The sequence below is a fragment of the Azospirillum sp. UENF 111221 genome, from assembly GCF_058780625.1.
In genome coordinates this window covers 280,672-389,175 of the sequence record NZ_JBSNCH010000002.1, presented here as the reverse complement: position 1 = coordinate 389,175, position 108,504 = coordinate 280,672, and the positions used below count along the sequence as shown (strand labels likewise).

At 68.6% G+C, this 108,504-nt stretch carries 112 protein-coding genes, 2 tRNA genes and 2 pseudogenes (2 of these 116 cut by a window edge); 56 read left to right on the top strand and 60 right to left on the bottom strand.

What is annotated here, in order from left to right; translation table 11 throughout:
* The 3 genes in view from ACWPN3_RS06385 to ACWPN3_RS06375 are tightly spaced (at most 2 nt apart) and all read left to right on the top strand, a layout consistent with a single transcriptional unit that may run on beyond the window.
* Positions 1-331: the 3' portion of a glycosyltransferase family 4 protein gene (locus ACWPN3_RS06385; RefSeq protein WP_109447292.1), read on the top strand. Its footprint begins 965 nt before the window's first position; only the last 331 of its 1,296 coding nucleotides appear in the window; the start codon falls outside the window, past its left edge; it ends in the stop codon at positions 329-331.
* On the top strand, positions 328-1,569 hold the full coding sequence (locus ACWPN3_RS06380) for a glycosyltransferase family 4 protein (RefSeq protein WP_109447290.1): 1,242 nt from the start codon (positions 328-330) through the stop codon (positions 1,567-1,569). The genes ACWPN3_RS06385 and ACWPN3_RS06380 overlap by 4 nt, the downstream gene beginning before the upstream one ends.
* 2 nt (positions 1,570-1,571) lie before the next feature.
* On the top strand, positions 1,572-2,720 hold the full coding sequence (locus tag ACWPN3_RS06375; RefSeq protein WP_109447288.1) for a glycosyltransferase family 4 protein: 1,149 nt from the start codon (positions 1,572-1,574) through the stop codon (positions 2,718-2,720).
* A gap of 20 nt (positions 2,721-2,740) precedes the next feature.
* Here the strand turns inward: ACWPN3_RS06375 and ACWPN3_RS06370 are convergent, their stop codons facing one another.
* Positions 2,741-3,217, bottom strand: a complete 477-nt coding sequence (locus tag ACWPN3_RS06370; protein ID WP_109447286.1) for an Lrp/AsnC family transcriptional regulator — start codon at positions 3,215-3,217, stop codon at positions 2,741-2,743.
* Positions 3,218-3,353: 136 nt separating this feature from the next.
* Here ACWPN3_RS06370 and hppD point away from each other — a divergent pair, with 136 nt between their 5' ends.
* Entirely contained in the window at positions 3,354-4,427 is a 1,074-nt protein-coding gene (gene hppD, locus ACWPN3_RS06365; protein ID WP_492243924.1) for a 4-hydroxyphenylpyruvate dioxygenase, read from the top strand.
* A gap of 149 nt (positions 4,428-4,576) precedes the next feature.
* On the opposite strand, the gene ACWPN3_RS06360 is transcribed toward hppD, so the two are convergent.
* Positions 4,577-5,722 carry an AI-2E family transporter gene (locus ACWPN3_RS06360; protein ID WP_492243925.1) on the bottom strand — a complete coding sequence of 382 codons (1,146 nt, stop codon included), beginning with the start codon at positions 5,720-5,722 and terminating at the stop codon, positions 4,577-4,579.
* A gap of 414 nt (positions 5,723-6,136) precedes the next feature.
* Here ACWPN3_RS06360 and ACWPN3_RS06355 point away from each other — a divergent pair, with 414 nt between their 5' ends.
* Positions 6,137-9,286 (top strand): carbohydrate-binding domain-containing protein, encoded by a 3,150-nt coding sequence (locus ACWPN3_RS06355; protein WP_492261181.1) that lies wholly within the window; start codon positions 6,137-6,139, stop codon positions 9,284-9,286.
* 314 nt (positions 9,287-9,600) lie between these two features.
* Positions 9,601-10,392 (top strand): phytochelatin synthase family protein, encoded by a 792-nt coding sequence (locus ACWPN3_RS06350; protein ID WP_492243927.1) that lies wholly within the window; start codon positions 9,601-9,603, stop codon positions 10,390-10,392.
* A gap of 7 nt (positions 10,393-10,399) precedes the next feature.
* On the opposite strand, the gene ACWPN3_RS06345 is transcribed toward ACWPN3_RS06350, so the two are convergent.
* Entirely contained in the window at positions 10,400-10,813 is a 414-nt protein-coding gene (locus ACWPN3_RS06345; protein WP_492243928.1) for a hypothetical protein, read from the bottom strand.
* Positions 10,814-10,969: 156 nt separating this feature from the next.
* Between ACWPN3_RS06345 and ACWPN3_RS06340 the strand changes: the two genes are divergently transcribed.
* Together ACWPN3_RS06340 and ACWPN3_RS06335 are read left to right on the top strand one after the other, a co-directional pair.
* Complete coding sequence (locus tag ACWPN3_RS06340) at positions 10,970-11,560, top strand: DUF3305 domain-containing protein (RefSeq protein ID WP_492243929.1); 591 nt, start codon at positions 10,970-10,972, stop codon at positions 11,558-11,560.
* Positions 11,553-12,122: a DUF3306 domain-containing protein gene (locus ACWPN3_RS06335; RefSeq protein WP_492243930.1), complete on the top strand. Its 570-nt coding sequence runs from the start codon at positions 11,553-11,555 to the stop codon at positions 12,120-12,122. Before ACWPN3_RS06340 ends, ACWPN3_RS06335 begins: the two co-directional genes overlap by 8 nt.
* Positions 12,123-12,127: 5 nt before the next feature.
* On the opposite strand, the gene ACWPN3_RS06330 is transcribed toward ACWPN3_RS06335, so the two are convergent.
* The 3 genes from ACWPN3_RS06330 to ACWPN3_RS06320 form a co-directional block, all read right to left on the bottom strand.
* Positions 12,128-12,874 carry a glucose 1-dehydrogenase gene (locus tag ACWPN3_RS06330; protein WP_109447270.1) on the bottom strand — a complete coding sequence of 249 codons (747 nt, stop codon included), beginning with the start codon at positions 12,872-12,874 and terminating at the stop codon, positions 12,128-12,130.
* 209 nt (positions 12,875-13,083) lie between these two features.
* A tRNA-Asp gene (locus ACWPN3_RS06325) sits at positions 13,084-13,160 on the bottom strand.
* Between the two features lie 4 nt (positions 13,161-13,164).
* Positions 13,165-13,240, bottom strand: a tRNA-Asn gene (locus ACWPN3_RS06320).
* A 217-nt stretch (positions 13,241-13,457) separates the two neighbouring features.
* Here ACWPN3_RS06320 and ACWPN3_RS06315 point away from each other — a divergent pair.
* A complete protein-coding gene (locus ACWPN3_RS06315; protein WP_098736158.1) occupies positions 13,458-14,036 on the top strand; it encodes a hypothetical protein in 579 nt (192 codons plus the stop codon).
* A gap of 61 nt (positions 14,037-14,097) precedes the next feature.
* Here ACWPN3_RS06315 and ACWPN3_RS06310 read toward each other — a convergent pair whose 3' ends face one another.
* The 3 genes from ACWPN3_RS06310 to rnhB form a co-directional block, all read right to left on the bottom strand.
* On the bottom strand, positions 14,098-14,481 hold the full coding sequence (locus ACWPN3_RS06310) for a dihydroneopterin aldolase (protein ID WP_109048991.1): 384 nt from the start codon (positions 14,479-14,481) through the stop codon (positions 14,098-14,100).
* Between the two features lie 88 nt (positions 14,482-14,569).
* Positions 14,570-15,652: a site-specific DNA-methyltransferase gene (locus ACWPN3_RS06305; protein ID WP_098736160.1), complete on the bottom strand. Its 1,083-nt coding sequence runs from the start codon at positions 15,650-15,652 to the stop codon at positions 14,570-14,572.
* A 90-nt stretch (positions 15,653-15,742) separates the two neighbouring features.
* The gene (gene rnhB / locus ACWPN3_RS06300) at positions 15,743-16,408 is read right to left on the bottom strand and encodes a ribonuclease HII (protein WP_492243931.1); all 666 of its coding nucleotides are present in this window, start codon (positions 16,406-16,408) and stop codon (positions 15,743-15,745) included.
* Between the two features lie 223 nt (positions 16,409-16,631).
* Between rnhB and ACWPN3_RS06295 the strand changes: the two genes are divergently transcribed.
* Positions 16,632-17,129 (top strand): YchJ family protein, encoded by a 498-nt coding sequence (locus tag ACWPN3_RS06295; RefSeq protein ID WP_109096491.1) that lies wholly within the window; start codon positions 16,632-16,634, stop codon positions 17,127-17,129.
* A 245-nt stretch (positions 17,130-17,374) separates the two neighbouring features.
* Entirely contained in the window at positions 17,375-17,983 is a 609-nt protein-coding gene (locus ACWPN3_RS06290) for a cold-shock protein (protein ID WP_109096490.1), read from the top strand.
* 88 nt (positions 17,984-18,071) lie between these two features.
* On the opposite strand, the gene ACWPN3_RS06285 is transcribed toward ACWPN3_RS06290, so the two are convergent.
* Positions 18,072-18,551: an Lrp/AsnC family transcriptional regulator gene (locus ACWPN3_RS06285; RefSeq protein ID WP_109048989.1), complete on the bottom strand. Its 480-nt coding sequence runs from the start codon at positions 18,549-18,551 to the stop codon at positions 18,072-18,074.
* 146 nt (positions 18,552-18,697) lie between these two features.
* On the opposite strand from ACWPN3_RS06285, the gene ACWPN3_RS06280 reads away from it, so the two are divergent.
* Positions 18,698-19,315: a DedA family protein gene (locus tag ACWPN3_RS06280; protein ID WP_492243932.1), complete on the top strand. Its 618-nt coding sequence runs from the start codon at positions 18,698-18,700 to the stop codon at positions 19,313-19,315.
* 107 nt (positions 19,316-19,422) lie between these two features.
* Positions 19,423-20,109: an alpha/beta fold hydrolase gene (locus tag ACWPN3_RS06275; RefSeq protein ID WP_492243933.1), complete on the top strand. Its 687-nt coding sequence runs from the start codon at positions 19,423-19,425 to the stop codon at positions 20,107-20,109.
* Here ACWPN3_RS06275 and ACWPN3_RS06270 read toward each other — a convergent pair.
* Positions 20,106-20,849 (bottom strand): helix-turn-helix domain-containing protein, encoded by a 744-nt coding sequence (locus tag ACWPN3_RS06270; protein WP_492243934.1) that lies wholly within the window; start codon positions 20,847-20,849, stop codon positions 20,106-20,108. The genes ACWPN3_RS06275 and ACWPN3_RS06270 overlap by 4 nt on opposite strands.
* A gap of 336 nt (positions 20,850-21,185) precedes the next feature.
* On the opposite strand from ACWPN3_RS06270, the gene scpC reads away from it, so the two are divergent.
* Positions 21,186-22,694 (top strand): succinyl-CoA:acetate CoA-transferase ScpC, encoded by a 1,509-nt coding sequence (gene scpC / locus ACWPN3_RS06265; RefSeq protein WP_492243935.1) that lies wholly within the window; start codon positions 21,186-21,188, stop codon positions 22,692-22,694.
* A gap of 61 nt (positions 22,695-22,755) precedes the next feature.
* Here scpC and ACWPN3_RS06260 read toward each other — a convergent pair whose 3' ends face one another.
* The 12 genes from ACWPN3_RS06260 to ACWPN3_RS06205 all read right to left on the bottom strand — a co-directional run bounded on the left by ACWPN3_RS06260 (position 22,756) and on the right by ACWPN3_RS06205 (position 35,024).
* A complete protein-coding gene (locus ACWPN3_RS06260) occupies positions 22,756-22,941 on the bottom strand; it encodes a hypothetical protein (protein ID WP_109152762.1) in 186 nt (61 codons plus the stop codon).
* Positions 22,942-23,072: 131 nt separating this feature from the next.
* A complete protein-coding gene (locus ACWPN3_RS06255; protein WP_492243936.1) occupies positions 23,073-23,792 on the bottom strand; it encodes an endonuclease III domain-containing protein in 720 nt (239 codons plus the stop codon).
* A 31-nt stretch (positions 23,793-23,823) separates the two neighbouring features.
* Positions 23,824-25,695: a hybrid sensor histidine kinase/response regulator gene (locus tag ACWPN3_RS06250; protein ID WP_492261180.1), complete on the bottom strand. Its 1,872-nt coding sequence runs from the start codon at positions 25,693-25,695 to the stop codon at positions 23,824-23,826.
* Between the two features lie 3 nt (positions 25,696-25,698).
* Positions 25,699-26,871, bottom strand: coding sequence for a nitric oxide-sensing protein NosP (gene nosP / locus ACWPN3_RS06245; RefSeq protein ID WP_247872827.1), 1,173 nt, complete (start codon positions 26,869-26,871; stop codon positions 25,699-25,701).
* 141 nt (positions 26,872-27,012) lie between these two features.
* Positions 27,013-27,405 (bottom strand): DUF779 domain-containing protein, encoded by a 393-nt coding sequence (locus ACWPN3_RS06240; RefSeq protein WP_492243938.1) that lies wholly within the window; start codon positions 27,403-27,405, stop codon positions 27,013-27,015.
* Between the two features lie 92 nt (positions 27,406-27,497).
* Positions 27,498-29,018 (bottom strand): aldehyde dehydrogenase, encoded by a 1,521-nt coding sequence (adh, locus tag ACWPN3_RS06235; protein WP_109096481.1) that lies wholly within the window; start codon positions 29,016-29,018, stop codon positions 27,498-27,500.
* Positions 29,019-29,187: 169 nt separating this feature from the next.
* Positions 29,188-30,201, bottom strand: a complete 1,014-nt coding sequence (locus tag ACWPN3_RS06230; protein ID WP_492243939.1) for a formate dehydrogenase subunit gamma — start codon at positions 30,199-30,201, stop codon at positions 29,188-29,190.
* A gap of 37 nt (positions 30,202-30,238) precedes the next feature.
* Positions 30,239-30,874, bottom strand: a complete 636-nt coding sequence (fdh3B, locus tag ACWPN3_RS06225; protein WP_098736175.1) for a formate dehydrogenase FDH3 subunit beta — start codon at positions 30,872-30,874, stop codon at positions 30,239-30,241.
* 22 nt (positions 30,875-30,896) lie between these two features.
* Entirely contained in the window at positions 30,897-33,827 is a 2,931-nt protein-coding gene (locus ACWPN3_RS06220; RefSeq protein WP_492243940.1) for a formate dehydrogenase subunit alpha, read from the bottom strand.
* 20 nt (positions 33,828-33,847) lie between these two features.
* Positions 33,848-34,072 carry a twin-arginine translocation signal domain-containing protein gene (locus ACWPN3_RS06215; protein ID WP_492243941.1) on the bottom strand — a complete coding sequence of 75 codons (225 nt, stop codon included), beginning with the start codon at positions 34,070-34,072 and terminating at the stop codon, positions 33,848-33,850.
* Positions 34,069-34,677 (bottom strand): TorD/DmsD family molecular chaperone, encoded by a 609-nt coding sequence (locus tag ACWPN3_RS06210; protein ID WP_492243942.1) that lies wholly within the window; start codon positions 34,675-34,677, stop codon positions 34,069-34,071. The genes ACWPN3_RS06215 and ACWPN3_RS06210 overlap by 4 nt, the downstream gene beginning before the upstream one ends.
* Positions 34,678-34,817: 140 nt before the next feature.
* Entirely contained in the window at positions 34,818-35,024 is a 207-nt protein-coding gene (locus ACWPN3_RS06205) for a hypothetical protein (RefSeq protein WP_492243943.1), read from the bottom strand.
* Positions 35,025-35,196: 172 nt separating this feature from the next.
* Between ACWPN3_RS06205 and nadA the strand changes: the two genes are divergently transcribed.
* From nadA to nadC, 3 genes are all read left to right on the top strand, one after another.
* Positions 35,197-36,207, top strand: a complete 1,011-nt coding sequence (gene nadA / locus ACWPN3_RS06200) for a quinolinate synthase NadA (RefSeq protein WP_492261179.1) — start codon at positions 35,197-35,199, stop codon at positions 36,205-36,207.
* Between the two features lie 196 nt (positions 36,208-36,403).
* Positions 36,404-38,053, top strand: a complete 1,650-nt coding sequence (locus ACWPN3_RS06195; RefSeq protein WP_492243945.1) for an L-aspartate oxidase — start codon at positions 36,404-36,406, stop codon at positions 38,051-38,053.
* Complete coding sequence (gene nadC, locus ACWPN3_RS06190; protein WP_492243946.1) at positions 38,038-38,871, top strand: carboxylating nicotinate-nucleotide diphosphorylase; 834 nt, start codon at positions 38,038-38,040, stop codon at positions 38,869-38,871. The genes ACWPN3_RS06195 and nadC overlap by 16 nt, the downstream gene beginning before the upstream one ends.
* Before the next feature lie 59 nt (positions 38,872-38,930).
* Here nadC and ACWPN3_RS06185 read toward each other — a convergent pair whose 3' ends face one another.
* The gene (locus ACWPN3_RS06185; protein WP_109452444.1) at positions 38,931-39,485 is read right to left on the bottom strand and encodes a carbonic anhydrase; all 555 of its coding nucleotides are present in this window, start codon (positions 39,483-39,485) and stop codon (positions 38,931-38,933) included.
* Between ACWPN3_RS06185 and ACWPN3_RS06180 the strand changes: the two genes are divergently transcribed.
* Positions 39,477-39,905, top strand: coding sequence for a hypothetical protein (locus ACWPN3_RS06180; protein WP_492261178.1), 429 nt, complete (start codon positions 39,477-39,479; stop codon positions 39,903-39,905). The two genes, ACWPN3_RS06185 and ACWPN3_RS06180, sit on opposite strands and share 9 nt — an antisense overlap.
* A gap of 138 nt (positions 39,906-40,043) precedes the next feature.
* Here ACWPN3_RS06180 and ACWPN3_RS06175 read toward each other — a convergent pair whose 3' ends face one another.
* Positions 40,044-41,216, bottom strand: coding sequence for a mandelate racemase/muconate lactonizing enzyme family protein (locus ACWPN3_RS06175; protein ID WP_109096472.1), 1,173 nt, complete (start codon positions 41,214-41,216; stop codon positions 40,044-40,046).
* 150 nt (positions 41,217-41,366) lie between these two features.
* Here ACWPN3_RS06175 and ACWPN3_RS06170 point away from each other — a divergent pair, with 150 nt between their 5' ends.
* The 3 genes from ACWPN3_RS06170 to ACWPN3_RS06160 all read left to right on the top strand — a co-directional run bounded on the left by ACWPN3_RS06170 (position 41,367) and on the right by ACWPN3_RS06160 (position 43,457).
* Positions 41,367-42,359 carry a LysR substrate-binding domain-containing protein gene (locus ACWPN3_RS06170; RefSeq protein ID WP_492261177.1) on the top strand — a complete coding sequence of 331 codons (993 nt, stop codon included), beginning with the start codon at positions 41,367-41,369 and terminating at the stop codon, positions 42,357-42,359.
* A 146-nt stretch (positions 42,360-42,505) separates the two neighbouring features.
* Positions 42,506-42,736 (top strand): hypothetical protein, encoded by a 231-nt coding sequence (locus ACWPN3_RS06165; protein WP_109096470.1) that lies wholly within the window; start codon positions 42,506-42,508, stop codon positions 42,734-42,736.
* A 130-nt stretch (positions 42,737-42,866) separates the two neighbouring features.
* Positions 42,867-43,457 carry a hypothetical protein gene (locus ACWPN3_RS06160; RefSeq protein WP_492243949.1) on the top strand — a complete coding sequence of 197 codons (591 nt, stop codon included), beginning with the start codon at positions 42,867-42,869 and terminating at the stop codon, positions 43,455-43,457.
* Positions 43,458-43,516: 59 nt separating this feature from the next.
* On the opposite strand, the gene ACWPN3_RS06155 is transcribed toward ACWPN3_RS06160, so the two are convergent.
* Both ACWPN3_RS06155 and fliI read right to left on the bottom strand, forming a co-directional pair.
* Positions 43,517-43,954 (bottom strand): flagellar export protein FliJ, encoded by a 438-nt coding sequence (locus tag ACWPN3_RS06155; protein WP_492243950.1) that lies wholly within the window; start codon positions 43,952-43,954, stop codon positions 43,517-43,519.
* Positions 43,951-45,288, bottom strand: a complete 1,338-nt coding sequence (fliI, locus tag ACWPN3_RS06150; RefSeq protein ID WP_109096468.1) for a flagellar protein export ATPase FliI — start codon at positions 45,286-45,288, stop codon at positions 43,951-43,953. The genes ACWPN3_RS06155 and fliI overlap by 4 nt, the downstream gene beginning before the upstream one ends.
* Before the next feature lie 269 nt (positions 45,289-45,557).
* On the opposite strand from fliI, the gene ctrA reads away from it, so the two are divergent.
* The 4 genes from ctrA to ACWPN3_RS06130 all read left to right on the top strand — a co-directional run bounded on the left by ctrA (position 45,558) and on the right by ACWPN3_RS06130 (position 47,360).
* A complete protein-coding gene (gene ctrA / locus ACWPN3_RS06145; protein WP_098736190.1) occupies positions 45,558-46,298 on the top strand; it encodes a response regulator transcription factor CtrA in 741 nt (246 codons plus the stop codon).
* Between the two features lie 259 nt (positions 46,299-46,557).
* The gene (locus ACWPN3_RS06140; RefSeq protein ID WP_012977930.1) at positions 46,558-46,767 is read left to right on the top strand and encodes a cold-shock protein; all 210 of its coding nucleotides are present in this window, start codon (positions 46,558-46,560) and stop codon (positions 46,765-46,767) included.
* A 113-nt stretch (positions 46,768-46,880) separates the two neighbouring features.
* A complete protein-coding gene (locus tag ACWPN3_RS06135; RefSeq protein WP_492243951.1) occupies positions 46,881-47,087 on the top strand; it encodes a hypothetical protein in 207 nt (68 codons plus the stop codon).
* A 48-nt stretch (positions 47,088-47,135) separates the two neighbouring features.
* A complete protein-coding gene (locus ACWPN3_RS06130; RefSeq protein ID WP_109096467.1) occupies positions 47,136-47,360 on the top strand; it encodes a hypothetical protein in 225 nt (74 codons plus the stop codon).
* A 126-nt stretch (positions 47,361-47,486) separates the two neighbouring features.
* On the opposite strand, the pseudogene ACWPN3_RS06125 reads toward ACWPN3_RS06130, so the two are convergent.
* From ACWPN3_RS06125 to ACWPN3_RS06105, 5 genes and pseudogenes are all read right to left on the bottom strand, one after another.
* Positions 47,487-48,327, bottom strand: a pseudogene (locus tag ACWPN3_RS06125) (CheR family methyltransferase).
* On the bottom strand, positions 48,324-49,490 hold the full coding sequence (locus ACWPN3_RS06120) for a protein-glutamate methylesterase/protein-glutamine glutaminase (RefSeq protein WP_492243952.1): 1,167 nt from the start codon (positions 49,488-49,490) through the stop codon (positions 48,324-48,326). The pseudogene ACWPN3_RS06125 and the gene ACWPN3_RS06120 overlap by 4 nt, the downstream one beginning before the upstream one ends.
* A 63-nt stretch (positions 49,491-49,553) precedes the next feature.
* The gene (locus ACWPN3_RS06115; RefSeq protein WP_045583532.1) at positions 49,554-49,919 is read right to left on the bottom strand and encodes a response regulator; all 366 of its coding nucleotides are present in this window, start codon (positions 49,917-49,919) and stop codon (positions 49,554-49,556) included.
* An 89-nt stretch (positions 49,920-50,008) separates the two neighbouring features.
* A complete protein-coding gene (locus ACWPN3_RS06110) occupies positions 50,009-50,509 on the bottom strand; it encodes a chemotaxis protein CheW (protein WP_109047908.1) in 501 nt (166 codons plus the stop codon).
* Positions 50,506-53,289: a hybrid sensor histidine kinase/response regulator gene (locus ACWPN3_RS06105; RefSeq protein ID WP_109096463.1), complete on the bottom strand. Its 2,784-nt coding sequence runs from the start codon at positions 53,287-53,289 to the stop codon at positions 50,506-50,508. Before ACWPN3_RS06105 ends, ACWPN3_RS06110 begins: the two co-directional genes overlap by 4 nt.
* A gap of 220 nt (positions 53,290-53,509) precedes the next feature.
* Here ACWPN3_RS06105 and ACWPN3_RS06100 point away from each other — a divergent pair, with 220 nt between their 5' ends.
* On the top strand, positions 53,510-53,683 hold the full coding sequence (locus ACWPN3_RS06100; protein ID WP_174474538.1) for a hypothetical protein: 174 nt from the start codon (positions 53,510-53,512) through the stop codon (positions 53,681-53,683).
* A gap of 27 nt (positions 53,684-53,710) precedes the next feature.
* On the opposite strand, the gene ACWPN3_RS06095 is transcribed toward ACWPN3_RS06100, so the two are convergent.
* Positions 53,711-54,406, bottom strand: coding sequence for a histidine phosphotransferase family protein (locus tag ACWPN3_RS06095; protein WP_492243953.1), 696 nt, complete (start codon positions 54,404-54,406; stop codon positions 53,711-53,713).
* Between the two features lie 122 nt (positions 54,407-54,528).
* On the opposite strand from ACWPN3_RS06095, the gene ACWPN3_RS06090 reads away from it, so the two are divergent.
* The 3 genes from ACWPN3_RS06090 (at position 54,529) to ACWPN3_RS06080 (ending at position 56,867) form a co-directional block, all read left to right on the top strand.
* On the top strand, positions 54,529-54,708 hold the full coding sequence (locus ACWPN3_RS06090; RefSeq protein WP_109096461.1) for a DUF3553 domain-containing protein: 180 nt from the start codon (positions 54,529-54,531) through the stop codon (positions 54,706-54,708).
* 105 nt (positions 54,709-54,813) lie between these two features.
* Positions 54,814-54,936, top strand: a complete 123-nt coding sequence (locus tag ACWPN3_RS06085) for a hypothetical protein (protein WP_282188101.1) — start codon at positions 54,814-54,816, stop codon at positions 54,934-54,936.
* Between the two features lie 125 nt (positions 54,937-55,061).
* Positions 55,062-56,867, top strand: coding sequence for a sensor histidine kinase (locus ACWPN3_RS06080; protein WP_492243954.1), 1,806 nt, complete (start codon positions 55,062-55,064; stop codon positions 56,865-56,867).
* Between the two features lie 12 nt (positions 56,868-56,879).
* Here the strand turns inward: ACWPN3_RS06080 and ACWPN3_RS06075 are convergent, their stop codons facing one another.
* On the bottom strand, positions 56,880-57,791 hold the full coding sequence (locus tag ACWPN3_RS06075) for an EamA family transporter (RefSeq protein ID WP_492243955.1): 912 nt from the start codon (positions 57,789-57,791) through the stop codon (positions 56,880-56,882).
* 107 nt (positions 57,792-57,898) lie between these two features.
* On the bottom strand, positions 57,899-58,954 hold the full coding sequence (locus ACWPN3_RS06070; protein WP_492243956.1) for an esterase-like activity of phytase family protein: 1,056 nt from the start codon (positions 58,952-58,954) through the stop codon (positions 57,899-57,901).
* A 246-nt stretch (positions 58,955-59,200) separates the two neighbouring features.
* Between ACWPN3_RS06070 and ACWPN3_RS06065 the strand changes: the two genes are divergently transcribed.
* Positions 59,201-59,914, top strand: a complete 714-nt coding sequence (locus ACWPN3_RS06065) for a sensor histidine kinase (RefSeq protein WP_098736200.1) — start codon at positions 59,201-59,203, stop codon at positions 59,912-59,914.
* Here ACWPN3_RS06065 and ACWPN3_RS06060 read toward each other — a convergent pair.
* A complete protein-coding gene (locus tag ACWPN3_RS06060; RefSeq protein WP_492261176.1) occupies positions 59,898-60,317 on the bottom strand; it encodes a NifB/NifX family molybdenum-iron cluster-binding protein in 420 nt (139 codons plus the stop codon). The two genes, ACWPN3_RS06065 and ACWPN3_RS06060, sit on opposite strands and share 17 nt — an antisense overlap.
* 251 nt (positions 60,318-60,568) lie before the next feature.
* Between ACWPN3_RS06060 and ACWPN3_RS06055 the strand changes: the two genes are divergently transcribed.
* Genes ACWPN3_RS06055 through ACWPN3_RS06040 form a run of 4 tightly spaced genes read left to right on the top strand, consistent with a single transcriptional unit; the run spans position 60,569 to position 65,138 of the window.
* Positions 60,569-62,851: a VTT domain-containing protein gene (locus tag ACWPN3_RS06055; protein ID WP_492243957.1), complete on the top strand. Its 2,283-nt coding sequence runs from the start codon at positions 60,569-60,571 to the stop codon at positions 62,849-62,851.
* Positions 62,848-63,657: an endonuclease/exonuclease/phosphatase family protein gene (locus tag ACWPN3_RS06050; protein WP_492243958.1), complete on the top strand. Its 810-nt coding sequence runs from the start codon at positions 62,848-62,850 to the stop codon at positions 63,655-63,657. Before ACWPN3_RS06055 ends, ACWPN3_RS06050 begins: the two co-directional genes overlap by 4 nt.
* 28 nt (positions 63,658-63,685) lie before the next feature.
* Positions 63,686-63,901: a hypothetical protein gene (locus ACWPN3_RS06045; RefSeq protein ID WP_492243959.1), complete on the top strand. Its 216-nt coding sequence runs from the start codon at positions 63,686-63,688 to the stop codon at positions 63,899-63,901.
* A gap of 10 nt (positions 63,902-63,911) precedes the next feature.
* Positions 63,912-65,138, top strand: a complete 1,227-nt coding sequence (locus ACWPN3_RS06040; protein WP_492243960.1) for a polyhydroxyalkanoate depolymerase — start codon at positions 63,912-63,914, stop codon at positions 65,136-65,138.
* A 61-nt stretch (positions 65,139-65,199) separates the two neighbouring features.
* On the opposite strand, the gene eat is transcribed toward ACWPN3_RS06040, so the two are convergent.
* The 3 genes from eat to ACWPN3_RS06025 all read right to left on the bottom strand — a co-directional run bounded on the left by eat (position 65,200) and on the right by ACWPN3_RS06025 (position 68,844).
* Complete coding sequence (eat, locus tag ACWPN3_RS06035; protein ID WP_492243961.1) at positions 65,200-66,588, bottom strand: ethanolamine permease; 1,389 nt, start codon at positions 66,586-66,588, stop codon at positions 65,200-65,202.
* A gap of 88 nt (positions 66,589-66,676) precedes the next feature.
* Entirely contained in the window at positions 66,677-67,453 is a 777-nt protein-coding gene (eutC, locus tag ACWPN3_RS06030; RefSeq protein ID WP_492243962.1) for an ethanolamine ammonia-lyase subunit EutC, read from the bottom strand.
* A complete protein-coding gene (locus ACWPN3_RS06025; protein ID WP_492243963.1) occupies positions 67,450-68,844 on the bottom strand; it encodes an ethanolamine ammonia-lyase subunit EutB in 1,395 nt (464 codons plus the stop codon). The genes eutC and ACWPN3_RS06025 overlap by 4 nt, the downstream gene beginning before the upstream one ends.
* Before the next feature lie 267 nt (positions 68,845-69,111).
* Here ACWPN3_RS06025 and ACWPN3_RS06020 point away from each other — a divergent pair, with 267 nt between their 5' ends.
* Positions 69,112-69,300 carry a hypothetical protein gene (locus tag ACWPN3_RS06020; protein ID WP_244592380.1) on the top strand — a complete coding sequence of 63 codons (189 nt, stop codon included), beginning with the start codon at positions 69,112-69,114 and terminating at the stop codon, positions 69,298-69,300.
* 34 nt (positions 69,301-69,334) lie between these two features.
* On the opposite strand, the gene ACWPN3_RS06015 is transcribed toward ACWPN3_RS06020, so the two are convergent.
* A complete protein-coding gene (locus ACWPN3_RS06015) occupies positions 69,335-70,129 on the bottom strand; it encodes a DUF1194 domain-containing protein (RefSeq protein ID WP_492243964.1) in 795 nt (264 codons plus the stop codon).
* Between the two features lie 226 nt (positions 70,130-70,355).
* Positions 70,356-70,787 (bottom strand): hypothetical protein, encoded by a 432-nt coding sequence (locus tag ACWPN3_RS06010; protein WP_247872826.1) that lies wholly within the window; start codon positions 70,785-70,787, stop codon positions 70,356-70,358.
* On the opposite strand from ACWPN3_RS06010, the gene ACWPN3_RS06005 reads away from it, so the two are divergent.
* The 4 genes from ACWPN3_RS06005 (at position 70,753) to yddG (ending at position 76,795) form a co-directional block, all read left to right on the top strand.
* On the top strand, positions 70,753-72,531 hold the full coding sequence (locus ACWPN3_RS06005) for a hypothetical protein (protein ID WP_492243965.1): 1,779 nt from the start codon (positions 70,753-70,755) through the stop codon (positions 72,529-72,531). The two genes, ACWPN3_RS06010 and ACWPN3_RS06005, sit on opposite strands and share 35 nt — an antisense overlap.
* Positions 72,532-72,677: 146 nt before the next feature.
* Positions 72,678-73,313 carry a LysE family translocator gene (locus ACWPN3_RS06000; RefSeq protein WP_492243966.1) on the top strand — a complete coding sequence of 212 codons (636 nt, stop codon included), beginning with the start codon at positions 72,678-72,680 and terminating at the stop codon, positions 73,311-73,313.
* 349 nt (positions 73,314-73,662) lie between these two features.
* Positions 73,663-75,741: a putative bifunctional diguanylate cyclase/phosphodiesterase gene (locus ACWPN3_RS05995; RefSeq protein ID WP_492243967.1), complete on the top strand. Its 2,079-nt coding sequence runs from the start codon at positions 73,663-73,665 to the stop codon at positions 75,739-75,741.
* A 115-nt stretch (positions 75,742-75,856) separates the two neighbouring features.
* Positions 75,857-76,795, top strand: a complete 939-nt coding sequence (gene yddG, locus ACWPN3_RS05990; protein WP_492243968.1) for an aromatic amino acid exporter YddG — start codon at positions 75,857-75,859, stop codon at positions 76,793-76,795.
* Here yddG and ACWPN3_RS05985 read toward each other — a convergent pair.
* A complete protein-coding gene (locus tag ACWPN3_RS05985) occupies positions 76,792-78,198 on the bottom strand; it encodes a nucleobase:cation symporter-2 family protein (protein WP_109096443.1) in 1,407 nt (468 codons plus the stop codon). The genes yddG and ACWPN3_RS05985 overlap by 4 nt on opposite strands.
* A gap of 227 nt (positions 78,199-78,425) precedes the next feature.
* On the opposite strand from ACWPN3_RS05985, the gene ACWPN3_RS05980 reads away from it, so the two are divergent.
* Both ACWPN3_RS05980 and ACWPN3_RS05975 read left to right on the top strand, forming a co-directional pair.
* Positions 78,426-78,764, top strand: coding sequence for an acyl carrier protein (locus ACWPN3_RS05980; RefSeq protein WP_098736002.1), 339 nt, complete (start codon positions 78,426-78,428; stop codon positions 78,762-78,764).
* Positions 78,765-78,766: 2 nt separating this feature from the next.
* Positions 78,767-80,113, top strand: a complete 1,347-nt coding sequence (locus ACWPN3_RS05975) for a GH1 family beta-glucosidase (protein ID WP_492243969.1) — start codon at positions 78,767-78,769, stop codon at positions 80,111-80,113.
* Here ACWPN3_RS05975 and ACWPN3_RS05970 read toward each other — a convergent pair.
* The 7 genes from ACWPN3_RS05970 to ACWPN3_RS05940 form a co-directional block, all read right to left on the bottom strand.
* Positions 80,110-80,709, bottom strand: a complete 600-nt coding sequence (locus ACWPN3_RS05970) for a HutD/Ves family protein (protein WP_492243970.1) — start codon at positions 80,707-80,709, stop codon at positions 80,110-80,112. The genes ACWPN3_RS05975 and ACWPN3_RS05970 overlap by 4 nt on opposite strands.
* A 77-nt stretch (positions 80,710-80,786) precedes the next feature.
* Positions 80,787-81,485, bottom strand: a complete 699-nt coding sequence (locus tag ACWPN3_RS05965; protein ID WP_199237515.1) for a hypothetical protein — start codon at positions 81,483-81,485, stop codon at positions 80,787-80,789.
* 221 nt (positions 81,486-81,706) lie between these two features.
* Positions 81,707-81,883, bottom strand: coding sequence for a hypothetical protein (locus ACWPN3_RS05960; protein WP_158285362.1), 177 nt, complete (start codon positions 81,881-81,883; stop codon positions 81,707-81,709).
* A 295-nt stretch (positions 81,884-82,178) separates the two neighbouring features.
* Entirely contained in the window at positions 82,179-83,249 is a 1,071-nt protein-coding gene (locus ACWPN3_RS05955; RefSeq protein WP_109096440.1) for a YihY/virulence factor BrkB family protein, read from the bottom strand.
* A 12-nt stretch (positions 83,250-83,261) separates the two neighbouring features.
* Entirely contained in the window at positions 83,262-84,089 is an 828-nt protein-coding gene (locus tag ACWPN3_RS05950) for a DUF3618 domain-containing protein (RefSeq protein ID WP_492243971.1), read from the bottom strand.
* A gap of 98 nt (positions 84,090-84,187) precedes the next feature.
* A complete protein-coding gene (locus ACWPN3_RS05945) occupies positions 84,188-84,841 on the bottom strand; it encodes a YjbE family putative metal transport protein (RefSeq protein WP_109096438.1) in 654 nt (217 codons plus the stop codon).
* A 199-nt stretch (positions 84,842-85,040) separates the two neighbouring features.
* Positions 85,041-85,640 carry a HupE/UreJ family protein gene (locus ACWPN3_RS05940; protein ID WP_492243972.1) on the bottom strand — a complete coding sequence of 200 codons (600 nt, stop codon included), beginning with the start codon at positions 85,638-85,640 and terminating at the stop codon, positions 85,041-85,043.
* 256 nt (positions 85,641-85,896) lie between these two features.
* On the opposite strand from ACWPN3_RS05940, the gene ACWPN3_RS05935 reads away from it, so the two are divergent.
* The 6 genes from ACWPN3_RS05935 to ACWPN3_RS05910 all read left to right on the top strand — a co-directional run bounded on the left by ACWPN3_RS05935 (position 85,897) and on the right by ACWPN3_RS05910 (position 92,141).
* A complete protein-coding gene (locus tag ACWPN3_RS05935) occupies positions 85,897-87,078 on the top strand; it encodes a nickel-dependent hydrogenase large subunit (protein WP_492243973.1) in 1,182 nt (393 codons plus the stop codon).
* 76 nt (positions 87,079-87,154) lie between these two features.
* Positions 87,155-88,210 carry a hydrogenase nickel incorporation protein HypB gene (hypB, locus tag ACWPN3_RS05930; protein WP_492243974.1) on the top strand — a complete coding sequence of 352 codons (1,056 nt, stop codon included), beginning with the start codon at positions 87,155-87,157 and terminating at the stop codon, positions 88,208-88,210.
* 17 nt (positions 88,211-88,227) lie between these two features.
* Entirely contained in the window at positions 88,228-88,473 is a 246-nt protein-coding gene (locus ACWPN3_RS05925; RefSeq protein ID WP_492243975.1) for a HypC/HybG/HupF family hydrogenase formation chaperone, read from the top strand.
* 43 nt (positions 88,474-88,516) lie between these two features.
* On the top strand, positions 88,517-89,563 hold the full coding sequence (gene hypE, locus ACWPN3_RS05920) for a hydrogenase expression/formation protein HypE (protein ID WP_492243976.1): 1,047 nt from the start codon (positions 88,517-88,519) through the stop codon (positions 89,561-89,563).
* 133 nt (positions 89,564-89,696) lie between these two features.
* Positions 89,697-90,419 carry a sugar transferase gene (locus tag ACWPN3_RS05915; protein WP_247872823.1) on the top strand — a complete coding sequence of 241 codons (723 nt, stop codon included), beginning with the start codon at positions 89,697-89,699 and terminating at the stop codon, positions 90,417-90,419.
* A gap of 294 nt (positions 90,420-90,713) precedes the next feature.
* Positions 90,714-92,141: a S41 family peptidase gene (locus ACWPN3_RS05910; protein ID WP_109096432.1), complete on the top strand. Its 1,428-nt coding sequence runs from the start codon at positions 90,714-90,716 to the stop codon at positions 92,139-92,141.
* Between the two features lie 12 nt (positions 92,142-92,153).
* On the opposite strand, the gene ACWPN3_RS05905 is transcribed toward ACWPN3_RS05910, so the two are convergent.
* On the bottom strand, positions 92,154-92,918 hold the full coding sequence (locus tag ACWPN3_RS05905; protein ID WP_492243977.1) for a 4'-phosphopantetheinyl transferase family protein: 765 nt from the start codon (positions 92,916-92,918) through the stop codon (positions 92,154-92,156).
* Between the two features lie 103 nt (positions 92,919-93,021).
* Here ACWPN3_RS05905 and ACWPN3_RS05900 point away from each other — a divergent pair, with 103 nt between their 5' ends.
* The 4 genes from ACWPN3_RS05900 to ACWPN3_RS05885 all read left to right on the top strand — a co-directional run bounded on the left by ACWPN3_RS05900 (position 93,022) and on the right by ACWPN3_RS05885 (position 96,355).
* A complete protein-coding gene (locus ACWPN3_RS05900; protein ID WP_492243978.1) occupies positions 93,022-94,002 on the top strand; it encodes a phosphoribosylaminoimidazolesuccinocarboxamide synthase in 981 nt (326 codons plus the stop codon).
* A 15-nt stretch (positions 94,003-94,017) separates the two neighbouring features.
* Positions 94,018-94,971 (top strand): D-2-hydroxyacid dehydrogenase family protein, encoded by a 954-nt coding sequence (locus ACWPN3_RS05895; RefSeq protein WP_492243979.1) that lies wholly within the window; start codon positions 94,018-94,020, stop codon positions 94,969-94,971.
* A 115-nt stretch (positions 94,972-95,086) separates the two neighbouring features.
* Positions 95,087-95,764, top strand: coding sequence for a phosphatase PAP2 family protein (locus ACWPN3_RS05890; protein WP_109452438.1), 678 nt, complete (start codon positions 95,087-95,089; stop codon positions 95,762-95,764).
* Between the two features lie 96 nt (positions 95,765-95,860).
* On the top strand, positions 95,861-96,355 hold the full coding sequence (locus tag ACWPN3_RS05885) for a hypothetical protein (RefSeq protein ID WP_492243980.1): 495 nt from the start codon (positions 95,861-95,863) through the stop codon (positions 96,353-96,355).
* A gap of 49 nt (positions 96,356-96,404) precedes the next feature.
* Here ACWPN3_RS05885 and ACWPN3_RS05880 read toward each other — a convergent pair whose 3' ends face one another.
* Genes ACWPN3_RS05880 through exbB form a run of 4 tightly spaced genes read right to left on the bottom strand, consistent with a single transcriptional unit; the run spans position 96,405 to position 100,000 of the window.
* The gene (locus tag ACWPN3_RS05880) at positions 96,405-97,676 is read right to left on the bottom strand and encodes a PepSY-associated TM helix domain-containing protein (RefSeq protein WP_492243981.1); all 1,272 of its coding nucleotides are present in this window, start codon (positions 97,674-97,676) and stop codon (positions 96,405-96,407) included.
* Positions 97,677-97,719: 43 nt separating this feature from the next.
* Positions 97,720-98,589: an energy transducer TonB gene (locus ACWPN3_RS05875; RefSeq protein WP_492243982.1), complete on the bottom strand. Its 870-nt coding sequence runs from the start codon at positions 98,587-98,589 to the stop codon at positions 97,720-97,722.
* The gene (exbD, locus tag ACWPN3_RS05870; RefSeq protein WP_109096425.1) at positions 98,586-99,014 is read right to left on the bottom strand and encodes a TonB system transport protein ExbD; all 429 of its coding nucleotides are present in this window, start codon (positions 99,012-99,014) and stop codon (positions 98,586-98,588) included. Before exbD ends, ACWPN3_RS05875 begins: the two co-directional genes overlap by 4 nt.
* 5 nt (positions 99,015-99,019) lie before the next feature.
* A complete protein-coding gene (exbB, locus tag ACWPN3_RS05865) occupies positions 99,020-100,000 on the bottom strand; it encodes a tonB-system energizer ExbB (RefSeq protein ID WP_492243983.1) in 981 nt (326 codons plus the stop codon).
* A 371-nt stretch (positions 100,001-100,371) separates the two neighbouring features.
* On the opposite strand from exbB, the gene ACWPN3_RS05860 reads away from it, so the two are divergent.
* The 3 genes from ACWPN3_RS05860 to ACWPN3_RS05850 all read left to right on the top strand — a co-directional run bounded on the left by ACWPN3_RS05860 (position 100,372) and on the right by ACWPN3_RS05850 (position 101,932).
* Positions 100,372-100,626 (top strand): hypothetical protein, encoded by a 255-nt coding sequence (locus ACWPN3_RS05860; protein WP_109096424.1) that lies wholly within the window; start codon positions 100,372-100,374, stop codon positions 100,624-100,626.
* Positions 100,627-100,859: 233 nt separating this feature from the next.
* Positions 100,860-101,474: an SDR family NAD(P)-dependent oxidoreductase gene (locus ACWPN3_RS05855; RefSeq protein WP_492243984.1), complete on the top strand. Its 615-nt coding sequence runs from the start codon at positions 100,860-100,862 to the stop codon at positions 101,472-101,474.
* A complete protein-coding gene (locus ACWPN3_RS05850) occupies positions 101,471-101,932 on the top strand; it encodes a nuclear transport factor 2 family protein (protein ID WP_492243985.1) in 462 nt (153 codons plus the stop codon). Before ACWPN3_RS05855 ends, ACWPN3_RS05850 begins: the two co-directional genes overlap by 4 nt.
* On the opposite strand, the gene ACWPN3_RS05845 is transcribed toward ACWPN3_RS05850, so the two are convergent.
* From ACWPN3_RS05845 to ACWPN3_RS05825, 5 genes and pseudogenes are all read right to left on the bottom strand, one after another.
* A complete protein-coding gene (locus tag ACWPN3_RS05845; RefSeq protein ID WP_492243986.1) occupies positions 101,880-102,422 on the bottom strand; it encodes a DUF3833 domain-containing protein in 543 nt (180 codons plus the stop codon). The genes ACWPN3_RS05850 and ACWPN3_RS05845 overlap by 53 nt on opposite strands.
* A 16-nt stretch (positions 102,423-102,438) precedes the next feature.
* The gene (locus tag ACWPN3_RS05840) at positions 102,439-103,596 is read right to left on the bottom strand and encodes a class I SAM-dependent methyltransferase (RefSeq protein WP_492261175.1); all 1,158 of its coding nucleotides are present in this window, start codon (positions 103,594-103,596) and stop codon (positions 102,439-102,441) included.
* 113 nt (positions 103,597-103,709) lie between these two features.
* Entirely contained in the window at positions 103,710-104,279 is a 570-nt protein-coding gene (locus ACWPN3_RS05835; RefSeq protein WP_492261246.1) for a DUF1365 domain-containing protein, read from the bottom strand.
* Positions 104,280-104,425: 146 nt separating this feature from the next.
* Positions 104,426-104,524: pseudogene (locus tag ACWPN3_RS05830) on the bottom strand (DUF1365 family protein); the annotation flags it as partial.
* A gap of 44 nt (positions 104,525-104,568) precedes the next feature.
* Positions 104,569-105,975: an NAD(P)/FAD-dependent oxidoreductase gene (locus tag ACWPN3_RS05825; protein WP_492243988.1), complete on the bottom strand. Its 1,407-nt coding sequence runs from the start codon at positions 105,973-105,975 to the stop codon at positions 104,569-104,571.
* A gap of 222 nt (positions 105,976-106,197) precedes the next feature.
* Between ACWPN3_RS05825 and ACWPN3_RS05820 the strand changes: the two genes are divergently transcribed.
* Positions 106,198-106,848, top strand: a complete 651-nt coding sequence (locus tag ACWPN3_RS05820) for a sigma-70 family RNA polymerase sigma factor (protein ID WP_492243989.1) — start codon at positions 106,198-106,200, stop codon at positions 106,846-106,848.
* Positions 106,845-107,588, top strand: coding sequence for a ChrR family anti-sigma-E factor (locus ACWPN3_RS05815; protein ID WP_109096417.1), 744 nt, complete (start codon positions 106,845-106,847; stop codon positions 107,586-107,588). Before ACWPN3_RS05820 ends, ACWPN3_RS05815 begins: the two co-directional genes overlap by 4 nt.
* Positions 107,589-107,662: 74 nt before the next feature.
* On the opposite strand, the gene ACWPN3_RS05810 is transcribed toward ACWPN3_RS05815, so the two are convergent.
* Positions 107,663-108,504: the 3' portion of a methyl-accepting chemotaxis protein gene (locus tag ACWPN3_RS05810; protein ID WP_247872821.1), read on the bottom strand. It continues 1,228 nt past the right edge of the window; 842 of the gene's 2,070 nt are visible here — the last part of the coding sequence; its start codon lies beyond the right edge, outside the window; the stop codon is at positions 107,663-107,665.

Sequence of the window (108,504 nt, the reverse complement as noted above, 5' to 3'; positions counted from 1 at the left end):
GGGCGATGTCCATCTCGTGCCGCAGCGGCCCGAGGGTGCGGCCTTCGCCATGCCCGGCAAGGCGGTGACCATCCTCGCCGCCGGGCGGCCCTTCGTCAGCACCTGCCTGCCGGGGTCGGCGCTCGCCACGCTGGAGGCCCAGGTCGGCGCCTTCCTGTGCACCCCGCCGGAGGAGCCGCGCGCGATGGCCGAGGCGGTGGCCGCCCTGTTGTCGGACCCCGCCCGCGCCACCGCCATGGGCCGCCGCGGCCGCGCCTGGGTGGAGGCGAACGCCACGCGCGCCGTGGCGCTCGACCGCTACGCCCGCCTTCTGTTGGGAGAGGCAGCATGAAGAAGCCCGCGCTGGTCTTCAGTTGGGAGATGTTCGGCCCCTACCACATGGACCGGCTGGAAGCGGTCGGCCGCCGGCTGGGTCACGTCTATGACGTGATCGGGCTGGAGGTCGGGTCGAAGTCGCACACCTATGCCTGGGATTCGACCGGGACCGGGCAGAATTTCCGCAAGATCACCCTGTTCCCCGGACAGTCGAAGGCCGATCTGTCGAAGGCGGCAGTCTACCGCGCCCTGCTGCGCGAATGCCGCAACGCCGACGCGCGCTATGTCTTCCTCTGCCATTACGAGGATCCGGACGTCTTCGCGCTCGCCCTGACCATGCGGCTGATGGGCCGCAAGGTCATCAACATGAACGCGTCCAAATACGACGACAAGCCGCGCATCCTGTGGCGCGAAATGGTCAAGAGCGTCTTCTACTCCCCCTATCAGGCGGGGATCGGCGGCAGTCACCGCACGGTGGATTACTTCCGTCTGCTGGGACTCCCGAAGGACCGGCTCTACATCGGGTACGACACGCTGTCGCTGGACCGCATCCGCCGCCTGTCCGGGATGGAACCGGCCCCTGGGGGAGTACCCTTCGCCGACCGCCACTTCACCATCATCGCGCGCTTCGTCCCGAAGAAGAACTTGTTCCGGGCGGTCGAAGCCTATGACATTTACCGGCGGCTCGCCGGTCCCGCCGCCCGGCCGCTCCACCTTTGCGGCTCCGGTCCGCTGGAGGCGGAGCTGCGGGCAGAGGTCACGCGGCGCGGGCTGGACGGGTCGATCGTCTTCCGCGGCTTCCTCCAGGAGAAGGGGATCGCCGAGACGCTGGGGTCCACGCTCTGCCTGCTTCTGCCGTCGCTGGAGGAGCAGTTCGGTCTGGTGGTGAACGAGGCCCTCGCCATGGGCGTTCCGACCATCCTGTCCGACCAGTGCGGGGCGCGCGACGTGCTGATCCGCAGCGGGTTGAACGGCCACATCGTGGAGCCGGACAACCCGGAGGGGCTGGCGCGCTACATGCTGTCGGTCGCGGCCGACGAGGACGAGTGGCGCCGCCTGAGCCTGAACGGGCGGCCCTTCCAGGCGTTGGCCGACGCCAGCTTCTTCGCCCTGTCGGTGGAGAAGGCCGTGGTGGCGCTGGGCGGCCCGAAGGCGGAGCGCAGCGCGGACACGGACTATGTGTCCGACTATTCCGCCGACCCGGAGGGTGGCCAGCATGGCCGGTCGACCGGAGCGGCACTGACCGGGAGTTGACGATGGAACGGAACGCGCGCACCCATGTGGTCGTCTCCGGGCGCCTGCCGCCGCCGGTGGATGGGATGAGCCGGGTGACGGCCCTGGTGCTGGAGCGTCTGCAGGACCGCATGCGGGGGCGCGGCCGCGTGGAGGTCGCCGACCTGTCGCCCGGCTGGAACGGCGGCGGCGCCGTCTACCATCTGCGCAAGATGACGCGGGTGTTCGGCACCATGGGCCGGCTCGCCGCCGGGCTGCGGAAGCCCGACCGCCGTTTCTACATGCCGGTGGATTCCGGCTGGGGCGCGCTCTACACCGCGGCGCTCGCCGGGACCGCCCGGCTGTTCGGTTACGAGCGGGTGCTGCATCATCACTCCTTCGCCACCATCTCCAAGCCGACCTGGCGGATGCGGCTGCTGACCCGCGTCGCCGGCACCGATTGCACCCATGTGCTGCTGTGCCCGGCGATGCAGATGCGCTTCCAGTCGATCTATCCGGCGGCGCGCACCTGCATGACCATGTCGAACGCCATCTTCTCGGTTCCCGGCGCCATTCCGCGTCCGCGGCGCGACGGTCCCCTGCGCATCGGCCATCTGTCGAACCTGTGCAGCGAGAAGGGGCTGGACACGCTGTTCGCCCTGCTGCGCGCCCTCCAGCTCGAGGGGGTGGACGCCAGGCTTGTGCTGGCCGGTCCGGGACTGAAGCCGAAGGACAATGCGATGATCGCCGCCGGGGTGATGGCCTTCGACGGGTCGGTGGAGTATCACGGCCCGGTCCATGGCGAGGCCAAGGAGGCCTTCTACCGCGACATCGACGTCTTCGTCTTCCCGACCCGCTACCGCAACGAGGCGCAGCCGCTGGTGCTGTTCGAGGCGATGGCCGCCGGCGTGCCGGTGCTGGCCTATGAGCGCGGTTGCATCGGCTCCGACATTCCGGCCGATGGGCTGGTGCCGCAGAACGCCGACTTCGTGAAGGCGGCCGTCCCGATCCTGTCGGCCTGGGCCGACGACCGCGAGGCGCTCGCCTCCGCCTCGGCACAGACGCTGACCCGTGCGCGCGTCGCCTTCGAGACCAGCCGCAGCGGCCTGGACCTGCTGCTCGACCGCATCGCCGGCCCGCACCCGGCCGCCGCAGCCGCAGCCGTGCCGGCCAAGCGCCGCGTGGCGGGGTAGGGGAGAAGCCAGGGGCGGCTTTACGCCCCGCCTCCCAGCGGCAGCGCCGTCTCGAACTTGATTTCCTTCAGAGCGAAGTTGGAGCGGATGCGGACCTGGAAGGGCAACTGGAAGACGAACTCCTCCAGAAAGCGGTTGTAGTCGGCGATGGCCCGCACCGCGACCCGCAGCAGATAGTCGGCGTCGCCCGACACCGCATAGCATTCCAGAACCTCCGGCCGCTTGCGCACCGCGTCGATGAAGATGGCGGCGGTCTCGGCGGAATGGCGGTCCAACGTCACATGGGCGAAGACGCATTCGCCGACCGACGCCGCCTTCGGATCGACCAGCGCCGTGTAGCGGCGGATCACCCCGGTTTCCTCCAGCGACTTCAGGCGGCGCCAGCAGGACGAGGGCGAGGTGCCGACCCGGTCGGCAAGCTCCTGCACGGTCAGGCGCGAATCCTCCTGCAAGGCGATCAGGATTTTGATGTCGATTTCCGATAGCGCAGCGGGCAACGGCAAGAATCTCCGATGTCGGGCAGTATGCCGGAAAGTCCTGCCAAAATCATAGGTATGCCCGCCTCACTTTGAAAGCTCTTTCCACGGATGGTCCGGCATACTGATCGCAGGACAATCCAAGGGAGGGGCGATCATGGCCGACATGTGGGAAAACCCGATGAAGACCGACGGATTCGAGTTCATCGAATTCACGGCGCCGGACACCGTGGCGCTGGGCCGCCTGTTCGAGCAGCTGGGCTTCACGGCAATCGCCCGCCACCGGTCGAAGGACGTCACGCTCTACCGCCAGGGCGACGTGAACTTCATCGTCAATGCCGAGCCGTCGGGCTTCCCGCGCAACTTCGCCGCCCAGCACGGCCCGTCGATCTGCGCCATCGCCTTCCGCGTCGGCGACGCTGCCTTCGCCTACCGCCGCGCGCTGGAGCTTGGCGCCTGGGGTGTCGAGACCCGCGTCGGTGCGATGGAACTGAACATTCCCGCCATCAAGGGCATCGGCGATTCGCTGATCTATCTCGTCGACCGCTATGCCGACCGCGGCAGCATCTATGAGGTCGATTTCGTGCCGCTGCCGGGGGTGGACCAGCATCCCCAGGGCGCCGGCCTGACCTACATCGACCATCTGACCCACAACGTCCACACCGGGCGGATGGAGGAATGGGCCGAGTTCTACACCCGCCTGTTCGGCTTCCGCGAGGTCCGCTACTTCGACATCGAGGGCAAGCTGACCGGACTGCGGTCGAAGGCGATGACCAGCCCCTGCGGCAAGATCCGCATCCCGATCAACGAGTCCGCCGACACCAAGTCGCAGATCGTCGAGTATCTGCGCGACTACAAGGGTGAAGGCATCCAGCATGTGGCGCTCGGCACCAACGACATCGTCCGCACCGTGGAGACGATGCGCGGCATGGGCACCCCGTTCCAGGACACGCCCGACACCTATTACGAGTGCGTCGATACCCGTGTGCCGGGCCACAACCAGGATCTGAAGCGCCTCCAGGCCAACCGCATCCTGGTCGACGGTGCGCCGACCGAGGGCCAGGGCCTGCTGTTGCAGATCTTCACCAAGACCGTCATCGGCCCGATCTTCTTCGAGATCATCCAGCGCATCGGCAACGAGGGCTTCGGCGAGGGCAACTTCAAGGCGCTGTTCGAATCCATCGAACTCGACCAGATCCGCCGCGGCGTGCTGAGCGAGAACGCGGCCTGATCCTCAGCCAATTACACAGGCAGGGTTCCGAACGCTGCCCGGTCGCAAGGCCGGGCAGCTTTCATGCGTCTGGAACAGCGGGTTCGAGACAAATATTTCCATAATTCCGCTTATGTGTTTTTCTGTCCTCACGAAAGGTTGCCCCTCCCTCACTCTGGATGGGTATGGGCGTCGAAGCGCTCGCGGTCGCTCTTGTCGCTCATGAAGATGGCGAAGGGACGCAGGGCGTCGGCGTGGTTCAGGGTGATGGCGATCAGCACCGCCATCGGAGCGGCCAGCAGCGCGCCGGCCGCTCCCCACAGCCAGCTCCACAGCAGAAGCGCGATCATCACCACCAGGGGCGAGATGGCCAGCTGCTTGCCCTGCATATGGGGAGCCACGAAGTTGCCCATCACCTGTTCAATCACCAGCAGACCGCCGGCGACCGCCATCGCCGTGCCGGCATCTTGTGTCGCCAATACCAGAAGCACGGGCAAGGCGCCGGCCACCACCGATCCCACCACCGGCACATAGTTCAGCAGAAAGGCGAGAAAGCCCCAAAGCAGAACCAGATCCACCCCGAACAGCGACAGCCAGCCGATATAGAGCGCGCCGGTGATCAGCCCCAGCACGCTGCTGACCACCAGATAGCGGCGGAACTGCTGGGCGATGGCGGTTACAGCCTCCACCGCCATGCGGCAGCGCTCACGGCCGAGCGTCATGACGATCTTCTCGCGCCAGACCGGTGCCTCCAACTGCATCAGCAGAGACAGGAAGACGGTCATCACCAGGATCGACACCGTCTGTCCGGCAGAGGACAGGGCGGCCTTGGCGAAGCCGGTGATCGGATCGACCGGCACCTCACCGCCCTGCCCGGTCCCTTGCGCCGCCCCTTGTCCTGCCTGGGCCGTCAGGTCGGCCTTGGCGCCCTGGAGCCAGCCGTTCACCTTGGCCCACAGCTTTCCCAGCGCGTCGGCATAGTGCGGGAAATCCTCGGCCACCCGCTGCGCCACCAGGGCCATCGAACCGAAGAAAGCGGCGAGGATGGCCAGGATCAGCAGCATCGATGCGGCCAGCCCCAGCCAGGACAGTCGGCGCGGCACGCGGTCGCACACCCAGCGGGCGACCGGGGCCACCGCAACGGCGACGAAAAAGGCCGACACCAGCGGGATCAGGATGGAGGATGCTGCCTGCAACACCCACAGCGACGCTGCCCCGGCAATGATGCCCAGCAGCCAGAGCGCCAGCTTGACGCGGTCGATGCGTCCACCATCGGCGGCCCTGCCCTCCCCATTGCCGCCCAGTCCACCGTCCATGCCGTCCGCCCCCCTGCCGATGCGCCACATGGTGGCTCAAGCTAGACGCGGAAACAGGGTGTCCGGTTCCATTCTTTCAGCGCGATATCCTGACAACGCATGCAACCGGGGTTCGCAAGTCGGAACGCTCAAAAACGATAAACCGCATTCATTGATAAGGCTTCCATCAAATAGAGGCGGTCGAGTCCCAGGTAACCGGGCAAAAATTGCCGATCAATTTCTGCCAGACAGCCAAGGTGGCCTGAGTTTCATTTTTCTCTGATTCTCATAAAAAACAATCGTCCGCTTTTTGTCTCATTCATGCCACGGGAAACGCCCTCATTCATAATTTCCTAACCATAAGTGTTAGTACCCGATTAAGGCTAACAGACGAGCCTTTGGAACGAAGCGATACCCATAAAGCGGAGTTCCAAAATGGCTACCACCAACACCGACGGCACGATCCAGGTCACCTTTGCGGTCAATGCCTGGGGCGCGGCAGCCGGCGGAAAATGGCCGCATTTTCAACTGCTTCTGGATGGCAAGAGCATCGGTGAGGCCACCGTTTCCTCCGCCACCCAATCCCGCTACGTCTTCACCGCGACCGTGCCGGCCGACAAGGCGCATGCGCTGCAGCTGATCTACGACAACGACGATACGGTTAACGGCGAGGACCGCAACCTGTTCGTCAAGTCGTTCGAGGTGAACGGCAAGACCATCCTGTCGATCGATCCCTCGGTCAAGTACGACACCGGCAAGATCGACGGGCTGAACGTCATCGCCGGCCAGACCGAGATGTATTGGCCGGGCGCGCTGAACGTGCCGCTGCCCGCCACCCTGTTCCCGTCCGCCGCTGTGCCGGACGCCGAAACGGCCGCCACCATGACCACGACGATCAAGGTCAGCGCCTATGGCGCCAGCGCCGCCGGTCAGGCCCCGCATTTCAAGCTGCTGGTCGACGATCAGGTGGTCGGCGATGCCTGGGTCAGCGCCACCTCGCCCACCGACTACACCTTCACCGCCAAGGTGGACCCGAACGAAGCCCACAAGATCCAGATCTGGTACGACAACGACGCCACGGTGAACGGCGTCGACCGCAACCTGTTCGTCAAGTCGATCAACATCGACGGCAAGACCATCGCCTCGACCTCCGACATGGCCTCCTACGACAAGGGGGCGGTCGACGGCAAGTTCGTCGTCGCCGGCCAGGAAGGCCTCTATTGGGGCGGCGCCCTCACCTTCGGCGTGCCGGAGGAGTATTTCGGCGGCGCCTATGTCCCGCCGCCCCCGCCGCCGCCGAGCAAGGCGGTGGACATCGTCGTCAACGCCTACGGCACCTCGGCCGGCGGGCAGGCCGCGCATTTCAAGCTGCTGGTCGACGGGCAGGTGATCGGCGACGCCAAGGCCGCGGCGACCACCACCGGCTACAAGTTCACCGCCAACGTCGACCCGACCAAGGCCCACACGGTCCAGGTCTGGTACGACAACGATGCGACCGTGAACGGCGTCGACCGCAACCTGTTCGTCAAGTCGGTCGTCATCAACGGCAACACCGTCGCCGCCACCGACAGCATCGTCACCTATGACAAGGGTGTCGTCGACGGCAAGGACGTGGTCAAGGGCCAGGAAGGCCTCTACTGGGGCGGCGCCCTGAACGTCAAGGCCGGGGCCGACCTGTTCAGCAACACCCCCGCCACCCAGACGCCGGTGCCGACCGCCCCGACCAAGCCCGCCTTCTACGTCGCCGCCAACGGCAAGGACACCTGGTCCGGCAAGCTGTCCGCCCCCAACGCCGACGGCACCGACGGTCCCTTCGCCAGCCTGGAGAAGGCGCAGGCCGCCATGCGGGCCAACCCGGCCATCGACACCACCTATGTCCGCGAGGGCACCTATCACCTGACCAAGACGCTGGAGCTGACCTCGCTCGACAACGGCCACAGCTTCCAGAACTATCCCGGCGAAAAGCCGGTGCTGAGCGGCGGCGAGGTGGTGAAAAGCTTCACCAGCGAGGGCAACGGCCTCTATTCGGCCAAGCTCGGCACCGCCAGCAACCTCGACCTGATCGTCGGCGACGTCCGCCAGCATCTGGCCGAGAAGTTCGCCTACGACGCCGCCGACGTCACCAGCGGCTGGCACTTCGCCGACGCCGCCTCGGGCGGGCCCAGCGGCTGGTCGATCCGCTCGCACGGCACCGACGTGACCGCCGCCGACATCCAGCCGGGCACGCTCATCCAGATCATGGATGCCGAGCGGCTGGGCGACACGCTGGGCACCATCGCCAGCTTCAACGCCTCCACCCGCACCATCACGCTGAAGAACGGCGCCTCCCTGCCCTTCGCGGAAGGCACCACCTACAAGCTGCTGAACAATGCCGCCTATGTCGATCAGGCCGGCGAGTTCGCCTGGCGGACGTCGGACGGCAAGCTGCTCTACAAGGCCGCCAGCTCCGGCTTCGTCTCCAGCGGCGTCGAGGTGCCGCGGCTGGACACGCTGATCAAGCTGAACGGCGCCAGCAACGTCACCATCGACGGGCTGACCTTCAAGAACACCACCACCGGCGGCGACGCCCTGCTGCTGACGAAGTCGAGCGGCAACCACATCAGCGACAACAGCTTCCTGAACGTCGGCACCGCGATCAAGCTGACCGCCGCCTCGTCCAACAACGACATCGCCCACAACACGCTGAACCATCTGGCCGAAAACGGCATCGAGATGGACGGCCGCAGCAACGGCAACAGCATCTACGGCAACAGCATCAGCAACATCGGCGAAGTGCGCAAGGCGGTGTCCGGCATCATCGGCACCGGCGTGGACAACAACCTGATCTCCAACAACGACATCGACCACAGCGCCCGCTACGGCATCTCGTTCAAGGATTACGGCGGCACCACCAACACGGTGAACCACAACAACATCATCCAGTACAACAACATCTCCTACACCGGGCTGGAGACCGCCGACGGGGGCGCCATCGAGATCCTTGGCCGGTCCAGCGCCGACACCGGCATGATCATCCAGGGCAACCGGATCGAGCATGCCAATGGCCTCGCCACCAGCAACCAGGACACTTGGATGTTCGGCCAGAAGGGCTTCGGCATCTATCTGGACGACATGGCCGGCGGCATCACCGTCAAGGACAACTTCATCAAGGACGCCGACTGGGCTTCGGTGCAGATCCATGGCGGCGACAACAACGTGGTGACCAACAACTTCTCGGTCATCGCCAGCAACAAGGAAGACTTCATCCGCATCGAATGGCAGCCGGTGCACGGCACGGCCGGCGACCCGCACAACAACACGATCACCAAGAACGTGGTGATGGGGACCCTGCCGCTGGACGACTACATCGAGCTGCTGAGCGCCAACGACTTCGTCATCGACAACAACCTTGTCTTCAACGTGCCGAAGTACGGCGATCACGACGTGATCGGCAAGCCGATGTTCGCCAACGCCTATTGGGGCGACTATTCGCTGCTGCCGACCTCGCCCGCCTTCGCGATGGGTATCCACGACCTCGCCTGGGCCAAGATGGGCGTCGACGGCGTCGCCGCGGTGGGCCTGGAGCATTTCTGGGACGGCGTCTGATCGCCCGATCCTGAAGCCGGTCATAGGGGGCCGGCGCATCGGGGGTACGCCCTCGACGTGCCGGCCCCGGCGGTGGGCGGAGCCTGTTTTGCTCGAGGTCGAGCGACGGAGGCTTCGCCCACATGCGTTTCGGAAATCCCTTCAGAAAAGACCACAGGCGCCCGGCACAAGCGCAATCGGCGCAGCCTTGCCCCCGGCTTGGCGTTCGCGCCGCAGCGCACCATATCCAGACCGCGCTCCGCTGCGGACAGGCCCAAGCTGTACCGATCGGGGTGCATTCCCATTCCAGACCGGACGGACCGAGACAGTTTCCGATGACGCAAGCGACGTGGACGGCAGGACGGACCGCAGGAGCCGTGGCGATGACCCTGGGGGCCTGCCTGCTGCTGTGGGCTGCCTGTGCGGCAGGGCCGGCCTCGGCCCAACAGGACGACAAGAAGCCCAAATTCGGCCCGGACGCCGTGCCGATCACCCGCTCGGTCGATTTCGTCCGCACCACGCCCGCACCGGATTACTGGGCGCTCAGCCCCTATTACGTGCCGCAGACGACCGGCGCCTCCTGCTCGGTGGCGAGCGTGACCATGATGCTGAACGCGCTGCGCGGGTTGCCCGGGCTGGCGTCGGAACGGCTGGTCACCGCCAAGCAGCTGCTCGACCGGCTGGACGACGATCATTGGCGCGACGCCACCGCCGACGATGGCGAGGGCATCTCCTTCGGCGAGCTGATCACCTATGTCCGCCGCAGCCTGAGCGCCTACGGCATCGACGCCGAGGTGGAGGTCTGGCGCCCGCGCGACACCTCGCCCGCCACGCTGGCGGAGCTGCGCCGCATCCTGTCGGACAATGAGCGCAGCGCCGACGACATCATCCTGCTGGCCTTCGACCAGGGCACCCTGACCGGCGACATCGGCCTTGGCCACATCGCACCGCTCGGCGCCTATGACGCGGCGAACAAGCGCGCGCTGGTAATGGACCCCGACCGCGCCTGGTACGTCCCCTACTGGACCAGCGACGCCCGGCTGCTGGAGGCGATGCTGAAGCCCGACCGCGCCGACCCCGAGGGCAGCGGACTGATCCGCGTCCGCAGCCGCCGGGTCTCCGGCTGAGCGTCCTTTACTTCACTTCCTGACTGGTCAGGTCGGAGGGGTTCTGCGACCGGGTCGGCTCGTTCGGCTGGTCCGGTTCGCTCGCCCATTGGTTCGGGCGCGGCACCGGGTTGCCGTTGAGGTCAGGCGGCGCCCGGCGCACGTCGGCGAGCGCCTGCTGCAACTCCTGGCTGCCCGTGGCGGCGGAGCTGGACGGGTTCGGCGGCTTGGTGCCCTGAGCGGTCGGGTGCGGATCCTGGCTCTGCTGAACCTTGCCGTCGCGGGCGAGCGCGTCGCCGGCAGACTCCTTCGATCCGGACTCGACCGGAGCGGCGGCCGGCTGCTGGCTCTGCGGCTGATCCGCCTGCTGTGCGGCGGCACCGACCAGCGGCAGGCCGGACAGGAGCCCCGACAGCAGCAGGGCGGCGGCGAATTTGCGCATGGCGCATCCTTCCATTGGAGAATCGGCCGGCGGGCCTTTCGGGGAAAGCCGTTGGAGTCCAATGCGCAACGGCACCAAATGGCCGGCCGCGCGTTGTACCGGGGACAGAGTCCGGCTTTCAGGCCGTCCGGTCCCAGCCCATCAGGAACACCGACAATGCCCAGCGAGTTCCCGTCCTCCGCCGCCCCCTCCTCCACTGCCGCCGCTTCCGCCAACGTCACCGCTCCCGCCTCGCTCCAGGACCGCGCCGAACGGCGCAGCGTCGGCGTGGTGGTGGAGCGACGGCGCGTCGACAATCCGTGGATCGAGGCGCGCTGGCAGCCGGTGATGCTGGTCCCGGCCGACCCCACCCTGCCCGACTGGAGCGTGCTGGCCGAAGGACCCGACTGGACACGCCATTACGCCGGCACCGCCGAGATCGCCCTGTTCCCGACCGAGGCGGAGAACTACAAGCACAACCTCGACGGCGGCACCCCCAGTGCCTACGTCATCCTGCGGCCGGGCGGTCCGGCACCGGGGATGCAGTTGCTGGCGGTCACCGCCGACCCCGGCGAGATCGATGCCCACGCCGAAGCCGGCGACGACGTGATCGAGGCGCTGCCGCTGCCGATCCCGCTGGTGCTGTGGATGGACGGCTTCGTCGCCCGCCACTTCGTCGAGCGCCCTTTCCACAAGCGCAAGCGCGACCGTGCCGACCCGGAAGCCCTGGCGCGGCACCGCAAGCCCGGATTGCCGCCGCATGGCTGAGCACGGGGAGGAAGGTTTCCTCGGCCGCTGGTCGCGGCTGAAGCGCGAGGTTCAGGTCGAGGAGCCGGCGGCACCGCCGCAGGAAGCCCTGCTGCCCGAGGCCGTGCCGCCTGAACCGTCGCCTGGAGAGACCGGCGAGGAGGTGGCGGACCTGCCTGCGCTGGACAGCCTTGACGCAGGCAGCGACTACACCGGCTTTCTTCGCCGCGAGGTGCCGGCGGATTTGCGGCGTGAAGCCCTACGACGGGCCTGGACGAGCGACCCGGTCATCGCCGGCTTCCGCGGCTTCGCCGAATATGACTGGGACTACAACGCGCCGGGCTATGGCGCCCTGCGCCCCACCGACGACATCGCCCGCCTGCTGAACGCGGTGCTGCCCGACGAGAAACGGGAGGAGGACGAGGCGGTTGTTAAGGACGAGGCGGAAGTGGCCGGGCTGTCGCCGGAGACTGCGGAGCCAGCCACCGCGCTCCCTCCCCAACCCTCCCCCGCGATGCGGGAGAGGGGGGTGAGTGCGGAACCAGAGGAGGCCCCTCTCCCGCCGAAGGCGGCAGAGGGTTAGGAGCCTCAGATACACCGCCCGCCATCGACCTCCAGGCACACACCGGTCAGGAAGTTCCCCTCGTCGGAGCAGAGATACAGCGCCGCGTTGGCGATGTCGGCCGGGGTGGACAGACGTCCCAGCGGGATGCTGCTGCGGAACTGCTCGCGGCGTTCGGGCGTGTCCTGGCCCATGAAGCGGTGGAGCATGCCGGTCTCGCCCGCCACCGGTGCGATGGCGCAGACGCGCACATTGTCGGCCGCCAGTTCCGCCGCCATCGATTTGGTGAGCGTGATGACCGCCCCCTTGGAGCCGTTGTACCAGGTCAGGTTCGGCCGTGGCCGCAGCCCGGCGGTCGAGGCGATGTTCAGGATCACGCCGCCGCCATGGGCGCGGAACACCGGCACGGCGTGGATGGCGCTGTGGTAGATCGACTTCACGTTGACGGCATAGATGCGGTCGAAGGTGGCCTCGTCCACGTCCAGCATCGAGCCGTAGCGGTGGGTGTAGCCGGCATTGTTGACCAGGATGTCGAGCCGCCCGAACTCGCCCAGCGCCGCCGAGACGATGGCCTCGTAATCCTCCCCGACCGCGACGTCGGCGCGGACGGCGAGTGCGGTCTCTCCCAGGCTGTCGGCGACGCGGCCGGCGGCGGCCTCGTCCAGGTCGGCGACGATGACGCGGGCCCCTTCGGCGGCGAAGCGTCGGGCGATGCCCTCGCCGAAGCCCGATCCCCCGCCGGTGACGACGGCGACCTTGTCAGACAAACGCATGAGCGGTTCCTCCCCGGCAATTCTCGATCCGAGATGCGCACGGCCGTTGCGGCGCGCGGACTCCGTTCAACAGGGAACCGGCGCCATCGGCCGCATCGTGAACACGGCGAAGATCGTGAACACGGCGAAGAATGCATGATAGCGCGAAGCTGCCCTGTGGGGCAGTCGCCATCATCCGCTACATCGTTTTGGAGAGATGGAGGAGAGAATGGCGCGAGTGACGGGACTTGAACCCGCGGCCTCCGGCGTGACAGGCCGGCGCTCTAACCAACTGAGCTACACCCGCGCTATGGCTCCCGGTGCTGGACTCGAACCAGCGACAAGCGGATTAACAGTCCGCTGCTCTACCAACTGAGCTAACCGGGAACGGAGGCCCGCCTTATATGGCCGCTGGCGAAAGCTGGCAAGCGGAAAAATGCAAAGCTCTTCATTTTTCCGGAAAAAGGCGGTTTCCGCGCCCTCCGCCTGTGACATTCCAGCCGCGCCGCAGCCATGGGTTGCCGGCGCACAGGCTCGCCCTTGACAGTCCGGAGCATCTCAGGCTTTTTCTCGCCTCCTCTCCCCACCATTGCCGCAGGCCCCGATGTCCGAGGTCGTCCCCTTCGCCGCCGCCCGCGAGGCGCTGCTCGCGCGCCTGACCGAACAGCTGCCGCCCTCGTCGGAATGGGCGGGCCGGCTGATGCTGATGCCGGAGGGGCGCCGGGTGGAGCCGATGCCGGCGGCCGACGCGGTGGAGTCGCTGCGCGCCTTCCGCGCCGGGCTGGGCGAGGCGGTCGGCGCCGCCGCCTGCTCGGTCGGCGGGGTGTGGGTCGGGCGGGAGGATTGCCTGGACTGGGACGGGCTGCTGGCGCCGCTGGCGGTCGCCGCCGCCTATGTGGTCGGCCGCACCCAGTCCGCCGGCGGTTTCGCCGCGGAACTGTTCCGCTGCAAGGACGCGCTGGCCGGTTGGGGGGTGCGCGGCCTGCGCGGCGAACCGGCGGTGGCGCGTGCCGCCGGCTATGCCGTGGTGTCGGTCAGCCGCCGCCCGGACGACAACGAGATCGTGCTGGACCGGGTGATGGACACCTTCGCCTTCGTCATGCGCAGCCTTGGCGAGCCGACGGTAGCCGCAGCCGACATGGACCGCCGGCTGGTCAAGCGGGCGGTGCCGTTGCGGCGATAAGAAATTTTGCGTTAAGACAGAGTTCGGTGAGTGCTGAATCCGCCCTCACGCTTGCGCGCCCTTATCCGCGGGCGCGCTCGATCTCGACGCCGACGCTGGCGGCGTCGGGGAACACGTCCAGCTTTTCCACCCGGACCTTGGCCACCGTCACCCGCGCGTCGGCGAGGCAGCGCTCGGCGATGCGTTCGGCCAGCGTTTCCACCAGCGTGACGTGGCCCTGGGTGACCACGCCCTTGACGATGGTCGCCATGTCCTCGCCGGTAACGCCGGGGGCGATCACGTCGAGGTCAAGGTTCAGGCGGATGCGCTGGGGCTTCAGCCGCTCGTGGGCATAGACGCCGATCAGCGCATCCATCACCAGATCGCGCACGAAACAACGGGTGGACAGCGTCGCCGGGGCCGAACGCGGCACCGGGGCGGTGACGGTGGCGAAGAGCTTGTTCATGGCCGACAGCCCTAACACGGCAACGCCACCGCTGCCAAGCAACCGTCCCCGCTAGCGCCTATGCCGGACGGACAGGTCTGGGATGGACTCAGTGCATTTCCGAGCGGATGCGCTCGCGCAGCACGTCGATCGGGCGCAGATCCTCGCCCTCTTCGTAATGCCAGAAGGTCCAGCCGTTGCAGGCCGGCAGGCCGGCCATCGCCGCCCCCACCTGATGGATCGAGCCGCGATGGTCGCCGCGCGGGCCGGAGCCGATCAGTGTGCCGTCGGCGCGCACGCGGGCGGCGACGCGGCGGCGGTGGTCGAACAGGGTCGAGCCGGGGCGCAGCAGCCCGCGCTCCACCACCCAGCCGAAGGGAATGCGCGGTGCGGCGCGCTTCGGCGGGGTGTCGAGGATCGCCGCCTCCGGTGCCTCCTCCACCGCGTCGATGCGGGCCTGGGCCGCCTTGACGTAGGTGTCGTCGCGCTCCAGCCCGATCCACTTGCGGCCCAGCCGCTTGGCGACGGCCCCGGTGGTGCCGGTGCCGAAGAAGGGATCCAGCACAACGTCGCCGGGACGCGACGAGGACAGGATCACCCGGTACAGCAGCGATTCTGGCTTCTGCGTCGGGTGGGTCTTCTTGCCGTCCTCGTCGCGCAGCCGTTCGCCGCCGTTGCAGATCGGCAGCAGCCAGTCGCTGCGCATCTGAAGATCCTCGTTGAGGCTCTTCATCGCGTCGTAATTGAAGCGGTAGCGCGCATCCTTGTCGCGGGCCGCCCAGATCATCGTCTCGTGGGCGTTGGCGAAACGGGTTCCCCGGAAGTTCGGCATCGGATTGGTCTTGCGCCAGACGATGTCGTTCAGAATCCAGAATCCCAGATTCTGCAGCGTGGCGCCGACCCGGAAGATGTTGTGATAGCTGCCGATCACCCACAGCGAGCCTTCCGGCTTCAGGATGCGGCGGGCGGCCGCCATCCAGTCCTGGGTGAAGCGGTCATAGGCCTCGAAATCGTCGAACTTGTCCCACTCGTCATCCACCCCGGCGACGCGGGTGTGGTTCGGCCGCAGCAACTCACCCCCCAACTGCAAGTTGTAGGGCGGATCGGCGAAGATGAGATCGACCGAAGCGGGCGGCAGATCGTTCATGAGAGCGATGCAATCGCCGACCAGGATACGGTTTTCAGGGAGCATTTCACGACCGGCAAAGAACTGGGACTCGGCCGGACAATGAGTTCTCGACCGAGTCGCCGTCAACAGCTTTCTTTGCCAAGTGACGACGGCTCAGCCGCTCAGTGCCCTTTGGCGTTTCACTGGTGCAAAACTGACTCGGTGATGCGGCGTGACACCGTGGCGGGTCAGCGCGTCCAGATGCTCCGGTGTCGGATAGCCGGCGTTTCGGTCCCATCCATAGTGTGGATACTGGACCGACAACCGCAACATCTCGCTGTCGCGCGCCACTTTGGCGAGAATAGAGGCGGCGGCGATGGACTGGCTGCGGCTGTCGCCCTTGACGACCGCCACCCGCTCGCACGCGATGTCGGGGGTGAATTTGCCGTCGATCAGCGCCGCGTCGGGGGCCGGGCCGGGCAGCGCCAGATAGGCCCGCTTCATCGCCAGCAGCGTCGCCTTGTGGATGTTGAGTTCGTCGATCTCGGCGGCCGACGCCTCGGCGATGGCGAAGGCCAGCGCATGCGCGCGGATCGCCGGTTCGATCTCCTCGCGCAGGCGCCGGTTGACCGCCTTGCTGTCGTCGATCAGGGCGGCGATCTCCGGCGGCAGCCCTTCGGGCGGCAGCACCACGGCGGCGGCGACCACCGGGCCGCAGAGCGGGCCGCGCCCGACCTCGTCGATGCCGCAGACGCGGCGTCCGGGACCGAAGCCGGCCTCCAGCGACAGGTCCGGGCGTTGCCGGGGGATGGCGGCTTTGCGGGGCGCTTTGGCAGGCATGGGAGCGGGCAGCCTTCCGGGCAGCAGTTGAACGTCGGTTGGAATGGGGCCGCTTGATAGCGGCGGCGGAGTCCGCGCGCAAGGCCACCGCCGATCGTGCCGCAGATTGCGGCCTTTTGCGCCAACCAGCCTCTTGAGAAGCGGCGCACGGCTGCGCTATGGATGCGCCCCGCGAAGCCGGACAGCATCCATCACCCGCCCCGCCATCACCCGAGAGCAGGCCATGACCGACACGACCCAGACCGCCGCCGAATGCCCCTGCCGTTCCGGCAAGCCGCTGGACGCCTGCTGCGGACCCTATCTGGCCGGCATGCCCGCCCCGACGGCCGAGGCGCTGATGCGGTCGCGCTATTCCGCCTTCGCCACCGGCAACATCGACTATCTGCACGACACGCTGCTGCCCAGCACCCGCGACGACTTCAACCGTGAAGAGATCGAGACCTGGGCCAAGAACAGCGTGTGGACCGGCGTGGAGATCCGTTCGACCGAGGACGGCCAGCCCGGCGACAGCGAGGGGATCGTCGAGTTCGTCGCCCGTTTCAGCATGAACGGCAAGCCGATGACCCACCACGAGACCAGCCGCTTCACCCATACGGACGGCCGCTGGTACTATGTGGACGGTCAGCTGGGCGCCCGTCCGCGCAGCGGCCCCAAGGTCGGCCGCAACGACCCCTGCCCCTGCGGCAGCGGCAAGAAATACAAGAAGTGCCACGGCGCCTGACCGGTTCGGCTCTTGAGTCGCGGCTGAATCGTCACGCTGCATCTGCACAAAAAACCGCCGAAGCGCCCCGCCCCGCCTGCCCGTCAGGCGGCGGCGGAGTTTTTGTTGTGCGCGGATGGTGAAAATGCGCAATCCCGATTGAATTATGGGTCGGAACCGATCATCCTTCGCCTGCCCTGTTCCGGGTGTCCCTTCTTTGGTTTTTGCCGGGATGGGGTTTAACACGACAGATGAGACGATAACTGATGTTCGACCGTCCGCAGCGCTCTTCCTTCCGCGCTCCTGAAATCACCCAGCGCGACATCCGCGCCACCGTCAAGTGGTTCAACGCCACCAAGGGCTTCGGCTTCGTCACCCCCGACGATGGGTCGCCCGACGCTTTCCTGCACTCCACGGTTCTGCAGTTCTGCGGACACGACAGCCTGCCCGAAGGCGCCACCATCACCTGTGACCTGTCGCGCGGCCCGAAGGGCCCGCAGGTCGCCACCATCCACGCGGTCGACACCTCGACCGCCGCTCCGAGCCGTCCGTCGCGCGCCCCGCGCGAGCGTGACAGCTGGGGCAACGACGGCGGCTACGGCGGCGGCAACAGCTACGGCGGCGGCAGCCGCGGCGGTTACGACAGCTACGGCGATTCGGACGGCGGCGAAGTCGTCGACGGCACGGTGAAGTGGTTCAACGTGTCGAAGGGCTTCGGCTTCATCGCCCCGTCGACCGGCGGCAAGGACATCTTCGTGCACATCCGTGCGCTGGAGCGGTCGGGCATCAACGGCCTGGACGACGGTGCGCAGGTCCGCGTCACCATCCGCCAGGGCGCCAAGGGTCCCGAGGCTCAGCGCGTCGAGATGGCCTGATCTCTCATCGGTCGTTGTGATGTGAAAAAGCCCCCGCTCCACCGGAGCGGGGGCTTTTTCATTGATGCCGTTCAAGAAAGTTGGCTGCTCACTCCAGATGGTCCAGCGGCAGCCGGGTCTCGAACTTCACCTCCTTCAGGGTGACGCTCGATTTGACGTGCGACACCGCGGGGATGGAGAAGATGCGCTCGCTGAGGAAGCGGCCGTAATCCTCGGTGGTCGGCACGACGATGCGCAGCAGATAGTCGGCGTCGCCGGTGACCGCGAAACATTCCAGCACCTCCGGCATGCCGGCGATGGCGGTCTCGAACTGGTCGACCGCATTCTCCTTGTGGCGCTCCAGCGTGACATGGGCGAAGACGCATTCGCCGAGCCCCAGCTTGCGCGGGTCGAGCTGCACCGTGTAGCGGCGGATGACGCCAATCTCCTCCATCGACCGCACCCGGCGCCAGCAGGGGGAGGCCGACAGCCCGACCGTGTCGCCCAGTTCCTGCATGGTCAGGCGGGCATTCTCCTGCAGGGCCGCCAGGATCCCCTTCTCATGCCGGTCGAGCTTGATCGCCGCCATTGGCACTTTCTCCGTCCATCCAATCGTTGCATCTGCAAACATAAGCAGGGCCGGCGGCCGGTGCGAGCCCTTCCATGCAACCAATCCCCCCGTCGCGGTGTTGCTCCGGCGGTGGGTGGCGGGTCGGCAGGCGCGAGGAGAAGACCGTGTTCGATTGGATTGTCGGTATGGTGGAGCAGACGGGCTATCTCGGCGTCGCTCTGCTGATGTTCGCGGAGAACCTGTTTCCCCCCATTCCATCGGAGCTGATCCTGCCGCTGGCCGGCTTCACCGCCGCAAGGGGCGACCTTGGCCTGCCGATGATCATCGTTTCGGGCACCGTGGGTGCGGTGCTGGGGGCGCTGTTCTGGTATGGGATCGGCCGCTGGGTCGGCAGCCGCCGGCTGAAACAGTGGGCGGCACGCCATGGCCGCTGGCTGACCATCGCACCGGAGGAGGTGGACGAGGCCGCCGCCCATTTCCGCGAGCATGGCGGCCGGGCGGTGCTGATCGGCCGGATGATCCCGGCGGTGCGCACGCTGATCTCCATCCCCGCCGGGGTGTCAAACATGGCGCTGATGCCGTTCCTGCTCTACACCACGCTGGGCACCGCGATCTGGACGACCTTCCTGGCGAGCGCCGGCTATCTGCTGGAGGACCGCTACCAGCAGATCGCCAACTGGGTGAACCCTGTGTCCAACATCGTCGCCGCCGGGATCGCCCTCTGGTACGTCTACCGCGTCGCCACCTTCGGCCGGCGGTCGGCCCGCCAGCCGGCGGAATAACGGCCAAGCCCTTTTCCGCATTGAGGAAAAGCGCCACGCCCCCTCTGGACGGTCCGGCTTTCGCCATGCTCTGACTGGCGGGTCCGACCGCCTGTGGGAGCCTTTCCATGAGTTCCAATCCGACCATCATCCTCGTCCATGGCGCCTTCGCCGACGGTTCCTCCTGGGGCCGGGTGATCGCCCGCTTGCAGGCGGAAGGCTTCGCGGCGGTCGCGGTGCAGAACCCGCTGGTTTCGCTCGACGACGATGTCGCCCATGTCCAGCGCGCCATCGACCGGACCAAGGGGCCGGTGGTGCTGGTCGGCCATTCCTGGGGCGGGGCGGTCATCACCCAGATCGGCGAGCAGGAGCGGGTGAAGTCCCTCGTCTATGTCGCCGCCTTCGCTCCCGACGTCGGGCAATCGCCGAACGACACGCTGAAGCCCTTCCCGCCGTCGGCCGGCCTGTCGGGCGTGTCGGTGGACAAAGGCCGCTTCCTGACCCTGACGCCGGAGGGCATGGCCCGCAACTTCGCCCAGGATCTGCCGGCGGAGGAGGTCGCCCTGCTGGCCGCCACCCAGGGGCCGGTCGCGGCGGCCTGCTTCGCCAGCAAGGTCGGTGCCGCCGCCTGGAAGACAAAGCCCGCCTGGTATGTCGTCGCCAGCCAGGACCGCATGCTGCCGCCGGACTTCCTGCGTGCCACCGCGTCGCGCATCGGCGCCCGGACGGTCGAGGTCGAAAGCGGCCATGCCCCCCACCTGTCGCGCCCCGATGCGGTGGCGGCGGTGATCGTCGAAGCGGCCCGCGGAACTTAAACGCCCTTCCGCACCGCCCCCGGCGTGGTGCCGCGCCGCCGCCGCAGGCTGCGGGTCAGGGCGCTCTGGTCGGAGAAACCGACCGCCAAAGCCACCTCCGCCAGCGCCAGGCGGCCATCCCGCAGCAGCGCCTCCGCCCGGTCCAGCCGCAATTCGGCCAGCAGGCGGGCCGGTGTGCTGCCGGTGCGGGCACGGAAGCGTTCATAGAACCGGCTGGGCGCCAGACCGGCCGCCTCGGCCAGCTCCGCCACCGTCAACGGCTCGCCGCAGCGCTCCGCCATCAGGGCCAGGGCGCGGTCGATGGGATCCCTTGTCGATACGGAGGGCGGCGGCTGGCGCGCCTCCAGGGCGCGCAGCAGCAGCCCCGCCGAGTGATGGGCCAGCACCGGGTCGAGCGGACGGTCGGCCGCCTCCGCCGCGAGATAGCGCACCAGACCATCCAGCGCCCCGTCGATGGCGAAGAAGGCATTGCAGGCGCGCACCGCCGCCTCCGGCACCAGCCCGGCGGCCGGTACATCCAGCACGACGAAGCGGTTGGCGCCGCCGCTGCGGAAGCTGTGCGGCACGCCGTCGGCCACCAGCACCCCGCGCCCGTCTCCCACCCGGCCGCAGGCGCCGCCGACCTCCATGTCGAGGGTGCCGGCGATGGGCAGCACGATCTGGTGATGGTCATGCGCGTGCCGCCGTTCATGCCCGTCGTAACTGCGGGTGCTGACGGTCGGCCGATGCGGGGACGCCACGCCGGCGGACTCCTGGAATCGGTTCGAGAGACCGATGGTACGCCCTCGACCATTCCGCCGGCAACCGCCCCGTTGCCGGACGATGCTTGCCAAATACCGATTTGCGAAACTGTGTTTCGGCAAATATCCATACAATCGAACGAAGTCTCTGGTCGCATTCCGAACGGATATGGCGATATTCGCCCACCCATTCACTTCTCCGTGACCTGATATTCCGGACGAACGGTTGCGGTATCGGACAGCCCGTCCTTATGAGTATTTTCAAATAAGAAAAACGAACACCAAGGCACGTATCGTTCGTCATTCGACAAAAAACACTCATAAAAGGAACGCCCGATGTACCGAGATCGCATCCGCCTGAAATCCTTGTGGGGCAAGGTGGTGCCGGCGGAGGAAGCCGCTTTCCTTATCAAGGACGGCATGACCGTGGGCATGAGCGGCTTCACCCGTGCCGGCGACGCCAAGGCGGTGCCGCTGGCGCTGGCCGAGCGCGCCGCGTCGGAGAAGCTGAAGATCACGCTGATGACCGGCGCCTCGCTGGGCAACGACGTGGACCGGATCCTGACGGAGGCGGGGGTGCTGTCGCGCCGCCTGCCCTTCCAGGCCGACCCGGTGCTGCGCAAGGCGATCAACCGCGGCGAGGTGATGTTCGTCGACCAGCATCTGTCGGAAACGGTGGAACTGCTGCGCTCGCGCCAGATGGGGCCGGTCGATGTCGCGGTGATCGAGGCCTGTGCCATCACCGACACCGGCGGGATCGTGCCGACCACCTCCATCGGCAATTCGGCGACCTTCGCCATCCTGGCCGAAAAGATCATCATCGAGCTGAACCTGACCCAGCCGCTGGATCTGGAGGGGATGCACGACGTCTATATCCCGACGCGCCGCCCCTTCCGCGAACCGATCCCGGTGGTGACGGCGGAAAGCCGGGCCGGCCTGCCCTACATACCCATCGATCCGTCGAAGATCGCCGCCATCGTGGTGACGCGCAAGCAGGACAGCTCCGCCAGCATCCTGCCGCCCGATGACGAGACCAACGCCATCGCCGGCCACCTGATCGAGTTCTTCGGCCGCGAGGTGAAACAGGGCCGGCTCGGCCGGTCGCTGGCGCCGCTCCAGGCCGGCATCGGCACCATCGCCAACGCGGTGCTGCACGGGCTGATCGACGGGCCGTTCCACGATCTGACCATGTACAGCGAAGTGCTGCAGGACAGCACCTTCGAGCTGTTCGACGCCGGCAAGTTGAATTTCGCGTCCGGATCCTCGATCACGCTCAGCGCCGGGAAGTACGCCGAGGTGCTGCCGAAGATCGGCTCCTACAAGGGCCGGCTGCTGCTGCGCCCGCAGGAGATCTCCAACCATCCCGAGGTGATCCGCCGCCTGGGCGTCATCGGCATCAACACGGCGCTGGAGTGCGACATCCACGGCAACGTCAACTCCACCCACGTCAACGGCACACAGATGATGAACGGCATCGGCGGCTCCGGCGACTTCGCCCGCAACAGCCACCTCGCCATCTTCGTCACCAAGTCGCTGGCCAAGGGCGGCGCCATCTCCAGCATCGTGCCGATGGTCACCCATGTCGACCACAACGAGCATGACGTCGATGTGCTGGTGACGGAGGTCGGGCTGGCCGACCTGCGCGGTCTGGCGCCGCGCGAGCGGGCGGAGACCATCATCCGCAACTGCGTCCATCCCAGCTACCGCGAACTGGCGGCCGACTATCACCGCCGGGCGCTTCAGCGCGGCGGCCACACCCCGCACCTGCTGGAGGAAGCCTTCGCTTGGCACAGCCGCTTCCAGCAGACCGGCAGCATGATCCCGGCGCCGCTGGCGGCCGAATAGGCTCCCTCAAAAACGGGCGGGCCGCGGAATGCCGCGGCCCGTTCCCGTTGCCCATATGCTGTCAGACGTGCTGCCCGCCATTGCGTTCCAAGTAGAGAAGCAGAGCGGGGTAATAGTGCTTGCGCTCGGACGAAATCTTCTCGCAGAAACGGCGTGCAGCTCCGCTCTTGAGCCAGTCCTCAAGCTGGCCGTTCTGCCGTTTTTCCGCGACGATGGCATCGATCGCGTCCAAAATCTTGTGAATCACCTCAGGCCTCGTCTTATGAAGATCGGAGCGGCGTCTTCGTCGCTCTCACAATCCTATATGCGCTCGCCTGACGGTGAAGGGCCCTGCATTCTGGGAATGGCTGCGTGTTGCAATGCACAAAACGAATGGCTTCACGCCCTCTCCCGCTCCTCCTCAGGCGGGCGGAGCGCCTGTCCGGTCGGGCAGAGCCGCAACAGCACGCAGCGGTCGCAAGCCGGTGCCTGATAATAGCAACAGCGCTGGCCGTGCAGCATCATGACCTCATGGTTGTCATAGACCTGCTGGGCGTCCCACCCCTCCGGCAGTTGCGCCGACAGCACGGCGTGGGACGGGCCGACGGCGAGAGTGGCGGGGATCAGGCCGGTGCGCACGGCGACGCGGTGATGGTGGCTGTCCACCGGCAACGCGGCCTGCCGCAAAGTGGAGAAGCTTAGCACCGCGGCACTGGTCTTCGGTCCGACACCCGGCAACTCCTCCAGCCACGCACGGGCGTCGGGCACCGGCATGCCGGACAACAGGTCGAGCGACAGGCTGCCGACCCGCTCGGTGATGCGGCGCAGGATGGCCTGGATGCGCGGCGCCTTCTGCTCCGGCCAGGTGACGCCGGCGATGGTCGCCTCCACTTCGGCAACCGGCGCGTCGCGCACCGACTGCCAATCCGGCCAGCGCCGCCGCAGCGCCTTGAAGGCGGCGCCCGAGGCCGCATTGCGGGTGCGGTGCGACAGCAGCGACGACACCAGCTCGCTGAGCGGGTCGAGGCTGTGGAAATAGGCGACCGGGCAGCCGTAGACGGTGCACAGCAGCCGGTGGATTTCGAGCGCCTTGTCGCGCAACGCAGCGGGGTCGGTCATGAAAACCGACAACAGCCGAACCGGCAAGGCGTTACCGGTAAATCATCAGGCTCTCTTCGCCGCCCGCCCCTACCCCACCAGCCCCGACATCACCGCGCGCAGCTGCGCCGGCTTTACCGGCTTGTTCAGCACGAGGCAGCCGGCCGCCTTGGCCTCGTCCGCCAGTTCCGGAGTGCGGTTGGCGGTGACGATCACGGCGGGCAGGATGCGGCCGCAGGCGGCGCGCAGCCGCGCCACCTCGTCCACCCCCAGCACGCCGTCGTCGAGGTGATAGTCGGCGATCAGCAGAATCCGGCGGCTGCGGCATGCCGGACAGCAGCGCCAGAGCCTCGTCGCCATTGGTGGCCGACACCACGTCGCAGGCCCAGCCGCGCAGCAGCGCTTCCATCCCCGCCACCACCGCCGGCTCGTTGTCCAGCACCAGCACCGAGGTGCCGGCCAGCCGGTTGGTCATCGGCCGGGCGGCGATGCTGGCCGGGCGGACGGCGCGGCGCTCGGTCCCGCGCGGCACGGTGACGGCGAAGACGGAGCCCCGGCCCGGCTCCGACCGCACGGTGATCGGGTGGTCCAGCATGCGGGCGACGCGGTCGACGATGGCGAGCCCCAGCCCCATGCCGCGGTCGCGCCCCTTGGTGACCGGAGTGTCGAGACGGCGGAATTCCTGGAAAATCTCGGCGATCTTGTCGCGCGGGATGCCGGGGCCGTTGTCCCACACCTCGATGCGGATGCCGCCGTCGCCGGTGCGGCGGCAGCCGACCACCACCCGGCCGCCCTGGACGTAGCGCAGCGCGTTGGACAGGAAATTCTGCACGATCCGGCGCAACAGCCGCATGTCGCTGCGCACCACCGCCCCCGACCCCACCACCTTCAAATCGATGCCGCGCTCCGCCGCCACCGCGGCATATTCGGTGGCGAGCGGCGCCAGGATGCCGCGCAGCGGAAAGTCGGTCACCTCCGGCGTCACCGCCCCGGCATCGAGCTTGGAGATATCGAGCAAAGCCGACAGCAGATCCTCCACCGATGTCAGCGCCGCATCGACGTTCTCCACCAGCTCCGCATTGGCGTCGGGCTGCTCCAGATCGGCGAGCGCCGAGACGAACAGGCGGGCGGCGTTCAGCGGCTGCAACAGATCGTGGCTGGCGGCGGCGATGAAGCGTGTCTTGGACAAATTGGCCTGATCGGCCTGGGACTTGGCCTGCTGCAGCTGGTCGTTCAACATCATCAGTGCGGATTTCTCCGCCTGTTCGGATTCGCGCCGCCGTTCCTCCTCGCGCTTGACGTCGGTGATGTCGGTGTAGACGCCGACGATGCCGCCGTCGCGCGTGCGCCGCTCGTTCACCTGGATCCAGCGGCCATCCGCCAGCCGGTTCAGGAAGACGCCCTTCAGGTCGTGGCGGTGCTCCATCCGTTCGCGCAGCCAGACGTCGGGCGGCGGCTCGGCGACGGCATCGGCGGCGGCGACCATCGCCACCAGATCGTTGAAGCGGATGCCGGCCTGGATGCGGCCCGCCACCGACGGCCAGTAGGACAGGTATTTGCGATTGCACAGCACCAGCCGGTCAGCGGAATCGAACAGGGCGAACCCCTCGTTCACCGACTCGATCGCCTCGAACAGGCGGGTGCGCATGGTGTCCGCCAGCTCCTTGGCGCGGGCGAGGTCGCGGTTGCTGTCCTCCAGCTTGTGCAGGGCGCGTTCCAGCTCCAGCGTGCGCTCGCGGATCTTCTGTTCCAGCACGATGGCGGTCTGGAACAGCGAGAAGGCGCCGCCCTGGAAATCCATCGACCGCTCGACGCGGTCCATCAGCACCTTGTTGATGCGCTGGAGCTTGGCGTTCTCCCGCTCCAGCTCGGCGATGCGGTCGGCGGGGTCGAGTGTCCAGTTGCGGGTCTGCATGCCGGCCATGGCTTAGCGCCCTCCGATGGCGACGCCCGTGAAGGTCTGGTTGACGTGCATGCCGTTGACCTGCTCGCCATAGGCGCAGAACCCGACGACGCGGTGACGGGCCAGCCGGTCGGACATCACGGCGTTCAGCTGCCGCTGCTCCATCTCCAGCCGGCGCAGGATGCAGTCGCAGCCGAGGATCAGGTCGGGGGCGCCGACCTCCGCCTCGATGCCCTCGATCAGCCCATCGAAATTGGCGACCGGATCGACCCCCTCCGCCACCGTCAGGACGATGCCCTCGTCGATGGCGCAGAAGAAGGTCAGGCTCTCGTCGTCGTTCACCTTCTGGATCGAGCGGACATGATACTGGCCGCCGACCCGCACCACGACCGGGTGGGAGGCGAAGATCATCGGGGTCAGCGGCTCCCCCTCCAGCCCGACCAGACGGGCATATTCGCGGCCTGCCGGCTCGGCATTGATCTCATGGACGATGCGGTGCTGCGGATCGGCGCCGGTGACCACCATCTTGCGGTCGGAGCTGACGAAATGCTGGGTGCGGAAGACGGTGAAGGGCCGCGTCGTGGTGAACAGCGCCACCACCGCGGCGTCTGCGTGGAAGGCGCCCTCGTGCAGGACGAAAGTGCGTTCGAAATGCAGGTCGTCGCCGGCCGAGGCGCCGAACAGCGGGATGTCGATCAGCGCGTTGTGCAGTGCGCTGACCACCGTCTCCTCGCTCATCGACAGCCCGTCGATCAGCAGCATGGCGAAGCTGCGGGCCTCCTCGCCCAGCGGCACCGGGCGGGTCCCCATCGCGCGGTCGCGGCGCGACAGCAGCGACCGCGCGATGGCGGTGCTGTCGGCGATCTCGAAGCGGTCGACATGGTCGACCAGCGCGGTGACGATGCAGAAATCCTCGGTCGGGAAGCCCACCGCCACCAGGGCGTTGGTGGTGTAGCCGCCGGGGCCGATCTCCCCCGCCGTGGTGCAGCCGATCACCGGCACCATGCCGAACTGCCCCGCCAGCGCGTCGGCCAGCGCCTCGCGGTCATAGCTTGGGGCGCAGAAGACGACCACCAGTTCCAAAGCCACCTCGCCCAGCCCGGCGCGCAGTTCCCGCGCCGCCTCGTCCGGGCGTTCGGCATGGGTGACGGCGCGCGGCATGCCGTCGCCGGAGGTCGGCCGTACCGGCCCCGTCACGGAAGTCTCTCCTGCGGACATGGCTTCCCCCTGCACCCCTCGCTCCGTCCGCGGATGCGATCCGGCAAGGGTACTCCAGGGATGGCGGCGGGCAAGACCAATCCGCGGACCGGTGAAGGAGGACATGATGCGGGGCGGCTCCTAAACAGTATCGGCCGGTTGCGGATCGGGCAGGCCGGCCAGCTCCCCGTCGGTGAACAGGCGGGCCCTGGCGATGAAGCGGACGCCGTCCGGCGCCTCGATCGAGAAGCCGCCGCCGCGCGCCTGGATAACGTCCAGGATGACCTGGGTGTTGCGCCACCATTGGAAGGTGTCGTCGGACATGCAGAAGGGCGCACCGGCGACCGTGCCGAGGCACAGGTCGCGACCGCCCATCCTGAACTCCCCCTTCGGCAGGCAGAGCGGCGCCGTACCGTCGCAGCAGCCGCCCGACAGGTGCAGCATCAGCGGCCCGTGCTTCGCGGCAAGCCGGTCCAGCAGGGCGACGGCCTCGGGCGTGGCGGTCACGCGGTCAGTCGGGGTTGGGGCGGTCATGGTGGTCCTTTATCACGAAACCACACGGAGAAAGAAAAAAGGCCGGGGGACACGCCCCCGGCCCAGGTTTGCCCGATAGGGAGGAGCAGGGCTCAGAAGAAGCCGAGCGCTTTCGGGCTGTAGCTGACCAGCAGGTTCTTGGTCTGCTGGTAGTGGTCGAGCATCATCTTGTGCGTCTCGCGGCCGATACCGGACTTCTTGTACCCACCGAAGGCGGCGTGCGCTGGGTACAGGTGGTAGCAGTTGGTCCAGACGCGGCCGGCCTGGATGCCGCGGCCCATGCGGAAGGCGCGGTTGCCGTCACGGCTCCACACGCCGGCGCCCAGGCCGAACTCGCTGTCGTTGGCGATGGCCAGCGCCTCTTCCTCGGTCTCGAAGGTCGTCACGGCGACGACCGGGCCGAAGATCTCCTCCTGGAAGATGCGCATCTTGTTGTGGCCTTCGAGGATGGTCGGCTGCACGTAGTAGCCGCCCTCCAGCTCGCCGCCCAGATGGGCGCGCTCGCCGCCGATCAGGACCTTGGCGCCCTCGGCCTTGCCGATCTCGATGTAGGAGAGGATCTTCTCAAGCTGCTCCTGCGACGCCTGGGCGCCGATCATGGTGCCGCCGTCCAGCGGGTGGCCTTGGGCGATCTTGGCGACGCGCTCGACCGCCAGCTTGATGAAACGGTCGTAGATCGACTTCTGGATCAGGACGCGGCTGGGGCAGGTGCAGACCTCGCCCTGGTTCAGCGCGAACATCGCGAAGCCTTCCAGCGCCTTGTCGAGGAACTCGTCGTCGGCGGCCATCACGTCTTCGAAGAAGATGTTCGGCGACTTGCCGCCCAGCTCGACGGTCGACGGGATGATGTTCTCCGACGCGTATTGCAGGATCAGGCGGCCGGTCGAGGTCTCGCCGGTGAAGGCGATCTTCGAGATGCGCTTGTTGGTGGCGAGCGGCTTGCCGGCCTCGATGCCGAAGCCGTTGACGATGTTCAGCACGCCGGGCGGCAGCAGGTCGCCGATGATCTCGGCCAGCACCATGATCGCCATCGGGGTCTGCTCGGCCGGCTTCAGCACGATGCAGTTGCCGGCGGCCAACGCCGGGGCCAGCTTCCAGGCGGCCATCAGCAGCGGGAAGTTCCAGGGAATGATCTGGCCGACGACGCCCAGCGGCTCATGGAAATGGTAGGCGTAGGTGGTGTGGTCGATCTCGGCGATCGAACCTTCCTGGGCGCGGATGCAGCCGGCATAGTAGCGGAAATGGTCGATGGCGAGCGGAACGTCGGCGGCGCGGGTCTCGCGGATCGGCTTGCCGTTGTCCAGCGTCTCGGCCAGCGCGATGACCTCCAGCCGCTCTTCCATGCGGTCGGCGATCTTCAGCAGGATGTTCGAGCGCTCGGTCGGCGAGGTGCGGCCCCAGGCATCCTTGGCGGCGTGGGCGGCGTCGAGCGCCAGCTCCACGTCGGCGGCTTGGGAACGGGCGATCTCGCACAGCGGCTTGCCGGTGATCGGGGTGAGATTGGTGAAGTATTGGCCATCCACCGGCGCAACCCACTGACCACCGATATAGTTGTCGTAGCGGGGGCGGAGCGCGATCTGCTTCTGGAGCGTGTCGAGAGCCTGGTGGAGCATTTGGGCCGTTCCTCTCAGTGTGGTGAACCGGTCAGGTCTCCGGTCCAGCGCGTTTGTCGAGGGCCATTCAGCCACTCTGAGAGGGAGGGGGTAAATTGTACTATGGAAGGAGACGGTCGGCGGGTGGGATTGTTCGTGTCCCACCCTATGAAAGCATCGGTGTGTCGCTTCACTCCGCCGGCTGGCGCCCCTCGACATAGCCCTTGCGCAGCTGCTCCTGATACCAGCGGCGGTGGTGCTCCATCGCCCAGTTCTCGTCCACCTCGCCGCAGCCCATGGCGTCGAAGGCGCCTTCCATGCCGATGGTGCCGATGTAGATGTGGCCGATCACCGCGGCGATCAGGCCCGCCGCCAGCAGGCCGTGGACGACGTGCATGATCTGCATGCCGCCGATCCCGGAAACGGCGAAGGGCACCATCATCAGATAGCCGGTGGCCGCCATGCCGATGCCGCCCAGCACGATGCTCCAGAACACCAGCTTCTGTCCGGCGTTGAAGCGCCCGGCTTCCGGATGCTGCCCACCGGCCTTGGAGAAGAGCCCGCCTGCCGTCCTGATCCAGGTCCAGTCGGCCTTTTCCGGAATGTTGTCGCGCAGCCACAGGCCCATGATCATCAGCAGCCCGACGACGAAGGGCACGCTGACGAAGTTGTGGATCGACTTGGCGTATTCCGCCAGCGGCGTGAAGGCTTGATGGCCGATCAGCGGGATCAGCAGCGGCCGGCCGAAGGTCAGGATCACCCCGGTCAACGCCATGAGCAGAAAGCTGACCGCCGTCGTCCAATGGGCGAAGCGGTCCAACCCGTTGAAGCGCAGGACCAGCCGCCCCGACTTGCCGCCATGGATGCGGATGGTGCCGCGATAGAGGAAGAAGATCGCCAGGACCGCCGTCATGCCAATGGCGAGCCCGGCGATCGCCAGCCGCAGCGTGTGGGTGCGCCACTCCCGCCATTCCCGCCCTTCCGGCTGGACCAGCACCGCCAGCTTTTCGTCCGGGATGCTGACGCGGCCGATCAGCTTGTCGTCCTGCGGGACGTAGAGCGGCACCTGCTCCTTGGTGGTCGGCGAGTTCTGGCCGGGCACCTGGGTGAGCTGCGCTTGTGCGAAAGTCGAAGCGGCCAAACTCTGAACGGCCAGCAGGGCGATCAGCAGCAGGGTGTGCAGGGGGAGTCTGGTGGGGCGCATGATGGTCTCCCGGAATGGACTTTACTTGCGGAGGCGCTCACGCCCCTCCCGTGCCAGGCCCGCCCGGTGCGAAGGGAGAGCCGCGGTCGTTGCGGCCATAGGCGGTCGACCAGCCCGGCGCGCCCGAGCCGTAGCCGCGGCGCAGCGAGCGCTCCTGATAGATGTCGGCCAGCACTGCCCCGTCGCCACCCATCAGCGCGCGGGTGGAGCACATCTCGGCGCAGAGCGGCAGCTTGCCCTCGGCCAGCCGGTTGGCGCCGTATTTCTGGTATTCCTCGACGCTGCCGTCCGGTTCGGGACCGCCGGCGCAGAAGGTGCACTTGTCCATCTTGCCGCGGCTGCCGAAGTCGGTGGTGCGCGGGTATTGCGGCGCCCCGAATGGGCAGGCGTAGAAGCAGTAGCCGCAGCCGATGCAGAGATCCTTGCTGTGCAGCACCACCCCATCCGCCGTTTGTAGGAAGCAGTCGACCGGGCAGACCGCGGCGCAGGGCGGGTCGTTGCAGTGCATGCAGGCCATGGAGATCGACCGCTCGCCCGGCTTGCCGTCGTTCAGCGTGACCAGCCGGCGGCGGTTGATGCCCCACGGCACCTCATGCTCGTTCTTGCAGGCGGTGACGCAGGCGTTGCATTCGATGCAGCGTTCGGCGTCGCACAGGAACTTCATCCGGGCCATTGTTCTGTTCAGCTCCCGTACGTCACGCCGGCTCGACCCGGCAAAGGGTGACCTTGGTTTCCTGCATGAAGGTGACGGGGTCGTAGCCGTAGGTCGTCACCCCGTTCACCGGCTCGCCCAGCACGATGGGGTCGGTGTCGGGCGGGTAGTTGCCGCGCAGACTGTCGCCCTGCCAGTAGCCGGAGAAGTGGAAGGGCATGAACACCGTGCCGCCGCCGACGCGGTCGGTCACCAGCGCCTTGACCTTGGCCTTGCTGCCGTCCTCCGGCCCATAGACCCAGACCCAGGCGCCGTCCCTGATGCCCAGCCGCTCGGCGTCCTTGGTGTTGATCTCCGCGAACATCGACTGCTGCAACTCGGCCAGCCACGGGTTGGACCGGGTCTCCTCGCCGCCGCCCTCATATTCGACCAGCCGGCCGGAGGTCAGCACCATGGGGAAGCGCTGGCGCAGGTCGCTGTCCGCCACCTTGAACTGGAGCGAGCGGGCAAGCTGGACCAGACGGAAGTCGCGCCGGTCCTCGATGGCCGGGAAAGCCTTCACCAGATCGGGGCGCGGGGAATAGATCGGCTCGCGGTGGACCGGCACCGGGTCGGGCAGGTTCCAGGCGACGGCGCGCGCCTTGGCGTTGCCGTGCGGCACGCAGCCATGCTTCAGCGCAACGCGGATGATGCCCATCGACAGATCGGTCTGCCAGCTGACATTGTCCACCTCGGCCCCGCCGCCGCCGCCGCCGCCGCCGCCGCCGATGGCCTGGATGACGCGCATCTCGTCCGGCGTCAAGTCCTTGTCCCAGCCCAGCTTCTTCAGCACGGCCATGGTGAATTCGGGATAGCCGTCCTCGATCTCCGACCCCTTGGAATAGGAGCCGTCGGCCAGCAGCGAGACGCCGTTGCGCTCCACCCCGAAGCGGGCGCGGAAGACGCCGCCGCCGTCCATCACATGCTTGGAGGTGTCGTAGAGCACGGCCGATCCCGGATGCCTGATCTCCGGATGGCCCCAGCTCGGCCAGGGCAGGCCGTAGTAATCGCCGGCGCAGGGGCCGGAGGCGGCCCGCATGGTGATCTTGTCGAAATCGGCCTGATGCTTCATGTGCATCTTCAGCCGTTCCGGCGACTGGCCGGTGGCGCCGATGGACAGGCAGCTTCGGTTCATCTCGCGCAGGATGTCCTCCGGCACCGGCCGGTCCTTCTCCACCGTGATGTGCTTGAACATCTCGTCGGCGAAGCCGAGCTTGCGCGCCAGCAGATAGATGATGGCGTAGTCGTCCTTCGACTCGAAGATCGGCTCCACCACCTTCTCGCCCCACTGCATCGAGCGGTTGGAGCAGGTGCGCGACCCGTCGGTTTCGAACTGGGTGCAGGCCGGCAGGATGTAGGTGCCGTTGCGCCGCTCTTTGATGGCGGCGAAGGTGGTCGGGTGCGGGTCGGCGATGACCAGAAGGCTGAGCTTCTCCAGCCCCTTCACCATCTCCGGCATGCGGGTGACGGTGTTGCCGCCATGGCCGAAGCACATCATGGCGCGGAGCGGGCTCGGCTGGTCGATCTCGCCGGGCTTCGCCAGCACGGCATCGAACCAGCGGGTGGTCGGGATGCCCTTGGCCTCCATCAGGTCCTTGGTGGCGAAGCGGCCCTTCAGATAGTCGTACTCGACGTCCCAGGCGCGGGCGAAATGCTTCCACGCCCCTTCCGCCAGCCCGTAATAGGCGGGCAGCGTGCTGACATCGAGGCCGAAGTCGGTGGCGCCCTGCACGTTGCAGTGGCCGCGGTAGATGTTGGCGCCGCCGCCGGCCACGCCGATGTTGCCCAGCGCCAGCTGCAAAATCGACAGGGCGCGGACGTTGGCGGTGCCGACCGTGTGCTGGGTGACGCCCATGCACCAGATCACCGTGCTGGGCTTGTTCTTCGCCAGCGCCTCCGCCACCCGGCGAAGCTGCGACCCGGGGGCGCCGGTCACCCGCTCCACCTCTTCCGGAGTCCATTTCTTCACCTCGGCGCGGATCTCGTCCATGCCGTAAACGCGCTGGCGGATGTACTCCTTGTCCTCCCAGCCGTTTTCGAAGATGTGCCACAGCAGGCCCCAGGCGACCGGGATGTCGGTGCCGGGGCGGATGCGGACATACTCGGTGGCATGGGCGGCGGTGCGGGTGAAGCGCGGGTCGATGACGATGAAGGGGGCGCGGTTGTGCTCCTTGCCGCGCAGCATGTGCTGCATCGACACCGGGTGCGCCTCGGCCGGGTTGCCGCCGACGATCACCAGTGCCTTGGAGTTCTGGATGTCGTTGTAGCTGTTGGTCATGGCGCCGTAGCCCCACGTGTTCGCCACGCCGGCGACCGTGGTGGAGTGGCAGATGCGCGCCTGATGATCGACGTTGTTGGTCCCCCAGAAGGCCGCCAGCTTGCGGTAGAGATAGGCGCCCTCGTTGGAGAACTTCGCCGAGCCGAGCCAGAACACCGCGTCCGGCCCGGATGCCTTGCGGATGTCCATCAGCTGGTTGCCGATCTCCTCGATCGCCTGGTCCCAGCCGATGCGCTGCCACACGCCGTCGACCAGCTTGAGCGGGTACTTGACGCGGCGGGTGCCCTTGGTCAGCTCGCGCACCGAAGCGCCCTTGGCACAGTGGGTGCCCTGGTTGATCGGGCTTTCCCAGCCCGGCTCCTGACCGACCCAGACGCCGTTCTGCACCTCGGCGATCACCGTGCAGCCGACCGAGCAGTGGGTGCAGACATTCTTGCGCGTCACCACCTCGACATTCGGCAGGATGGGGCCCGCCTCCGCCTTGCGGATCATGGCACCCGGCAGCGCGCTGACGGCGGCGATGCCGCCCGCGGCAAGGCCGGACCGGCGCAGGAAGCCACGGCGGCTGACGCCCGATTCCAGACTGTCGGCCAAGGCCGCGACCAGACCGGACCGCTTTGCGCCTGCCGCTTTCGCCGAGCTGCGTTTGACCAGCATGGACACCCTCCGGATCGCCCTTAGAGGCGGTTCAGCGCGTAGAAGCGCTTGACGTGTTCGGTTTCGCGGTAGCGGGCCTTCACCTGCTCCTGCGGCGATTCCATTGCCTGCGCCTCGTCGCCGACCGGCAGCACAGCCGCCGCCGCGGCGCCGGCGGCCCCCAGGCCCAGCGTCTTCAGGATGTCGCGGCGTTGCAGCGGATTGCGTGCGGGGGAATTGCACGACGGATCTTGCGGCGTCTTCATGCGTCGGCCCCTTCCAATTCGTCGATCTGTCTGCTCAGGGCCTCCTGCTCGATTTCCAGGAACAGGCGGCCGATGGTGCCGACCGGGCGGTAGAGGCCGGCCGCTTCCGCCGCCTCCAGATCCTGGAAGAAGCGCCCGGCCCAGGGCGTCAGGTGGCTGTCCAGCATGTGGCGCTGCACCGCCGGGTCGGCCCCCTCGCGGATCAGCACGGCCATCACGTCGCAGAGCGCGGCGATGTGGTCCTCCGGCTCCGACACGTCGGGTGCCCGCTCCAGCCCCAGGGCCTGGAGGTCGGCGCGCAGGGCCGACAGCGGCCGGTCGGTCAGGAAGCCGGTGCGGTAGTAGGAGGCATAGGGGACCAGCTCGCCCTGGACGACGCCGATGAACAGCGCGTTGAACTCCCGCTCCGCCGCCTGTGGTTCGGTGGCGCGGGCACGGGCGGCCAGATCGTCGAAGGCCCGGCCGAGCGGCGTCGCGTCGCCGGTGAGGCCGCCCAGCAGCGCCAGCAGGTCGGCGCCCGGCGGGGCGGCCAGCGTCAGCGCCAGCAGCCGGTAGACGTCGGCACGCAAGTCTTCCGCGCCGCTTTCCGGATCATGAACCGTCATCACACTCCCGCAAACCGCTCCGGAAACCCTGTGTGGGGCCATGGTCGGCCCGAGCCTGGTTAACGGCCGGCGCGGGCAAAAGTTGCCTTACCCGGTCGGGGCTACCCTGCCGGGGTCATCCGTTTTCCCCGTTGGCCGGATCACTTCCGCATGTTGCCGGCCTGCTGGGGGTCGATCTGCGGACGGCCGGAGAAGTTGCGGTGCGCAACCGACGCCTCCTCTCCCACCCGCGCTCCGCTCGACGCGAAGGTCTCGTCGGCGCTGCGGGCGAACAGGCTCGGAAGCACCGCCCAGGCGCCGCCCGCCAGGACAACGATGGCGCAGAGCGCAGCAAGGAAGGCTTTCATCGGCAAAACTCCAGACAGCGCTGACCGGGGGGACAGGCCACGCTGCCGGCCTTCCCCGCCACCGCACAACGCCGCTTGCGCCGGATTGTTTCCGCTCCGCCTTTTCTTCTTGATATGCTCGTATCGAGCACATATGGTTTTGCTCAGAACGAGCATAGAGCGGAGCCGTCCGATGCCCGAGGTCGCCGAACTCGCCTACACCCCTGCCGTCGCCGCGGCGACCGCGCCGATCTTTGAGCGCATGAAACGTGTCGTGCCGGCCATCGAATGGCCCTTCCACGCGCCGCTGGTCCACGCCATCAACGAGCTGAAGCGCGAGCGCAACGCCGTCATCCTGGCGCACAACTACCAGACGCCGGAGATCTTCCACGGCGTGGCCGACATCGTCGGCGACAGCCTGGCGCTGGCCGCCAAGGCGACCGAGACCGATGCCGACGTGATCGTGCTGGCCGGCGTGCATTTCATGGCGGAGACGGCGAAGCTGCTCAATCCGGCCAAGACGGTGCTGATCCCCAGCCGCAACGCCGGCTGCTCGCTGGCCGACAGCATCACCGCCGCCGACGTCCGCCTGCTGCGCGAGGCCCATCCCGGCGTGCCGGTGGTCGCCTACGTCAACACCTCGGCCGAGGTGAAGGCGGAGGTCGACATCTGCTGCACCTCGGGCAACGCGGTGGAGGTGGTGGAATCGCTGGGCGTCGACCGGGTGATCTTCCTGCCCGACGAATATCTGGCGAAATATGTCGCGACCCAGACCAAGGTGGAGATCATCGCCTGGAAGGGCCATTGCGAGGTGCACGAGCGCTTCACCGGCGCGGAGATCGGCGAGTTCCGCCGCCGCTTCGACCGGCTGACGGTGATCGCCCATCCCGAATGCCCGCCCGATGTGCTGGAGGCCGCCGATTTCGTCGGCTCCACCGCCCGCATGATCGACTTCGTCGGCACCGAGAAGCCGCCGCGGGTGCTGATGGTCACCGAATGCTCGATGAGCGACAACGTCGCCGCCGCCTCGCCCGAGACGGAGTTCGTGCGGCCCTGCAACCTGTGCCCGCACATGAAGACGGTGACGCTGTCGAGCATCCTCAACTCGTTGCGGACCCTGGAGCCGCGTGTCGAGATCCCGGACGCGCTGGCCACCCGCGCCCGCCGCTCGGTTGAGCGCATGCTGGCGGTGAAGCCGAAGTAACCCCCTCTCCCCGCTCTCGCGCAAACGAAGTTTGCGCTGACGCGACAGGCGGACCTTTGGTCCGCCGAAAGCGGGGAGAGGGTCGGGGTGAGGGGGAACCGCTTCGAGGATCTCTTCGGCTTCGCCGAACCCCCTCATCCTAACCTTCTCCCCAGGGGGGAGAAGGGATCTGCTCGCGTTGTGTAGGAGTCCCCCCATGACCTCCAGCACGCCTTACGATGTCCGCGATGCCGATGTGATCGTCGTCGGCTCCGGCCTTGCCGGGATGACCGCGGCGCTGCAACTGGCGCCGCGCGCGGTCACCTTGATCACCAAGACCGCCGGCCTGCCCGGCGGCTCCAGCCTCTACGCCCAGGGCGGCATCGCCGCCGCCGTCGGTCCCGGCGACCGGCCGGAGGACCATGCCGCCGACACCGTCGCCGCCGGGGCCGGTCTGGTCGATGCGGCGATGGCGGCCCTGCTGACCCGCGAAGGCGCCGCCGAGGTCCGCCGCCTGCTGGAGGACGGCCTGCCCTTCGACCGTGCGCCCGACGGCTCGCCGCTGCTTGGCCGCGAAGCCGCGCATGGTGCAGCGCGCATCGTCCATGCCGGCGGCGACGCCACCGGCCGCACCCTGGTCACCACCCTGGCCGACCGCCTGCGCGCCACCCCGTCGGTGCGGGTGGAGACCGACGCCTTCGCCGTCGATCTCGTGCTGCGCAACGGCCGGGTCTGCGGTCTGCTGGCCTGTCATGGACAGGGCTGGGTGCTGCACCGGGCACCGCGCGTGATCCTGGCGACCGGCGGCATCGGCGCCGCCTTCGCCCGCACCACCAACCCGGCTGAGGCCACCGGCGACGGGCTGGCCATCGCCGCGCGGGCCGGTGCCACTCTCGCCGACCTGGAGTTCGTCCAGTTCCACCCGACGGCGCTGGCCGTCGATGCCGACCCGGTGCCGCTGCTGACCGAGGCGTTGCGCGGGGCGGGCGCCCTGCTGCTCGACCGCCAGGGCCACCGCTTCATGCTGGACGAGCATCCGTTGGCGGAACTGGCGCCACGCGACGTGGTCGCCCGCGCCATCGGCCGGCGCGTCGCGGCGGGGGAGCCGGTGTTCCTCGACCTGCGCCCGGCGCTGGCCGCCAAGCCCGGCGGCTTCCCCACCGTGCTGGCCCTCTGCGCCGAGCATGGGCTCGACCCCTTCGCGGAGCCGATGCCGGTGGCGCCCGCCGCCCACTACCATATGGGCGGGGTGGTCACCGACGCCGACGGGCGGACCAGCCTGGAGGGGCTGTGGGCCTGCGGCGAGGTCGCCTGCACCGGCGTCCACGGCGCCAACCGGCTGGCGAGCAATTCCCTGCTGGAGGCGCTGGTGTTCGGCACCCGCGTCGCCCGCGACGTGGCGGACCGCCCGCTGGCGCCGCTGCCGCCTTTCGCCCTGCCCCGTCCGCCGGCGGTCGCCGCCGATGTCGGCCATGCCCTGCTCGATGCCATCGGGGCGGAGGCGCGGACGGCGCTCTATGACGGGGCCGGGCTGGTGCGCAACGGGCTGGGGCTGCTGGCCGCCCGGCGCAAGCTCGATCGGCTGGCGGCGGCGCTCGACATGCTCCGCTGCGAAGACGGCGACACCCACGACACCGTCCAGGCTCCGCCGGACATCGTCCGGCACTGGGGCGAGGCCCGCAACCGGCTGCTGGTCGGCCGTCTGGTCGTCCATGCCGCCCTGGCGCGGGAGGAAAGCCGCGGTGCCCATTGCCGCAGCGACCATCCCCTGCCGAACCCCGCTTCCCTCTCCCGCACCCTAACCCTCAGCGACCTGGCCGGCGCCGCCGGCCCCCTGCCCGGAGACGCCGCATGCTGCATCCTCTGACCGTCGAGCCCATCGTCCGCGCCGCCCTGGCGGAGGATCTGGGCCGGGCCGGCGACATCACCACCGACAGCATCATCCCGGCCGACGCGGTGGCGACCGCCCGCATCGCCGCCCGCAAGGACGGCCGCGTCGCCGGGCTGGAGGCGGCGCTGATCGCCTTCCGCCTGCTCGACCCCGGCATGTCGGTGACGGTGGAGCGCGCGGACGGCGACGACGTGCTCTCCGGCGGCACCATCGCCACCCTGACCGGCAAGGCCCGCGCCCTGCTGACGGCGGAGCGCACGGCGTTGAACCTGATGGGCCGGCTGTCCGGCATCGCCACCGCCACCCGCGCCCTGGTGCGCGAGGTGGAGGGCACGCAAACGCGCATCGTCTGCACCCGCAAGACCACCCCGGGCCTGCGCGTTCTGGAGAAGCATGCGGTCAAGCTGGGCGGCGGCTTCAACCACCGTTTTGGGCTGGATGACGCCGTGCTGATCAAGGACAACCACATCGCCGTCGCCGGCGGCGTGCGCCCGGCGGTGGAGCGCGTCCGCGCCGCCATCGGCCACATGGTCAAGGTGGAGGTCGAGGTCGACACGCTCGATCAGCTGGACGAGCTGCTGGGCCTGCCGGTCGATGTCGTGCTGCTCGACAACATGGACCCGGACACGCTGCGCCGCGCGGTGCGGATGGTGGATGGCCGTTTGCTGACCGAGGCATCGGGCAACGTCACGCTCGCCACCGTGCGCGCCATCGCCGAGACCGGCGTCGACATGATCAGCTGCGGCTGGCTGACCCACAGCGCCCCGAACCTGGACCTGGGTCTGGACATGTGACGGCCGCCTGCCGGCACTCCTTCCTCGGAACCGGGGGAGGAATGCCGGTCATCCTGCCGCTATGCCGCCATCGTCTCGACCTTGCCGTCGAGATCCATGATCAGCAGTTCGACCTCCAGATCGGGATGGCGCTGTTTGGCAATCGTCCGGAGCTTCGTCAGATACTGGCCGTGCACGTCGCTTTCCCGGCGCGGGTCACCGGCCAGATCGAGGTTGAGGAACGCCTTGTACGCACCGCAATCGCGGTGATCCATGACGATCAGCCGCTTCACATGATGCAGGTCGCGGGCGATCTCCACCTCATCCCAGAAGGCTTCGCCCCAGGCCGGCTTCTTGTCGTTCAGCGCGCCCAGGCTGGCACCGGCCAGGACGATATGGTCGTATTTCTCCTTGAGACTGCGCCCTTCCATGTACTCGGCCACCCGCGCCATCAGCCGGTAGTCCATGCAGGTCAGCAGCAGCGTGTCGACCCCCCCGGCCTGCGCCGGGCGGCTCATCATCATCGGCGCCATCAGCGTCACGCCGGCGCCCAGCGTCGCCAGCTTCAGGAACCCGCGGCGCGAGCTGTGTTCGCCCTGGCAGCAGCCATGGTGATGACCGGTCGAGTGATCCATCTTGCCCTCCAACACGCCTCGAACCCATATCGAGGTTTCACGCGCAATGGTGGCAGCGGATTGTTAAAAATTTCAATATACGGCCTACCACCATATGGAAAAGCAATAAAAATTCACTCTTGCGACATTTTTGGACAACACTCTCCACAACCCGACTTCACTCCCTGCCGGAATGAAAACGGGCCGCCCGGCGAGGGGCGGCCCATTCCTGTGCATGGATTTTCCTGGTCGTCAGCGTTCGGCCGTCACCCGCCGCGCGTGCTGCTGGGCGCCGATGTTCCTGCCGACCCGACGGTGCTGGAGGCCGGCGGCGGCGACGCGCTCGCGCTGTGGTTGGGCGAACAGTCCGCGTTGGCGATCCCCGCCGTCAGGAGAGTGGCGAGACCGAACAAAGCGGCGACGACCGGACTGGCTCCATGAGACATTGGATCACCTCCTTTCTGAAACGTTGCGACCTCCAACAGATTGACACAGTAAAGCGCTCGGTCAATGGCCGAATCGACCATTGGCGATGCCGTCTCCCAATGGAACAGGTCCGGACCTTGAACCTGAGTGCAGTTATCTGGTTTCCAGCAGCCCGCTCATCGTCGCGAACAGTTCCGACTTCGCCTCGAAACCGACGCCGGGCAGATCGGGCAAGCGCACGCGGCCATCCTCGACTGCGATACCGTCGGCGAAACCGCAGAAGGGCTTGAAGACGTCCGGATAGGATTCGTTGCCGCCCAGATGCAGGCCGGCGGCGATGTTCAGCGACATCTGGTGCCCGCCATGCGGCACCACCCGACGGCTGGACCAGCCATTGTCTTTCAGCATGTCCAGCGTGCGCAGATACTCGACGAGTCCATAGCTCAAGGCACAGTCGAACTGCAGCCAGTCGCGGTCGGGCCGCATGCCGCCATGGCGGATCAGGTTGCGGGCATCCTGGTGGGAGAACAGGTTCTCGCCCGTCGCCATCGGCCGGTCGTAATGGTTGGCGAGTTCGGCCTGCAGCGCATAGTCCAGCGGATCTCCGGCCTCCTCGTACCAGAACAGGCCGTAGGGCTTCAGCGCCTCGGCGTATTTGATCGCGGTGGCGAGGTCGAAGCGGCCATTGGCATCGACGCACAGGTTCTCGCCCGACCCGACCACCTCCAGCACCGCGTCGATGCGGCGGAGATCCTCCTCCAGCGGGGCGCCGCCGATCTTCATCTTCACGACCTTGTAGCCGCGGTCGCGGTAGCTGCGCATCTCGTCCTGAAGCGCCGTCACATCCTTGCCTGGATAGTAATAGCCGCCCGCCGCGTAAACCCAGACGCTGTCGTCGGCCACCCCACCGCGGTAACGGTCGGCCAGCAGGCGGTAGAGCGGCACGCCGGCGATCTTCGCCACGGCATCCCACACCGCCATGTCGATGGTGCCGACGGCGACGGAGCGCTCGCCATGGCCGCCTGGCTTTTCGTTGGTCATCAGCCGTGCCCAGATGCGGAACGGGTCGAGGTTCTCGCCGGTGTCGTCCAGCAGGCTGTCGGGTGCGGCCGACATCAGCCGGGGGATGAAGCGCTCGCGCAGCAGCCCGCCCGCGGCATAACGGCCGTTCGAGTTGAAGCCGTAGCCGATCACCGGCTTGCCGTCGCGCACCACGTCGGTGACCACCGCGACGACGCTGCACGTCATCTGGCTGAAATCGATGAAGGCGTTGGCGATGTCGGACTTGATGCCGGCGGTCTGCTCGCGGATTTCGACGATGCGCATGGCGGTTCCCCTTGCAGCGTGGTGGCGCGTTTCGTGCCGGCACTGTAGGGATGTTGCGGGCCGCCGGGCCAATGCCAAGGTCGGAACGCATCATGCGGGTTCGGCATAAGGGCACCGGGCCGGCCCGGCAGACGTGACGAAGATTGGGCGATGGAACTCTCCTGGCTCGACGATTTCCTGGCGCTGGTGGATTGCGGCAACTTCTCCCGCGCCGCCGACATGCGCCGCCTGACCCAGCCGGCCTTCAGCCGCCGCATCCGCGCGTTGGAGGATTGGGCCGGCACCCCGCTGTTCGACCGCAGCGCCCAGCCGGTGACCCTGACGGAGGCTGGCCGCCGCTTCCGCCCCTTCGCCGACGAAACCGTGCGCCGCCTGCTGCAAGGCCGGGAAGAGGCCCGGCTCGCCGCCCAGTCGGAAGCGGCGACCCTGCGCTTCGCCGCCACCCATGCGCTGTCGCTGACCTTCTTCCCCTCCTGGCTGCGGGCGCTGGAGGCGCGGGCAAGGCTGGGCGCCATCACCCTGTCGTCCGACAGCATGGAGGCCTGCGAGCGGCTGATGCTGGCAGGCCAGGCGCAGTTCCTGCTCTGCCACGCCCATCCGGCGGCGGCCGGCCGGCTGGATGCGGAGTCCTTCCGCTCCGTCGTCGTCGGCGGCGACCGGCTGCTGGCGGTGACCGCCCCCGATCCCGGCGGCCGCCCACGCCATCTGCTGGCGGACGGCCAGGACACCGCGCTGCCGCATTTGTCCTACAGCCGCGAATCCGGCATGGGCCGCATTCTGGAGGCGGTGCGGGCGGCACATCCGCTGCCCAATGCGCTCGACACCGTCTTCACCTCCCACCTCGCTGCGGTCCTGCGCACGCTGGCGCGCGACGGGCGCGGCGTGGCCTGGCTGCCGGAAAGCCTGATCGCCGAGGATCTGGCACGCGGCTCCCTGGTGCGCGCCGGCGTGCCGGCCGGCGACGAACGCTGGACTGTGCCGGTGCAGATCCGGCTGGTCCGCCCGCGCGCGCGCCAGAGCAAGGCGGCCGAAAGCTTCTGGACGCTGGCGGTCGAAGCGGCGCTGTGGCGGAACGCCGAGTCGCCGCCGGAGCCCGCAGCGCAGGTTGCCGGAGCGGAAGCAACCGCCGAAAAACAGTTGTGACCCTTTGCCCGCAAGTCACTTTGATCGTTGACATTCCCGGAAAAGCTTCTCCACCGAAGCGATTTCGCTGGCGCTAACCCTTTCGATCAGGCAAAATTTGCCTAGTTGGGTTGAGAAGCGTCGCGTCAGCGACCGGAGGAACGATCATGGGCGTCAGCAGCATTGGCGGCATCGGCGGCTATCAGCAGCAGCCATACGTCACCCCGCTCAGCAGCGGCCCGGCCGCGGCGCAGCGGTCGACCTCGCCCGTCGAATCCGCACAGGAAGACCAGACCGAGCGCACCCGCCGCCAGCAGGAGGCGCAGACGGCCCAGAGCGGATCCAGCGGCGGCAACACCACCGCCACCCGCGGCCAGAACCTGAACATCACGGTCTGATCCATACCGGATCACACGACAGGTCCGGTGCGGCAGGGTCGGTCAAGGAGAGCATCGAGGGGCGGCGCCCGCCAAGGGGTTGTCCCAGGGGCAACGCCTGGAAAGCGGGCAAGAAGCGCAGGAGGCAGCGATGGAGATCCGTGGCGTTTCCAGCACGACGGCACTCCGCCCGACTGCTTTCCAGCCGACCGAAGCCGGCGCCGCTTCCCCGTCGACTCCAGTCCAGGGCTCCGGTAGCGGAACCTCTGGCGAAGCGGAGAAATCCTCCGGAGCCGGCTTCATCAGCCCGTTCATGCGCTACGACCAGGGCGCGCGGGTGGCCGTGCTGTATTTCCGTGACTTCGACACCGGCGAAACCCAGGACCAGATCCCGTCCCAGCGCGTGGTGGAGGAATACCGCCGCACCGCCAACCGCCTGTCCCAGGAGGACGAGCGGAAAGCCGCCGCGGCGAAGAGCGGCTCGGACGGATCGGCCGGCGGCGCGGGGACATCGTCCGGCAGCGGCTATGGCGCAGCGGCGAGCGGATTCGGATCAACCGGCACGACGGCCGGCACGGCGGCCAGTCCGTCGATCGGCGTGTCCTTCGCCAGTGCCCCCGGCAGCAGCGGAACGGCGGCAGGGTCAGCCACAGCAGAACCGACGACCGGCGGCGTCACACCGGCCGCGACGGGCGGATACGGCGGCGGGTCGCCGGGTGGACTGGTTTCGGTGACCGTCTGAAGGGCTTGACCGGGCAGCCTTGAACCGGGCAGCGCGTCCGATTGCCCTGCCCGCAAGCCTTACCCCCCGGTCGCCTCCTCCTCCTCCGCCTGCCGGCGCCGGAACCCCACCAGCGCGGTTTCGTCGAGCATCGCGGCCTCCTTGCGCTTCTGCTTGTCGCGTTCGCGCTTCAGCCGCTCTTCCTCGGCCAGTTCGTAGCGCTTCAATTCCTGGAAGGCTTCGGCCATCTCGTCGGTGGCGATGTTGATCTGCATCTCCACCTGTCCCAGCGATTCGCCCAGCTTGCGGCCGCGCTCCATCGCCGCCTGGGCGAAGTTGGAATAGGTGAAGGACACCGAAAAGTCGTCGCGCACAGTTTCCTGCTCGTGCACGATCTCCTGCTTCACCTTCTCGATCTCGTTGCGCAGCCGGTCGGCCAGCGTGTGGAGGTCCGCCAGGACGCGACGCTTCTCGTCCAGTTGCAGCTTTTGCAGGCGGATGATCGTCTTCAGGCTCATTGCGGCCACTGCACCCCAAAGATTTCAGCGAGCATGGCGTAGCTGGTCTCCAGATCGGTGGCCTCGCGCTTGCTCTGCTTCAAAAAGGCTTCCAATGCCGGCTGGAAGTGGATCGCCTCGTCCACCTGCGGGTCGGTGCCGCGGCGGTAGGCGCCCAGCCGGATCATCTCCGCCATGTTGTCGTAGGACGACAGCAGGCGCCGGGCATGGCCGACCAGCTCGTTCTCGTTCGCCGTGTTGCAGCCGGGCATGGTGCGCGACACGCTGCGCAGGATGTTGATGGCGGGATAGCGCCCGCGCTCGCCAATCTGGCGCTCCATCACGATGTGGCCGTCCAAGATGCCGCGCACGGCGTCGGCGATCGGCTCGTTGTGGTCGTCGCCGTCCACCAGCACGGTGAACAGGCCGGTGATGGTGCCCGATCCGACAACCCCCGGACCGGCGCGCTCGAGCAGGCGCGGCAGTTCGGCGAAGACGGTCGGCGGATAGCCCTTGGTCGTCGGCGGTTCGCCGGCCGACAGGCCGATCTCGCGCTGGGCCATGGCGAAGCGGGTGACGCTGTCCATCATGCACAGCACATCGCGGCCCTGGTCGCGGAAATGCTCGGCCACCGCCAGCGTCATGTAGGCGGCCTGCTTGCGCATCAGCGGCGCTTCGTCCGAGGTGGCGCAGACGACGACGCTGCGGGCCAGCCCCTCCTCGCCCAGATCCTCGGTGATGAATTCCTGCAATTCGCGGCCGCGCTCGCCGATCAGGCCGATCACCGCGACCTCCGCGGCGGAGAAGCGCGCCAGCATCGACATGACCGACGATTTGCCGACGCCCGATCCGGCGAAGATGCCCATGCGCTGGCCACGGCAGCAGGTGAGGAAGGCGTTGATGGCGCGGATGCCCAGATCCAGCTTCTCGCCTACGCGGGCCCGCGAATGGGCGTTGGGCGGCGTGTTGCGGATCGGCGTGCCCTGCGGCCCCTTGGGCAGCGGCCCCTTGCCGTCCACCGGCTCGCCAAGCGCGTTGACGACGCGGCCGAGCCAGGCATCCGTCGGATAGATCCGCGCCTGATCGCCCGCAACCAGCGCCCGGCAGCCCAGCCCCACCCCATCCAGCGCACCGAACGGCATGGCGAGCGCCCTGCCCTGGCGGAAGCCCACCACCTCGCACGGGACCTGACGGCGGTCGCGCGTCTCGACGATGCAGCGGCCGCCGACCGACAGTTCCTTCTCGATCCCGCCGACCTCGACCATCAGGCCGGATACGGCGGTGACGCGGCCGTACCGGCTGGAGTCCGGGATTTGGTCGATGTCGCGGATCAACTGATCGATATCGAACGTCATGGATCGGATACCGGCATTTCCAGGGCAGGCGGTCCCAAGACGGGAGGCGCCCCTATTAAGTGGTAGCTCAGTGGACGGAGGGGACGTTAACCACCATGATCGCATCTTGCGATGGAAGGATTAACGTTGTGTAAGCGCTTGGCACTGGCGTTAAGCTGAATCGTCTGTTAACTTGTGTAAACGGGATGGTTGAAATCGGTCATCAAGGATCGGGGGCCATGTCCGGGGTCGGGTAGCGAAAGCGCGCCATCAAACGTCGGGATATCGCCATGAGGGTTCTGCTGGTTGAAGACGATTCCTCCGTCGCCAAAAGCATCGAGCTGATGCTGAACACGGAAGGTTTCATCGTCGATTCTACCGACCTGGGTGAGGACGGACTCGAGATCGGCAAACTCTACGATTACGACATCATCATCCTCGATCTGATGCTGCCGGACATCGACGGTTACGAGGTTCTTCGCCGCCTGCGCGCCGCGCGCGTGACCACCCCGATCCTGATCCTGTCCGGCCTGACCGAAATGGACAACAAGATCAAGGGTCTGGGGTTCGGCGCCGACGACTACCTGACCAAGCCGTTCGACAAGCGCGAACTGATCGCCCGCATCCAGGCCATCGTCCGCCGGTCGAAGGGCCATTCCGACAGCATCATCCGCACCGGCCGCCTGACCGTCAATCTCGACACCCGCACGGTGGAGGTCGACCAGTCGCCGCTGCACCTGACCGGCAAGGAATACGGCATCCTGGAGCTGTTGAGCCTGCGCAAGGGCACGACGCTGACCAAGGAGATGTTCCTCAACCATCTCTATGGCGGGATGGACGAGCCGGAACTGAAGATCATCGACGTCTTCGTCTGCAAGCTGCGCAAGAAGCTGGCCGCCGCGACCCAGGGCGACAACTACATCGAAACGGTGTGGGGCCGCGGTTATGTGCTGCGCGACCCGCACGAGGAAATCGTCGAAGGCAATCCCCCGCCGCCGCCGCGCGTGCCGCAACAGCAGGCCGCCGGCTGACGCTTCACCGGTTCTCCTTTTTCTTTTGCCCACCCCTCCACGCCCGGCCGTCTTTCACCTTGAAAGCCGGACCGGGCGTTCCCATACTTGGTGGGTCATTCTGCTTCGGACTGCGGGGCTTTCAAAAGCCCCCACGCTCAGCCCCTCTTTTTTCGCCATCGCAAAATTCGATCGCGAGCACCTGGGGGCCGCCAATCCCACACCCAGTCTGATGCGCCGCACCGGTGGTGTGGCGCCCTTTGCGTTATGGGAGACAGACATGCCCGTCGGCACCGTCAAATGGTTCAACAGCACCAAGGGCTTCGGTTTCATTCAGCCGGAAAGCGGCGGCCCGGATGTGTTCGTTCACATCTCCGCTGTCGAACGCGCCGGGCTGCGCAGCCTGGTCGATGGCCAGAAGATTTCCTACGAGGAGCAGCGCGATCCGAAGCGTGGCAAGACCTCGGCGGAAAATCTGAAGGCGGTCTGACCGCCTGACCGCCGACCTGCGGAAAAAGGGGCATCGGGAAACCGGTGCCCTTTTTCCGTGTTGAACAAGTCCCTGTCGCCCAGATGCAGGGCTCTGCCCAGAGGAGATCCGCGATGGCTTTCAAACCGAATTACAACCAGCAGCGGGCCGAGCGCAACCGGGCCAAGGAACAGAGGAAGCAGGAAAAGCTTCAGCGTCGCGAGGAAGGCGTCGCCGCCCGCCGCGCCGGCGATCCGGACGGGACGGAGAGTCAGGACGATTCCCTGACGACCGACACCGATGCCGATGCCGAGACCAAAACCGACACCAACAATGCCTGAACGGACGGCCGCAGGCGCGGCCGACCGCGACCATACGGAGGACAGGCCATGGCCCGTCAGAAGAAACAGCCCGTCGACAACGCGTTTGCGCTTTTCGACGTGATTTACCAGGACGGTGCGCGCACCTCGAACCGCAAGGTGCCGACCGCCGACATCGATCAGTTCGACCGCGAGAATTCCATTCGCACCTTCCTCGAAGCGCAGGATCGCAAGATCGCCGAAATGTCCGGCAATCCGCGCGGCCCGATCAAGTCGATCACGCCGTCGGCCTGAGAGTTGGTGCATTTTCCGGCTGTCATCCCCGCGAAGGCGGGGATCCAGCCGTCCGAACGATCGAGTTGGAAGCCTGGATCCCCGCCTTCGCGGGGATGACGTCCGTCAGGACAAGGATCCCAGGATTTATGCCACCTTGGCGCCGGCGGCCGAGAAGCCGCCCAGGCTGTAGAGGCCGCGCTGGCCCTCCACCGGCTTGAACTTGTCGGTGATGCCCAGCACCGTTTCAGCACCGCCCAGATACAGAACGCCGTCCTGCGGCATCTGGCGGGAAATCGACTCCAGAACCTTCGCCTTGGTCGGCTGGTCAAAATAGATCAGCACGTTGCGGCAGAAGACGATGTCGAACTGTCCCAGCGCCGACAAATCGCCCAGCAGGTTCCATTCGCGGAACGACGCCATCTGGCGCAGCTGCTGGCTGATCTGCCACTTGTCGCCGTTCTGCTTGAAATGCTTCACCAGCATGGTGATCGGCAGGCCGCGCTGCACCTCGAACTGGGTGTAGATGCCGGCCTTCGCCCGCTCCACCATTTCCGCCGAGATGTCGGTGCCGACGATCTCGATGCGCCAGCCGGCCAGCTTCGCCGCCTCGTCGTTCAGGATCATCGACAGCGAATAGGCTTCCTGGCCCGACGAACAGGCGGCCGACCAGATGCGCAAGGACCGCTTGGCCGCCCGCGCCTCCATCAGCTTCGGAAGCACCAGCTGGCGGAACTGGTCGAAAGGCTTCTGGTCGCGGAAGAAGGACGAACTCGTTGGTCGTCATCGCTTCCGTGATGTCACGCAGCAGCGCCTCGTCCTTGCGGGTGCGGACGGTGGTCGCCAGCTCCTCGAGGCCCTTCATGTTCCACTTGCGCGCCACCGGCATCAGCCGGGATTCGAGCAGGTACGCCTTGTCACGGGTGAGGACCAGGCCGGAACGCTGCTTGAGCAGCGTGGAGAACATGTCGAAATCTTCGACTCTCATGCTGCCCTCGAAGCGAGCTTGCGGATGTGGGGACCGATTTCCTTGAGCGGCAGGATGGCATTGCAGATGCCGGCTTGCGCCACGGCACCGGGCATGCCCCAGACCACGCTCGATGCCTCGTCCTGGGCGATCAGGGTGCCGCCGCCATTGACCACGTCGGTGCAGCCCTTCAACCCGTCCTGTCCCATGCCGGTCAGGATGCAGGCCAGGATCTTGCGGCCGCCGAAGGTCTTCAGGATCGACCGCATCATCGGGTCGACCGCCGGGCGGCAGAAATTCTCGGGCGGATCCTTGCTGAGGGCGATCACGTTGGCGCCGCCGCGCTGGGTCACCAGCATGTGGAAGTCGCCGGGCGCAATGTAGCAGCGGTTCTGCACGATCGGCTCGCCGTCCTTGGCCTCCCGCGCATCGATCCCGCATTGGCGGGTGATGTGCTCGGCCAGGATGGTGGTGAAGGTCGCCGGCATGTGCTGGGTGATCAGGATCGGCTGGCTGACGCCGGCCTTCAGGTGCGACAGCACCTCGAACAGCGCCTGCGGGCCGCCGGTGGAACTGCCGATGGCGATCACGTCCGGCTTGGTGGCGATGGTGCCGGCCGGAGTCGGCCGGGTGACGATCGGCCCGACCTCGCGCTTCAGCAGCCCCAGCGGAGCCGCCGGGGTCAGCGGCCGGATCTCGCCGCGCGAGCGCGATCCGGCGCGCCGGGCGGCTGCGCCCAGCGCCTTGACCTTGGCGACCAGCTCGCGCTTGAAGTCCTCCGCCCCGCCGATCTCGCGGGTGGAGGTCGGCTTCGGGATGTAATCGGCGGCACCCGCCGACAGGCAGCGGATCGACACGTCGGCCCCGCGCAGCGTCAGCGTGGAGGCCATGATGATCTTCACCTGCGGCGCAACCGCCAGCAGCTTCGGGATGGCGGTCAGCCCGTCCATCACCGGCATCTCGATGTCCAGCACGATGACATCGATGGAATTGCGCTGCAGCGAATTGACCGCCATCTGGCCGTCGCCGACGGAGGTGACGACGCGGATGTCCGGGTCCCCTTCCAGCGCGCGGGTCAGCAGGCCGCGGATGACGGCGGAGTCGTCCACCACCATGACCCGGACGGGATCCGGGTTGGCCGGTCGCGCGGTGGTGAGGGGACCTCTGCCAAAACTGTCCGACATAACGGCGATTCGCCTTTCAACTCGACTGGTTCAACGCTGGCTCTCCCGACATCCCGCCCGGGGTCACAGAAGGCCGACCTGCGCGAACTTGGTCTGGATGATGTCGCTGTCGAAGGGCTTCATGATGTACTCGTTGGCCCCGGCGGACAGCGCCTCCTGGATGTGGGCAAGGTCGTTCTCGGTCGTGCAGAACACCACCTTGGGCTGTTCGCCCCCGCTCATCTTGCGCAACCGGCGCAGGAACTCGATCCCGGTCATCACCGGCATGTTCCAGTCCAGCAGGATGGCGTCCGGCATCTGCGCCGCGCAGGCTTCCATCGCCTGCTTGCCGTCCTCCGCCTCCGAGCAGGCGAAATTCAGCTCTTCCAGGATCTTGCGCGCGACCTTGCGGACAACGCGGCTGTCATCGACCACCAGGCAGGATTTCATTGCGGCAGGGCCTCAGGTCATCTGTTCGTCGGCAAAAGCCGGCCGGCCGGTGCGGCACCCTCCCCCGGAGGGCAGGGCGCCGCAAACCGTCAAGCCGTCTCGATGGTTGTGAAGTTGAGCAGACGGGGCACGTCCAGCACAACCATCAACTGACCGTTCAGCCTATAAATTCCGGTCGATACCTCGCGCCAGCGCGGATCCAGGGTCGCCGGGTTGCGCTCGAAGTCCTCCTTGGTCAGGCTGAGCACCTCGCCGACCGAATCGACCATCAGGCTGTACAGTTCTCCGCGCAGGTCGACGACGATCGACATGCCGGGCTTGTCCTTCGGACGGCCGGTCAGGCCGAGCCGCAGGCGGACGTCGATGGCGGTGACGATGCGGCCGCGCAGGTTCAGCGATCCGGCGACCTCCGGCGGGGCCAGCGGGATGCGGGTGATCCGCTGATGGCCCAGCACGTCCTGCACCTGAAGGACCGGGATGCCGAACATCTGGTCGGCGATCGTCATGGTCACGAAGTCCTGGTTGCCGGAGACGACGAGATCGTCGCCCCGCGACTTGCGGACGGTGGACGGCAGCTTGGCGTTGCTCATGCGGCACCTTTCTGGTCGGTCAGCGTCTGCTGGAGCGCGAAGAGCAGCGCGTCACGGTCGAACTTGGCGACATAGTCGTTGAAACCGGCGATCCGGCCGCGGTCGAGATCGCGGGCGCTGGCGTGGCTGGACAGCGCCACCATCGGAACGCGCTGCCAGCGGCTGCCGTGGCGCACCGCCTCGGCGAAGTCGAAGCCGCTCATGCCCGGCATCTCGATGTCGGAGACGATGACGTCGAAGTCCTCGCCCGCCTCGCAGAGCGCCAGCGCGTCGCCGGCATTCTCCACCGCCGTCACGTCGTAGCCGGCGACCGACAGCAGCGGCGTCAGCAGGTTGCGGAAGAAGGGGCTGTCGTCCACCAGCAGCACGCGCTGCAGCTTCTCCTCCTCGAACCCCTCCTGGGTGGAGGAGCCGAACCAGTCCTTGTAGGCCTGGGTCAGGAAGAAGCCGGCGTCGATCACCTCGGTCGCCTTGCCGGCGATGATCGCCGACCCCATCAGGCCGGGACGCTCCGCGGCCAGCTGGACGTTCAGCTTCTCCTCCACGATGTCGACGATCTCGTCGACGATCAGGCCCATCGAGCGGTCGCCGTCGGCAAACACCAGCACCGGCTGGCGGCCTTCGTTGGCGACGACGAAGTTCGGGTCGATCGGGACCAGCGGCATCAGCTTGCCGCGGTACTGGACCACCGGCAGGCCGTTCGACAACTCGACCGTGGCGAGATCGACGTCCTCCAGGCGGGCGACCAGCGACAGCGGCACCGCCTTGGGCGCGCCCTCGCCGGCGCGGAACAGCAGGAGCGCCATCTTGTCCTCCTGGCGCTGGGTCTGGACCGCGGCAGCCTCCTTGCCGGCAGCCTCGCCCATCGCCATCTCGCCGGTGGCCGACGCTATGCCGTTGGGGTCCAGGATCATGATGACCGAGCCGTCGCCCAGGATCGTGTTGCCCGAGAACATCTCGATGTGGCGCAGGATCGGCGCAACCGGCTTCACCACGATTTCCTCGGTGTCGAACACGCGGTCGACCATGATGCCGAAGGTGTAGGTGCCGACCTGGGTGACGACGATGAAGGTCTCTTCCTCGGTCTTCTTGGCGCCCTCGCTGTCGTCCAGCCGCAGCAGCTGCTGGAGCGAGACCAGCGGCAGCAGGCGGTTGCGCAGGCGCAGGACCGGAGTGCCCTTCAGGCGCTCGATGGTGTGCTCGCTGTCGGCGGCGGCGCGCACCAGCTCGACCACGCTGATCTGCGGGATGGCGAAGCGCTCGCCGGCGCATTCCACGATCAGGGCCGAGACGATGGCCAGCGTCAGCGGGATCTTGATGACGAAGGTCGAGCCCTTGCCCTGGGCCGACTTGATCTCGATCGTACCGCCGATCTTCTCGATGTTGGTCTTCACCACGTCCATGCCGACGCCGCGGCCCGACACGTTGGTGACCTTGGCGGCGGTGGAGAAGCCCGGCTTCATGATGAACTGGATGATCTGCTGGTCGGTCATCGAGGCCAGCTCGCCTTCCGACGCCATCCCGTTCTGGATCGCCTTCTGCTTGATCCGGTCGATGGCAAGGCCCTTACCGTCGTCCTGGATCTCGATGATGATGTGGCCGCCCTCGTGATAGGCGTTCAGGGTGATGCGGCCGGTCTCCGTCTTGCCGGCCTTCACGCGCTCTGCCGGAATCTCCAGCCCATGGTCGGCGCTGTTGCGCACCATGTGGGTCAGCGGATCCTTGATCAGCTCCAGCACCTGGCGGTCCAGCTCGGTGTCGGCGCCGAGCATCTGGAGGTCGATCTTCTTGTTCAGTTCATGCGCCAGATCGCGCACCAGACGCGGCAGCTTGGCCCAGGCGTTGCCGATGGGCTGCATGCGCGTCTTCATGACGCCTTCCTGCAGCTCCGACGTCACATGGTTCAGGCGCTGCAGCGGTGCCGCGAACTCGCTCTCCTTCTGCGACCGCAGGATCTGGAGCAGCTGGTTGCGGGTCAGCACCAGCTCCGACACCATGGTCATCAGGTTTTCGAGCAGGTCGACGTTGACGCGGATGGTCTGGGCGGCGACCGCCGATTCCTTGGTCGCGGCCTCGGCGCCGGCATCGGCGGCACCGGCGTTGCCGCCGCCCGAAGCACCGGCCATCGGGGCGACCGGCGCCGGCACCTTGGCGGCGACCGGCTCGGCATCGGGCACGACGAGGTCGTGCGACTGGGCCGGCTCCTCGGCCGGCTCGGGCGCACGGGTGGCGACCGCGGTGCCGGCCGCTGGAGCGGGAATGTCGTTCGGGCCGGGCGTGGAGTTCCACAGCGCCTCAAGCTCGTCCATCGTCACCGGCCGGGATTCCGACGCGGCAACCGCAGGCGCGGTCGGCGGCGGGGGCGGCGGGGGAGCGGCGGCGGCCGGGGCGGGACCGCCCAGCTTGCCTTCGGCGCACAGGTTCAGCCGCTCGATCAGCGGCAGGTCGTCGCCGGGCGGTTCCGCCTCGGTCGCTTCCAGCACCGCCAGCAGGCTCTTGATGGTGTCCAGAGCCTGCAGGATCAGCGAAACGGCTTCCGGGTTGATCGTCAGTTCGCCATCGCGGAACTTGCCCAGCACGTTCTCCGACGCGTGCGCCACCTTTTCCAGGCGGGGCAGGCCGAGGAAGCCGCAGGTTCCCTTGATGGTGTGGACGAGCCGGAAGATGTTCGACAGCAGTTCCGGATTGTTGGGATTCTGCTCCAACCTGACCAGCTCGACGTCGAGCACCGAGAGGTTTTCGTTGGTCTCCGTCAGAAATTCGGACAGCAGATCATCCATGTCGCATTCCCCAGGCCCAATGTTTATGGTCCGCGCCGGCCTGCGGCTCGAACGGGCAGCATCGAAAGGCTGCCGGTTGCGCTCCAGTCCAGGTAGGGTGGGAGCCTGTCAAACACTGATTAAGAGAACCTTACCTCTTCCGATAGGGAGTCTTCCGGGAGCTGCTACCGGTAGGATCGGGGTTCCTTTGTCACAGCGTTCATTCTCACAGGGAGGATCGATGAGCGACGCCGAAATCGCCCAATCCGTGCGCGAAGCCGTGGAACGGCTCAACGCCGCGCTGGCGGAGGCCGCACGCCACAATCTGGCGATCACGCTGCGCACCACGGCCCACCAGACCACCGGCGGGGTGGAGCAGGTCGTGGTGGAGCCGCGGATTTTCAAACAGCTGTAGACGCGGCCGGAAGAGCGGCGGGACGCCTCACCACTCGGCGGTGAAGACCAGCCGCTCGCTGCTTTCGGTGGCGACGGCGATGCGGAAGCCGTCGCTTTCGGCCAGCCGGCCGGCCAGATAGGCGTGGATGGTGCGGGGAGTCAGCGCCCCGGCCGTCGCCGTTCCGGCAAGCGCCGCCGCGGCCTCCGGGTTCAGGGTGCCCGGCCGGCCGGCGGCGGTCACGGTGATGCGGCCCGCCGTCTCATCGCCGTCGGCGGCGACGGAGACCAGCCCGCCATGGGTCAGCGCCTCGTCCGCCAGCATCACCAGATTCAGCACCAGCTTGACCACGCCGCGGCGCTGGGCGGTCATGTCGTGGGGCACCCGTTCCGGCCAGTCCAGCCGGGTGCGTCCGCCCTCGACATAGCCGGCGGCGGCGGCACGGGCGTCGCCGAAGCCCTTCTGGTCGCGCCCCGCCACCCCATAGGCCAGCCGGAACACCCGCAGCCGGCGGTCGGCCTGGCCGGAGGAATGGTCGATCAGCTTCACCGCCTCGCCCAGGAACCCGCCGATGGAACCGCCGCTGGCAGGCCCGCCATCCTCGTCCTCCTGCATCTCCTCGATCAGCTCCAGCCCGTTGCGGATGGCGCCGACCGGGCTGACCAGATCGTGGCAGAGCTTCGACGCCAGCAGTTCCAGAACGCGGATGTCGACGCTGACGGGGAGGGAGGACGATTCGGTCACGAGGCAGACTCCGGTAAAAAGGAACGGCGACGGCGCGGCGCTGGAGATTCTATACTGTCCCGGCCCCGCCGCACAGGCGGTCGCATTTCCTATGTACAATAGTTCGATGGATGGGACCCGACATGGACGATTCGCTGGTGCCCGGCGCCTGGGTGCGCCACCCGGACCAGCCCGACTGGGGGCTGGGGCAGGTGCAGTCGGCCATCCGCAACCGCATCACCGTCAATTTCGAGCATGCCGGCAAGGTGCTGATCGACAGCGACGTCATCTCGCTGACGCTGGTCGGTCCCGACGAGATCTGAGCGGTTTCGGCCGGGCCTCCGGCGTCCGGGAAAGCGCGGATTGCGCCGCCACGCCCGCTTTGCTTTTATGCGACCGACGTCGCGCATGTGTCAGGGAGTGATGGAATGAAGGCAATGATCCTCGGCTTCGCCGCCGCGGCGGTGATCGCGCTGGGCACGGCTGCGGTGCTGAACGCGATGGGGCACTCGACCGCGGAGCGCTATTCCAGCACTTCCGTTCGCCTTTGAGGGAACAGGAAACCCCTTAATTCTACGATAAGGCGACTTCCGGACATTCCCTGCACGGTGTAGGATCGGGTGATCCGTGACCGGACATGGCGGGCCGTCGCTTGATCTCGCGTCTCAAAGGGGGAATGGGCGCATTCGGTGTGGCGCTGATCCTGGGCCTCAACGCCCTGGTCGGCCACGACCTGCTGCACCAGCGCGACGAGACGCTGGCCCGGGCGCGGGAGGACAGCGCGGCGATGGCGCTGGTGCTGGAGCACCATGCCACCGACAGCCTGTCCGGCGTGGCGAAAATCCTGGCCGGAATCGTCGAGGTCCTGGCCGTGCGCGCCGACAGCTGGGAGCGCGGCGACGCCGATGTCTTCGCCCTGCTGCGCCGTCAGGCGACGCTTTCGCCGCTGATCCGCGCCGTCCTGGTGGTGTCGGCCGACGGCAAACTGATCCACGACACCCAGACGCTGGAGCCGGCCGGCATCGACCTGTCGGACCGCGATTACCTGATGGCGCACCGCGACAGGCTGGTTCCTGGCGGCGCCGATGCGGTCTTCGTCGGCAACCCGGTGCGCGGCCGCACCTCCAACACCTGGTTCATCAGCATGAGCCGGCGGCTGGAGGCGCCGGACGGCCGCTTCGCCGGGGTGGTGGTCGCGGTGATGGAGCCGATGGCCTTCCGCAGCTTCTACCAGACGCTTCCCCTGTCCGGCGACGCGGTGGTCACGCTCTATCACGCCGACGGGCCGGTGATCGCCCGCTTCCCCGACCACGACAGCCACATCGGCCTGTCCGCCCACCATCTGCCGCTGTTCACCACGCTGCTGAAGCAGGCGCGGGTGGGCACCGAACTGCTGGACAGCGCCAGCGACGGGCCGCGCCGCATCCTCAGCCATCGCGCGTCGGCCGAGATGCCGGTGGCGGTGACCGTCTCGTTGTCGCGCGACGCGGTGCTGGCGCACTGGTGGTCGAAGGCGATGACGCTGGCGGTGGCCGATCTTGCCGGGACGCTGGTGCTGGCGGCGATGACGCTCGCCCTGCTGCGCGAGGCGGGGCGGCGGGAACGGGCGATGGCCGATCTCCAGGACAGCGAGCGGGCGCTGCGCGACAGCCAGCAGCGGCTGATCCAGGACATCGCCGCCCGCCACCGGATCGAGGCCGAGCTGATCGCCGCCAAGCAGGTCTCCGACGCCGCCAACCGGGCCAAGACCCAGTTCCTGGCCAACATGAGCCACGAACTGCGCACCCCGCTGAACGCCGTCATCGGCTTCGCCGAGGCGCTGGAAAGCGGCATCTTCGGCCAGATGTCGGCCAAGCAGACCGAATATGTCGGCGACATCCGCAAGTCCGGCCAGCATCTGCTGAGCCTGATCAACGACATCCTCGACACCACCAAGATCGAATCGGGCAAATATGTGCTGCATCAGGAGGATCTGCCGGTCGACGATCTGATCGGCGACTGCCTGCGCCAGATGGGGCCGCTGGCGGTGGAAAAGGGCGTGACCCTCACGTCGGCGCTGCCCGCCTCCCTGCCCATCCTCTATGCCGATGCCCGTGCGGTGCGCCAGATCCTGCTGAACCTGCTGTCCAACGCGGTGAAGTTCACCCCGCCCGGCGGGCGGATCGTCGTCGAGGCCGACCGGGTGGCGCGCAGCCTGCGCCTGCGGGTCAGCGACACCGGCATCGGCATCCCCGCCATTGAACTGGACCAGGTGATGGAGCCCTTCCATCAGGTCGACAACTCCCACACCCGCCGCTATGCCGGAACCGGATTGGGGCTGCCGCTGGTCAAGTCGCTGGTCGAGTTGCAGGACGGCCGCTTCGTACTGTCGAGCGTGCTGGGCCGGGGCACCACCGCCACCGTGCTGTTCCCGCCCTCCCGGCTGCGCAACCGGTCGGAGCCCTTGCGGGCACTGAAGCGGACACAGCCCGCTCCGGTGTGAGGCGGGGTGCCCTTATCCCCGCCGCGACTTGGCCAGAATGACCAGGGCGATGCCGCCCAGCACGGCGACCGACGACAGCGCCAGGACCGGCGTGATCCGTTCCCCCAGCGCCAGCACCGCAACAAGCGCGGTGATGACCGGAACGCTCAGCTGGACGGACGCCGCGCGGGCGGCGGTCAGGGCCGGCAGCGCCGCATACCAGATGGAATAGCCGACACCCGACGCCAGCGCCCCCGATAGCACCGCATAGACCAGCCCGCCCTGGTCCCAGCGCAGGCCGCCGCCGGACAGCGGCCCCGCCAGCGCCGCCGCCAGCGCCAGAACCGCCGCCATCGGGACGGCGCGCAGGAAATTGCCGGCGGTGGTGGCGATGGGGTCGCGGCTGGCCCGTCCCAGCAGGGAATAGATCCCCCACGCCGCCCCGGCGGCCAGCATCAGCAGCGCCCCCAGCGGGTCCGGCGCCGACAGTCCGGGCGCCAGCAGCAGGGCCAGCCCGCCGAGCGCCAGCGCCAGCCCGCCCCATTGCAGCGGCACCAGCCGTTCGCCGCGATACAGCCCGGCCAGGATCATGGTGGCCTGCACCGCACCGAACAGCAGCAGCGCCCCGGTCCCCGCGGTCATGGTCAGATAGGCGAAGGAAAAGGCGGCGGCATAGGCCAGCAGCGCCGCCGCCCCGCCCCAGCTGCCGGCGCCCGCCTTCGCGTGCCCGGTGGCCCGGGCGATCAGCCACAGGCTGGCCGCACCGGAGGCGATGCGCACCAGGGTGAAGCCGGCCGGGTCGATGGCGGTCTGGGTCAGCGCCAGCCGGCACAGGATGGAGTTGGCGGCGAAGGCCAGCATCGCCAGCACGGTCAGCAGCGCCGCCCGCCCGGTCGTGGGCACCGCCGGAGCCGGAACGGCACCCGTCTTATCGCTTGCCACCACGATTGTTTCCTCTGCAACCAGCCCCGCCCAGCTAGCCGCAGAGCCATGGCCCTGTCAAACCCCCCGCGTCACCGGCCGTGTCCGACTTTGGTGGGACACCCTGGAGGTCACGACGAGGGGCCGTGCAGGGCGAACATCAGCAGGTAGGTGCGCTGAAGCGAACTGAAATTGTTGTCGGAGACCAGATAGACCAGCGTTTCCCCCGCCGGCCCCGGCCGGGTGGCGATGCCTTCGAAATTGTCGTTCACCAGCGGCGTCTCCAGACGCCCGAGTTCCTCGCCGTCCACCACCGCGCCGGCGGTCAACTGGCGCGCCGCCACCCGCACCAGCCGCGACGACCAGCCGCCCAGCAGCGACACCCGGCGTTCCAGCACCAGCACGCCGCCGTCCGGCAGCGGGGCGACGGAGGTCGGGCGGTAGCGCGGGGCCGTCCGGTAGGTGAAGGGCTGCCAGTCGGCGGCGCTCGCCGGCACGCCGTCCCTGGACGAGCCCATGCGGGTTATCCAGGCGCGGCGGTCCTGATGGCCGTCGTCCTTGCCCTCCTCGATGGTCAGCAGCCGGCCGTCGGGAAGCAGGGTCAGCGACTCCAGCCCGCCATTCTCCGGCGTGCTGTCCATGCCCGGCGGCATCGGAATCGGCGTGGGCGTGCCCGCCGGCCCCCGGACGCTGCCATCGCCGCCCTTGTAGCGCAGGATGCGGTGGTCCCGCTCCAGCGACACCAGCCAGCCGCCGTCGGGCAGCCGCGTCAAATCCTCGGCATCGGTGCGGCGCTTGCGATGGGAGATCCCCTCCTCGACCGGCAAGGGACGGGCATGGACCTCCGACAGGCCGGCGAGCCGGCCTTCGGCATCGGTCTGCAGCCGGCCGTCCACCACCAGCCCGGTGTCGCCGATGGCGACGAAGCGGTCGCCGGCCGGATCGATCCAAAGGCCGGACAGGCCGCCGACCCGCTCGCCCCCGGCGATGTCCAGACCGCCCAGAAAGCGCAGCGGCCCGACCGCGACCTTGTCCGGCCGTCCGCGGTCGAGCGGCACCGCGGAGGCGGTGACGGAAAGGGGGCCGGGGGTGGGGTCGGAGTCGCCGCCGGCACCGACCACGGCGGCGCAACCGCCGGACAGGGCGACCAGCAGCAGGCCCCAGGCCAAGCTTTTGCGTATCGTCATCGGGGCACTCTTGCCAGTGCAACCGAGGGATACAATATTTCTTTTGGCTTTCTTTCGGTCGCGGCGTCAGACATACGGCAGGATGCAGCGTGAGCGCTACGCCACCTCTCTCATAACGGCCCGGTCATATCGGCTAGGCGCGGCGGGTTACTCCCTCAGAACCGGTGGGGCCTGCCGGACAAGCGCTTAGATTGACGAATGTTTTCGACGATCCTTACCCGTGACGATCGAGCCGAGTCCGTCCCCATGCCGATGCTTCCGCGGTCGCAGACCGCCTATTCTCCTCCGGACCAGACCGGCGACGGCATCGCGTCAGGCGTGTCCGGCCTGTCTCCGGCCGACCGGCTGACGGCGCGCATCCAGGAGTTGGAAGCCGAGCTGCGGGAGTTGCAGCATCGTGCCAAGAACAGCCTGCAACTGGTCATCAGCCTGCTGAAGCTGCAGGCCGGACGCATCCGCGATCCCGACGCCCGTGCCGCCTACGAGCAGACCATGGTCCGCATCGAGGCGCTGGCGATCCTCTACCGCCAGCTGCACGAGAGCGGTGCCGGCACCCATGTCGATCTCGGCCGCTATGTCACGGCACTCTGCGAGGCGGTGCGGGAAGGCACGCCGGGCGCCCTGTCGCGCGTGCCGGTGACCGTCAATTCCGACCCGATCCAGATCGGCCTGTACGAGGCGATGCCGCTCGGCCTGATCATCGCGGAGCTGGTGACGAGCTGCCTGCACCATGCCTTCCCCGACGACGGCTGGATCCGCATCACCGTGCGCCAGCAGGGCGACAGCGGCCGCGCCCGCCTGACGGTGGAGGACAACGGCCGCGCCCTGCCCGCTGGTTTCGACACCACCGCCGAGGACGGGCTGATGCTGGCCGAAGCGCTGGCCGGCCAGCTCGGCGACACGCTGTCCACCGACAGCGACGCCGCCGGCACCACGGCCAGCGTCAGCTTCCCGGTCTAAGTGCTTCCCCTCTCCCCGGGGGAGAGGGGATTGCGTGCCCGTCACCGTCATGGTGCTCATGGGGATGCGCCGGTTCCGCCGCCGGCTCCAGCGTGCCGGCGAACCAGCCCTGGATCGCCCGCAGCGGGTCGGTTTCCGTCGTCGTCACCGGTTCGATGCCGCGGCGCTTCATGTGGGCGACGAAGCCGGCGCCCGACGATCCGGTGATGACCACCCGCACCGCATCGATGGGATGGGGCCGGCCGTCGCCGCAGAGGTGCAGCACCTCCTCCTCCCCCAGTTCGATCCGCCCGGCCTCCACCGGGGCGGTGCCGGCATCGGCCTCATAGACCAGGAAGCGGCGGGTGCGGCCGCCATGGGTGGCGATGGTGGCGAAATCCTTGGTGCCGATAGCGATCTTCATGCTCTGCGGTCCCCTCGAAGGCGGTGCCCGACGACGGCTCAACTCCTGCCACGCCCGGCACCCGCCCGCACTGAGCGAGGTCAATCGAGCGGCTCCGGGGCCCCGGAACGCCGCCGCCGGGGTCAATTTTTCGACCGTGGGCGTGGCCGGGGTGGCTGCAATTCCCATTGGCTTTCACCAAATGGCGAAGGGTGGGGAAGGATCGGCCTTCCCACATGTTATGACCCAGGACACCCACCCGATCGGACGCCATGTACGCCCACTCGCCCCAGCCGCTTCCGTCAGCCGGATCGACGCCCGACATCGCCGGATCGGCCGGTGTGCTGCGGCCGATCCTGCAACCGGGGCAGACCTGCTGGCGGGTGGAGGACACCGCAAGGCTTGGCGTGATCGTCGATGGAGAGGATTATTTCGCTCTGGCCAAGGCCGCCATGCGGCGCGCCCGGCGCAGCATCTACCTGACCGCCTGGGATTTCGACGCCCGCATCCGCCTGATGCCGCAGACCCGCCGGCCGCGCCGGCCCGACCGGCTGGGCACGCTGCTGAACTGGCTGGCGACCACCCGGCCCGACCTGCACATCCATGTGCTGAAGTGGGACTATGCCGAGCTGTTCGACCTCGCCCGCTGGTCGCACCCCTTCATGCTGCGCAACTGGCTGACCCACCGGCGCCTGCAATACCGGCTGGACAGCGACCACCCGACCGGCGCCTGCCATCACCAGAAGATGCTGGTGATCGACGACCGGGTCGCCTTCTGCGGCGGGCTGGACATCACCGCCAACCGCTGGGACACCCGCGCCCACCATGCCCATGACCCGCGGCGGCGCCAGCCCGACGGCAAGCCCTACGAGCCATTCCACGACGTGATGATGGCGGTGGACGGCGACGCCGCCCGCGCGCTGGGCGAGATGTTCCGCGACCGCTGGGCACGCGCCACCGGCGAGACGCTGAAGCCCCCCGCCCCTGCCCCCGGCCGGCCCGCCCGCCGCCATCCGCTGGCCGCCGATCCCTGGCCGCCGGGCTTCGAGCCGATGCTGCGCGGCGTGCGCGTCGGCATCGCCCGCACCGACCCCGCCTGCAACGGGCGCGACGAGATCCGCGAGGTCGAGGCGCTCTATCTGGCGGCCATCGCCGCGGCGCGCGACGTCATCTATCTGGAAAGCCAGTATTTCGCCTCCACCGCGGTGGCCGAGGCGCTGAAGGCCCGGCTGGCGGAGCCCGACGGCCCGGAGGTGATCGTCGTCAACCCGGTGCGCACCACAAGCTGGCTGGAGAACACCGTCATGCTCGGCGCCCGCGCCCGGCTGACCCAGGAATTGCGCGAGGCCGACCGCCATGGCCGCTTCCGCCTGTTCGCCGCGCTGACCGACGGCGGCGCCTGCATCACCGTCCATGCCAAGGTGATGGTGGTCGACGACCGGCTGCTGCGCATCGGCTCGGCCAACCTGAACAACCGCTCCATGGGGCTCGACACCGAGTGCGACCTGGCGCTGGAGGCCGGGCCGGGGCCGGAGCATGCCGACACCCGCCGCGCCATCCTGCACACCCGCGACGACCTGATCGCCGAGCATCTGGGCTCCACGGCGGCGGAGGTGGCGGCGGCGCACCGGCGGCTGGGCTCGCTCGCCGCGGCCATCGACCAGCTGCGCAAGCCGGTCGGCCGCACGCTGGAGCCGCTGCACGACCCCGAGCCGGACGGGCTGGCTGCCGCGGTGGCCGACGCCCGCGTCTTCGATCCCGAACACCCCGTCGGCGCGGTGGAGATCGTCCGCCGCGTGCTGCCGTCGCGCATCCCGCGCACGCGCCATTGGCTGACTCTGGCCGGCATATTGGCGCTGCTGGGGCTGTGGGGCATGTGGCGCTACACGGCGCTGCGGGACTGGGCAACGCTGGAGGCCGTGATGTCGGCCTTCCACAGCCTGGGCGACAGCCCGCTGGCGCCGCTGTGGCTGATGCTGGCCTATGTCGCCGGCGGCTACGTCATGTTCCCGCTGACGGTGATGATCGCCGCCACCGCCATCGTCATGGGGCCGTGGTGGGGCTTCCCCACCGCGATGGCCGGGGCGGTCGCCTCGGCGGCGGCGATGTTCTGGACCGGGCGGATTGCCGGGCGCGACCTGCTGGACCGCCATGGCGGCCCGCTGATCGCCCGCATCAACGGGAAGCTGGCCGACAGCGGCATCGCCGCGGTGGCCGGCGTGCGCGCCGTGCCGATTGCGCCCTACACCGTGGTCAATCTCGCCGCCGGCGCCTCGAAGCTGAGCTTCGGCGATTTCGTGATCGGCACAATGGTCGGTCTTGCACCCGGCATCCTTGCCTTCAATCTGCTCGGGCACCAGCTTGAGCGCACCATAACGAATCCCGGCGCCGCCGACTTCGCCCTGCTGGCGGGTATGGCGGCGCTGGCGATCGGGCTGGGCTGGCTGACCAGCCGGCTTCTCGGCCGCTCCGGCCGGGATCGGGCCGGCAAAACGCCGGGCCGGCAAGACGACAGGGCTGACGAAAGGCCAAAGGAAAGGAATTTGGAACCGTGATCCGTTTCAGCCGCGACCGTGTCCAGCGCATCGCCGCCGTGTTGCGCGCAGCCCGCTCCCGCCGCCCCCGCCGTGCCGACCGCCGCAGCCTCCCCGTTCCCGACGGCATGGCGGCGCTCAGCGTCGCCACCTGGAACATCCACAGCTGCGTCGGGCTCGATGCCCGCTTCGCCCCCGACCGCATCGCCCAGGTGATCCGCGACCTCGACGTCGATCTGATCGGCCTGCAGGAGGTCGGCTGGCACCACCGCGGCGAATCGGGCATGGACCAGTTCGCCTTCCTGGAGCGCAACACCGGGCTGAAAGCCTATGCCGGCCCGACCAAGCACAGCGAGCGCGCCCATTACGGCAACTGCCTGCTGACCCGCCTGCCGGTGCGGTCGATGGAGACGCTGGACCTGTCGGTCGGCAAGCGCGAGCCGCGCGGCGGCATCGACGCGGTGGTTGAGGTGCAGGGCCGCCCCGTGCGGGTGATCGTCGCCCATCTCGGCCTCGACCCCTGGGAACGGGCAAAGCAGGTCGGCGACATAGTGTCGCGGGTGGAGAGCCAGCCGGAGCTGCCGACCCTGTTCATGGGCGACCTCAACGAATGGACGCCCAGTTCCCCCCGGCTGCGCCAGCTGGCGTCCTCCTTCGCCGACGTCGCCAATCCGCGCAGCTTCCACGCCCGCATGCCGACCCTGCGGCTCGACCGCATCTATGTGACGGGCGGCCTGCAAATCCCCGCTTTCGAGGTGATCCGCACCGTCCTCACCCGTCGGGCATCGGACCATCTGCCGGTCCGCGCCGTGCTCGCCGTCCCCTGATCGTCGAAGGCCGCTCCAGAACGTCAGTATGACCAACGGAGTCACGCGCTTAGGTCATAGCGGGATTGTTGCAGTTGATAATTTTTTGTGCACCGCAATGTTCTTTGAACAACAGAGCTTTGCAAATGCGAAGAGGCTCTTGACCTATACGCGATCCCCGACGAAGGATATGGTTGGTCATACGATCAATGCGCTGATCGAAGGAACAACGAACCCTGGCCGCCCGGGGGTAGCCGTGACGTGAGGATTCTGATTTGCTGTATCACCTGTACGACATGCAACACGCTGCCATGCGGCCGATGCGTTTCTGGGCCGAAGCCGCCCAGCAGACTTTCCAGAACCCGTTGATGCCCTTGTCCTACACCAAGCTGGGCCGGGCGGTCGCCGCCGGGGCCGAGCTGGTGGAGCGGACTACCCGCCGCTTCGGCAAGCCCGCCTTCGGTCTGCCGGAGACGGTGGTCGACGGGCAGACCGTTCCGGTCACCGAGCGGTTCGTCTGGCAGTCGCCCTTCTGCAAGCTGCTGAACTTCGCCAAGCCGGACGGCACGCCGCGCCAGCCGAAGGTGCTGCTGGTCGCCCCGATGTCGGGCCATCACGCCACGCTGCTGCGCGGCACGGTGGAAGCGCTGATGCGCGACCATGACGTCTACATCACCGACTGGATCGACGCGCGGCTGGTGCCGATGTCGGCCGGTCGCTTCGATCTGGACGACTACATCGACACGGTGGCGGAGCTGATCCGCTTCCTCGGCCCCAACACCCACGTCATCGCGGTGTGCCAGCCGGCGGTTCCGGTGATGGCGGCGGTGTCGCTGATGGCGGCGGCGGACGAGCCGGTGCAGGCGCGCAGCATGACCCTGATGGGCGGCCCCATCGATCCGATGGCCAACCCGACGGTGCCGGTCAAGCTGGCGATGGAACGCCCGCTGAAATGGTTCGAGCGCAGCGTGATCACCACGGTCCCGGTCTATTATCCGGGCGCCTTCCGCCGCGTCTATCCGGGCTTCATCCAGCTGTCGGGCTTCATGTCGATGAACCTCGACCGTCACATCAACGAGCATGTCGGGCTGTTCCGCCATCTCGTCCGCGGCGACGGCGATTCGGCCGAGCAGCATCGCCGCTTCTACGACGAATATCTGTCGGTGATGGATTTGTCGGCGGACTTCTACCTGCAGACCATCGAGACGGTGTTCCAGAAGCACGCCCTGCCCGAAGGCACCATGATGTCGCGCGGCCGCAAGGTGGAGCCGTCGGCGATCCGCAAGACCGCAGTGATGACGGTGGAAGGTGAGCTGGACGACATCTCCGCCCCCGGCCAGACCATCGCGGCGCAGCGCCTGTGCTCGTCGCTGCCGGACGAGATGCGCAAGACGCATTTCCAGAAGGGTGTCGGCCATTACGGCATCTTCAACGGCCGCCGCTGGCGCGAAGCCATCCTGCCGGAAATCCGCAGCTTCATCCAAAGCCACGACGGCGAGTGAAAACAGAAAAGGGGCGCCGAACACCGGCGCCCCTTTTCTGACGTCAACCAGTTGAAAGCTCTCAGTCAACCATGCTCCGCGCCTCGGTGAAGGCATCCATGTGCGTCAGCCCTGCGGCCCCGCCGGCCTTGACCCGCATGCCGGCGGTGGCGAGGTGGAACAGGTAGCCGAGAGCGAACAGCGCCACGAACAGCCCGAAGACCAGGGTGTTGTAGTAGACCATCGTCACCAGGGCCAGCACCGCCAGCACCAGCGAGATCGCCGGGAACACCGGATAGAAGGGCGCGCGGAACGGACGCTCCAGCGCCGGTTCGGTGGCGCGCAGCCGGAACAGCGCCGCCATGCTCATGATGTACATGACGATGGCGCCGAAGACCGACATGGTGACGATGTTGGCGGTCAGCGGCTGGCCGCCGATCTGGATCAGCTCGTCGGAATAGATGGCGGCGATGCCGATCACGCCGCCGGCCAGGATCGCCCAGTGCGGGGTCTTGCGCGTCGGGTGCAGGCGGGCCAGAACCGGCGGCAGGAAGCCGGCGCGGGACAGCGCGAAGATCTGGCGCGAATAGCCCATGATGATGCCGTGGAAGGAGGCGATCAGGCCGAACAGGCCGATCCAGACCAGCATGTGCAGCCAGCCGCTCGACTCACCGACCACCGCCTTCATCGCCTGCGGCAGCGGATCGTTGATGTTGGACAGCGCGTTCCAGTCGCCAACGCCGCCGGCGAAGATCATCGTACCGAAGGCTAGCACCACCAGCGTCAGGATGCCGCCGATATAGGCGCGCGGCACGGTGCGCTTCGGGTCCTTGGTCTCCTCCGCCGCCATGGCCGCCCCCTCGATGGCCAGGAAGAACCAGATGGCGAAGGGGATCGCGGCGAAGATGCCGCCCAGCGCGTCCTTGCTGAAGCTGGCCTGCCCCGCCCAGCCGTTGGCGGTGAAGTTGGCCCAGGAGAAGCCGGGATAGACGACGCCCATGAACACCACCAGCTCGATGATCGCCAGGATGGTGACGAACAGCTCGAAGGTGGCGGCGATGGAGACGCCGGCGATGTTCAGCCCCATGAACAGGATGTAGGCGCCGACCGCGGCGGTCTTCGGGTCGAGCCCGGGGAACTGCACGTTCAGATAGGCGCCGATGGCGAGTGCGATGGCCGGCGGGGCGAAGACGAACTCGATCAGGGTGGCGAAGCCGGCGACGAAGCCGCCCTTGGGCCCGAAGGCGCGGTAGCTGTAGGCGAAGGGACCGCCGGCATGGGGAATGGCGGTGGTCAGTTCGGTGAAGCTGAAGATGAAGGTGGTGTACATCGCCGCGATCAGGATCGTGGTGACGAGGAAGCCCAGCGTCCCCGCCGCCGCCCAGCCGTAGCTCCAGCCGAAATATTCGCCGGAAATCACCAGCCCGACGGCGATGCCCCAAAGATGGAGCCCGCTCAGGCTTTTGCTCAATTCAGGTTTCGTGTTCCCAGACATGTTGCCTCCTGCCCCTGTTCAAGGCTTTGGATTCAGTGGCGTTGATGCCGTTGGCGGCGCTCTCTCACGACCGGTCGGTCAGTTGGTTTTTCTCGTTGTCCGCACCGGCGAGCGACGGGGCGTCCTCCTTCAGGGCGACCCCCGTCAGTTTCAGCCGCGCCGCCTCGGTGGCGAGCCAGCACAGCTTGTCGGCGGCCGTCTGGATCGACAGGCCGTCGGAATGGATGTTCGATATGCAGTTCCGTTCGGAATCGGCGCGGCCGGGCCTGGGCTCCCAGGTCAGATAGACCCCCAGCGATTCCGCGGCCGACAGGCCGGGCCGCTCCCCCACCAGCAGCGCCACCAGCCGGGCGCCCATGGCAGCGGCCACCTCGTCGCCCAGCGCCACGCGGGCTTGCTCCGCCAGCACCACCGGGCCGATGCGCAGATGCCCCAGCCGCGCCATGCAGGCCTGGACCAGCGGCGCGGCGTTGATCTGCACCGCGGCGGCCGACAGCCCGTCGGCGATCACGAAGACCAGATCCCACTCCCCTGCCGGCAGCCCGGCGGCGCTGGCCGGGTCGAGCCGGCGGCCGAGGTCCGGGCGGCGCAGATAGGTCGGCCGGTCGGGCGCGGCGCTGTGGACGCGGATGGTCTCCAGCGGCGACAGGTCGGCGGCCAGACGGTCGAAATCGACCGCACTGTGGACAGCGTCGCGGGCACGGGCATGGGCCAGTTGGAACTCCAGCAGAGCCTTGGTCGGCAGGGCGTCGCCGCTGCGGCCGAGCGCGATGCGGGCACGGGTGGCGCTGCGGAAGCGCGCCCACGGATCCTGCGGTTTATCCTTGGGAGTGTCGCTCATCGGGCCGCACTCCCCAGCAGGGCGGAGACGACGAGGCTCTGGTCGGGCCAGGGCGGCAGGCGGCGCTGCTCGTCTAGCCAGCCGGCCTTGTCCAGCCACGCCTCGAACTCCGGGGCCGGCGGGCGTTTCAGCAGATGCCGCAGGCCGAGCACGTCGTGGTAGGACAGGCTCTGGTAATTCAGCATGATGTCGTCGGCGCCGGGCACCGCGATCAGGAAATTGACGCCCGCGGTCGCCAGCATCGTCATCAGGACGTCCATGTCGTCCTGGTCGGCCTCGGCATGGTTGGTGTAGCAGGCGTCGCAGCCCATCGGCACGCCGAGCAGCTTGGCGCAGAAATGGTCTTCCAGCCCGGCGCGGGTGATCTGCTTGGCGTCGTACAGATATTCGGGTCCGATGAAGCCGACCACCGTGTTGACCAGCAGCGGGTCGAAGGCGCGGGCGACGGCATAGGCGCGGGTCTCCACCGTCTGCTGGTCGACACCGAAATGGGCATCGGCCGACAGCGCCGATCCCTGGCCGGTCTCGAAATACATGACGTTGTCGCCGATGGTACCGCGCTTGAGCGATTTCGCCGCCTCCTGCGCCTCGGCCAGCAAGGACAGGGTGACGCCGAAGCCACGGTTGGCCTTCTCGGTGCCGGCGATGGACTGGAACACCAGATCGACCGGCGCCCCGCGCTCCATCGCCTGCATCGTCGTGGTGACATGGGCCAGCACGCAGGACTGCACAGGGATGTCGAAGCGGGTGCGGACGGCGTCCAGCATCTCCAGGAGAGCGATGCAGGCCGGGACATTGTCGGTCGCCGGGTTGATGCCGATCACCGCGTCGCCGATGCCGTAGAGCAGCCCGTCGAGTGTCGAGGCGGCGATGCCGGTCGGGTCGTCGGTCGGATGGTTGGGCTGCAGGCGGCTCGACAGCCGCCCCGGCAACCCGACCGTGGTGCGGAAGCGGGTGACGACCGAGCATTTGGCGGCGACGCAGACCAAGTCGTGGTTGCGCATCAGCTTGGATGCCGCCGCCACCATTTCCGGTGTCAAGCCGGGGGCGAGTGCGGCCAGCGCGGCGGTGTCGGCCTGGTAGGACAGCAGCCAGTCGCGGAACTGCCCGACCGTCATGTGCGCCACCGGCCGGAAGGCCTCGGCGTCATGGCGGTCGATGATCAGCCGCGTCACCTCGTCGGTCTCGTAGGGGACCAGCACCTCGGTCAGGAAGGTTTTCATCGGCAGGTTGGCCAGCACCATGCGCGCCGCCACCCGCCGTTCGTCGCTGTCGGCGGCGATGCCCGCCAGCTCGTCGCCCGACCGCCGCGGCGAGGCGCAGGCCATCACCGCCTTCAGATCGTCGAACCGATGGCGCTGCCGCCCCAGGTCGCACTGGTAACCAGCCATGCCGGCCTCCCGCCCGTCTCATCATGGACGCAAGAGTGGCACGGGTGCCGCGGTGGGCAGTTGACCGTAGAACACAAAATGCAGACTGGAGAGAGGAAGGCGCGATCAGGGGGAGTAGCTTGAACGGCAGCGTTCCGGCCCAGGTGTGGCCGTCGGCGGAGAAATCGGCTAGGCGGGCGAACCCGAAGCCCGGCCATGGCGTTCCTTCCGCACTGCAGCGCGCCGCCCATCACCGGACGCCGCGCGCCACGAGTGAAGGAGAATCCGATGCTGAGGCTTTTGCGCGCCGCCGCCCTGGTCCTGCCGCTGGTCGCCGTGGCCGCCTGCCACCAGGAAGGCCCGGCCGAGCGGGCCGGCAAGTCCCTCGACAATGCGGGCCAGAGCGTCAAGGACGCCATCGATCCGCCGGGCCCGGCGGAAAAGGCCGGCCGCGCCATCGACCGCACGGTCAACTGACGGCCGGACGGTGAACTGACCGCCTCTCGCCCGGTCAGTGGGCGGCGAAGTCCCGCCCTCGCCCCCGCCCGGTCGGCGGAACGCCCGACACCTCCAGCAGCAATTTGCTGAGGATGGCGTCGGCGAAGGCGTCGAAGTCGCGGGCGGGCACCAGGAAGGCGCCGGGGCCGCCGATGACATGCTCGCGGTAATAGGCTTCCAGATCGTTCGGCGCTGCCCCGCCCCAGGGGTTGGGGCGGTCGTTCAGGATCGGCAGGCCGTTGATGGTGATGCCGCGGGCGACCGCGGCGTCGCGCGCCTCCTCCACCGGACGGCCGCGGTTGTTCTCGCCGTCGCCCGAAATGTCGATGACCCGCCGCGTCCCCTCGAACCCGTTGTTGCCGAACAGCGGGACGGCGTAGTCGATGACCGCGCTGATCGAGGTCCACTGCTCCGTCATCATCGGCGCCTCCGCCACGCTGGCGGCGAAGCGTTCGATGCTGGCCGGATCGCTCAGTTCGGTCCAGCCGACGACGGTGTGCTGGTGGCTTTCCCCCGCCCATTCCACATAGGTGGCGCTGATCCGGCCGAAGGGGCCGCCGCGGATCGCCGCCTGCACCTTCGGGTTCAGCAGGGCCTGGACATAGCCGTTGCGCTGAAGCTTCGCCTCGTCCGGATCGACGCTGCCGGACACGTCGACCGCAAAGACCAGTTCCACGTCCACCGGCGTCTGCGCCACGGCCGGGACAACGAATGCGGGCAGGCATAAAAGGGCGAGGATCGGAAGACGGGCGACCGCAGGGGCGAAGGCGCGCGCCAAGACGTGGGCCAAGAGACGGTATGCACGCATACGCACCCTCCATCCAGCCACCGGTCCGGCCTGGGCGCCGGACGAAGGACTGAGGATTGGTGCGCGAACGTTCCCTGTCCATGCTTCACTGGTCTATTCCGATCCCGCCGGACGGCCAGTGCGGGGTACTCCACCGCCGGAAGTACAAGAATATGCAGGCGGACCGCGGGTAACGGGTGACAAAACCGATATTGCCTGCATAGGCTAGTCCTATCGGGGTACGCCGTCAGGCCGGCGCCATCCCGCGCCGCCACCCGCCCCGTTCAATCTCCGAAGCAGCCATCGACGTGCTCCCTGGTCGTTCGCTCCCCGCTCCCGCTGCGGCTTCACCGTCGCGATGGACCAGCCGGCTGCTGCTGTCCGTCTGCACCGTCCTCGCAACCGGATTTTCGGCTTCGGGCATAGCGCAGCCGGTGACGACGACCGCACCGATCACGGTGGCGGAGTTGCCGCCCACGCCCATCCATGCGGCGGAACTGATGGCGCCCGAGCGGCCCAGACCGCAGGGCCGGACCCAACCCGTCGCCGCCAAGCCGCCCGCCACGCCTTCCACTGCGCCGAACGCCGATCCGCAGACCGCAGAGGCGAGAGCCGCCGCCGCGAAAGCGGCAAGAGCCGCCAAAATGGCTGAAGCCAGGGCCGCCGACGAGCGGATCATGAGCAGCCGGGCCTCCGACAGCCGGCCGCCGGACGGGCAGACCGCCTGCGCCGACCATGAGCCGGCGAGCCAGCAAGTGCTCGACGCCCTGTTCGGCGGGGATGCGGCCTTCGCAGACCTGGCCCGCCGGTCGCCGGCCGAGGCGTTCCGCTGCTCCAGCCTGTTCCCCGGCGACGCGGCGCTGGCCGCCCTGCGCGACGCCGTTCCGCAGGCGCCTTTCGATGCGGTCGGAGCCGCCGATCAGCTGAGCACCCGTACCGGCGGGGAGGAGATCATCGCCCGCGCGCTCGACCTCGGGCTGCTGACCCGCTCGCTGGAGGGGGGCATGCCCTTCTACGAGACACGGCACGAGCTGCGCAAACGCCTGCCCAAGACGGATCTCCGGGCGCTGGAAATCCATGCGGCCAAGGCATTGGCGGCCTCGCTGGCGCGCGATCCGGCGGGGATGGCGCCGAAGATCGGCGCGCTGCTCGACGACATGGTCGACGATCCGCCGGCCGACCGCTTCCGCATCACGATGGCGATGTCGTCGGAGGATCTGCTCGGGCTGATCGCGCGGATCGGGCCGCAGCTCTACACCTCCTCGCTCGACGGGCTGGTCAACATCCTGCGGATCCAGGTGAAGCTGGAGAAGCGCAGTTTCCTCGCCCTCGCGCGCGAGGAGCGGACACGGCCATTGTGGGCGGAGTTCTTCGTCGCAACGGTCGCCGGCGGACGGGCGGCGAGCCTGTTCGGCACCAACCCGGCCATCGCGCGGGAGCTGATGCGCGAGAGCCTGCGGGCCCTGCTGCCGGCCGACGGGAAACCGCCGGCAATCGACACCGCGGTCGTGATCGGCGCCCTGGCCGACGCCATGGATCTTGACAGTCCCGCAATCCGCGCGGCGCTGGAAGACGAGCTGGCCGCCCGCTACCGCGCCGCCGGCGAACCGCCGGCAAAGACCGGACTACAGGACGTATCCATCCGGGGCGGGATCGGCGACACGCCGGCCCGGGGCATAATCGGGCTGGCGGGCAGCCTGCACGCGGCACGGCTGTCCGGCCGGGCGGCCACCCCGGCCTTCGAGGCGGAACGCTTCTCCCAGAACCATCCGCTGGCCGCCCTGCCGGTCCTGAGCGGACAGCGCCTGTTCCGCAACGGCATCAACGTGCAGCGGATGACCTTCTACGACGATCCCGACGGTCGGGCGTCCTTCCGCGGCTTCCTGCGCCAGCACCGCGCGCAGGGTTGGGCGCTGCACGCCCAGTCCGGCTTCGCCGTCGCCATCAGTCCCGAACGCCACGGGCGCCGGATCGTCATCGTCGCCGACATCCCCGGTGCCGGCGACGCCGGCCGAGCCGCCGCCTGGGACTGGATGGCGCGCGAGGGTCTGGCCCCGTCCATCGTCATCCATCGCGGCCACAGCTATCACGAGGACGCCACCATGACGGAGATCGCGCCGGGCACGGCGCTGGTCTTCTGGGGCTCCTGCGGCGGACACACGCGCCTGCGCTCGACCTTGGAACGCGCCCCCGATGCGCTGGTTCTGGCGACCCAGAACATCGGCGTGTCGACGGTCAACGAGGCCCTGCTGGGCATTATGGAGGAGCGGCTGCTGGCCGACGGCGCCATCGACTGGAACGCCGTGTGGAAGGAGGCGCGCGGGCGCATCCGCGACCGCCGCTTCGCCTCCTACAAGCGGCCCGACCAGGATTCGGCCAACCTCGCCTTCCGGGCCTGGCAGGTCCGGACGGCGGTGCACTGACCCGTTTCGGCCCGCATCGGAAAGCCGGTTCCGCAAGCATGGCTGTGTTTCGCCGCTGCCGCTTGCGGCGGAACCGGGTGCATGCTGCTGTGATGTGGCCGATTGTCGCTCCCCCCGGCATCCCTCCGGTATCGAGGTTTCCAGCCATGACTTGGCAAACGCTCGCCTTCTTCTTCGCCACCGCCTTCGTGATCTCCATGACGCCGGGCCCGAACATGCTGCTGGCGATGAGCCTCGGCCTTCGATTCGGCGCACGCCGCGCCGCCTGGGGCGGAGCCGGCATGTGCGCGGCACTGGCGGTGATGGCCGCGCTGTCGGCCTTCGGGCTGGGCGCCCTGCTCTCCACCTCCGTGCTCGCCTTCGAGATCGTGCGCTGGGCCGGCGTCGCTTATCTGACCTGGCTCGGGATCGCCGCATGGCGGGCGCCGGTCGAACAGCCGGGCGAGCGCGATGCCGCCGCCGCCGCGTCGGGGGAAGGGACGCCCGTGCGCCTGTTCCTGCGCGGCGCGCTGGTCGCCTTCAGCAACCCGAAGGCGCTGGTCTTCATGGGCGCGCTGTTCCCGCAATTCATCGACGCCGCCGCCCCACTGGCGCCGCAGCTGGTGGCGCTGGTCGCCACCATGGTGGTGATCGAGTTCGGCTGGATCATGGCCTATGCCACCGGCGGCGACCGTCTGGCGGCGAAACTCACCACGGTGTCCGCGGCCAGGTCGCTGAACCGCCTGACCGGCGGCCTGATGATCGGCGCCGGCGGCCTGCTGGCGCTCGCCCGTCGGGTCTGATCCGCCCTCGCCTCCCCACAAGACGTCGAAAAAGAAAAAGGGCCGCGCAATCGCGCGGCCCTGTAGTTTAGGGAGGAAACGCCCCGAGAATGGGCAAGGGCAGAATATGCTGCGGCGCACACGAACTGGTATTACCAATGCTGAATGGTAGCCATGCGCTGCGGGAATAGCCCTATGCAGCAATATGCATTGTCAGCAATAGAGCACAGCCTCGGTTACAAAAATTTCACAGATCCGCCGCGTCCCGGTCATCGCCCGCACCACTAATGCTACGGTTCGCCGTCCTCGCCGAAAGGTTTACCCCCGGCAGGGACGGCGGTGCGAAACACCCGGCCTTAGGAACGGTGCGATGGCGATCCCAGTCCTGCGCAGCCTGACGCTGAAGCAGGCGATTCACGCGGTCCTCGCCGCCTTCGTCATCGGTCTGACCATCACCGCGGCCGAATTTGCCTGGACCGCCACGCGCGAGCGGGCGACGGCGCTGGCGCAGGTCAAGGATGTGGTCGCGTTGGTCGAGGGGCCGGCCGCCAGCGCCGCTTGGCTGATCGACGCGGAGCTGGCAGGGCAGGTGTTGCAGGGGATGGTCCGCGCCAACGCCGCCTGGGCGGAGATCCGCCTGGGTGACGGCACCTTGCTGGCGCGCCGCGAACGCGCGCCCAAGCCGGCCAGCCTGCTGGAACGCGGGGCGACAGCCCTGCTGTTCGTCGACCGGCCGGTGGTGACGCACGAGCTGATGACCCCGCCGAACGGATCGGCGAGCGGACCGCGCGCCGCCGACGCCTCGCGGATCGGACAGCTGGTCGTCGGCATCGACACCGGACGGGCAGCCTCCGGCTTCCTCACCTATGTTTCCGCGGCGCTTGTGGCGGGGACCCTGCGCAACCTGCTGATCGGGCTGGCGATGGCGGTGGTGTTCCACCGGCTGCTGACCCGCCCGCTGTTGCAGATCGGCCGCGCGGTGGCGCGGATCGACCCGGAAAAGCCCTATGGCCAGCCGCTGGCCGTGCCGCGCGGCCACGCCGACGACGAGCTTGGCTTCGTCATCGCCCGCTTCAACCACACCCTCACCCTGCTGGAGCAAGAGCATGACGAGCTGCGGCGGCTGGCGACGCGCTGCCCGCTGACCGGGCTGGCGAACCGGGCGCTGCTGCTCGACCGGCTGGACCACGCCATCGAACTGGCGAACCGCGCGCGCGAACCGGATGCCGGCCGGCTGGCCGTGCTGTATGTCGACCTCGACCGCTTCAAGCGGGTGAACGACAGCCTGGGCCACGCCATCGGCGACCTGCTGCTCTGCCGGGTGGCGGACCGGCTGGGCGTCAGCGTGCGCCGCTGCGACACCGTCGGCCGGCTGGGCGGCGACGAGTTCCTGGTCGTGCTGGAGCGCGTCGCCGACCGGGACGAGGCGGCGATGGTCGCGCAACGGCTGCTCGACGGCCTGTCCTCCCTGCGCGAGGTGGGCGAGCACCGCGTCCATCTCACCGCCAGCATCGGCGTGGCCGTCCATCCGGAAGCGGGGAACGGAGGAGCGCCGGACGCCGCCGGCCTGATGCGGATGGCCGATTCCGCGATGCAGGCGGCGAAGGCCGCGGGCGGCGACCGTTTCGTCTTCTACACCCGCGAGATGACCGACCGGGCGGAGACCCGGCTGCGGCTGGAGTCCGGTCTGCGCGAGGCGGTGGCGGCGCGCGCCTTCGAGCTGGTCTACCAGCCGAAGATCGAGGCGGCGGGCGGCCGGCTAACCGGCTTCGAGGCGCTGATCCGCTGGCGGCACGAGGGGGCGGCGGTCTCGCCCGCCGATTTCATCCCGGTCGCCGAAGACACCGGCCTGATCATCGAGATCGGCCGCTGGGTGCTGGAGGAAGCCTGCCGCACCGCGACCCGCTGGGCGCTCGACCATGGCCCGGTGCCGGTGGCGGTCAACGTTTCCGCCCGCCAGCTTGCCGATCCCGGCTTCGCCCGGCTGGTCGAACAGGTGTTGCAGCGCCACGGCACGCCGCCCAACCTGCTGGAGCTGGAGATCACCGAGACCGTCATCATGAAGGACGTGCGCCACCATCTGCCGACGCTGAACCGGCTGCGGGCGTTGGGGGTGCGCATCGCCATCGACGATTTCGGCACCGGCTATTCCTCGCTGGCCTATCTGCGCCAGTTGCCGGTCGATGTGCTGAAGATCGACCGCAGCTTCGTCAACGACCTGCCGCATGCCCCCGACATCGCCTCCACCGTCATCGCGCTCGCCCAGCGGCTCCTGCTGTCCACCGTGGCGGAGGGGGTGGAGACCGCCGAGCAGCGCCATTGGCTGGCGGAGGCCGGCTGCGACTGCCTGCAAGGCTTCCTGATCTCGCGCCCGCTGGCGGCCGAGGCGGCCGAGGCGATGGTGATGACCGCATTCGCCCGGACCGAGCCGCTGCCGATGACGGCCTGAGACCGGAGTTTCTAAGGCCGGAGTTTCGGTCAATGCGCGGCGGAGGTCCGGTCAAGACAGCCCTCCGCCGGCCGGCTATGGTCGCCTCCCCAGGGCCAACCGACCGACAGGCATCATGACCGCCTCCAGCACCACCACCCTGCCCGACCGCCGCTCATCCAACCGCGCCACTTTGGTCGGCTTCATCGCCATCCTGCTGTGGGCGACGCTGGCCCCGCTGGCGACGCTGGCCGCCATGGTGCCGCCGTTCCAACTGGTGGCGACCTCCTTCCTGCTGGCCTTCCTGGTCGGCAGCGGCTGGACCGCGTCCCGCGGCGACAATCCCCTGCGCTATTTCCGCCAGCCGGTCGCGGCCTGGGCATTGGGGGTCGGCGGGCTGTTCGGATTCCATTTCCTCTATTTCATGGCCTTGCAGGCGGCCCCGCCGGTGGAGGCCAACCTGATCAACTATCTGTGGCCGCTGCTGATCGTGCTGTTCTCCGCCCTGCTGCCGGGCGAGCGGCTGCGGGTGTGGCATGTCGGCGGCGCCGTCGCCGGGCTGGCGGGTACGGCCCTGCTGATCGCGCGCGGAGGCCCCAGCAGCTCGGTGGGCGGATTTTCCATCGACCCGGCGCATCTGCCGGGCTATGCCGCGGCACTCGGCAGCGCCGTCACCTGGGCCGGCTATTCGGTGCTGCGCCGCCGGCTGGGCCAGATCGGCGAGGCGCCGACCGACGCTGTCAGCGCCTTCTGCCTCGTCACGGCGATCCTGTCGCTGCTCTGCCATCTGGCCCTGGAACGGACGGTGTGGCCGGACAGCGCCGCCGGCTGGGGCGCGATGCTTCTGCTGGGGTTGGGACCGGTGGGTGCGGCCTTCTTCGTCTGGGATTACGGCGTGCGCCATGGCGACATCCGGGCGCTGGGGGCGCTGTCCTATCTGGCGCCCCTGCTGTCGACCCTGCTGCTGGTCCTGTTCGGCCTCGCCCCCAATTCAGGCATCATCTGGGTGTCCTGCGCCCTGATCGCCGGCGGATCGCTGCTCGCCAGCAAGGACCTGCTGCGGGGGAAGGCTTAAGCCTCCACCCCCTGCGCGGCTGCCGCGACGTCGTGGCGGGCGCGGTCGGCGCTCGCCAGCCCGTTGAAGTACCAGTTCAGCGCCACCGCGGTCAGGGTGCCGAGCAGGATGCCGCTGTGCAGAAGCGGCGACAGGAAGGCCGGCATCTGCGAGAAGAACTTGTCGGACACCAGCGGGATCAGCCCGACGCCGACGCTGACCGCCACGACGATCAAATTCTCGCGCCGGCCGGCGAAATCGACCTGCGCCAGGATCTTCACGCCGGTCGCCGCCACCATGCCGAACATCACCAGCCCGGCCCCGCCCAGCACGAAGGCCGGCACCGACGCCACCACATGGGCAAGCTTCGGCAGCAGCCCAAGCAGCAGCAGGATCAGCCCGCCCGCAGCACACACCCAGCGGCTGCGCACGCCGGTCACTCCGACCAGCCCGACATTCTGCGAGAAGGAGGTGTAGGGGAAGGTGTTGAAGACGCCGCCGATCAGCGTGCCCAGCCCGTCGGTGCGCAGGCCGCGGACCAGATCCTCGCGGCTCACCGGGCGGCCGACCATGTCGCCGACGGCCAGGAACATGCCGGTCGACTCGATCATCACCACGATCATCACCAGCGACATGGTCAGGATGGCGACCGGATCGAACACCGGCATGCCGAACTGGAAGGGCTGGACCAACGCCACCCACGGCGCCTCCCCCAGCCCTTTGAAATCGACCATGCCCAGCACCATCGCCAGCACCATCCCGGCCACCAGACCCAGCAGCACCGCGACGTTGCGGACGAATCCGCGGCCATGCTTCATCAGCGCCAGGATCGTCAGCAGCACGAAGGCCGCCACGCCCAGGAAGGCCGGGTCGCCGAATCGCGGATTGCCAACCCCGCCGCCGGCCCAGCCGACACCCACCCGCATCAGCGAGACGCCGATGATGGCGATGACGCTGCCGGTCACCACCGGCGGGAACAGCGGCAGCAGCCGGCCGACCAGTGGGGCGGCCAGGATGGCGAAGATGCCCGACCCGATCACCGCGCCGTAGATGCCCAGCAGCCCGAGCGACGGGTTGGTCGCCATCGCCACCATCGGGCCGACGGCGGCGAAGGTGACGCCCATCATCACCGGCAGCCGGATGCCGAATCGCCAGACCCCCACCGCCTGGATCAGCGTGACCACGCCGCAGGCGAACAGGTCGGCGTTGATCAGCATGGCGATCTGGTCCTTCGGCAGCTTCAGGGCGCCGCCGACGATCAGCGGCACCGCGATGGCCCCCGCATACATCACCAGCACATGCTGCAGACCCAGCGCCAGCAGCCGCCAAGGCGCCAGAACCTCGTCGACGGGATGGACATCGGGGGTGGCGGCGCTTTTCATGGCGGAAGCCTCGCTCTGCAATCGGTCTGCTTCGTTCTGCATGGGGCGTGCCGCCCTGGCGGATGGCGGCTTCCGGCCGTATCCCCGCCCGCCGCTGCACAATGCCTGGGCAAATCCATGGCGCCGCTGCCCGCACAGGTGGCAAAAGCCGCGCGGTTTATTGCCGCGCCCGGCTGGAGACCCCGACGGGGGCTGCGTTATTCTTTAACGATCCGTGCGTACAGTCGCTGCCGCATACCCCTTTCGCGCAACCGAAGCCGAGCGTCGCGATGAGCAAGTCGATCGAGGGTGTATCCAACTGGATGCACATGTTCCGTTGGATCGTGAAGCTGATCCGCGACGAGTATGGGGTCGATGAGGCTCTGCTGACCCGCAATGCGACGCTGGAGACCGACATCCAGCTGTCCATCGACCAGGTCGAGCAGGTGCTGGAATACATCGCCGAGAGCTTCGCCATCCGCTTTCCCGACGGGACGCTGGACGAGCTGGTGAAGCTGGAGGAGCTCTGCCTGCTGGCAAGCTGGATCAAGGGCTATTACAAGCGCCCGGAATTCATCTCCGACGCCTTCGAGGCCCGCTGCCGCAGCATCAACCAGATCGCAGCCTGACGATGACCGACCGGACCTCCCCAACTCCGCCCACCCTGTACCCGCCGGGCTTCGTCTGGGGCGTTTCCACCTCCGCCTACCAGATCGAAGGAGCCGCTGCCGAGGAGGGGCGTGGCGCCAGCATTTGGGACGTGCGCTGCCGCACCCAGGGCGGGGTGGTGAACGGCGACACCGGCGATGTCGCCTGCGACCACTATCACCGCATGCCGGAGGATGTGGCCCTGATGAAGGGGCTGGGCGTCGACGCCTACCGCTTCTCCATCTCCTGGCCGCGGGTGATGCCGCGCGGCAAGGGGGCGGTGAACGGGGCGGGGCTGGACTTCTACGACCGGCTGATCGACCGGCTTCTGGAGTCGGGCATCGAGCCCTGGCTGTGCCTCTATCACTGGGATTTGCCGCAGGCCTTGCAGGATCTGGGCGGCTGGTCGTCGCGCGACTGCGCCGGCTGGTACGCCGACTACGCGGCACTCTGCGCCCGGCGCTACGGCGACCGGGTGAAGCGCTGGATCACCTTCAACGAATTCTCGGTCTTCACCCTGTTCGGCTATGCGATTCCCTGGGCGGCGCCGGGAATCGTCGACCGGACACAGCATCTGCGCGCCATCCACCATGTCAACCTCGCCCATGGCGCCGGGGTGGACGTGCTGCGCGACATGGTGCCGGGCGCCTCCATCGGCGCCATCCACAACCGGCAGGTCGTGATCCCGGAAACCGACACGCCGGAGAACCGCGCCGCCGCGGCATTGCTGGACGAGCATTGGAATCTGGCCTTCTGCGACCCGCAAATCCTGGGCCACTACCCGCCGCAGACCGCCGCCGCCATCGAGCCCCATGTCCGGCCCGGCGACATGGCGCGCATCGCCCGGCCGGTGGACTGGTTCGGGCTGAACCATTACGGCCCGATCTTCGCCAAGGCCGATCCGGCCCGCACCTGGGGCTATGGCTGGGGCGACGCGCCGGCCGACCAGCCGACCCACGGCGTCGGCTGGGCCATCTTCCCCGACGCCTTCCGGGACGAGCTGCTGACCATCCAGCGCCGCTACCGCCTGCCCATCGTGGTGACGGAGAACGGCTGCGGCGGCAGCGACACCGTCAGCCCGGACGGGGCCGTGCATGACCCGCACCGCATCAATTACCTGACCATCTACAACGCGGCGATGCGCGACGCGATGGCCCAGGGTGCCGACGTACGCGGCTATTTCGTCTGGTCGCTGCTGGACAATTTCGAGTGGGGCAGCGGCTACGGCCAACGCTTCGGCATCGTCCACGTCGATTTCCAGACCCTGGCCCGCACATGCAAGGACTCGGCGCGCTGGTATGCGGAGCTGATCCGGGCGGCGAAGTCCTAACGGCGCCACACCTCGGCACAGACGCCCTCCGCCCCGTCCGGCGCCTCCACCAGCGCCGCCGCGCCAAGCAGGAGCAGGCTGTGGCCGGCGGGAACCGTCAGCGCCTCCCCGTCCTCGGGCGTTACCGTCAGCATGCCGGCAAGGGCGTGGACCAGAATCACATCGGCTTCGGCCCGGTGCACATTGGCCCTTTGCGCGGCGGAGCCGGACAGCAGGGTCAACATGCCGGCCGCAGACGCCCGGTCGAGCATCAGGTTGACGTCGCGGATCGGACCGGCGGTCGGCTCGCACCACACCGGGGCCTCGCCGGGAAAGGCGAAGGCGGGGTCCAGGCGGCGGCGCTCGACCGGCGGGGCGCCATCGACCGACAGGCGCATGCCGTCGCCTTCCACCACGGCGATCAGACGATCATAACCGGAAAAGGCGGAAAAGGGACCGGGTTCGACCACGTCGGCGATGCTGACGCGCCAGACGAAACGGCCATCGGGGCGGCCATCGGCGGCCGCTTCCATCGCCAGCTCGGTGGTGACGCCGCCACCGTTCTTCCAGGGAACGCGGCGATGGTCGGCGGGGCTCAGGCGCGTGATGGACGGCAAAATCTTGGCTCCGGAACGGATCGGCTCCGCTCCGTCATAGCACAGTTCCGTCATGGCGCAGGGCCCAACGCCCAGCGTCACACGAACAGGCTGAAGCTGCCCATCAGTTTCTGGGTGCCGGTCTGTCCGGTGGGGATGGAGTTCATGCTGCTGATGGCCTGGTTCAGCCCGTCGAGCGTCGCCTGCTGCCCGGTGGTGAGCGACTGCCCGGTGTCACCCTTGGCCGGCTGCTTGGCGACCGTGTCGTAATCCTGGCTGTAATTCCCCATGACCAGCTGCATGGCGTAATTCTTCGGGTCCTTGTCCGACTGGCCCTTTTCGCGGCTCACGCGCAGGGTGTAGTCGCCCTTGTCGACCGTCAGGTTGCCGGCCTGCAACTGCTTGAAGGCCTTGTAATCGTCGCCGGCCTTCGGATCGCTGTCGGCCACCACGCGGCCGAGCCTGTTCATCACCTGGACGCGCAGGCCGTCGTCGCCGACCTGCCCCATGGTCATCTCGCCCTTCTGGACGACCTTGAACTTGTAGAAATCGACCTTGTCGTTCGGCGCCAGGGTGCTGGCGACGTTCAGGCGGGTGGTGTTCTTGGCAAGCACGCCGATGTCGGTGGCGCCAGCCGTGGTGGTCTGCGCCGACTTCTTGACCGTCTTGGAGTATTCCTTGACGTCGCCGACAGCCTGATTGCTCTGCGACTTCTTGATGGCCTCCACCGCGTTGTTGATCGACGCGTTGAGGCTGGAGACCATAGAGTTGACGCCTGAGAGAGCATCATCCGCCATGATTCGTCATCCTTCTTCCGATCCGACCATCGCGCCCATCCCGACACGGACGTCGGCGAGGACCTGCCAACAAGAGTGCGGCCGGCTGAGCCGCCACCCGGGCACGTCTGCCCAAAGGGAGTATACGACAACAGCCGGCCGAACATAGGTAGGATTCGTGATTTTTTGGTCGAAAGCTGGGATGCGGACCCTGCACGCCACGGTCGGCGGCCCGATCCGCATCAGGATCGCGGCTTTTCTCCGTTTGCCGTATGCGGCTCGGCCAGGGTGGCGGCCGCAGCGCCGATCAGGTTGGCCGGCGGCAGGACCGACTCGGAAGCGGCCGGGCCGGCGGCTTCGTCGGCGAGATGGCAATGGGGCGGCTGGGTGGGACCGGTGACGACATCGAAATCGAACATGACAACCTCTCTCGGCTTGTGATGAAGCCGCCCGGGTCGCCCGTGTTCGGATTTTTCAGGATGTGCAGCCCATCGAGGGCCGGGGATCACAAACACGAAAGCCGCCGCGGGTCGGTCCGGGCGGCTTCGGGAGTGAGCGACAGATGCGCGTTCCTAGGCCGCCGAACGAAACCAGCGGCCAAAATATCGGGAGCGTCCACAGGACGCGATGGCGAGCATCTGTTGCATAGCGGCGACCATAGCGCGCGGCCGCCGGCTTGCCAAGAGAGATTTGGCCAAGGGAACGCGTCCGCGGCTAGCTCGCCTTGCGCTCCCCCACCGTGTCGGCGACATAGGCGTCGCGCTGGCCCAGCGGCCGGGCCGGACGGCCGTCGCGGTCGGTGGTGTCGCGGGCGGTCTGGTGCTCGATCTCCGCGTTCAGCTCCGCCCCCAGCAGCACGACGTAGGATGTCAGGTTGAACCACAGCAGCAGGACCACAACGGCGCCGACCGAACCGTAGGTCTCGTTGTAGCTGCCGAAGTTCGACACATAGATGGAGAAACCGAGCGAGCCCAGCAGCCAGACGACCGTCGCCATCGCCGAACCCCAGCTGACCCAGCGCCATTTCGGCTCCCGCCGGTCGGGGGCGTAGCGGTAGAAGACGGCCAGCGCCAGCATGATCGTCACCGCCAGGATCGGCCAGCGTGCAAGGCTGGCGATCCAGCCGATGGGCGTGTCCTGTAGCCCGATGATGTTGATGGCGGCGGGGACGGCGATGATCATCGCCATGGCGAGGATGACGAACAGCAGCCCGGCCACCGTCAGCCCCATCGACAGCGCCGCCAGCATGAGGAAACCGCGCGTCTCCTTCTCGCCGTAGGCGATGTTCAGCGCCGACACCATCGAGTTGGTCCCGCGCGAGGCGCTCCACAGCGTCAGCATCAGGCCGAAGATCAGGCCGAAGCCCAGCCCCTGCGACGGTGCGGTCGCCACCTTGCGCGCCTGGTCGCTGACGATGCTGAGGGCTTCGGGCGGCAGCAGGCTGCCCAGCTGGTTCAGCTGGCTCTCGATCGTCGACGGGTCGGCGACGAGGCCATAGATCGACACCAGCGCCGCGATGGCCGGGAAGATGGCGAGCAGGGCGTAATAGGCGACGCCGGCGGCCAGCATCGACACATTGTCCTTGCTCTGCTCGTCCCACACCCGCAGCAGGATGTCCTTCCAGCCTTTCTTGGGAATCTCCGACGGGCTGTCCGCCGACCGGCCCCGGCCGTCGCCGGCATTGGCCCCGTCATTGGCGCCATGCCCGCCGCCATGCTGCCCACCGTGTTGCCGGTTCACCCGGTTGCGGTGCTCGTAATAATGTCGGCGGCTCAGCCCCAGCATCCTCCGCCCTCCTCAGGCCACGGCTTCGCGGAGCGCGCCGACCCGGTGCCGCGCCGTTTCCAGGGCGTGGAACTGGGCGCCGATTGCGACCTGGAGATGGTCGTCCGGCGCATCGCGCAGGGCGTCGCGGAACAGGGCCAGCGTGCCGTCGAGCCCGCCTTCCAGCCGGGCCAGCAGGTCGCCGCGGGCAGCCGGTCCGCCGGCCCCGGCGATCACGCTGCGGGCGCTGGCCTCAGCCAGCCCGTGCATCGGCGACCAGACGCGCCCACCGTCGCCGGCGGTCTCGATCCAGCCGCCGCCCTGCCGCAGTTCGGCATCGAGCGCCACGGCGCTGCGGTCGAGCTGGTCGGCCAGTTCCTGCAGGCGGCCGGACAGCGACGGGTCGGCGATGGTCATGTCGGCGCGGCGGAAGGCCTCGGCCCCGTCGCGGCAGGCGCCGGTCAGGTCGGTCAGCAGATGCCGGCTGCGCGGGTCGAGCTGCCGGCCATTGGGGGCGTAATCGTCGAATTCAGTGGTGGAGTCCGGCGTGCGGGCGACCGCCACGGCGAGCCAGAGGGCGCCGACGCCCATCAGCGCCACCGGAATCGGGTTGGCGCGCACGGCGCGGGCGATGCGGCCGGACAGTCCGTCGCCGCCGCCCTGGATCACGTCGCGCACCACCTGCACCACACCGCCGGACATCTGGCCGGGCGACAGGCGGAACTCGATCTCGTCGATCACAGAATCCATGCGGGCGCGGATCGACTGGATCTCGTGCTCGATCTCTTCCGGGCGGCGGCCCTGGGGCGCTGTCGTGTCGGGAGGAGCGGCGGACGGAATGGCGTCGTTCTGATGGGTCATGCCGGGCGTCTCCTGTGGGGGCTGCCGGCTTGCAACACCATCGAAGGCCGATTGTTCCGGTCCCGCCCGCCTCGCCCCCTGCGGGTCAACCCATAAGGTCAGCCGATAATCTGGGCGAAGGCCATCACCTCGATGCTGCCCTGCCAGATCATGCGGACGGCGACATAGACGATGACCAGCAGGCCCAGATAGGCGATCCAGTGGAAGCGGTTCAGCAGCCGCGCGATCACGCTGGCCGCCGCCCCCATCAGCGCCACCGACAGCAGAAGGCCGATGGCCAGCACCCAAAGATGCTCGCGCGCCGCACCTGCCACCGCCAGCACATTGTCGAGCGACATCGACACGTCGGCGACGATCACCTCCCAGACGGCGGTGCGCACCGACTTGCCGCCGCCGGCCGGGGCTGCGGTCCCGCCGTCGCCGGCTTCATCGCCGTCGGCGACCAGCGCCGCAGCCTGGGCCTCCTCGCGCTGGCTGCGCAGTTCGCGGAACAGCTTCCAGCACACCCACAGCAGCAGCAGACCGCCGGCCAGCGTCAGGCCGATGATGTCCATCACCTTCGTCGCCGCTAGCGCGAAGCCGATGCGCAGCACCACCGCGGCGGCGATGCCCCAGAAGATCACGCGGGCCCGCTTTTCCCGCGCCACCCCGGCGGCGGCCATGCCGACGACGATGGCGTTGTCCCCGGCCAGCACGAGGTCGATGAAGACCACCTGGCCAAGCGCGATCAGTTCGGGAATCAGCGAGTCCACGGGCGGTCCGTCGATTGTCGGTGGAGGGGAGGTGGGCGGGGACGATCCGCCCTATAGCGCGTGAACGCGCAGCGGCGCAACGCCGTCACCCGGCCGGGGTAGAAAATGTCGCGGGGCCCACAACGCCGAAGGGCCGGACGGTTTCCCGCCCGGCCCTTCCATCATCGATTGGCCATCTTGGGCGAACCGGTGGCGGCGCTCAGGCCAAGGCCACCAGGGCCACGCCACCGAGGCCGATGGCGGCACCCAGCCCGCGCAGGGCCAGCGCGGCCGTGCCGCCGCGGACGACGCCGCGCAGCGACAGGGCGGCGCCGACACCGGCGCCATGCAGGAGCGCGGTGGCCAGCGCGAAGCCCAGGCCGTAGAGCAGCGGCTGCGCCGCCTCCGGCATCTCGGCGCCATGGGCATGGCCGTGGAACAGGGCGAAGGCGGAGACCACGACCAGCGAGACCGGCAGCGACAGGCGCGACTGCGCGGCGATCAGGGCGCCTAGCGCGATCACCGACCCGGCGATCCCCAGCTCCACCGCCGGCAGCCCGATGCCGGTCATGCCCAGCAGGCCGCCGCCGATCATGGCGGTGACGAAGGCCGTCGGCAGCGCCCACAAGGCGGCACCGCCGCGCTGCGCCGCCCACAGCCCGACCGCCACCATTGCCAGCAGATGGTCCCAGCCGCCCACCGGATGCAGGAAGCCGTGGGCGAAACCGGCGTCATGGGCGCCGAAGGTGTGGGCGTCGGCGACCGCGGGCAGCACCAGCCCGGCCAGCAGGACGGCCGAGGCGAGAGGGAAACGTTTCATGGACCAGCATCCTCTGATGTCGTGTCGCGCCCATCGGATCATGCCGTCCCGGCTTTCCCGCCCGACGCAGGGGAAACCGGACGGTGTGGCGCGGTTGGGGCAAAGTGTAGCAGAAAGTGCCGGCCCGGCCATGGCCGAGACAGCGCTCCCACCTCGCCGGATTCTACGTATTTTGACGCAGGTCAATGAGTTGCACCCCCGATCCGTCAGGATGCGATCCGTTAACCCCCGGCAGATGCCGCCCCAGGAACCTTCGATGTCCACCCCCACGCTTCCCGGAGAAGGTTCGGTGTCCGTCCGGCTGTGGCTGGACAACGGTCGGGAGGGCATGACCATCCGCCGGGCCGAGGTCGCCACCCGCCGCCCGCGCGCCGTCGCCGCCCTGGTCGGCCGCAGGGCGGAGGAGGCGGCGCGGCTGGCGCCCCTGCTGTTCAGCCTGTGCGGCAGCGCCCAGGGGCTGGCCGTCGCCCGCGCCTGCGAGGCGGCGCTGGGACAAGACGCAAGCGCCCATGACGCGGCGCGCGGCCTGCTGGCCGATGCGGAGGCGCTGGACAGCCATGGCTGGCAGGCGGTGGTCGAATGGCCGGCGCGCCTGGGCGTACCGCCGCGGCCGGCGGCCCTGCGCGAGCTTCGGAGCGCGGCGTCCGCCGTCCTGCCGGCGCTCTATCCGGCCAAGGATGGGCTGCGCCCCGGCGGCGGCATGCTGCGGCCGGACGTGGCGGCTCTGCGCGACGCGCTGGACCGGGTGGCCGGCTGGCTGGAGGCGACGGTCTTCGCCGGACCGCCACCGCGGGATGCCGACGAGCTGGCCGATTGGGCGGCGCGCGGCGGCACGGACGCGGCACGGCTGGCCGCCCGGCTGCTGTCGCCGAATCTGGCCGGCTGGGGCGCCTGCGGCGTGCCGCTGCTCGGCGAACGGTCGCCCGGCTGGTTCGCGGCGGCGCTGGCCGGCGATCCGGGTTTCGCCACCACCCCCCGCCGCAACGGTGCCCCGGCCCTGACCGGCCCGCTGGAACGGCAGGCCGACCACCTGCTGGTCGCCTCGGTGACGGAGCGCTTCGGCGACGGGCTGGCCCGGCTGTTCGCGGCGCGGCTCGCCGATCTGGCGGAATTGCCGCGGCGGATGGAAAAGACCATAGCCGCGCTTCGGCCGGCCGATCCGGCCGCCACCGGCTCCTGCGGTCCGGGCGAGGGCTGCGGCGTGGCGGAGACCGCGCGCGGGCGGCTGGCACACTGGCTGCGGTTGGACGGGGACGGCCGCCTGGCCGATGCTCGCATGGTGGCGCCGACCGACTGGAATTTCGCCGCCGACGGCCCGCTGGCGCGCGGCCTCGCCGGAGCGGCGGTGCGCGACCGTGACGATGCGGTGGAGCGTGTGCGGCTGCTGGTCGCGATGCTGGATCCCTGCGTCGCCTGCGGCATAGACGTACACGAATGACGAGCGCTTGCCGAAGCCCGCAGGCAAGTCGATGATGGGCGGGCGTCTTGCGGATGGAAGAGTGGGAGAGGGCGTGATGTGCACGGTTTGCGGATGCGGCGAAGGCGAAACCCGGATCGACGGCAAGGCCGCCGATGCCGATCATGAGCACATCGGCCCCGACGGAAAGGTCTACCGCCACCGCCACGGCGACGCGCATCCCCATGCCCACCATCACCATGACGACACCCACGAGCATGTCGCCCCCGACGGCACGGTGTTCCGCCACAGCCATAACGATCATGGGCATGAGCACGGGCACGACCATGGGCATCACCACGACCATGGCCACGATCATGACCATGGCCACCATCATCACGCCGCCCATGACCATGCCCATGACCGGCACCGCCCCGACCGGCCGGACGCCATCGACGGCGGCGCGGCGCTGAACCAGCCGCGGCTGATCACCATCGAACGCGACATCCTGGCGAAGAACGACGGGCTAGCCGCCGTCAATCGCCGCCGCTTCGCCGAGCGCGGCGTGTTCGTGCTGAACCTGATGTCCAGCCCCGGCTCGGGCAAGACGACCCTGCTGACCCGCAGCCTGACCGATCTGAAGGGCCGGTTCCCCGTCGCGGTGATCGAGGGCGACCAGCAGACCAGCTTCGACGCCGACCGCATCCGCGCCACCGGCACTCCGGCGGTGCAGGTCAACACCGGCAAGGGCTGCCACCTCGACGCCTCGATGGTGGCGCAGGCTGCCGACAAGCTGGCGGCCGACGGCCAGTTCGCCGAGGATGGCGTGCTGTTCGTCGAGAATGTCGGCAATCTGGTCTGCCCCGCCGGCTTCGACCTGGGCGAGACCCACCGCGTCGTCGTGCTGTCGGTGACGGAGGGCGAGGACAAGCCTTTGAAATACCCGGACATGTTCGTCCGCGCCGACCTGCTGGTCGTCAACAAGATCGACCTGCTGCCCCATCTGACCTTCGATGTGGAGAGGATGATCGGCTATGCCCAGCGCCTCAACCCGTCGCTGGCGGTGATCCAGCTGTCGGCCACCACCGGCCAAGGGCTGGAGGACTGGTACGACTGGATCGCCGACGGGCTGGCCGAGGCCCGCGCGTCCCATACCGCCACCGCAGCCGTCTGACCGGGGGGATCGCCGCCATGTGCCTTGCCGTCCCAGCATTGGTCACCGCCCTGTTGCCCGACGACCGCGCCACCGTCAGCCTGGGCGGCGTCACCTCCACCTGCTCGCTGGAGCTGGTGGAGGGTGTCGCCGTCGGCGACTACGTGATCGTCCATGTCGGCTACGCCCTGTCCCGCCTGGACGCGGAGGAAGCCGAGCGAACGCTCGCTCTGTTGACCGAAGTCGCCCAGGTCGAAACTGAAGCCGCCGAAGCCTCGGCCTGACGCCCTGCCCTCCACACACCCGCCGACCACCCGGACCCCCGCCATGACCGACCGCCGCCTCTTCACCCGCAAGCTCGACATCGCCCGCGGAGCGGTGGACATGACCCACGGGTCGGGCGGCAAGGCGATGGCGCAGCTGGTGCGCGAGCTGTTCGCCGCCGCCTTCGCCAACCCGTATCTCGACCAGGGCAACGACCAGGCCGCCTTCGACGTGCCAGGCGGGCGCATGGTGATGACGACCGACGGCTTCGTCGTCTCGCCGCTGTTCTTTCCCGGCGGCGACATCGGCTCGCTGGCCGTCCATGGGACGGTCAACGACGTCGCCATGGCGGGTGCCGTGCCGCTGCACCTGACCGCCGGCTTCATCATAGAGGAGGGCTTCCCGCTCGCCGACCTGAAGCGGGTGGTCGACAGCATGGCCGCCGCCGCGCGCGAGGCCGGGGTCGCCATCGTGTCGGGCGACACCAAGGTGGTGGAGCGCGGCAAGGGCGACGGCCTCTTCATCACCACCACCGGCATCGGCATGGTGCCGCCCGGCGTCTCCCCCTCCGGTGACCGGGCGCGGCCCGGCGACGTCATCCTGGTCAGCGGCACCATGGGCGACCATGGCGTCGCCATCATGTCGACCCGCGACAATCTCGGCTTCGAGACGGCGATCCTGTCCGACAGCGCCGCGCTGAACGGGCTGGTCGCGGCGATGGTGGCGGCGGTGCCCGACCTGCATGTGCTGCGCGACCCGACCCGCGGCGGGCTGGCGACGACGCTGAACGAGATCGCCCACCAGTCCGGCGTCGGCATGCGGCTGCGCGAATCCGACATCCCGGTGCGGGCGCAGGTGACGGCGGCCTGCGAATTGTTGGGACTCGACCCGCTTTACGCCGCCAACGAGGGTAAGCTGATCGCGATCTGTGCCGAGGAGGAGTGCGACCGCCTGCTCTCCGTCATGCGCGATCACCCGCTGGGACGGGACGCCGCCTGCATCGGACGGGTGGTGGAAGACTCCCACCGCTTCGTTCAGATGGAGACCCGTTTCGGCGGCCGCCGGATCGTGGATTGGCTGACCGGAGAACAGCTTCCCCGTATCTGCTGATACGTACCGGCGGGCTAACCCGCTGTTTCCAAACAATCGGTCCCATTGGCGGGACCCCTTTCGCGCGCTGGCCGTTGCCTCTCTCGGATGGTCCTATGCTCTGACCAGAGACGTTCAGCGACGAGAGATTACAATGGCGTTGTCCAACATCGCTCTTTTGGGCGCTCCCCGTCTGGACCCCGGCCGGATGGCCGGGACCCGGTCGGCGATGCAGGCGATGGACCGGCTTCCCGGTTGCCCTCCCCTGCACCGGCACCGCATCAAGCGCGCCTTCGACATCGTCGGCGCGCTGGGGCTGCTTGCCGTTTTCGGACCGCTGATGCTGGTGTTGGCCTGGATGGTGGCGCGCGACGGCGGACCGGCGGTGTTCGGCCACCGGCGCGTCGGTGCCGACGGGCGTTCCTTCACCTGCCTGAAGTTCCGCTCCATGGTGGTCAATTCGGCCGAGGTGCTGGAACGGCTGCTCGCCACCGACGAGGAGGCGCGCGCCGAATGGCTGGCGACGCGCAAGCTGCGCAACGACCCGCGCATCACCCCGGTCGGCCGTTTCCTGCGCAAATCGAGCCTGGACGAGCTGCCGCAGCTGGTCAACGTGCTGCGCGGCGACATGAGCCTGGTCGGCCCCCGCCCGATCATCGACGACGAGGTGTCCTACTATCACGCCTGCTTCCCCTTCTACACCCGCTGCCGCCCCGGCCTGACCGGGCTGTGGCAGGTCAGCGGCCGCAGCGACGTCGATTACGTGCGCCGCGTCCAACTCGACACCGCCTATGTCGTCGGCTGGAACTTCTGGGCCGACATCGGCATCATGCTGCGCACCGTGCGCGTCGTGGTGAAGGGCAGCGGCGCCTACTGAGCGCCTCTCCCCAGGTCCTTTAGCGTCCCCACTCTCCGAAAGCACTCGTCCGTTCGCGCCGGTCGTGCGTCCCATCGGGGCGCGCGACATCGCTGTTTGTGCATCCTATGTCAGGACTCCGCTCCATCGTGCGGTTCGGCCGTTCCACCCCCGGCATGCCCTCTTGCCGAAATCGGGTGGACTTTGAGAATGGGCGAACGACGTGCTAGGGTCGGGGCAACCGGCGAAACCCTGGTATAGTGAACGATGCGTGCAAGACCGCCGGCCGGATCGGCCAGTCAAGAGGGTCCAAGGATGGCGAAGCTGCTGGCTGCCCTGCTGCTGATGATGGTGGCGATCGGGCCCGCCTGCGCCGTGGCGCCCACCAGCCGTGCCGACACCGTCGCGGCGCTCGACCGCTACCGCACGGACTTCGCGAAAATCCGCGGCTACGGCTCGCTGTCGACCGCCGACCGCAATTACGTCCTCTTCTCCGACGCCATGCGCCGCGTCCTGACGGAGCATGTGAAGCCCTTCGATCCGCAGGTGCTGATCGACAAGGCGGAAGACGGGCTGAAGAAGAAGAAGGCGGAGAATCCGAAGGCCAGCGACCGGCTGTTGACCGAGGCGGCGCTCGACAGCATGCTGGGCTCGCTCGATCCCTATTCAAGCTTCCTCGACGCCGAGCGCTACCGCTACCTGCGCGAACAGACGCAGGGCGAGTTCGGCGGGCTGGGCATCGAGGTGACGATGGACGAGGAAAGCGGCCTGATCAAAGTCGTCTCCCCCATCGACGGTTCGCCCGCCGCCCGTGCCGGCCTGCGCAGCGGCGACCTGATCGCCCGCATCGACGATGTGGCGGTGAAGGGGCTGAACCTGCACGACGCCGTCGCCCGCATGCGCGGGCCCGTCGGCAGCTCGGTTGCCCTGTCGATCCGCCGCCCGCCGGCGACCGACGCCAACACCCGCGTCTCGCTGACCCGCGCCATCGTCAAGATCCAGCCCGTCCGCTACCGGCTGGAGGGCAACGTCGCCTATGTCCGCATCGCCACCTTCAACCAGTCGACCTCCTCGGCGCTGGATGCGGCGATCGAGGACATGCGCCGGCAATCGAAGGGCCGGCTGACCGGCGCCGTCATCGACCTGCGCAACAACCCCGGCGGCCTGCTGGAGCAGGCGGTGCAGGTGGCCGACCGCTTCCTGGAGACGGTGGACATCGTGTCCGTCCGCGGCCGGGATCCCGAGGAATCCCGCACCTACCGCGGCACCGCCGGCGACCTGATGGCCGGGCTGCCGGTGGTGGTGCTGATCAACAGCGGCTCGGCCTCCGCGTCGGAAATCGTGGCCGGCGCCCTGCAGGACCATCACCGGGCGCTGCTGTTCGGCTCCCGCTCCTACGGCAAGGGCTCGGTGCAGACGATTTCCTCGCTCAGCGTCGACACCGGCATCCGGCTGACCACCGCCCGCTACTACCGCCCGTCGGGCGCGCTGGTGGACTGCTTCGGCGTCTCGCCGAACCTGGAGGTCAAGCCGACCCACGGCAGCACCGAGGAAACCCACCCCGACCCGGCGACCTGCGACCCCAACGCCCCGGTCCCGCCGAAGGCGCAGGTGTGGATGGCGCAGGACATGTGCCCCGACGTGATGGACAAGGCCCCCAAGCCCGACGACGACCGCCCGCTGGAATGCGCCGTCTCCGCCATCCGCAACCGCCTGACCGGCACGCTGGCCGGGGGAGAGTGAGGTAGGGTCTCCCTATCCCGCGAACCCCACATCGATCACCCTGGTCTCCACGGTCCAGCCGGTGCCATGCGCCGCGATGGCGGCGATGGTGCCGGGGAGCACCCGGCGGTCGAACAGGCTCCAGTCCGCCGGCAGGCCGACATCGCCGCGCAGATCCTCGCCGATCTCCAGCAGGGCCGGCGGCGCGTCCGGCCTCACCTCCACCGCGAACCGGTCGAGCGGCATCGACAACCCGACGCCGGCCGCCTTGATGAAGGCCTCCTTCCGCGTCCAGGCCAGCAGGAAGCCCTCGTCCCGCCGCTCCGGCCCCAGCCCTTGCAGCGCTGCGCGCTCGGTGACGTGGAAGAAGCGGTCGGCGATGCCGTCGGCGCTCTCGATCGGACGAAGCCGCTCGATGTCGACGCCGATCCGCCCCTCCGCCGCGACGGCGATGGCAAGGCTGTCCTCGCTGTCGCTGAGGTTGAAGGCCGGGCCGCCGGGCAGCGACGGCTTGCCGTGCGTCCCATAGTCGAAGACCAGCCCCGCCGGATCGCGGCCGGTGCAGCGCCCCAGCAGCAGCCGCAGCAGTCCGCGGCGCAGGATGAAGCGGTCGGTCAACCGCTCCATCAGGAAGCGGTCGGCGCGTTCCACCTCGTCGGCGGACAGCAGGGCGCGCATCGCCGCCTTCTGTCCGGACAGCCGGGTGAGATCGGCGAACCAGACGCGGACGACTCCGGGCGTCAGGACATAGTCGCCGGCAAGCTCAGGATCCGGCATTTCGATGGTCCCGTCATGCATCGGACAGCGATCCTCCCTCCTAAATTAGCGTCCTGGCTCCGGCAGGGGTTTCGGGTATCATGCGCGCCTCTCGCATCCGCCCCTGCATCCGGACCAGGATCCCATGGTTGACACCGCCCTGCTCGCCCCGCACCTGACCAACGTTCTTCGCGACGCCTTCATCCCGGAGCTGCCCAATCATTACCGCGGCAAGGTGCGTGAAAACTACGACCTTCCGGACGGCAGGCGCATCCTCATCACCACCGACCGTCTGTCGGCCTTCGACCGCGCCCTGACCGCCATCCCGTTCAAGGGGCAGGTGCTGACCCAGACCGCCCGCTTCTGGTTCGAGGCGACGAAGGACATCTGCGCCAACCATGTGCTGGAATACCCGGACCCCAACGTGGTGGTGGCGAAGCGGCTGACCATCATGCCGGTCGAGGTCGTGGTCCGCGACTATATGGCCGGCACCACCGGCACCTCGATCTGGTCGATGTACAAGCAGGGCCGGCGCGAGATGTACGGCCACATCTTCCCCGACGGGCTGCGCCAGAACCAGAAGCTCGGCACCCCGATCATCACGCCGACCACCAAGGCCTTCGACGCCGGCCATGACGAGGAGCTGACGGCGACCGAGATCGTCGAGCGCAACCTGCTGACCCGCGCCCAGTGGGACGAGGTGTCGGACAAGGCGCTGGCCCTGTTCGCCCGCGGCCAGAAGATGGCGGCCGAGCGCGGCCTGATCCTGGTCGACACCAAGTACGAGTTCGGCTTCGACGCCGACGGCAACATCCTGCTGGCCGACGAGATCCACACCCCCGACAGCTCGCGCTACTGGTTCGCCGGCAGCTATCAGGAGCGGTTCGAGGCCGGCGAGAAGCCGGAGAGCTTCGACAAGGACTTTGTCCGCAACTGGGTCGTCGCCCGCTGCGATCCCTACACCCAGGACGTTCCGGAGATCCCCGCCGACGTGGTTCTGGAGGCCGCCCGCGTCTACATCGAAGCCGGCGAGACCATCACCGGCCGCCCGTTCGAGGTGCCGGCGACCGCCGTCCCGGTGCTGGACCGCATCCGCGCCAATCTGGCGCCCTACTTCACCAAGTAAAGGGGGACGGGCTCCATGCGCATCGCCATCCTCGACGACTATCAGGAGGTCGCCCGCGACCTCGCCGACTGGTCGCAGCTTCCGGCGGGAAGCAGCCTGACGGTGTTCGAAAAGCCGCTCGGCGATGAGAACGCGGCGGCTGTGGCGCTGGAGCCCTTCGACGTTCTGGTGATCATGCGGGAACGCACGCCGTTCCCGGCCTCCCTGATCGGGCGGCTGCCGAACCTCAGGCTGCTGATCACCACCGGCGCCCGCAACAACGCCATCGACCTGAAGGCCTGCGCCGCCCGCGGCATCCCGGTCAGCGGCACCCGCATGGTCGGCGCGCCGACGGCGGAACTGACCTGGGGCCTGATCCTGGCGCTGGCCAAGCGCATCCCGGCCGAAGAGCAGGCGCTGCGCGAGGGCCGCTGGCAGACCGGCCTGACCAGCGATCTCGGCGGCAAGCGGCTGGGTCTGGTCGGGCTGGGCAAGCTCGGCAGCAAGGTCGCCAGGGTCGGCCAAGCCTTCGGCATGGAGGTGGTGGCCTGGAGCCCCAACCTGACCGACGAACGCGCCGCCGAGGCCGGGGTGACCCGTGTGGAGAAGCGCGCGCTGTTCGCCACCTCCGACGTGGTCAGCGTCCATCTGGTGCTGAGCGAGCGCACCCGCGGCGTGGTCGGGGCCGAAGAGATCGGCGCGATGAAGCCGACCGCGCTGTTCGTCAACACCTCGCGCGCCGGGCTGGTGGACGAGGTGGCGCTCACCCATGCGCTCCGCCATGGCCATATCGGCGGCGCTGGCATCGACGTTTTCCCCATCGAGCCTCTGCCGAAAGACAGCCTTTGGCTTGACCTTCCCAACACCGTGCTGACGCCCCATCTCGGCTACGTGACGCGGGAGAATTATGCGGTGTTCTACCGCGACGCCCTGGAGGACATCCTGGCCTGGACGGCCGGCTCACCGGTGCGGCTTCTCTCTCCCGCCTGAACGGCAACCGGGATGGAGGGTGCGGGTGAACCGGAACGAAGCGGTCGGAGGCGGCGGTAGAAACGGGTTCGGCAAAAACGGGTTCTGGGCGAATCTGAGCCGGCACCGGCTGGGCATGCTCGTCAGCCTCTCGGTGATCGCCGGCCTGCTGTTCGGCTTCGTCGAACTGGCCGGCGAGGTGATGGAGGGCGAAACCACCGCCTTCGACAAGCGCATCCTGATGGCGCTGCGCGATCCGCTGAACCCCGACCAGCCCGGCGGCCCCTGGTGGCTGGCCCGGGTGGCGCGCGATATCACCTCGCTCGGCAGCACCACCATCCTCGCCATCCTGACCGTCGCCACGCTGGGTTTCCTGCTGCTGCTGCACAAGCGGGCGGCGGCCCTGCTGGTCCTGGTGTCGGTCGGCGGCGGCGGAATGCTCAGCACCGTGCTGAAGATGCTGTTCGACCGCGCCCGCCCCGATCTGGTGCCGCATGGCGACGAGGTGATCTCCGCCAGCTTCCCCAGCGGCCATGCCATGCAGTCGGCCGTCGTCTACCTGACGCTGGGCGCCCTGCTGACCCAGTTCGTCGAGGGCCGGCGCACCAAGGCCTATCTGCTGACCTGGGCGATGGTGCTGACCCTCATCATCGGGTCGAGCCGCGTCTATCTCGGCGTCCACTGGCCGACCGACGTGCTGGCGGGCTGGAGCGTCGGCGCCGCCTGGGCGGCCTTCTGCTGGATGATCGCCGAGTGGCTCCAGCGACGCGGAGCGGTGGAGCAGGACCGGCCGGAAGCCACCGCCGGGCGCTGATCCGGGTGCGCCGCACAAAAGGTTAACAAGCGGGTTGAATAAGCTCGCTTGCCGACCGATAGTGTCGGCCCTAACCCTTTTGGATCGGGCCGCACCATGCCCCAGGGCACTCTCGACCGCGAAACCCTCGAAGCCGTCGGCGTCCTCGCCCGCGCGGTGGAGCGCGAGCGGGTGCCCGGCGTCCTGGAATGCCGCCTGCTCGCCAACGCCCTGAAGCGGACGCTGGACAGCGGCCGGGAGAACGAGCTGACCGAGGCGTCGCGCGTGTTCCGCACGCTCGACGCCGAGTTGCGCGACCGCATCGTCGCCCGCGCCCGGGTGGAGGCGCAGCAGGCCCGCGTCCAGGCGAAGACGGCGGAGACCGCAGGCATCGATACCAGCCGTGATGTGGTGACGCAGGAGATCCCGGCATTGCCGGCCCGGATCGTTGCCGAACCGAAGGGCCGCGCCGGCACCAACTTCCTGGCGGCCCTGAACGGCCTGCGCCCGGCCGCCACCGCCGGCAGCCGCGGTGCCGCACGCGACCGCCTGCGTGCCGCCGTCGACTCCCAACGGCGGGTGGGCAAGCGGATGGAACCGACTTTGGATTGAGGGGCGGGGTTGAAGGGCGGACGGGCGCCGTCAGCGGGCGCCCCTCCCCTTACTCCGCGGCCGCCAGCGCTGCCACGCGCTCGGCGTTCTTGGCCCGGCGGGCCTTGCGCTTCAGCCACCACATCAGCGTGCCGGTGACGGCGAACAGCGGCGGCAGGATGCCGGACAGGAAGACCGCCCATTTCCACAGCGGCCCCAGCCCCTCGCCGGCATGCAGCGGGCGCTGCCACGCGATGACCGTCTCGCCGGCACTGTAGCCTGCCGGGTCGCGGATCTCGGCCACCTGCGCGGTCCAGGGATCGACGAACACCGTGGCGATGGGGGCGCCATGGGCCTGCCCGACCGGGGCGAGACCGATCCGGTACGCCTGATCCGGCCGCGCCGGCGGCGAGACGGAGCGCAGGGCCGCTCCCGGCATCGCGTCCTGCGCCAGGGCGACCGCGCGGTCGACGTCGATGGGGGTGGCGCCCTTCACCGGCTGGACCGTCACCGCGGCACGCAGGTCGCGGGCCGGCAGAAACGACGACACGCCGGCCCCCAGCGTCTGCGGGAAGGCGAGATAGACGCCGGAGAAGCTGACGATCACAAAGACCAGCAGCGACCAGATGCCGACCGCGCCGTGCAGGTCGCGGTGCAGGCGGACGCCGCGGGCGCCGGACTTGACGGTGAAGGCGGCCTTCCAGCGGCCCGGCCGCGGCCACCACAGAACGAGGCCGCTGACGCCCAGCACCAGCATCGCCACGCCCAGCCAGCCGACCAGTTCGCGGCCGCTGCGGTCGCGGATCAGCAGGTTGCCGTGCAGCATGTGGACCGTGCGCAGGAAGCCGCCGGACGCCTGCGCCGGGTTGGAACCGCCGCTCACCGCCAGCGACATCGGATCGATGCTGAGCATGCCGACCGGTCCCCCCTGCGGCGCCGGAGCGCCCTGGGGAGTGCCTTGCGGAGCACCCTGCGGCCTCTCCCCGCCCCGTTCGCCGCCCCTGTCACCGCCGCGCGCGGCGACGAGACGCACCGTGGCCGGGCGGCCCGGCTCTTCGGGCAGGACCAGGAAGCCCGGTTGCGTCCCGGCCGGTGCCGCGGCGCGGGCGGCGGCCAGGATGGCGGACACCGGCTGCATCAGCCCGTCGGCCGGCGCCCCGGACACTTCGCGGGCCGGCACGTCGCCGGCCAGGCTGCGCAGCTCCTCGTCCACCACCAGGATGGAGCCGGTGATGCCGAGGACGACCAGCGGCAGGCAGAGGACCAGACCGACCCACAGATGGATGTTCTGAAGCGTGCGATACCACAGGCGCTGGCTGCGCGGCTTGCTGGCGTTGGCCATGGAATGGGCTCTGACGGGAGGAGGCGGTTGGACGGGCAGCGGGTCAGCGGATGAAGAACTGGACCGGAACCACCAGCTCGATGCGGTCCTTCGCCATCTCCTCCGGCGGGGCCGGCAGTGGGGAGGCGCGGCGGACCATCTCCACCGTCTCCTCGTCCAGCGAGCTGACGCCGGAACTGCGGTCGAGCTGGACCGACAGGACGTTGCCCTCGCGGTCGATGGTGAAGCGGACCTGGGCGACACCTTCCTGCCGGCGGGCCTGGGCGGCGCGCGGGTAGCGCTTGTGCCGCTCCAGATGGCTCAGCAGCCGGCCCTGCCAGCTCGGCACCGCCCGGCTGGGCGCGGCCGACGGCGCCGGGGCCGCCGGGGCGGGCGCCTGGGCCGGTGCAGGCGGTGCAGCCACCGGGGCGGGCTGCACCGGCTGGACGACCGGACGCGGCGGCTTCGGCTTCTCCGGCTTGGGTTTTTCCGGTTGGGGCTTGGGCGCCTCCTTCTTCACCTCGGGCTTGGGCTTCGGCGGGTCGGGCGGCGGCTTGGGCAGCAAGACCTCCGGCTCGACCACGGGGGGCGGCTCGGGCGGCGGGGGCGGTTCCTCGACGACCGGTTCGGGCTCGGGTTCGGGCGGCGGCGGTTCGATCACCGGCTCCGGCATCGGTTCCGGCAAGGGGATATCGATGGCCGGCGTCGGTTCCGGCGGGGCCACCGGCAGCGGGGCGAGTTCCAGCAGCACGGCCGGCGGTTCGGCGTCGGACGGCATGATCGGCACATGCCAGGCGACCATCGCCACACCGGCCGCGGCATGGACGCCCAGCGCAACCATCAGGCTGCCGCCCCAGCGGAAGGCTCCCCGCCCCGGCCGTTCCCCGTCGCCAGCGGACCAGTCGGCGGGACCATGGTCGAAGGCCGCACTCATGGCGTCGGCGCCGATTCCAGCCCGACGAGGCCGATCTTCAGGTAGCCGGCGCCGCGCAGGCTGTTCATCACCTCGGTCAGGGCGCCGTAATCGACGGTCTTGTCGGCACGCAGGAAGACGCGCTGCGTCTTGTCGCCGTTGGTGGCGGCGTCCAGCGCCGCACCCAGCGCTTCCTTCGTCGTCGCGGTTTCGCCCAGCGACAGCGTCTTGTCGGCCTGGATGGTCAGGAACAGCGGCTTGTCCGGCCGCGGCGTCGGTGTCGCGGTGGAAGCGGGCAGATCAACCGGCACATCCACCGTCGCCAGCGGTGCCGCGACCATGAAGATGATCAGCAGGACGAGGACGACGTCGATGAAGGGCGTGACGTTGATCTCATGGGTTTCGGTCAGATCGTCTTCGTTGCCGGAGCCGAGGCGCGCACCCATCGCCGTTACTCCGCCGCACGGGAATTGCCGTGGGCCGGAACGGCATGGCCCGCCACGGCGTGGCCCTGCACCGCATGGGAGCGCGGCAGGGCATGGCGGTCGATGTCGCGGCTCAGCAGGCGCAGCACGGCAGCCGACGCGTCGGTCAGCTGCGCCTTGTGCCCGCCGATGGCGCGGCTGCAGGCGTTGTAGACCACCACCGCCGGGATGGCGGCGACGAGGCCGATGGCGGTCGCCAGCAGCGCCTCGGCGATGCCCGGGGCGACGACGGCGAGGTTGGTGGTCTGCGCCTTGGAGATGCCGATGAAGCTGGTCATGATGCCCCACACCGTGCCGAACAGCCCGATGAAGGGGCCGGTCGAGCCGATGGTGGCGAGGATGCCGGTGCCGCGCGCCATGCGCCGGCCGGCCGCCGCCTCGATCCGCTCCAGCCGCGAGGCGGCGCGGTCCATCAGCCCGTCACGCGACGGCGCATCGGCCGACATGTGGGTCTCCGCCAGCACCGCGCGGACCAGCGCGCCGGCGGTGCCCTGGCTGAAGCCGACCCGCTCCGCCGCCTGCGACAGCGACCGCGCCTCCTCCAGCATCTCCAGCGCCGCCCGCGCCTTGCGCTTGGCCGAGGTGACTTCCGCGGTCTTGGCGATGGCGATGGTCCAGGTGACAACCGAGGCGAGCGCCAGACCGACCATCACCGCCTGCACCACCGGGCTGGCCGTCACGAACATGCCCCAGGGCGACAGGTCGTGCGGCAGCGACGCCAGCGCCGCCGCGGCGTCCGGCACGCCCTGCGCCGCTCCCTGGGCCGCCCCCTGAGTTACCGTTGATGCCGCCCCTTGCGCCACACCCTGAACCACCCCCGGCCCGACCGCCGGCACGGCGGCGGCGGGCGCGGCAGCCTCCTGCGCCCGGACGGCGCCGGCCATCAGCGCCCCGGCGCCGGCAAGGGCGGCGGCCAGGACAGGACGGTGGCGAAACGATGTCGGCATGGCGGTCCAACTCCCACTCGGCGCGTGCCCCGCACGCGCACTGCAAAAAACCCGATGGCGCTCCGGAGCAATGGACCCGAAGCAGATACCCCACCGCGGTTATAGTGCGAATGAGTTGCACTCGCACTGAAAATCGACCGCGCCCAGCGGGGATTTAGTCGTTTTTTGTGGGAATTCGCCATCGTCGGACCATGCTTTTGTTGGCCTGGCGAACCATTCCGAAGCCACTGATGGCGGCCGCGACCGCTGAGTGCGAATAAGTCTCACTACCATTGTTCCGACCCGCTGTCGCGAAGAATCTCGACGCACCGCAACCTTCCGGCGCTCCCGCCGGTTGAACCGCCCATGGAACAGCGCCAGGGAGACGGCCGATGACCCGGGTTTCGGTGGTGGAGGAGAGGGGCAGCTTCCGTCTGGTGGCCGGCGACGGCCGCTTCGCGGTGGTGGAGGCGCGGGCGGGACAGGTGTTCGGCCTGCCGGACGATTCCGGCGGCGGCCGCGACGGTGCCGCGGACACGCCCGACGGCATGGCCTCGGTCGCCCATTGGACCGGAGAGGAGGAGGCCCGCGCCCTGATGCGCGACCTGTCGGAGCGCGGCGACCGGCTGGCCCGCCAACTCCGGTGATCCAGCGCAGCCTTGGGTGCGTACCGCGACGGCTAAACCGCGCGGAGCGCACGCCATGGACGGTACGGGCAGTGACATGAGCAACGGCACGGACGGGAGTTCGCAGGGCGTCACCTGGATCACCGGGGCCGGCAGCGGCATCGGCCGCGCGCTGGCGATCCACCTCGCCAATGCCGGGGCGCGGGTGGCGCTGTCCGCCCGCACCGTCGAGGATCTCGACGACGGCCATCCAGATGGTCCCCGACCGGATGCGCATGTTCCCGCTGGACGTGACCGACCGCAAGGCGACCGCGGCCACCGTCGCCGCCATCGAAAGCTGGATGGGGCCCATCGACCGGGCGGTGCTGAATGCCGGCACCCACAGCCCGATGTCGCTGGAGGATTTCTCCGCCGACACCGCCCGCCGGTTGATGGAGGTCAACTATATGGGTGTCGTCCATGGGCTGGAGGCGCTGCTGCCGCGAATGCGGGCGCGTGGGCGCGGACAGCTGGCGGTGGTGGCCTCGGTCGCCGGCTACCGCGGCCTGCCGACGGCGGCGGCCTACGGCCCGACCAAGGCGGCGCTGATCAACCTGTGCGAATCGCTGAAGCCCGACTGCGACCGTGCCGGGATCAGGCTTCAGCTGATCTGCCCCGGCTTCGTCGACACGCCGCTGACCGCCCGCAACAGCTTCCGCATGCCGGACCTGATGCCGGTCGAGGATGCGGCACGGGAACTCGCCGACGGGTTGGATGGCGACCGGTTCGAGATCGCCTTTCCCCGTCGCTTCACCCGCAAGCTGAAGCTGGCGCGCTGCCTGCCCTATCGGCTTTACTTCCCCCTGGTGCGCAAGGCGACGGGAGCATGACGGACGACGCCAGAAGCCAGGGGCTGGACGCCTGGGCCGACTTCTTCGAGCATCTGAGCCTCGACACGCTCGACCGGCTTGCCGCGCTGACGGTGCCGGAGGTGCGGTTCCGCGATCCCTTCAACGACGCCCGCGGGCGCGATGCGGTGCGCGCGGTGCTGGTCCACACGCTGAACGGCTGCCGCGACCTGCGCTTCACCGTCACCCACCGGCTGTATGCCGCCGATCTGGCGATCCTGCGCTGGCGGTTCGAGGCGACGGTGACCGGCATCGGCCGCATGGACGTCATCGGCACCAGCGAGGTGCGGCAGGCCTCCGACGGTCGGGTGGCCGAGCACATCGACCATTGGGACTCCGGCGAGAATGTCTATCTGCGCCTGCCGCTGCTGGGCGCGCCGCTGCGCCTCATTCGGCAGCGGCTGGGGGGACGGAAGCCTGGCGCGTCTCCGCCGGACTGACGGCGCCGGGCCGCCCCAACCGGCCTTCCGGCAGGAAGAACAGGCTGACCGTGCCGATCCACAGGCCCCAGCGATAGACGTTCGCGCGGTTGATCAGCGCATCGCCCGGCTGCAGCCACATCCAGTCGTCGAAGCGCACGCGCCAGCGGTCGTTGCCAACCTTCAGCGCCATCTCGTAGGTCCAGTTCAGCGCATTGCCGGCCGACCGCCCCACCGCCGTACCGATCACGTCGTCGGCCAGCCCCTCGTAATGGCCCTCAGCCGTCCTGGCGATGCGCCAGACCCGGCGCTCGGTCTCGCCGTCGGCATAGAGGAAGCGTTCGTCCAGCACCAGTTCCCGCCCATCCCACTCCCCGTCGATGGCAACGGTGAAGCTGCGGCGCAGGGTGCCGAAGCGGTCCTCGAACACCCCCCAGGCATGGGTGCGACCGGCGAAATACTGCTCGATCCGCAGTTCGGGCACGTTGGCGGCGAAATCCTCGATCTTCATCGCAAGGGTCCCCCGCTCACGGCCTGCGGAAACGCCAGAGCCCGACATCGATGGTTCCGGCGCGGAACCCGGCCTCGCAATAGGCGAGGTAGTAATCCCACAGCCGGCGGAACCGTTCGTCGAAGCCCAGCGCCGCCACCTGCTGCCCGGCCTCCAGGAAGCGCCGCCGCCACTCCGCGCAGGTCCGGGCATAGGAATCGCCGAAGGTCTCGACATGCTCCACCACCAGCCCGGCCCGCGCCGCTTCGGCCCGCAGGGCCGACGGGCAGGGCAGCAGACCACCGGGGAAGATGTGGCGCTGGATGAAATCGCAGTTGCGGCGGTAGGACGGGAAACGCGCGTCGTCGATGGTGATCGCCTGAACCACCGCCGCTCCGCCGGACACCAGCCGGTCGCGCAGCGTGGCGAAGTAGCGCGGCCAATGCTCCTCCCCCACCGCCTCGATCATCTCGATGGAAACGATGCGGTCGAAGCCGCCACCGGCATCCCGGTAATCCATCAGCCGCAGATCGACCCGGTCCGCCAGCCCGGCGCCCTCCATGCGGCCGCGGGCGAAGGCGAGCTGCTCCGCCGACAGGGTCAAGCCGGTGACCGAGGCGCCGAAACGGCCGGCCAGATGCTCCGCCATGCCGCCCCAGCCGCAGCCGATCTCCAGCACCCGGTCGCCGGGACGCAGTTGCAACAGCTCGGCGACGCGGGCGATCTTGGCGTCCTGCGCGTCCTCCAGGCTCTGGCCCTCCCGCCCGTAGAGGGCGGAGGAGTAGGTCATGCCGGGGTCGAGCCACAGCCGGTAGAAGTCGTTGCCCAAATCGTAATGGAAGGCGATGTTGCGGCGGCTGCCGCGGCGGGAATTGGCATGGCTGCGGTGGAAGAGGCGGTTGGCCAGCGCCGGCGCCAGGGTGCCCTTCAGCACATTTCTCTTTGACGCGCCGCCCAACTCCCCTTCGTTGCGGATCGCCAATTCGATCAGCGCCGGCAGGTCGCCGGTGCGCCACAGCCCGTCGCCGTAGGCCTCCGCCATGCCGATGCCGCCGCCCAGCAGCAGACGCCGCGCCGCCGTCCCATCCAGCAGGGTCAGGTCGGCCCGCGGCCCCTGGGCCGGATCGCCGACGCACATCGTCCGCCCGTCGGGCAGGCGCAGGGTCAGCTCGCCCCGGCGGATGCGGCCGGCCATCCTCGCCAGGGCGCCAGTCCACAAATCCCGTCCGGTCAACAGCCGCAGCCATCGGGGCTGCCGTCGGATCCCGCCCGCAGCGATGTCGGTTGCGATATCGGTAACAACGTCGGTCATGGGCGGAAAGCCTTCTCGGAAACGGTCAGGATGGCGCTGTTCACGATGGTGACGGGATGGGCGGGGGCCGGCGGGCGCGGGCGGATCGCCAGCCCCTTGCGCCACAGATGCAGCGCCTCCCAATGGATGCCGGCCACCACCTTGGCGGTCATCAGCGGATGGCGGGCCCAGGCGCGCAGGATGGCGCCGTCGGTCAGCTCCACCCGCCGGGCGGTCAGCGCGGCGTGCAGCACCGGACCCTCGGCATCGGTCTGGCGGATCGACACCGCCATCGGCTCCCCCGCCAGCCCGCCGGGCGGGCGGATGCGGAAGTGATAGGCGGTCTCCATCTCCATGAAGGGCGAGACGTAGAAGCCCTTGTCGCAGCGCTGGCGCACCAGCCCGTCCGGTCCGGCCGCGGCCGGGATCAGATAGGCGTGGCGCTGCCCGAAGGTGTTGGACACCTCGTGGATGATGGCGGCGAGCGACCCGTCGCGGCGATGGCAGAACCAGACACTGAGCGGGTTGAAGACGAAGCCCAGCATCCGCGGGAAGCAGAGCAGCCGGACCGGCCCTCCCCCCTCGATCCCGGCGGCGGCGAGCTGGCCCTCGGCCCAGCCCTTGAGGTCCTTAATCTCCCTCTCCCCGGGGGGAGAGGGGATTCATCACCCAACGGGCCGAAATCCTCATCATTAAAACCGAGCAGTCCGAAACGATTGTGGGCGAACAGCCGCAACTCACGGTCCAGCCGGGGAAGCTCGTCCAGATCGGCCAGCAGGCTGAACACCCGATAGGACAGCCGGTGCCGCACCGGTTTCACCCGGTGGTGCATCACGTTGCCGACATAGAGGCCGGAGGCGAAGGGCAGCCCCTCCATCACACCGCCTCCAGCGCGGCGGCACGCGGGCCCGGTACCGGCGCCGGTCCGACATGGATGCGGCCGGACTGGTTCGGCACCGTCCAGGGCCGGGACAGGCCGCCCAGGGCCTCCGCCACCGCAAGCCCGGCCTGTGCGCCGTCCTCGTGGAAGCCGGCGCCGAAATAGGAGCCGGCGAACCAGGTCCGCCGCTGACCTTGCAAACTCCACAGCTGTTTCTGCGCCGCCAGTGCCTCCATCCCGAAGATGGGATGGTCGTAGAGGACGCTGCGCAGGATGCTGCCCTCGCGCGGCGGGCGCAGCGGGTTCAGCGTGACGAACAGGTCGCGCTCCCGGGGCAGGAAGCCTTGCAGGCGGTTCATCCAGTAGCTGACGCAAACCGCGTCCGTCCCCTGACCATCGTCCCTCCGCTCGGCCAGATAATTCCAGCTCGACCACACCGCCCGGCGCTTCGGCATCAGAGAGGCGTCGCTGTGCAGGATGGCAAGGTTGCGCTCATAGCCGAAGGCACCCAGCAGCCGGCGCTCCTCCTCGCCGGCATCCTCCAGCAGGGCCAGCGCCTGATCGGCATGGGTGGCGATCACCGCATGGTCGTGGGCGCGCACCGCACCGCGGCGGTCGCGCACCAGCACACGGCCCCCCTCGCGGCCCCCCTCGCGGACGATGCCCTCCACCGCACAGTTCAGGCGCAGGGCGCCGGGCATGTCGGCCAGGATGCGCTCCACATAGCTGCGGCTGCCGCCCTCCACCGTGCGCCAGACCGGGCGGCCCTTGATCTTCAGCAGGCCGTGATTGTCGCAGAAGCGGATGAAGGCGGCGGCGGGATGGTCGCGCATCGACTGGGCCGGGGTCGACCAGATCGCGGCGGCCATGGGCAGCAGATGGTCGCGGACGAAGGCATCGGAATAGCCGCCGCGGTCCAGCACATCGCCCAGCGTCAGCGTCTCCGCCGCCGGGCCCTGCTGCAACTCCGCCAGCAGCCCCGGCGCCTCGCGGTAGAAGCGCAGCAGGTCGGACAGCATCCGCCAGAAGCGCGGGCGCAGCAGGTTGCGCTTCTGCGCGAACAGGGTGGCGAGGGAACTGCCGGCATATTCCACCCGCCCGCCGTCCAGCGAGGCGGAAAAGCTCATGTCCGTCGCCCGCGTCGCCACGCCCAGATGGTCGAACAGCGCCACCAGATTGGGATAGCAGGGCTCGTTGTAGACGATGAAGCCGGTGTCGACCGGACCGGCGCCATCCGCCTCGACCGTGTTGGCGTGGCCGCCCGGCCGGTCCTCCTTCTCGTAGAGGGTGACGCGGTGCGACTTCGACAGCAGCCACGCCGCCGACAGTCCGGCGATGCCGGAGCCGATGACGGCGATGTCGAGCGGGACCGGCGGGCTGGTCTCGGACGGAGAATGCGGCATGGGGCGGTCCTCTTTGGGGGACTTGGCGGTAACCGGCCAGGGTTTCGACGATATCCGGGGCCGCACTCTATCCGAATTGGGTAGGCTCGGCGTGTGATCGGGATACGGTGGACGGGCGCGGATGGATCATCGCGACGCTCGCGCTTTCCCGCCGCCCGGCCGAACGGAAAAAAGACAAGGGGCGGCAGTGATCCGAAGCGCAGGCGTCGGCGTAACTCCAGCATGATCGCCCCCCTCGCCACTCTTCTGACGCACGCCGCCGGAGCGGACCGGGCCAGGCCGGACCGGGCAAAAGCCGGGCTGGCGGCACGCGGCTGCGACGATCCGGCGGCAGCCCGGCTGTCCGCCGATCTGGTCGCGGTGGCCGCAGGTGACCGTCAGGCCTTCGCCCGGCTGTTCGCCCATTTCGCCCCACGGGTGAAGGCCTACATGCTGAAGCTGGGGATGCCGGCGCAGCGGGCGGAGGATCTGGCGCAGGACACCATGCTCTCGGTTTGGCGCAAGGCCCAGCTCTACGATCCGTCGAAGGCGGAGGCGGCCACCTGGGTCTTCACCATCGCGCGCAACCTGCGCATCGACGTGCTGCGCCGGGAACGGCATCCGGAGGTGTCCGACGACGAGTTGCTGGAGCATGAGGACGACCGCCCACCCGCCGACGAGCTGCTGGACGGCGACCGCCGCGCCCGCCGCCTGCGCGGTGCGTTGGCGGCGCTGACGCCGGAGCAGGCTGAGGTGGTTCGGCTGTCCTTCTTCGCCGACCTTGCCCATCCGGCCATCGCCGAACGGCTGGACGTGCCGCTGGGCACAGTGAAATCGCGCCTGCGTCTGGCCATGGCCAAGATCCGCAAGGCGTTGGGAGACGACGACCGATGACCGCCCACCACCCCGATGCCGCCCTGGCCCTGCTGCCGAACCACCATCCCAGCGATGCGTTGCTGGTGGCCTATGGCGCCGGCAGCCTGGGAGAGGGGCTGTCGCTGGCCGTGGCGGTCCATCTCGCCCATTGCCCCGACTGCCGCGCCACCCTGGCGGAGGTGGAGGCGCTGGGCGGCGCCCTGCTGGAGGATTTGCCGCCGGCTCCGCTGGAAAGCCTGTCGCTGGCCGCCACCCTGGACCGCCTGGACCGGGAGGAGGCGCCGGCCAACCCCTGCAAGGCCCTGCGCCTCAAGCCGTCCTTGGGCAAGCCGTCGCTGGGCAAGCCGAAAGCCGGCTCCGCGCCGCAACCGGCGATGGGGCTGCCCCGTCCGCTGCGCGCTTATGTCCCATCCCTGGACAGCCTGTCCTGGCAGCGTCTGGCCCCCGGCGTGCGGCGAGTGGAACTGCTGCCGCGCACGGCGTCCGGCGGCGCGGCGCAGCTTCTGCGCATCGCGCCGGGAACCGCCCTGCCCCACCACGGCCATGGCGGGCTGGAGCTGACCGTGGTTCTCAGCGGCCATTTCGCCGACGAACTCGGCCGCTACGGCCCCGGCGATCTGGCGGAGGTCGATGGCGACACCAACCACCAGCCCATCGCCGACAGCCACCGCGACTGCATCTGCCTGATCGCGACCGACGCGCCGCTGCGCTTCACCGGCCTGATGGGCCGGCTGATGCAGCCCTTCATCGGGCTTTAGGGGGCGGGCTTTAGGGGGCGGGCTGTAGGGGCGGGCTGTAGGCCGGCCCCCGCGAAGCCGCGGGTCACGTTGCGTCACGCAACGGCGGCCATCGGCGTCAGGCCATGGGTCAGGCGCTCCACCTCGCGCTCGAAGGCCTGCCGGTCGGCATCGGACAGATCGAACTTCACGTGCAGCCGGCCGCGCTCGCTGGACTTCACCCGCGCGGTGAGCGGCCGGGCCACCCCGTCGATCCGCAGGGTCACCATTCCGCCGGTCACTTGGTCAGGAGCGCCGGTCAGCATGGCGCCGCCCGCCGACAGGTTGGCGACGACGGCACGCACCGGGACGGCGCCGGCGATCTCCAGGCCGCAGCCCATCGACACGGCGAAACGCGGGCGCTGGCGGCGGTCGACATCGCTGGTGGCGGTTCGCACAACGCGGATCAGCACATTGCGCAGGGCGTCGATGCCGCCGGCAACGTCGTCGGCCACCGTCCGCACCTCGCCGGCGCGGTTCTGGGTGGCGTCGGCTTCGGTGGAGACGCGGCCGATGCGCAGCGACACCTCCTTCGCCGCGTCGCTGGTTTGGCTGACCGAGCGGGCGATCTCCTGGGTGGCCGCCGCCTGCTCCTCCACCGCGGCGGCGATCGAGGAGGAAATCCCGGCCACCTCGTCGATGGTTTCCGCCACCTCGCCGACGACGCCGACGGCCGATGCGGTCACCGATTCCACCTCGGCGATCAGCGAGCCGATCTCCTCGGTGGACCGCGCGGTCTGGCTGGCGAGGGTCTTCACCTCGTTCGCCACCACGGCGAAGCCCCGCCCGGCATCGCCGGCCCGCGCCGCCTCGATGGTGGCGTTCAGCGCCAGCAGGTTGGTTTGGCTGGCGATGTCGCCGATCAGCCGGGCGACGGCGCCGATGCGCTCGACCGATG

What these genes read in the sequence shown, in the direction of transcription:
- fdh3B (WP_098736175.1), bottom strand. Translation starts at nt 30,874, where the DNA reads ATGGCCCGGATGAAGTTCCTGTGCGACGCCGAACGCTGCATCGAATGC.
- ACWPN3_RS05925 (WP_492243975.1), top strand. Translation starts at nt 88,228, where the DNA reads ATGTGCCTTGCCGTCCCAGCATTGGTCACCGCCCTGTTGCCCGACGAC.
- ACWPN3_RS05875 (WP_492243982.1), bottom strand. Translation starts at nt 98,589, where the DNA reads ATGAGTGCGGCCTTCGACCATGGTCCCGCCGACTGGTCCGCTGGCGAC.
- ACWPN3_RS06355 (WP_492261181.1), top strand. Translation starts at nt 6,137, where the DNA reads ATGGCTACCACCAACACCGACGGCACGATCCAGGTCACCTTTGCGGTC.
- ACWPN3_RS06345 (WP_492243928.1), bottom strand. Translation starts at nt 10,813, where the DNA reads ATGCGCAAATTCGCCGCCGCCCTGCTGCTGTCGGGGCTCCTGTCCGGC.
- ACWPN3_RS05940 (WP_492243972.1), bottom strand. Translation starts at nt 85,640, where the DNA reads ATGAAACGTTTCCCTCTCGCCTCGGCCGTCCTGCTGGCCGGGCTGGTG.
- hypB (WP_492243974.1), top strand. Translation starts at nt 87,155, where the DNA reads ATGTGCACGGTTTGCGGATGCGGCGAAGGCGAAACCCGGATCGACGGC.
- ACWPN3_RS06360 (WP_492243925.1), bottom strand. Translation starts at nt 5,722, where the DNA reads ATGGACGGTGGACTGGGCGGCAATGGGGAGGGCAGGGCCGCCGATGGT.
- ACWPN3_RS06215 (WP_492243941.1), bottom strand. Translation starts at nt 34,072, where the DNA reads ATGAAGACGCCGCAAGATCCGTCGTGCAATTCCCCCGCACGCAATCCG.
- ACWPN3_RS06070 (WP_492243956.1), bottom strand. Translation starts at nt 58,954, where the DNA reads ATGACGATACGCAAAAGCTTGGCCTGGGGCCTGCTGCTGGTCGCCCTG.
- ACWPN3_RS06160 (WP_492243949.1), top strand. Translation starts at nt 42,867, where the DNA reads ATGGAGATCCGTGGCGTTTCCAGCACGACGGCACTCCGCCCGACTGCT.
- ACWPN3_RS05840 (WP_492261175.1), bottom strand. Translation starts at nt 103,596, where the DNA reads ATGGCCGGCCGCATCCGCCGGGGCGAGCTGACCCTGCGCCTGCCCGAC.
- ACWPN3_RS06315 (WP_098736158.1), top strand. Translation starts at nt 13,458, where the DNA reads ATGTCCGAGGTCGTCCCCTTCGCCGCCGCCCGCGAGGCGCTGCTCGCG.
- ACWPN3_RS06085 (WP_282188101.1), top strand. Translation starts at nt 54,814, where the DNA reads ATGAAGGCAATGATCCTCGGCTTCGCCGCCGCGGCGGTGATCGCGCTG.
- ACWPN3_RS05900 (WP_492243978.1), top strand. Translation starts at nt 93,022, where the DNA reads ATGGTTGACACCGCCCTGCTCGCCCCGCACCTGACCAACGTTCTTCGC.
- ACWPN3_RS06330 (WP_109447270.1), bottom strand. Translation starts at nt 12,874, where the DNA reads ATGCGTTTGTCTGACAAGGTCGCCGTCGTCACCGGCGGGGGATCGGGC.
- ACWPN3_RS05965 (WP_199237515.1), bottom strand. Translation starts at nt 81,485, where the DNA reads ATGGCGGATGATGCTCTCTCAGGCGTCAACTCTATGGTCTCCAGCCTC.
- ACWPN3_RS06155 (WP_492243950.1), bottom strand. Translation starts at nt 43,954, where the DNA reads ATGAGCCTGAAGACGATCATCCGCCTGCAAAAGCTGCAACTGGACGAG.
- hypE (WP_492243976.1), top strand. Translation starts at nt 88,517, where the DNA reads ATGACCGACCGCCGCCTCTTCACCCGCAAGCTCGACATCGCCCGCGGA.
- exbD (WP_109096425.1), bottom strand. Translation starts at nt 99,014, where the DNA reads ATGGGTGCGCGCCTCGGCTCCGGCAACGAAGACGATCTGACCGAAACC.
- ACWPN3_RS06025 (WP_492243963.1), bottom strand. Translation starts at nt 68,844, where the DNA reads ATGGCTGGTTACCAGTGCGACCTGGGGCGGCAGCGCCATCGGTTCGAC.
- ACWPN3_RS06080 (WP_492243954.1), top strand. Translation starts at nt 55,062, where the DNA reads ATGGGCGCATTCGGTGTGGCGCTGATCCTGGGCCTCAACGCCCTGGTC.
- ACWPN3_RS06045 (WP_492243959.1), top strand. Translation starts at nt 63,686, where the DNA reads ATGACCAACGGAGTCACGCGCTTAGGTCATAGCGGGATTGTTGCAGTT.
- ACWPN3_RS06240 (WP_492243938.1), bottom strand. Translation starts at nt 27,405, where the DNA reads ATGACCGCCCCAACCCCGACTGACCGCGTGACCGCCACGCCCGAGGCC.
- ACWPN3_RS06290 (WP_109096490.1), top strand. Translation starts at nt 17,375, where the DNA reads ATGTTCGACCGTCCGCAGCGCTCTTCCTTCCGCGCTCCTGAAATCACC.
- ACWPN3_RS06310 (WP_109048991.1), bottom strand. Translation starts at nt 14,481, where the DNA reads ATGAACAAGCTCTTCGCCACCGTCACCGCCCCGGTGCCGCGTTCGGCC.
- exbB (WP_492243983.1), bottom strand. Translation starts at nt 100,000, where the DNA reads ATGCCGACATCGTTTCGCCACCGTCCTGTCCTGGCCGCCGCCCTTGCC.
- ACWPN3_RS06000 (WP_492243966.1), top strand. Translation starts at nt 72,678, where the DNA reads ATGACTTGGCAAACGCTCGCCTTCTTCTTCGCCACCGCCTTCGTGATC.
- fliI (WP_109096468.1), bottom strand. Translation starts at nt 45,288, where the DNA reads ATGACGTTCGATATCGATCAGTTGATCCGCGACATCGACCAAATCCCG.
- ACWPN3_RS05995 (WP_492243967.1), top strand. Translation starts at nt 73,663, where the DNA reads ATGGCGATCCCAGTCCTGCGCAGCCTGACGCTGAAGCAGGCGATTCAC.
- ACWPN3_RS06115 (WP_045583532.1), bottom strand. Translation starts at nt 49,919, where the DNA reads ATGAAATCCTGCCTGGTGGTCGATGACAGCCGCGTTGTCCGCAAGGTC.
- ACWPN3_RS05895 (WP_492243979.1), top strand. Translation starts at nt 94,018, where the DNA reads ATGCGCATCGCCATCCTCGACGACTATCAGGAGGTCGCCCGCGACCTC.
- ACWPN3_RS06335 (WP_492243930.1), top strand. Translation starts at nt 11,553, where the DNA reads ATGGCTGAGCACGGGGAGGAAGGTTTCCTCGGCCGCTGGTCGCGGCTG.
- ACWPN3_RS06020 (WP_244592380.1), top strand. Translation starts at nt 69,112, where the DNA reads ATGCTGAGGCTTTTGCGCGCCGCCGCCCTGGTCCTGCCGCTGGTCGCC.
- ACWPN3_RS05855 (WP_492243984.1), top strand. Translation starts at nt 100,860, where the DNA reads ATGGTCCCCGACCGGATGCGCATGTTCCCGCTGGACGTGACCGACCGC.
- ctrA (WP_098736190.1), top strand. Translation starts at nt 45,558, where the DNA reads ATGAGGGTTCTGCTGGTTGAAGACGATTCCTCCGTCGCCAAAAGCATC.
- ACWPN3_RS06350 (WP_492243927.1), top strand. Translation starts at nt 9,601, where the DNA reads ATGACGCAAGCGACGTGGACGGCAGGACGGACCGCAGGAGCCGTGGCG.
- rnhB (WP_492243931.1), bottom strand. Translation starts at nt 16,408, where the DNA reads ATGCCTGCCAAAGCGCCCCGCAAAGCCGCCATCCCCCGGCAACGCCCG.
- ACWPN3_RS06015 (WP_492243964.1), bottom strand. Translation starts at nt 70,129, where the DNA reads ATGCGTGCATACCGTCTCTTGGCCCACGTCTTGGCGCGCGCCTTCGCC.
- ACWPN3_RS06120 (WP_492243952.1), bottom strand. Translation starts at nt 49,490, where the DNA reads ATGTCGGACAGTTTTGGCAGAGGTCCCCTCACCACCGCGCGACCGGCC.
- ACWPN3_RS05985 (WP_109096443.1), bottom strand. Translation starts at nt 78,198, where the DNA reads ATGCAGAACGAAGCAGACCGATTGCAGAGCGAGGCTTCCGCCATGAAA.
- ACWPN3_RS05825 (WP_492243988.1), bottom strand. Translation starts at nt 105,975, where the DNA reads ATGCCGCATTCTCCGTCCGAGACCAGCCCGCCGGTCCCGCTCGACATC.
- ACWPN3_RS06205 (WP_492243943.1), bottom strand. Translation starts at nt 35,024, where the DNA reads ATGAAAGCCTTCCTTGCTGCGCTCTGCGCCATCGTTGTCCTGGCGGGC.
- ACWPN3_RS06210 (WP_492243942.1), bottom strand. Translation starts at nt 34,677, where the DNA reads ATGACGGTTCATGATCCGGAAAGCGGCGCGGAAGACTTGCGTGCCGAC.
- ACWPN3_RS06130 (WP_109096467.1), top strand. Translation starts at nt 47,136, where the DNA reads ATGGCCCGTCAGAAGAAACAGCCCGTCGACAACGCGTTTGCGCTTTTC.
- ACWPN3_RS06275 (WP_492243933.1), top strand. Translation starts at nt 19,423, where the DNA reads ATGAGTTCCAATCCGACCATCATCCTCGTCCATGGCGCCTTCGCCGAC.
- ACWPN3_RS06170 (WP_492261177.1), top strand. Translation starts at nt 41,367, where the DNA reads ATGGAACTCTCCTGGCTCGACGATTTCCTGGCGCTGGTGGATTGCGGC.
- ACWPN3_RS06105 (WP_109096463.1), bottom strand. Translation starts at nt 53,289, where the DNA reads ATGGATGATCTGCTGTCCGAATTTCTGACGGAGACCAACGAAAACCTC.
- ACWPN3_RS06285 (WP_109048989.1), bottom strand. Translation starts at nt 18,551, where the DNA reads ATGGCGGCGATCAAGCTCGACCGGCATGAGAAGGGGATCCTGGCGGCC.
- nadC (WP_492243946.1), top strand. Translation starts at nt 38,038, where the DNA reads ATGCTGCATCCTCTGACCGTCGAGCCCATCGTCCGCGCCGCCCTGGCG.
- ACWPN3_RS06340 (WP_492243929.1), top strand. Translation starts at nt 10,970, where the DNA reads ATGCCCAGCGAGTTCCCGTCCTCCGCCGCCCCCTCCTCCACTGCCGCC.
- ACWPN3_RS06220 (WP_492243940.1), bottom strand. Translation starts at nt 33,827, where the DNA reads ATGCTGGTCAAACGCAGCTCGGCGAAAGCGGCAGGCGCAAAGCGGTCC.
- ACWPN3_RS05905 (WP_492243977.1), bottom strand. Translation starts at nt 92,918, where the DNA reads ATGCATGACGGGACCATCGAAATGCCGGATCCTGAGCTTGCCGGCGAC.
- ACWPN3_RS05915 (WP_247872823.1), top strand. Translation starts at nt 89,697, where the DNA reads ATGGCGTTGTCCAACATCGCTCTTTTGGGCGCTCCCCGTCTGGACCCC.
- ACWPN3_RS05980 (WP_098736002.1), top strand. Translation starts at nt 78,426, where the DNA reads ATGAGCAAGTCGATCGAGGGTGTATCCAACTGGATGCACATGTTCCGT.
- ACWPN3_RS06060 (WP_492261176.1), bottom strand. Translation starts at nt 60,317, where the DNA reads ATGAAGATCGCTATCGGCACCAAGGATTTCGCCACCATCGCCACCCAT.
- ACWPN3_RS06185 (WP_109452444.1), bottom strand. Translation starts at nt 39,485, where the DNA reads ATGGATCACTCGACCGGTCATCACCATGGCTGCTGCCAGGGCGAACAC.
- hppD (WP_492243924.1), top strand. Translation starts at nt 3,354, where the DNA reads ATGGCCGACATGTGGGAAAACCCGATGAAGACCGACGGATTCGAGTTC.
- ACWPN3_RS06065 (WP_098736200.1), top strand. Translation starts at nt 59,201, where the DNA reads ATGCCGATGCTTCCGCGGTCGCAGACCGCCTATTCTCCTCCGGACCAG.
- ACWPN3_RS06090 (WP_109096461.1), top strand. Translation starts at nt 54,529, where the DNA reads ATGGACGATTCGCTGGTGCCCGGCGCCTGGGTGCGCCACCCGGACCAG.
- ACWPN3_RS05960 (WP_158285362.1), bottom strand. Translation starts at nt 81,883, where the DNA reads ATGTTCGATTTCGATGTCGTCACCGGTCCCACCCAGCCGCCCCATTGC.
- ACWPN3_RS05935 (WP_492243973.1), top strand. Translation starts at nt 85,897, where the DNA reads ATGTCCACCCCCACGCTTCCCGGAGAAGGTTCGGTGTCCGTCCGGCTG.
- ACWPN3_RS05955 (WP_109096440.1), bottom strand. Translation starts at nt 83,249, where the DNA reads ATGCTGGGGCTGAGCCGCCGACATTATTACGAGCACCGCAACCGGGTG.
- ACWPN3_RS05845 (WP_492243986.1), bottom strand. Translation starts at nt 102,422, where the DNA reads ATGAAGATCGAGGATTTCGCCGCCAACGTGCCCGAACTGCGGATCGAG.
- ACWPN3_RS06140 (WP_012977930.1), top strand. Translation starts at nt 46,558, where the DNA reads ATGCCCGTCGGCACCGTCAAATGGTTCAACAGCACCAAGGGCTTCGGT.
- ACWPN3_RS05885 (WP_492243980.1), top strand. Translation starts at nt 95,861, where the DNA reads ATGCCCCAGGGCACTCTCGACCGCGAAACCCTCGAAGCCGTCGGCGTC.
- ACWPN3_RS06380 (WP_109447290.1), top strand. Translation starts at nt 328, where the DNA reads ATGAAGAAGCCCGCGCTGGTCTTCAGTTGGGAGATGTTCGGCCCCTAC.
- ACWPN3_RS06255 (WP_492243936.1), bottom strand. Translation starts at nt 23,792, where the DNA reads ATGACCGACCCCGCTGCGTTGCGCGACAAGGCGCTCGAAATCCACCGG.
- ACWPN3_RS06375 (WP_109447288.1), top strand. Translation starts at nt 1,572, where the DNA reads ATGGAACGGAACGCGCGCACCCATGTGGTCGTCTCCGGGCGCCTGCCG.
- ACWPN3_RS05860 (WP_109096424.1), top strand. Translation starts at nt 100,372, where the DNA reads ATGACCCGGGTTTCGGTGGTGGAGGAGAGGGGCAGCTTCCGTCTGGTG.
- ACWPN3_RS06295 (WP_109096491.1), top strand. Translation starts at nt 16,632, where the DNA reads ATGACCGACACGACCCAGACCGCCGCCGAATGCCCCTGCCGTTCCGGC.
- ACWPN3_RS06100 (WP_174474538.1), top strand. Translation starts at nt 53,510, where the DNA reads ATGAGCGACGCCGAAATCGCCCAATCCGTGCGCGAAGCCGTGGAACGG.
- ACWPN3_RS06165 (WP_109096470.1), top strand. Translation starts at nt 42,506, where the DNA reads ATGGGCGTCAGCAGCATTGGCGGCATCGGCGGCTATCAGCAGCAGCCA.
- nadA (WP_492261179.1), top strand. Translation starts at nt 35,197, where the DNA reads ATGCCCGAGGTCGCCGAACTCGCCTACACCCCTGCCGTCGCCGCGGCG.
- ACWPN3_RS06230 (WP_492243939.1), bottom strand. Translation starts at nt 30,201, where the DNA reads ATGCGCCCCACCAGACTCCCCCTGCACACCCTGCTGCTGATCGCCCTG.
- ACWPN3_RS05880 (WP_492243981.1), bottom strand. Translation starts at nt 97,676, where the DNA reads ATGGCCAACGCCAGCAAGCCGCGCAGCCAGCGCCTGTGGTATCGCACG.
- ACWPN3_RS05890 (WP_109452438.1), top strand. Translation starts at nt 95,087, where the DNA reads ATGCTCGTCAGCCTCTCGGTGATCGCCGGCCTGCTGTTCGGCTTCGTC.
- ACWPN3_RS05850 (WP_492243985.1), top strand. Translation starts at nt 101,471, where the DNA reads ATGACGGACGACGCCAGAAGCCAGGGGCTGGACGCCTGGGCCGACTTC.
- scpC (WP_492243935.1), top strand. Translation starts at nt 21,186, where the DNA reads ATGTACCGAGATCGCATCCGCCTGAAATCCTTGTGGGGCAAGGTGGTG.
- yddG (WP_492243968.1), top strand. Translation starts at nt 75,857, where the DNA reads ATGACCGCCTCCAGCACCACCACCCTGCCCGACCGCCGCTCATCCAAC.
- ACWPN3_RS06195 (WP_492243945.1), top strand. Translation starts at nt 36,404, where the DNA reads ATGACCTCCAGCACGCCTTACGATGTCCGCGATGCCGATGTGATCGTC.
- ACWPN3_RS06110 (WP_109047908.1), bottom strand. Translation starts at nt 50,509, where the DNA reads ATGAGCAACGCCAAGCTGCCGTCCACCGTCCGCAAGTCGCGGGGCGAC.
- adh (WP_109096481.1), bottom strand. Translation starts at nt 29,018, where the DNA reads ATGCTCCACCAGGCTCTCGACACGCTCCAGAAGCAGATCGCGCTCCGC.
- ACWPN3_RS06175 (WP_109096472.1), bottom strand. Translation starts at nt 41,216, where the DNA reads ATGCGCATCGTCGAAATCCGCGAGCAGACCGCCGGCATCAAGTCCGAC.
- ACWPN3_RS05950 (WP_492243971.1), bottom strand. Translation starts at nt 84,089, where the DNA reads ATGACCCATCAGAACGACGCCATTCCGTCCGCCGCTCCTCCCGACACG.
- ACWPN3_RS05975 (WP_492243969.1), top strand. Translation starts at nt 78,767, where the DNA reads ATGACCGACCGGACCTCCCCAACTCCGCCCACCCTGTACCCGCCGGGC.
- ACWPN3_RS05820 (WP_492243989.1), top strand. Translation starts at nt 106,198, where the DNA reads ATGATCGCCCCCCTCGCCACTCTTCTGACGCACGCCGCCGGAGCGGAC.
- eutC (WP_492243962.1), bottom strand. Translation starts at nt 67,453, where the DNA reads ATGAGCGACACTCCCAAGGATAAACCGCAGGATCCGTGGGCGCGCTTC.
- ACWPN3_RS06005 (WP_492243965.1), top strand. Translation starts at nt 70,753, where the DNA reads ATGGCTGAAGCCAGGGCCGCCGACGAGCGGATCATGAGCAGCCGGGCC.
- ACWPN3_RS06135 (WP_492243951.1), top strand. Translation starts at nt 46,881, where the DNA reads ATGGCTTTCAAACCGAATTACAACCAGCAGCGGGCCGAGCGCAACCGG.
- ACWPN3_RS06305 (WP_098736160.1), bottom strand. Translation starts at nt 15,652, where the DNA reads ATGCTCCCTGAAAACCGTATCCTGGTCGGCGATTGCATCGCTCTCATG.
- ACWPN3_RS05910 (WP_109096432.1), top strand. Translation starts at nt 90,714, where the DNA reads ATGGCGAAGCTGCTGGCTGCCCTGCTGCTGATGATGGTGGCGATCGGG.
- ACWPN3_RS05815 (WP_109096417.1), top strand. Translation starts at nt 106,845, where the DNA reads ATGACCGCCCACCACCCCGATGCCGCCCTGGCCCTGCTGCCGAACCAC.
- ACWPN3_RS06055 (WP_492243957.1), top strand. Translation starts at nt 60,569, where the DNA reads ATGTACGCCCACTCGCCCCAGCCGCTTCCGTCAGCCGGATCGACGCCC.
- ACWPN3_RS06010 (WP_247872826.1), bottom strand. Translation starts at nt 70,787, where the DNA reads ATGATCCGCTCGTCGGCGGCCCTGGCTTCAGCCATTTTGGCGGCTCTT.
- ACWPN3_RS06250 (WP_492261180.1), bottom strand. Translation starts at nt 25,695, where the DNA reads ATGGCCGGCATGCAGACCCGCAACTGGACACTCGACCCCGCCGACCGC.